The 112,950-nt window shown below is 69.0% G+C and carries 99 protein-coding genes (2 of these 99 only partly in view); 47 read left to right on the top strand and 52 right to left on the bottom strand.

The features are described from left to right. Positions 1-2,281 carry the 5' portion of a TonB-dependent receptor plug domain-containing protein gene (locus AC3A4E_RS02845; RefSeq protein ID WP_487630060.1) on the bottom strand. The gene continues 350 nt to the left of window position 1, outside the view, so only the first 2,281 of its 2,631 coding nucleotides appear in the window; it begins with the start codon at positions 2,279-2,281; the stop codon falls past the left edge of the window. A gap of 478 nt (positions 2,282-2,759) precedes the next feature. Between AC3A4E_RS02845 and AC3A4E_RS02850 the strand changes: the two genes are divergently transcribed. Continuing rightward, complete coding sequence (locus tag AC3A4E_RS02850) at positions 2,760-4,799, top strand: S9 family peptidase (protein ID WP_487630061.1); 2,040 nt, start codon at positions 2,760-2,762, stop codon at positions 4,797-4,799. 203 nt (positions 4,800-5,002) lie between these two features. Beyond that, the gene (locus tag AC3A4E_RS02855; protein ID WP_487630062.1) at positions 5,003-7,156 is read left to right on the top strand and encodes a TonB-dependent siderophore receptor; all 2,154 of its coding nucleotides are present in this window, start codon (positions 5,003-5,005) and stop codon (positions 7,154-7,156) included. 69 nt (positions 7,157-7,225) lie between these two features. On the opposite strand, the gene AC3A4E_RS02860 is transcribed toward AC3A4E_RS02855, so the two are convergent. Continuing rightward, a complete protein-coding gene (locus AC3A4E_RS02860; RefSeq protein WP_487630063.1) occupies positions 7,226-7,828 on the bottom strand; it encodes an FMN-binding negative transcriptional regulator in 603 nt (200 codons plus the stop codon). Beyond that, positions 7,825-8,796 (bottom strand): alpha/beta hydrolase fold domain-containing protein, encoded by a 972-nt coding sequence (locus tag AC3A4E_RS02865; RefSeq protein ID WP_487630064.1) that lies wholly within the window; start codon positions 8,794-8,796, stop codon positions 7,825-7,827. Before AC3A4E_RS02865 ends, AC3A4E_RS02860 begins: the two co-directional genes overlap by 4 nt. Before the next feature lie 150 nt (positions 8,797-8,946). Here AC3A4E_RS02865 and AC3A4E_RS02870 point away from each other — a divergent pair, with 150 nt between their 5' ends. Then, positions 8,947-9,705, top strand: coding sequence for an AraC family transcriptional regulator (locus AC3A4E_RS02870; protein ID WP_487630065.1), 759 nt, complete (start codon positions 8,947-8,949; stop codon positions 9,703-9,705). Between the two features lie 80 nt (positions 9,706-9,785). Further along, complete coding sequence (gene purU, locus AC3A4E_RS02875) at positions 9,786-10,637, top strand: formyltetrahydrofolate deformylase (protein WP_487630066.1); 852 nt, start codon at positions 9,786-9,788, stop codon at positions 10,635-10,637. A gap of 19 nt (positions 10,638-10,656) precedes the next feature. On the opposite strand, the gene zapE is transcribed toward purU, so the two are convergent. The 7 genes from zapE to AC3A4E_RS02910 form a co-directional block, all read right to left on the bottom strand. After that, the gene (zapE, locus tag AC3A4E_RS02880) at positions 10,657-11,850 is read right to left on the bottom strand and encodes a cell division protein ZapE (protein WP_487630067.1); all 1,194 of its coding nucleotides are present in this window, start codon (positions 11,848-11,850) and stop codon (positions 10,657-10,659) included. Positions 11,851-11,896: 46 nt separating this feature from the next. Then, positions 11,897-12,565 (bottom strand): alpha/beta hydrolase, encoded by a 669-nt coding sequence (locus AC3A4E_RS02885; RefSeq protein ID WP_487630068.1) that lies wholly within the window; start codon positions 12,563-12,565, stop codon positions 11,897-11,899. 58 nt (positions 12,566-12,623) lie between these two features. Further along, complete coding sequence (locus AC3A4E_RS02890; RefSeq protein ID WP_487630069.1) at positions 12,624-14,333, bottom strand: ExeM/NucH family extracellular endonuclease; 1,710 nt, start codon at positions 14,331-14,333, stop codon at positions 12,624-12,626. An 87-nt stretch (positions 14,334-14,420) separates the two neighbouring features. Continuing rightward, complete coding sequence (locus AC3A4E_RS02895) at positions 14,421-14,936, bottom strand: c-type cytochrome (RefSeq protein ID WP_487630070.1); 516 nt, start codon at positions 14,934-14,936, stop codon at positions 14,421-14,423. 194 nt (positions 14,937-15,130) lie between these two features. Then, positions 15,131-16,816, bottom strand: coding sequence for an electron transfer flavoprotein-ubiquinone oxidoreductase (locus AC3A4E_RS02900; protein ID WP_487630071.1), 1,686 nt, complete (start codon positions 16,814-16,816; stop codon positions 15,131-15,133). Between the two features lie 124 nt (positions 16,817-16,940). Then, positions 16,941-17,264 (bottom strand): DUF1820 family protein, encoded by a 324-nt coding sequence (locus AC3A4E_RS02905; RefSeq protein ID WP_487630072.1) that lies wholly within the window; start codon positions 17,262-17,264, stop codon positions 16,941-16,943. 21 nt (positions 17,265-17,285) lie between these two features. Further along, entirely contained in the window at positions 17,286-17,984 is a 699-nt protein-coding gene (locus tag AC3A4E_RS02910) for a rhomboid family intramembrane serine protease (protein WP_487630073.1), read from the bottom strand. A 220-nt stretch (positions 17,985-18,204) separates the two neighbouring features. Here AC3A4E_RS02910 and AC3A4E_RS02915 point away from each other — a divergent pair, with 220 nt between their 5' ends. Further along, entirely contained in the window at positions 18,205-19,536 is a 1,332-nt protein-coding gene (locus AC3A4E_RS02915) for an OmpP1/FadL family transporter (protein WP_487630074.1), read from the top strand. A 126-nt stretch (positions 19,537-19,662) separates the two neighbouring features. Here the strand turns inward: AC3A4E_RS02915 and AC3A4E_RS02920 are convergent, their stop codons facing one another. Continuing rightward, complete coding sequence (locus AC3A4E_RS02920; RefSeq protein ID WP_487630075.1) at positions 19,663-20,577, bottom strand: AEC family transporter; 915 nt, start codon at positions 20,575-20,577, stop codon at positions 19,663-19,665. Between the two features lie 107 nt (positions 20,578-20,684). On the opposite strand from AC3A4E_RS02920, the gene AC3A4E_RS02925 reads away from it, so the two are divergent. After that, entirely contained in the window at positions 20,685-21,503 is an 819-nt protein-coding gene (locus AC3A4E_RS02925) for a helix-turn-helix domain-containing protein (RefSeq protein WP_487630076.1), read from the top strand. Between the two features lie 75 nt (positions 21,504-21,578). Then, entirely contained in the window at positions 21,579-21,992 is a 414-nt protein-coding gene (locus tag AC3A4E_RS02930; protein WP_487630077.1) for a GNAT family N-acetyltransferase, read from the top strand. A gap of 22 nt (positions 21,993-22,014) precedes the next feature. On the opposite strand, the gene putA is transcribed toward AC3A4E_RS02930, so the two are convergent. Further along, on the bottom strand, positions 22,015-25,191 hold the full coding sequence (gene putA, locus AC3A4E_RS02935) for a bifunctional proline dehydrogenase/L-glutamate gamma-semialdehyde dehydrogenase PutA (RefSeq protein ID WP_487630078.1): 3,177 nt from the start codon (positions 25,189-25,191) through the stop codon (positions 22,015-22,017). A 314-nt stretch (positions 25,192-25,505) separates the two neighbouring features. On the opposite strand from putA, the gene coxB reads away from it, so the two are divergent. From coxB to AC3A4E_RS02960, 5 genes are read left to right on the top strand one after another with little or no spacing between them, the layout of a single operon-like run. After that, entirely contained in the window at positions 25,506-26,480 is a 975-nt protein-coding gene (gene coxB / locus AC3A4E_RS02940) for a cytochrome c oxidase subunit II (protein WP_487630079.1), read from the top strand. A 20-nt stretch (positions 26,481-26,500) separates the two neighbouring features. Further along, positions 26,501-28,126, top strand: a complete 1,626-nt coding sequence (gene ctaD / locus AC3A4E_RS02945; RefSeq protein ID WP_487630080.1) for a cytochrome c oxidase subunit I — start codon at positions 26,501-26,503, stop codon at positions 28,124-28,126. Next, positions 28,126-28,269, top strand: a complete 144-nt coding sequence (locus AC3A4E_RS02950) for a hypothetical protein (RefSeq protein ID WP_487630081.1) — start codon at positions 28,126-28,128, stop codon at positions 28,267-28,269. The genes ctaD and AC3A4E_RS02950 overlap by 1 nt, the downstream gene beginning before the upstream one ends. Positions 28,270-28,277: 8 nt before the next feature. Then, entirely contained in the window at positions 28,278-28,892 is a 615-nt protein-coding gene (locus AC3A4E_RS02955) for a cytochrome c oxidase assembly protein (RefSeq protein WP_487632000.1), read from the top strand. Positions 28,893-28,941: 49 nt separating this feature from the next. After that, positions 28,942-29,823 carry a cytochrome c oxidase subunit 3 gene (locus tag AC3A4E_RS02960; RefSeq protein WP_487630082.1) on the top strand — a complete coding sequence of 294 codons (882 nt, stop codon included), beginning with the start codon at positions 28,942-28,944 and terminating at the stop codon, positions 29,821-29,823. Between the two features lie 54 nt (positions 29,824-29,877). Here the strand turns inward: AC3A4E_RS02960 and AC3A4E_RS02965 are convergent, their stop codons facing one another. Then, positions 29,878-30,096: a twin transmembrane helix small protein gene (locus tag AC3A4E_RS02965; protein WP_159681651.1), complete on the bottom strand. Its 219-nt coding sequence runs from the start codon at positions 30,094-30,096 to the stop codon at positions 29,878-29,880. A gap of 65 nt (positions 30,097-30,161) precedes the next feature. Between AC3A4E_RS02965 and AC3A4E_RS02970 the strand changes: the two genes are divergently transcribed. The 4 genes from AC3A4E_RS02970 to cyoE are packed head-to-tail and all read left to right on the top strand — an operon-like array spanning position 30,162 to position 33,625. Further along, positions 30,162-30,896 (top strand): SURF1 family protein, encoded by a 735-nt coding sequence (locus AC3A4E_RS02970; protein WP_487630083.1) that lies wholly within the window; start codon positions 30,162-30,164, stop codon positions 30,894-30,896. Next, entirely contained in the window at positions 30,893-31,492 is a 600-nt protein-coding gene (locus AC3A4E_RS02975) for a hypothetical protein (RefSeq protein ID WP_487630084.1), read from the top strand. Before AC3A4E_RS02970 ends, AC3A4E_RS02975 begins: the two co-directional genes overlap by 4 nt. Beyond that, positions 31,492-32,691 carry a COX15/CtaA family protein gene (locus AC3A4E_RS02980; RefSeq protein WP_487630085.1) on the top strand — a complete coding sequence of 400 codons (1,200 nt, stop codon included), beginning with the start codon at positions 31,492-31,494 and terminating at the stop codon, positions 32,689-32,691. Before AC3A4E_RS02975 ends, AC3A4E_RS02980 begins: the two co-directional genes overlap by 1 nt. Before the next feature lies 1 nt (position 32,692). Further along, on the top strand, positions 32,693-33,625 hold the full coding sequence (gene cyoE / locus AC3A4E_RS02985) for a heme o synthase (protein WP_487630086.1): 933 nt from the start codon (positions 32,693-32,695) through the stop codon (positions 33,623-33,625). Between the two features lie 393 nt (positions 33,626-34,018). Here cyoE and AC3A4E_RS02990 read toward each other — a convergent pair whose 3' ends face one another. From AC3A4E_RS02990 to rpsU, 6 genes are all read right to left on the bottom strand, one after another. After that, positions 34,019-34,654, bottom strand: a complete 636-nt coding sequence (locus tag AC3A4E_RS02990; RefSeq protein ID WP_487630087.1) for a hypothetical protein — start codon at positions 34,652-34,654, stop codon at positions 34,019-34,021. 216 nt (positions 34,655-34,870) lie between these two features. Next, positions 34,871-36,598 (bottom strand): DNA primase, encoded by a 1,728-nt coding sequence (dnaG, locus tag AC3A4E_RS02995; protein ID WP_487630088.1) that lies wholly within the window; start codon positions 36,596-36,598, stop codon positions 34,871-34,873. A 137-nt stretch (positions 36,599-36,735) separates the two neighbouring features. Continuing rightward, the gene (locus tag AC3A4E_RS03000) at positions 36,736-37,596 is read right to left on the bottom strand and encodes a YihY/virulence factor BrkB family protein (protein ID WP_487632001.1); all 861 of its coding nucleotides are present in this window, start codon (positions 37,594-37,596) and stop codon (positions 36,736-36,738) included. Between the two features lie 230 nt (positions 37,597-37,826). After that, positions 37,827-38,324 (bottom strand): N-acetyltransferase family protein, encoded by a 498-nt coding sequence (locus AC3A4E_RS03005; protein ID WP_487630089.1) that lies wholly within the window; start codon positions 38,322-38,324, stop codon positions 37,827-37,829. Further along, positions 38,324-38,767 carry a GatB/YqeY domain-containing protein gene (locus AC3A4E_RS03010; protein ID WP_487630090.1) on the bottom strand — a complete coding sequence of 148 codons (444 nt, stop codon included), beginning with the start codon at positions 38,765-38,767 and terminating at the stop codon, positions 38,324-38,326. Before AC3A4E_RS03010 ends, AC3A4E_RS03005 begins: the two co-directional genes overlap by 1 nt. A 143-nt stretch (positions 38,768-38,910) precedes the next feature. Beyond that, entirely contained in the window at positions 38,911-39,126 is a 216-nt protein-coding gene (rpsU, locus tag AC3A4E_RS03015; RefSeq protein ID WP_055251159.1) for a 30S ribosomal protein S21, read from the bottom strand. Positions 39,127-39,340: 214 nt separating this feature from the next. Between rpsU and tsaD the strand changes: the two genes are divergently transcribed. The 10 genes from tsaD (at position 39,341) to AC3A4E_RS03065 (ending at position 47,577) form a co-directional block, all read left to right on the top strand. After that, positions 39,341-40,375, top strand: coding sequence for a tRNA (adenosine(37)-N6)-threonylcarbamoyltransferase complex transferase subunit TsaD (gene tsaD, locus AC3A4E_RS03020; protein WP_487630091.1), 1,035 nt, complete (start codon positions 39,341-39,343; stop codon positions 40,373-40,375). A 68-nt stretch (positions 40,376-40,443) separates the two neighbouring features. Continuing rightward, positions 40,444-40,800: a dihydroneopterin aldolase gene (gene folB / locus AC3A4E_RS03025; protein WP_487630092.1), complete on the top strand. Its 357-nt coding sequence runs from the start codon at positions 40,444-40,446 to the stop codon at positions 40,798-40,800. A gap of 55 nt (positions 40,801-40,855) precedes the next feature. Continuing rightward, complete coding sequence (locus AC3A4E_RS03030) at positions 40,856-42,178, top strand: mechanosensitive ion channel family protein (RefSeq protein ID WP_487630093.1); 1,323 nt, start codon at positions 40,856-40,858, stop codon at positions 42,176-42,178. A gap of 66 nt (positions 42,179-42,244) precedes the next feature. After that, on the top strand, positions 42,245-42,733 hold the full coding sequence (gene folK, locus AC3A4E_RS03035) for a 2-amino-4-hydroxy-6-hydroxymethyldihydropteridine diphosphokinase (protein ID WP_487630094.1): 489 nt from the start codon (positions 42,245-42,247) through the stop codon (positions 42,731-42,733). A 104-nt stretch (positions 42,734-42,837) separates the two neighbouring features. Beyond that, positions 42,838-43,671, top strand: a complete 834-nt coding sequence (locus AC3A4E_RS03040) for a DUF6159 family protein (RefSeq protein WP_487630095.1) — start codon at positions 42,838-42,840, stop codon at positions 43,669-43,671. Positions 43,672-43,862: 191 nt separating this feature from the next. After that, positions 43,863-44,138, top strand: a complete 276-nt coding sequence (frmR, locus tag AC3A4E_RS03045; protein WP_232136203.1) for a formaldehyde-responsive transcriptional repressor FrmR — start codon at positions 43,863-43,865, stop codon at positions 44,136-44,138. Positions 44,139-44,162: 24 nt separating this feature from the next. Beyond that, on the top strand, positions 44,163-45,272 hold the full coding sequence (locus AC3A4E_RS03050) for an S-(hydroxymethyl)glutathione dehydrogenase/class III alcohol dehydrogenase (RefSeq protein WP_487630096.1): 1,110 nt from the start codon (positions 44,163-44,165) through the stop codon (positions 45,270-45,272). After that, complete coding sequence (locus AC3A4E_RS03055; RefSeq protein ID WP_487630097.1) at positions 45,272-45,604, top strand: hypothetical protein; 333 nt, start codon at positions 45,272-45,274, stop codon at positions 45,602-45,604. The genes AC3A4E_RS03050 and AC3A4E_RS03055 overlap by 1 nt, the downstream gene beginning before the upstream one ends. Before the next feature lies 1 nt (position 45,605). Continuing rightward, on the top strand, positions 45,606-46,442 hold the full coding sequence (gene fghA / locus AC3A4E_RS03060; protein WP_487630098.1) for an S-formylglutathione hydrolase: 837 nt from the start codon (positions 45,606-45,608) through the stop codon (positions 46,440-46,442). A gap of 79 nt (positions 46,443-46,521) precedes the next feature. Next, positions 46,522-47,577, top strand: a complete 1,056-nt coding sequence (locus AC3A4E_RS03065; RefSeq protein WP_487630099.1) for a L,D-transpeptidase — start codon at positions 46,522-46,524, stop codon at positions 47,575-47,577. A gap of 224 nt (positions 47,578-47,801) precedes the next feature. Here the strand turns inward: AC3A4E_RS03065 and AC3A4E_RS03070 are convergent, their stop codons facing one another. The 6 genes from AC3A4E_RS03070 to grxD form a co-directional block, all read right to left on the bottom strand. Then, complete coding sequence (locus tag AC3A4E_RS03070; RefSeq protein WP_487630100.1) at positions 47,802-48,143, bottom strand: hypothetical protein; 342 nt, start codon at positions 48,141-48,143, stop codon at positions 47,802-47,804. A gap of 90 nt (positions 48,144-48,233) precedes the next feature. Then, positions 48,234-49,172, bottom strand: coding sequence for a DegV family protein (locus tag AC3A4E_RS03075; RefSeq protein WP_487630101.1), 939 nt, complete (start codon positions 49,170-49,172; stop codon positions 48,234-48,236). A 312-nt stretch (positions 49,173-49,484) separates the two neighbouring features. Beyond that, positions 49,485-49,625, bottom strand: coding sequence for a hypothetical protein (locus AC3A4E_RS03080; RefSeq protein ID WP_487630102.1), 141 nt, complete (start codon positions 49,623-49,625; stop codon positions 49,485-49,487). Between the two features lie 130 nt (positions 49,626-49,755). Further along, on the bottom strand, positions 49,756-53,208 hold the full coding sequence (locus AC3A4E_RS03085; RefSeq protein WP_487630103.1) for a hybrid sensor histidine kinase/response regulator: 3,453 nt from the start codon (positions 53,206-53,208) through the stop codon (positions 49,756-49,758). Positions 53,209-53,461: 253 nt separating this feature from the next. Then, positions 53,462-54,490: an isopenicillin N synthase family dioxygenase gene (locus AC3A4E_RS03090; RefSeq protein WP_487630104.1), complete on the bottom strand. Its 1,029-nt coding sequence runs from the start codon at positions 54,488-54,490 to the stop codon at positions 53,462-53,464. A 133-nt stretch (positions 54,491-54,623) separates the two neighbouring features. Then, positions 54,624-55,553, bottom strand: coding sequence for a Grx4 family monothiol glutaredoxin (grxD, locus tag AC3A4E_RS03095; protein WP_487630105.1), 930 nt, complete (start codon positions 55,551-55,553; stop codon positions 54,624-54,626). A gap of 117 nt (positions 55,554-55,670) precedes the next feature. Between grxD and AC3A4E_RS03100 the strand changes: the two genes are divergently transcribed. Beyond that, entirely contained in the window at positions 55,671-56,447 is a 777-nt protein-coding gene (locus AC3A4E_RS03100; protein ID WP_487630106.1) for a polysaccharide deacetylase family protein, read from the top strand. Positions 56,448-56,531: 84 nt separating this feature from the next. Here the strand turns inward: AC3A4E_RS03100 and AC3A4E_RS03105 are convergent, their stop codons facing one another. From AC3A4E_RS03105 to AC3A4E_RS03120, 4 genes are read right to left on the bottom strand one after another with little or no spacing between them, the layout of a single operon-like run. After that, positions 56,532-57,068 (bottom strand): hypothetical protein, encoded by a 537-nt coding sequence (locus AC3A4E_RS03105; RefSeq protein ID WP_487630107.1) that lies wholly within the window; start codon positions 57,066-57,068, stop codon positions 56,532-56,534. Beyond that, entirely contained in the window at positions 57,065-57,781 is a 717-nt protein-coding gene (locus tag AC3A4E_RS03110) for a class I SAM-dependent methyltransferase (protein ID WP_487630108.1), read from the bottom strand. The genes AC3A4E_RS03105 and AC3A4E_RS03110 overlap by 4 nt, the downstream gene beginning before the upstream one ends. After that, positions 57,778-58,398: an SGNH/GDSL hydrolase family protein gene (locus AC3A4E_RS03115; protein WP_487630109.1), complete on the bottom strand. Its 621-nt coding sequence runs from the start codon at positions 58,396-58,398 to the stop codon at positions 57,778-57,780. The genes AC3A4E_RS03110 and AC3A4E_RS03115 overlap by 4 nt, the downstream gene beginning before the upstream one ends. Beyond that, a complete protein-coding gene (locus tag AC3A4E_RS03120; RefSeq protein ID WP_487630110.1) occupies positions 58,395-59,675 on the bottom strand; it encodes an aminotransferase class I/II-fold pyridoxal phosphate-dependent enzyme in 1,281 nt (426 codons plus the stop codon). The genes AC3A4E_RS03115 and AC3A4E_RS03120 overlap by 4 nt, the downstream gene beginning before the upstream one ends. A 151-nt stretch (positions 59,676-59,826) precedes the next feature. Here AC3A4E_RS03120 and rsgA point away from each other — a divergent pair, with 151 nt between their 5' ends. Then, a complete protein-coding gene (gene rsgA, locus AC3A4E_RS03125; protein ID WP_487630111.1) occupies positions 59,827-60,984 on the top strand; it encodes a ribosome small subunit-dependent GTPase A in 1,158 nt (385 codons plus the stop codon). A 16-nt stretch (positions 60,985-61,000) separates the two neighbouring features. Here rsgA and AC3A4E_RS03130 read toward each other — a convergent pair whose 3' ends face one another. Continuing rightward, positions 61,001-62,206 carry a S41 family peptidase gene (locus AC3A4E_RS03130; protein WP_487630112.1) on the bottom strand — a complete coding sequence of 402 codons (1,206 nt, stop codon included), beginning with the start codon at positions 62,204-62,206 and terminating at the stop codon, positions 61,001-61,003. Between the two features lie 87 nt (positions 62,207-62,293). Here AC3A4E_RS03130 and AC3A4E_RS03135 point away from each other — a divergent pair, with 87 nt between their 5' ends. Together AC3A4E_RS03135 and AC3A4E_RS03140 are read left to right on the top strand one after the other, a co-directional pair. Then, a complete protein-coding gene (locus AC3A4E_RS03135; RefSeq protein WP_487632002.1) occupies positions 62,294-63,535 on the top strand; it encodes a peptidase MATCAP family protein in 1,242 nt (413 codons plus the stop codon). Between the two features lie 79 nt (positions 63,536-63,614). After that, entirely contained in the window at positions 63,615-64,256 is a 642-nt protein-coding gene (locus tag AC3A4E_RS03140) for a LuxR C-terminal-related transcriptional regulator (RefSeq protein ID WP_487630113.1), read from the top strand. A gap of 27 nt (positions 64,257-64,283) precedes the next feature. On the opposite strand, the gene AC3A4E_RS03145 is transcribed toward AC3A4E_RS03140, so the two are convergent. Together AC3A4E_RS03145 and AC3A4E_RS03150 are read right to left on the bottom strand one after the other, a co-directional pair. Then, positions 64,284-66,929 carry a hybrid sensor histidine kinase/response regulator gene (locus AC3A4E_RS03145; RefSeq protein ID WP_487630114.1) on the bottom strand — a complete coding sequence of 882 codons (2,646 nt, stop codon included), beginning with the start codon at positions 66,927-66,929 and terminating at the stop codon, positions 64,284-64,286. A 46-nt stretch (positions 66,930-66,975) separates the two neighbouring features. Beyond that, a complete protein-coding gene (locus AC3A4E_RS03150; RefSeq protein WP_487630115.1) occupies positions 66,976-68,145 on the bottom strand; it encodes an OprO/OprP family phosphate-selective porin in 1,170 nt (389 codons plus the stop codon). A gap of 244 nt (positions 68,146-68,389) precedes the next feature. Between AC3A4E_RS03150 and AC3A4E_RS03155 the strand changes: the two genes are divergently transcribed. The 6 genes from AC3A4E_RS03155 to AC3A4E_RS03180 all read left to right on the top strand — a co-directional run bounded on the left by AC3A4E_RS03155 (position 68,390) and on the right by AC3A4E_RS03180 (position 79,450). Then, the gene (locus tag AC3A4E_RS03155; protein ID WP_487630116.1) at positions 68,390-69,739 is read left to right on the top strand and encodes a dicarboxylate/amino acid:cation symporter; all 1,350 of its coding nucleotides are present in this window, start codon (positions 68,390-68,392) and stop codon (positions 69,737-69,739) included. A 34-nt stretch (positions 69,740-69,773) separates the two neighbouring features. Further along, complete coding sequence (locus AC3A4E_RS03160) at positions 69,774-72,890, top strand: TonB-dependent receptor plug domain-containing protein (RefSeq protein WP_487630117.1); 3,117 nt, start codon at positions 69,774-69,776, stop codon at positions 72,888-72,890. Positions 72,891-72,897: 7 nt separating this feature from the next. Then, a complete protein-coding gene (locus AC3A4E_RS03165; RefSeq protein WP_487630118.1) occupies positions 72,898-74,202 on the top strand; it encodes a hypothetical protein in 1,305 nt (434 codons plus the stop codon). 280 nt (positions 74,203-74,482) lie between these two features. Then, positions 74,483-75,508: an alpha/beta hydrolase gene (locus AC3A4E_RS03170; protein ID WP_487630119.1), complete on the top strand. Its 1,026-nt coding sequence runs from the start codon at positions 74,483-74,485 to the stop codon at positions 75,506-75,508. Positions 75,509-75,545: 37 nt separating this feature from the next. After that, positions 75,546-77,024: an OprO/OprP family phosphate-selective porin gene (locus AC3A4E_RS03175; protein ID WP_487630120.1), complete on the top strand. Its 1,479-nt coding sequence runs from the start codon at positions 75,546-75,548 to the stop codon at positions 77,022-77,024. Positions 77,025-77,164: 140 nt separating this feature from the next. Further along, positions 77,165-79,450 carry an NADP-dependent malic enzyme gene (locus AC3A4E_RS03180; protein ID WP_487630121.1) on the top strand — a complete coding sequence of 762 codons (2,286 nt, stop codon included), beginning with the start codon at positions 77,165-77,167 and terminating at the stop codon, positions 79,448-79,450. A gap of 49 nt (positions 79,451-79,499) precedes the next feature. Here AC3A4E_RS03180 and AC3A4E_RS03185 read toward each other — a convergent pair whose 3' ends face one another. Next, positions 79,500-81,524 (bottom strand): M3 family metallopeptidase, encoded by a 2,025-nt coding sequence (locus AC3A4E_RS03185; protein ID WP_487630122.1) that lies wholly within the window; start codon positions 81,522-81,524, stop codon positions 79,500-79,502. 128 nt (positions 81,525-81,652) lie between these two features. On the opposite strand from AC3A4E_RS03185, the gene AC3A4E_RS03190 reads away from it, so the two are divergent. Continuing rightward, positions 81,653-83,284, top strand: coding sequence for a Na+/H+ antiporter (locus AC3A4E_RS03190; RefSeq protein ID WP_487630123.1), 1,632 nt, complete (start codon positions 81,653-81,655; stop codon positions 83,282-83,284). A 60-nt stretch (positions 83,285-83,344) separates the two neighbouring features. Here AC3A4E_RS03190 and AC3A4E_RS03195 read toward each other — a convergent pair whose 3' ends face one another. Beyond that, positions 83,345-83,644, bottom strand: coding sequence for a DUF2218 domain-containing protein (locus AC3A4E_RS03195; protein WP_487630124.1), 300 nt, complete (start codon positions 83,642-83,644; stop codon positions 83,345-83,347). Positions 83,645-83,783: 139 nt separating this feature from the next. On the opposite strand from AC3A4E_RS03195, the gene gph reads away from it, so the two are divergent. Then, positions 83,784-84,458: a phosphoglycolate phosphatase gene (gene gph / locus AC3A4E_RS03200; RefSeq protein WP_487630125.1), complete on the top strand. Its 675-nt coding sequence runs from the start codon at positions 83,784-83,786 to the stop codon at positions 84,456-84,458. Positions 84,459-84,464: 6 nt separating this feature from the next. Here gph and AC3A4E_RS03205 read toward each other — a convergent pair whose 3' ends face one another. After that, complete coding sequence (locus AC3A4E_RS03205) at positions 84,465-85,454, bottom strand: mitochondrial fission ELM1 family protein (protein WP_487630126.1); 990 nt, start codon at positions 85,452-85,454, stop codon at positions 84,465-84,467. 85 nt (positions 85,455-85,539) lie between these two features. Between AC3A4E_RS03205 and AC3A4E_RS03210 the strand changes: the two genes are divergently transcribed. The 6 genes from AC3A4E_RS03210 (at position 85,540) to AC3A4E_RS03235 (ending at position 90,409) form a co-directional block, all read left to right on the top strand. Next, positions 85,540-86,127, top strand: coding sequence for a malonic semialdehyde reductase (locus AC3A4E_RS03210; RefSeq protein ID WP_487630127.1), 588 nt, complete (start codon positions 85,540-85,542; stop codon positions 86,125-86,127). An 83-nt stretch (positions 86,128-86,210) separates the two neighbouring features. Next, entirely contained in the window at positions 86,211-86,927 is a 717-nt protein-coding gene (locus AC3A4E_RS03215; RefSeq protein WP_487630128.1) for a YceI family protein, read from the top strand. Between the two features lie 76 nt (positions 86,928-87,003). After that, entirely contained in the window at positions 87,004-87,684 is a 681-nt protein-coding gene (locus AC3A4E_RS03220; RefSeq protein ID WP_487630129.1) for a pirin family protein, read from the top strand. 59 nt (positions 87,685-87,743) lie between these two features. Further along, positions 87,744-87,935 (top strand): zinc-finger domain-containing protein, encoded by a 192-nt coding sequence (locus AC3A4E_RS03225; protein ID WP_159682038.1) that lies wholly within the window; start codon positions 87,744-87,746, stop codon positions 87,933-87,935. Positions 87,936-87,957: 22 nt separating this feature from the next. Further along, positions 87,958-89,079, top strand: a complete 1,122-nt coding sequence (locus AC3A4E_RS03230; protein WP_487630130.1) for a glycosyltransferase — start codon at positions 87,958-87,960, stop codon at positions 89,077-89,079. Further along, on the top strand, positions 89,054-90,409 hold the full coding sequence (locus AC3A4E_RS03235) for an O-antigen ligase family protein (protein ID WP_487630131.1): 1,356 nt from the start codon (positions 89,054-89,056) through the stop codon (positions 90,407-90,409). The genes AC3A4E_RS03230 and AC3A4E_RS03235 overlap by 26 nt, the downstream gene beginning before the upstream one ends. A gap of 144 nt (positions 90,410-90,553) precedes the next feature. Here the strand turns inward: AC3A4E_RS03235 and lpxL are convergent, their stop codons facing one another. Further along, positions 90,554-91,462 carry an LpxL/LpxP family Kdo(2)-lipid IV(A) lauroyl/palmitoleoyl acyltransferase gene (lpxL, locus tag AC3A4E_RS03240; protein WP_487630132.1) on the bottom strand — a complete coding sequence of 303 codons (909 nt, stop codon included), beginning with the start codon at positions 91,460-91,462 and terminating at the stop codon, positions 90,554-90,556. Between the two features lie 50 nt (positions 91,463-91,512). Between lpxL and waaA the strand changes: the two genes are divergently transcribed. Continuing rightward, positions 91,513-92,853 (top strand): lipid IV(A) 3-deoxy-D-manno-octulosonic acid transferase, encoded by a 1,341-nt coding sequence (waaA, locus tag AC3A4E_RS03245; RefSeq protein ID WP_487630133.1) that lies wholly within the window; start codon positions 91,513-91,515, stop codon positions 92,851-92,853. Positions 92,854-92,862: 9 nt separating this feature from the next. On the opposite strand, the gene AC3A4E_RS03250 is transcribed toward waaA, so the two are convergent. From AC3A4E_RS03250 to AC3A4E_RS03260, 3 genes are all read right to left on the bottom strand, one after another. Further along, positions 92,863-94,224 carry a TolC family outer membrane protein gene (locus AC3A4E_RS03250; protein WP_487630134.1) on the bottom strand — a complete coding sequence of 454 codons (1,362 nt, stop codon included), beginning with the start codon at positions 94,222-94,224 and terminating at the stop codon, positions 92,863-92,865. A gap of 17 nt (positions 94,225-94,241) precedes the next feature. Further along, on the bottom strand, positions 94,242-94,904 hold the full coding sequence (locus tag AC3A4E_RS03255) for a protein-L-isoaspartate O-methyltransferase family protein (RefSeq protein ID WP_487630135.1): 663 nt from the start codon (positions 94,902-94,904) through the stop codon (positions 94,242-94,244). Positions 94,905-95,041: 137 nt separating this feature from the next. After that, positions 95,042-95,719, bottom strand: a complete 678-nt coding sequence (locus tag AC3A4E_RS03260; RefSeq protein ID WP_487630136.1) for a TetR/AcrR family transcriptional regulator — start codon at positions 95,717-95,719, stop codon at positions 95,042-95,044. 74 nt (positions 95,720-95,793) lie between these two features. On the opposite strand from AC3A4E_RS03260, the gene AC3A4E_RS03265 reads away from it, so the two are divergent. Together AC3A4E_RS03265 and AC3A4E_RS03270 are read left to right on the top strand one after the other, a co-directional pair. Then, a complete protein-coding gene (locus tag AC3A4E_RS03265; RefSeq protein ID WP_487630137.1) occupies positions 95,794-96,942 on the top strand; it encodes an efflux RND transporter periplasmic adaptor subunit in 1,149 nt (382 codons plus the stop codon). Positions 96,943-96,988: 46 nt separating this feature from the next. After that, a complete protein-coding gene (locus AC3A4E_RS03270; protein ID WP_487630138.1) occupies positions 96,989-100,156 on the top strand; it encodes an efflux RND transporter permease subunit in 3,168 nt (1,055 codons plus the stop codon). An 18-nt stretch (positions 100,157-100,174) separates the two neighbouring features. On the opposite strand, the gene AC3A4E_RS03275 is transcribed toward AC3A4E_RS03270, so the two are convergent. The 13 genes from AC3A4E_RS03275 to ilvG all read right to left on the bottom strand — a co-directional run. Beyond that, on the bottom strand, positions 100,175-100,567 hold the full coding sequence (locus tag AC3A4E_RS03275; protein ID WP_487630139.1) for a type II toxin-antitoxin system death-on-curing family toxin: 393 nt from the start codon (positions 100,565-100,567) through the stop codon (positions 100,175-100,177). Further along, positions 100,564-100,788, bottom strand: coding sequence for an AbrB/MazE/SpoVT family DNA-binding domain-containing protein (locus tag AC3A4E_RS03280; protein ID WP_232137571.1), 225 nt, complete (start codon positions 100,786-100,788; stop codon positions 100,564-100,566). The genes AC3A4E_RS03275 and AC3A4E_RS03280 overlap by 4 nt, the downstream gene beginning before the upstream one ends. A 115-nt stretch (positions 100,789-100,903) precedes the next feature. Beyond that, positions 100,904-101,293 carry a DUF6180 family protein gene (locus AC3A4E_RS03285; RefSeq protein WP_487630140.1) on the bottom strand — a complete coding sequence of 130 codons (390 nt, stop codon included), beginning with the start codon at positions 101,291-101,293 and terminating at the stop codon, positions 100,904-100,906. Between the two features lie 48 nt (positions 101,294-101,341). Further along, positions 101,342-102,373, bottom strand: a complete 1,032-nt coding sequence (locus AC3A4E_RS03290; RefSeq protein ID WP_487630141.1) for an OmpA family protein — start codon at positions 102,371-102,373, stop codon at positions 101,342-101,344. Positions 102,374-102,620: 247 nt separating this feature from the next. Further along, a complete protein-coding gene (gene ilvD / locus AC3A4E_RS03295) occupies positions 102,621-104,459 on the bottom strand; it encodes a dihydroxy-acid dehydratase (protein ID WP_487630142.1) in 1,839 nt (612 codons plus the stop codon). A 103-nt stretch (positions 104,460-104,562) separates the two neighbouring features. After that, the gene (gene leuB / locus AC3A4E_RS03300) at positions 104,563-105,642 is read right to left on the bottom strand and encodes a 3-isopropylmalate dehydrogenase (RefSeq protein WP_487630143.1); all 1,080 of its coding nucleotides are present in this window, start codon (positions 105,640-105,642) and stop codon (positions 104,563-104,565) included. Next, positions 105,632-106,225: a 3-isopropylmalate dehydratase small subunit gene (gene leuD, locus AC3A4E_RS03305; RefSeq protein ID WP_487630144.1), complete on the bottom strand. Its 594-nt coding sequence runs from the start codon at positions 106,223-106,225 to the stop codon at positions 105,632-105,634. Before leuD ends, leuB begins: the two co-directional genes overlap by 11 nt. Next, complete coding sequence (gene leuC / locus AC3A4E_RS03310; RefSeq protein ID WP_487630145.1) at positions 106,225-107,652, bottom strand: 3-isopropylmalate dehydratase large subunit; 1,428 nt, start codon at positions 107,650-107,652, stop codon at positions 106,225-106,227. The genes leuD and leuC overlap by 1 nt, the downstream gene beginning before the upstream one ends. Before the next feature lie 43 nt (positions 107,653-107,695). After that, the gene (locus AC3A4E_RS03315) at positions 107,696-109,237 is read right to left on the bottom strand and encodes a 2-isopropylmalate synthase (protein WP_487630146.1); all 1,542 of its coding nucleotides are present in this window, start codon (positions 109,235-109,237) and stop codon (positions 107,696-107,698) included. Beyond that, the gene (locus AC3A4E_RS03320; RefSeq protein WP_487630147.1) at positions 109,234-110,400 is read right to left on the bottom strand and encodes a threonine dehydratase; all 1,167 of its coding nucleotides are present in this window, start codon (positions 110,398-110,400) and stop codon (positions 109,234-109,236) included. Before AC3A4E_RS03320 ends, AC3A4E_RS03315 begins: the two co-directional genes overlap by 4 nt. 2 nt (positions 110,401-110,402) lie before the next feature. Further along, positions 110,403-111,332 carry an aminotransferase class IV gene (locus AC3A4E_RS03325; protein WP_487630148.1) on the bottom strand — a complete coding sequence of 310 codons (930 nt, stop codon included), beginning with the start codon at positions 111,330-111,332 and terminating at the stop codon, positions 110,403-110,405. Next, the gene (locus AC3A4E_RS03330) at positions 111,323-111,559 is read right to left on the bottom strand and encodes an ACT domain-containing protein (protein WP_232137558.1); all 237 of its coding nucleotides are present in this window, start codon (positions 111,557-111,559) and stop codon (positions 111,323-111,325) included. The genes AC3A4E_RS03325 and AC3A4E_RS03330 overlap by 10 nt, the downstream gene beginning before the upstream one ends. Beyond that, positions 111,543-112,950, bottom strand: the 3' portion of a protein-coding gene (gene ilvG / locus AC3A4E_RS03335) for an acetolactate synthase 2 catalytic subunit (protein ID WP_487630149.1). The gene runs 365 nt beyond the window's last position; 1,408 of the gene's 1,773 nt are visible here — the last part of the coding sequence; its start codon lies beyond the right edge, outside the window; the stop codon is at positions 111,543-111,545. The genes AC3A4E_RS03330 and ilvG overlap by 17 nt, the downstream gene beginning before the upstream one ends.

The following is a 112,950-nucleotide window of genomic DNA, read 5'->3' on the forward strand; positions in this document are numbered from 1 at the left end:
CGGCGTAGTCGACCAGCGGACCACCGACGACCTGCGGGCGGCTGTAGTCGAGGACGTGGGTGTAGACGCTCGCGATCTTGAAATCGCCAGCGCCGGTGCGGAAGGTCTGGTTGAACTCCGCGTCCAGGCCCGAGGTCTTGAGCGCGGTGAGGTTCTGGTAGCGGTTGTAGACGGCGACCAGCTTGCCGCGCGCGTCACGGATCACGTCGGCAGGATCGTTGTTCTGCACGATCGTCGTCGAATTGTTGGTGCCGATCAGGTTGTCGAGTTCGATGCGGTACCAGTCCAGCGACAGGCTGGTATCGGCCCACGGCGAGACGACGAAGCCGACGTTGTAGGACTTGGTGCGCTCGGGATCGAGTTCGGTGTTGCCGACGGTGAAGAAAGTCGGGCTCTGGCGCGAGCCGGCGATGTCGGGGTCATACGGATCGACGACGCTGCCGTAGGAGATGTTGGTCGAGGCCGAGTTCTCCGACAGCGACGGCGCGCGGAACCCACGCGACGCCGAGGCGCGCACCAGCAGGGTGTCGAGCGCCTGCCAGCGGATGCCGGCCTTGGGCGAGAACGCGCTGCCGAAATCGCTGTAGTCGTCCCCGCGGCCGGCGAGCTGCAGGTCCAGGCCCTTGACGATCGGCACGTTGAACTCGGCGTAGAGCGCAGCGACGTCACGCTCGCCGTCGACCGCGGCGATCGCAGGACGCACCTGCAGGCCGGCGTCGATCTGCCAGGGATTGCGCGACGTCAGCGATTCGGTGCGCGCCTCGATGCCGGCGGCAAAGCCGACCGGACCGGCCGGCAGTTCGAACAGATCGCCGTTGAACTTGAAATCGAAGCCGTGCAGCGACGACTGCGCCTCGCGCACCGTCGACAGGCGGATCGCATCGAGCACCGCCGGCGCGGTCGCGCCCGGCTCGTGCAGGTTCAATGATCCATCGGCGAGGGACTGCGCCAGCGGCCAGCGGTTGGCGAAGCCGCCGGCGACGGTTTCCTCCTCGGTGCTCTTGGCGAAGAAGCCGGTGAACTCCCAGTCGAAGCGTTCGCCGCGGCCGCGTGCGCCGCCGAGGATGCGGAACGAATCCGAGCGGTTGGTCTTCAGCGACTGGCCGAGATCGAAGAACGTGTATTCGATCTGCGTCGGCACGCCGTAGGGGTTGTAGGGATTGCCGGCCGGCAGCAGGTTCGACACCGGCTCGGCGAGACCGGTCTGCGCGTTGAGCGCGAAGCGGCCGCCTTCGAGGGTGAAGTACGGGCTGGAGCCGAAGATCGACGCGCCGCGGATCTGGCTGACCAGCGCTTCGCCGAACAGGTCGACGTCGTCGGTCAGGCGCACGGTGCCGTTGACGAAGGCCTGATAACGCTCGGTCGACGGAATCAGCGTGGTGTAGGGCGCGAGGTTGATCGCGCAGGTGTCGCCGGCAAGGCCGTCGATCGGCGCGCTCGGCGTCAGCGTCATGCCCTCGGGGCAGTTGCCTGCGGCATCGAGGAACGGCACCGAGCGGCCGCCGACGAGGAAGCGCGCGCCCTTTGCCGACCAGCCGTTCCAGCGCCCGCCGGGCAGGTCGCTGTAGATGCCTGACGCGGTGAGATCGCGCTGGTTCTGGTCGAGGCGTTCGCGGTCGTAGGCCTCGACGCTGACCAGCAGGTTGTAGCCGTCGGTGTCGAGATCGCCGATGCCGCCGACCAGTCGCGCGCGGCGCGTGTCGAGGCCGCCCTCGTCCGATGTGCCGTAGCTGCCGCCGACTTCCAGGCCCTGGAAATTCTGCCGGGTGATGATGTTGACCACGCCCGCGACGGCGTCGGAGCCGTAGACCGCCGACGCGCCATCCTTGAGCACCTCGATGCGCTCGACCGCGACCAGCGGCAGCGCGTTGAGATTGACGAAGGTGTCCGACAGACCGCCGGCCGGGAAGCCGTAGTTCGCCAGGCGCCGGCCGTTGAGCAGCACCAGCGTGTTCTTCTGCGACAGCCCGCGCAGGCCGATGCCCGCCGAGCCCGACGCCCAACCGCTGTTGCTGGTCTCGTTGGTTGCGTTGCCGGTGTTGGCCGAGATCGAGCGCAGCACGTCGGCGACGGTGACCTTGCCCGAAGTCGCGAGTTCCTCGGCGTCGATGACCTGCACCGGATTGCTGCCCTCGGCCTCGGCGCGGCGGATGTTGGAGCCGGTCACCGTGACTGTGTTGAGCGTGCGCGCCTCACCGGTCGCCGGCGTTTGCGCCGACACCGCAGCGGGGACAACGAGGGCCGCCAGAACGGCGGCGGCGAGACGCGAAGATCGAAGCATTTGTTGCACCGCAATAAGTCCGTGGGGCAGGCAGTGGGCCACGGGCGCGGCGTGTCAAAAAATGGTGATGTGGACTGGCGTCAGTCCGGAATGGACTGTCGACGGCTCCTCCGGACCGTCGCGCAGCATCACCGGGCCGCGCCATGACGGCATTCGTGGGGGCAGCGCGGCCGCGCTGCAGACGAATCGTCATGAAGAAATCGCTCGATCCGGATGGGCCGATATCTCCGGCGCGCGCGGTGGGAGCATGGATACAGGGGCCGGATCGACCCCGCTGCGCGCCGGTGTCTTCGACAGCCCGGTGCGGCATCGCGCTTGCATCCGTCCCGGCTGCGCGGCCTGGCCCGCCCGCAACGGTTTGCGACCCGGCATGCCACCCGACCCGGCGCCCGGCGCGGCATAGTCGGATGCGAAGCGCACGGCACGTGGCCGCGCGCCGGCATCGGGAGTGCGAATGCGCAGGGCTCGGGGGACGTGGATGGGACAGCTGCTGGTGGCGGCGGGACTGATGACGGCGACGCAGGCGGTCGCCGCCCAACCGGGCCGTGTCATCACGCCCGACGACATCGTCGATCTGCGCGAGGTCGACGATGTGCGGATCAGCGCGGATGGCACGCGCCTGGCGTGGGTGCTGGAGACGCCGGCCCAGGCGGGCGGATCTCCGGTTCGCCGCATCCAGCTGGCCGATGCGGATGGCGACGCCGCACCGCACACCCTGGACGCCCCTGATGGCGCCGCCGACGCCCAGCCGCGCTGGTCGCCCGACGGGTCGTCGCTGCTGTTCCTGTCCGACCGGGCTGCGACGACAGGCGCTTCCGGCGACGATGCCGGCGATGCGTCCTGCGCCGCAGCCGATGACACGCCACCGGTCGCCTCCACGCAGTTGTGGCGCGTCGATCGCGATGGCCGTGGCGCCGAACGCCTGACTGCGCTGGCCGGCGACATCGGCGCGGTGCACTGGTCGCCGGACGGCCGCCAGGTCGCGCTGCTGGTGACCGATCCGCTCTCGCCCGAGCAACGTACGCGCGCGGCGTGCAAGGACGATGCCCAGGTGCGCGATGTCCATACGCGCCACCAGCGCCTGTGGCTGCTCGATCCGCAGACGCGTGTCGCGCGTGCAGTGTCGCCGCCGGCGCTGCACGTGCTCGATGCGGCGTGGTCGCCGGACGGGCGCGAGTTCGCGTTGCGGGTCGCGGACACGCCGACGATCAACGACTACTGGTACCGCTCCCGGATCGTGCTGCTCGACGCGCAGACCGGCGCGCCGGGGCGGACCGTCTTCGCGCGCGCGGCGGCACGTGACCTCGCCTGGTCGCCCGATGGCCGCAAGCTGCTGTACGGCGAACTGCACGCGTATGCGATGAGCGCCGATGCGGTCGTCGAGACGCTGGCTGACGGACACCGCGTGCGGCTGGCGCGTGAGTGGCCTGGCACCCTGCGTGGCCTGCGCTGGCAGGACGACGACACGCTGGTCGCGCTGGGTATCCGGGGCGTGCGTGGGGAGTTTCTCCGCATCGATGCGCGCGACGGTGCGGCCACGCCGTTCGCATCGGTGCAGACGGCAAGCGGCGGATTCCAGCGCGCCGATGCCGGTCGCATCGCGTTCGTGGGCACGCAATCCGACCGGCCTGCCGAGGTGTGGCTGCTCGAGCCGGCCGGCGATGGCGCACCGGCACTGCGCGTGCGCAGCGACAGCAATCCGCAGACCGCCGCCTGGGCGCGTGGCACGCTGCGCGAGCTGTCGTGGCCGAGCAGCCGTGACGGCACGATCATCCATGGCGTGCTGGTGCTGCCGCCGGGTCATGTGCCCGGCACACCGTTGCCGACGCTGCTGCAGATCCATGGAGGTCCGGCGTGGGCATGGTCGTCGGGCTGGCTCGGTTCGTGGCACGACTGGGCGCAGCTGCTCGCCTCGCACGGATACGCGGTCCTGCTGCCGAATCCGCGCGGTTCCGAAGGGCAGGGCCAGGCGTTCACCGAAGCCGTGCGCGAGGACTGGGGCGGCGGTGACCTGCAGGACGTGCTGGACGGTCTCGACATGCTGGTCGACACGGGCATCGCCGATCCCGCGCGCGTCGCCATCGGCGGCTGGAGCTACGGCGGCTATCTCGCCGCGTGGGCGGCCGCGCGCACCGACCGGTTCCGCACCGCGATCGTCGGTGCGGGCGTTAGCGACATCGGCGCGATGGCACTGACCACCGATACGCCCGACTACCTGCCGGGCTACTTCGGCGATCCCGTGACGCGTCGCGATGTCTACGACCGGCATTCGCCGATCCGGCATGTGGACGGCATCGATGTGCCGGTGCTGATCCTGCATGGCGATGCGGATACGCGCGTGCCGGTCTCGCAGGGCGACCAGCTGTATGGCGCGCTGCGTTTCCAGGGCACGCCGGTGACGATGGTGCGCTATCCGCGTGGCCCGCACTGGTTCCACGAACGCGCGCACGAGCGCGACGTGCTGGTGCGCGTGCTCGACTGGCTGGACCGTCACCTGGCCGTGGCGTCGGGCGACTGACCCGACGGCCCGCGCGACGCCGCCATCGGCTGCGTCGTGCGCTGTGGCGCCGGGCAGATGGCCCGCTCACGACGGCATCGGACCCTCGCACGTCATCCGGTCGCCATCGCGGCACGCATATTCCAGTGACGGCTGTGTGTATGCCCGATCGGGCATGACAAGGACGCGACGCAGACGCCCCACTACTTTCCGGAGAGACGACGATGACGGTTCGACAGGCGTGTCCGCGTTCCCACCCGCACCGTGCCGCACTGGCGCTCGCGGTGTCCGCCGTCCTCGTCGCGGGTGCCGCGCAGGCCCAGTCGACGACCGCCGGCAGTGCGTCGACGACCGATCTGGACCGCATCATCGTGATCGCGCCGGACTACGTGCCCTCGGGGAGCATGACGGCGACCAAGTCGGACGTGCCGCTGATCGAAACGCCGCAGTCGATCTCCGTCGTCACCCGCGACCAGATCGATCTGCTGTCGGTCAACGATGTGCAGCAGGCGATCCGCTACACCGCCGGCATCGTCGGCGAGAACTACGGCCCTGACCTGCGCTTCGACTTCCTCACCCTGCGCGGCTTCACGCCCAAGCAGTACATCGACGGTCTGCAGGCACCGATCACCACGACCATCTTCAACGTCGGCCTCGATCTCTACGGCTTCCAGGAAGTCGACGTGCTCAAGGGCCCGGCATCGGTGCTCTACGGCAACGCGCCGCCCGGCGGCATCTACAACCTCACCAGCCGTCGCGCCGACACCACCTTCGGTGGCGAGGTCGGCGTGCGCGTGGGCAGCGACGACTACCGCCAGCTGCACGGCACCGTGACCGGCGCGCTCACCGACACGCTCAGCGGCCGCGTCACCGCGCTCGTGCGCGAACGCGGCTCGCAGATGGACTTCGTCGAGGCCAACCGCACCTACATCGCACCGACCTTCACCTGGCAGATCGGCAAGGCCACGCAGTTCACCGGCCTGGCCTACTACCAGAAGGACGCCAACACCGGCGACACCAACGGCTACCTGCCGGCGTCGGGCACGCTGCTCGGCAATCCCAACGGACAGCTGCCGCGCCACCGCAACCTCGGCGAGCCCGACTACAACCGCTACGACCGCACCCAGTACGGCATCGGCTACGACTTCAGCCATGCCTTCAGCGACACCATGCGTTTCCAGCAGAACGCGCGCTGGAACAGCTACGAAGAAGCGCAGAAGCTGGTGTACTCGACCGGCTTCCAGGCTGACCAGCGCACCGTCAACCGCTCGGCCTATCCGTATGCCGAGGATGTCGAGGGCTTTGCGGTCGACAGCCGCCTGTCGATGCACCTCGGCAACGAGCGCGTGCAGCACACACTGCTCGCCGGACTCGACGTGCGCGCGCTGGAGAACTTCGCGCGGCTGGGATTCGCGGCCGCGCCGCCGATCGATGCCTACGACCCGGTCTACGGCGCCGCGCCGATCGTCACCCCGGCGATGACCAACATCTTCAACAACCAGCGCGTGCAGCAGGCGGGCCTGTACCTGCAGGACCAGATCAGGATCGGCCGCACCGTGCTGACCGCGAGTGGCCGCTTCGACAAGGTGGAACTGGAGAACCGGCAGACCGGCGTCACGACAAAGCAGGACGAGTTCACCTGGCGCGCCGGTGCGAACTACATCTTCGACAACGGTGTCGCGCCCTATGTGAGCTACGCGACGTCGTTCGAACCGATCCTCGGCACCGATACCGCGACCGGTCGCGCGTTCGAGCCCAGCACCGCGACCCAGGTCGAGGCGGGCGTGAAGTTCGATGCGCGTGGCTTCTCCGACGACGTGCGCCTGTTCGCGACCGCGGCGCTGTTCCGCATCGACCAGGAGAATCTGGTCAACGTGCAGTCCGGGCAGACGCCGATGTTCGGCCGCCAGATCGGCGAGGTGCGTGCGCAGGGTGGCGAACTGGAGATTGTTGCGCGCGTGCGCGACCGACTCAGCTTCAACGGCGCCTACAGCTACACCGATTCGGAAGTCGTCACCGACCAGGGCGGCTTCTCGACCGGTGATCCGCTACCGACCACGCCGAAGCACAAGCTCACCGGGTTCGTGGATTACAGCTTCGTCGACGGACCGCTGGCCGGCTTCGGTGCCGGCTTCGGTGCGCGCTACCTCAGCGAGTCGGCCGGCAGCCTGCGCAGCGCATTCAATGCGAACGTGCTCTACGGCAAGTCGACCACGCTCTATGACGCGATCGTGCGCTACGACGTCGACAACTGGCGCTTCTCCCTCAACGCCAGCAACCTGTTCGACAAGGAATACGTCGGCCGCTGTTCGGCGATCGCCAACTGCATCTACGGCCAGGGCCGTCAGATCATGGCGACGGTGACGATGAAGCTCTGAGGCCCGACGGTCCCCGCGTCCGCAGTCGGGCGCGGGGACCGGACGCAGTGTGCGGCCGGTGACTGCAGGTCAGTCGCGCTGCGACTGCATCCAGGTGCGCAGCGGCGCATCGTCGAGCCCGCCGACGATCTCCTCGAAGGTCTGCGGCTGTTCGTCCTGGCCCAGCTTGAAGGTCGCCTGCACGCGCTCGACATGCGCGTGGAACGCGACGATGTGCTGGCGCAGCTGTGCATAGCGCGGTCCCATGCGCGCGGTCGTCCATGGGTCGGGATTGTCGGCTTCGAGGGTCGCGGCCAGTGCATCGAGTGCATGGTCGTTGTCGTCGGGCGCGAACTCGATCCGGACCTGGAAACGCGCGACCGCGTAGTTCCACGTCGGGCCCCAGGTCGGGTTGCTGACCAGGCGCGGCGCGATGTAACCGTCCGGCCCCTTGAACAGCAGCAGCGCACGCGGATCGGCACGCAGCGCGGCGACCTGCGGGTTCGCCAGCGCGAAGTGGCCGAGGAAGGACGCGATGCGACCGCTGGTGTCGAGCCCGGGCAGCAGCGGCAGTGGCGTCGCATCGAACGGCCCGGTGTCCGTGTTGCCGTGGCCGATCACCCAGGCGAGCGGATACGCGCGCACCAGCGCCAGCACGTCGGCATCGCCGCGCGGCACGAAGGCGCCGGTCATGCCGACACCGTGGCGCGCAGCCAGTGGGCGGCGTCGTCGAACGCACGGTCGGCGAGCGGCGAGATCGACACCGCTTCGAGGAAACTGTGGGTCGCGCCCGGATACTCCTGCACCTCGACCGCCACGCCGGCGGCCTCGAGGCCGGCCGCCAGACGGCGGTTGCCGTCGGCGAGGATGTCGCAGCCGGCGATCGCGAAGTACGCCGGCGGCAGGCCGCGCAGATCGCCGCGCAGCGGTTCGGCCAGCGGATCGAGGCGATCGGCATCGTCGCGCAGATAGTTGTCCCAGAACCGGTGCATCTCGCCGACCTCCAGCATGTAGCGGGGTCCATCGTAGCGATGCCAGGACGCGCTCGGTTCGCGATCGAACGCGCCGTAGTTCAGCAGCATGCCGAGCACCGGCGGCTGGTCGTGCTGGCGCAGCCACAGGCTGGTGGCCACCGACAGGTTGGCACCGGCCGAGTCGCCACCCAGCAGCAGGCGGGTGCCGTCGATCGCGTAGTCGCCGCCATGTGCGCGCAGCCACGCGAGGACACCGGCGGTTTCCTCGATCGGCCGGGGAAACTTCGCTTCCGGCGCGAGGCTGTAGTCGACACCGATCACGGCGATGCCCGCGCGCGCGGCGTACTCGCGCATCAGGCGGTCATGCGTGTCCACGCTGAACATCGTCCAGCCGCCGCCGTGCAGATAGACCAGCGCAGGCAGGGGCGTGCCGCGCGGGCCGGGATGGTGGATGCGCACGCCGACACCGGCGATCGCCGCCGGCAGCGAGGTCGTGCAGGCCATCGTCGGTCCGCCGCGCGTCCACGGCGCGCGGATGCGTTCGGCGGCCCGGCGCGCATCGTCGAGCGGCAACCGCGCGAAGTCGCCTTCGCTCGCATAGCCGTCGTTGATGCGCTGCTGGAATTCACGGATTTCGGGCGCGACGTCGTCGAGCGGCGTCCCGGCAGGCGGCGGGGTGGATGACATGACGGTCCCGGTCGGCAGAGTGTCTGCACGATACCCAGCGCACCGGCGGCCGGCTGGTCACGACAGGTCGGCGGGTCGCGCGGTCGGGCCATCGTCGGGCATGTCGCCCGGCAGTTGCGCGATCGCCGGGTTTGCAGTGTGATCGTGGCGATGAAACGCAGCGCCGACTATCTCGACACGCCGCATCCCGTGATCGGACTGGCCGACGAGTATCCCCCGGGCTTCGTCGATCCGATGCACTGCCACGAGCGTGCGCAACTGCTCTACGCCTCGTCGGGCGTGATGTCGGTGGCGACCCCGCAGACCAGCTACGTCGTGCCGCCGCAGCGCGCGGTGTGGCTGCCGGCGCGGATGATGCACGAGGTCTCGTGCCGGGGCGCGGTCTCGGTGCGCACGCTCTACATCGACACGGTGCATGACACGAGTCCCGACCGCTGCCGCCTGCTGCAGGTGTCGGACTTCCTGCGTGCGCTGATCCTCGAGGTCGTCGGTTTCCAGGCCGGTTATGCGCCCGCGAGCCGCGAGGGCCGGATCACGGCGCTGCTGCTCGAGGAATGCGCACGCATGCCCAACGCGCCCTACCAGGCCACGATGCCGCAGGATCCCCGGCTGCTGCGTGTCTGTCGCAGCCTGCTGGTCGACCCGGCCGATACGCGCGACATCGATGCATGGGCGGCGCAGGTGGGCATGAGCCGGCGCAGTTTCACGCGTGCATTCCGCGACGAACTCGGCATGGGCTTCGCGCAGTGGCGGCAGCAGATCCGCCTGCTGTCGGCAATCTCGCTGCTGGCCGAGGGACGATCGATCACCTCGGTCGCGCTCGATGTGGGCTACGAGAGTCCGAGTGCGTTCACCGCCACGTTCCACCGTGCGTTCGGCCAGCCGCCGAGCGCCTACATGGCGCGCTGAGCCGCGCCGGGCGGCTGGCTGCTGCGGCTGCCAGGGGCCTGCGATGTGACATAGTCGGCCGCCCCGCCAGCGCCCCGCCCATGGCACACGATCACGTCCTCACCCTGTCTTGCGCCGACCGCACCGGCATCGTCCATCGCGTGTCCGGCCTGCTGCTGCAGTGGGGCTGCAACATCCTCGATGCGCAGCAGTTCGGTGACGCCGAGTCGGGCCGGTTCTTCCTGCGGGTGCATTTCGATCTGCCGCGCAAGGCCGACATCGTGGCGCTGGAACAGGCGTTCCACCCGTTGGCCGATACGTTCGGCATGGACTGGCGGATCGACGATGCGCGCCGGCGCGCGCGTCTGCTGGTGCTGGTCAGCAAGCAGGGCCACTGCCTCAACGACCTGCTGTTCCGCACGCATGGCCGGCAGCTGCAGGCCGATATCGTGGCGGTGGCATCGAACCACGACACCTACGCCGCGCTGACCGGCTCCTATGGCGTGCCGTTCCATCACCTCCCGGTCGACGCCGGCAATCGTGCACGGCAGGAAGCGGAGATCCTTGCGCTGGTCGAACGCGAACGTGTCGATCTGGTGGTGCTGGCGCGGTACATGCAGATCCTCTCGCCCGCGCTGTGTGAAGCGCTGGCCGGACGCGCGATCAACATCCACCACAGCTTCCTGCCCAGCTTCAAGGGCGCGCAGCCGTACCACCAGGCGCACGCGCGCGGGGTCAAGGTGATCGGCGCGACCGCGCACTACGTCACCGCGGATCTCGACGAGGGGCCGATCATCGAGCAGGACGTGGCGCACGTGGACCACGCGATGACACCGTCGGACCTGGTCCGCATCGGCAGCGACATCGAATCGCGTGTACTCGCGCGTGCCGTGCGCCGGCACGTCGAGCACCGGATCCTGGTCAACGGGCACCGGACGGTGGTGTTCCGCTGACGCGTGCGCCCGGCCGGTCTCAGGCGCGGTGTTCGCGGGTGAGGAATTCCTCGCTGCGCATCTCGATCAGCCGGGAGGCGGTGCGCTCGAACGCGCCCACCAGACGTTCGCCCGAGTACAGCGACGGCGGCTCGGCGGCGGCGGTGCAGACGAGGTTGACGTTGCGGTCGTAGAGCTCGTCGATCAGTGTGACGAAGCGGCGTGCGGCGTCGTCGCGCGTGGCATCCATGTGCGGAATGCCGCCCAGCAGCACGGTGTGGAATTCGGTCGCGACCTGGATGTAGTCGCTGGCGCCGCGCGGACCTTCGCACAGCGCGTCGAAATCGAACCAGGCCATGCCCGGCGTGCGCGCCCGCACCGCAATACGACGGCCGTCGATCTCGACCCCGGCATCGCGGTGGTCGTCGTCGCCGCCGAGTTCATGCCAGCGCGTGTCGAGCCAGCTGTCGGCGTCCGCATCGAGCGGCGTGCGGTACACCGGCGAACGCGTCAGTGCGCGCATGCGGTAGTCGGTATCGCTGACGAGGTGGACCACGCGGCAATGCTGGCGGATCAGGTCGATCGCCGGCAGGAAGCGCGCGCGCTGCAGGCCGTCCCTGTAGAGATCCACGGGATCGACGTTGGAGCTGGTCACCAGCACGATGCCGTCGGCGAACATGCGCTCGAGCAGACGTGCGAGCAGCATCGCGTCGCCGATGTCGCTGACGAAGAATTCGTCGAGCACCAGTACGCGCAGGCCCGCATCGCGCCAGTCGCGCACGATCGCCGCCAGCGGGTCACGCTCGCCGGCATGCGCGCGCAACGCGGCATGGACCTCGCGCATGAAGCGATGGAAATGGGTGCGGCGCTTGCGACCGAGTTTCGGGTCGGGCGTCGCGTGGCGGGCGGGATCCTTGACCGGCGCCGCGGGCGCCGCATCGTCGGTGCCCATCGGACGCATCGGCTGCAGCGGCAGGCCGTCGTGGAACAGGTCGATCATGAAGGTCTTGCCACGACCCACACCGCCCCACAGGTACAGGCCGGCCGGTGCGTCCGGTGCATCGCCGCCGCCGAACAGGCGACCGAGCATGCCGCGCCGCGCCGGCGGCTGAAGCAGTGCGGCATGCAGGCGGTCGAGTTCGACCAGGGCCGGCTGCTGCGCAGGATCGGTTTGCCAGTCGCCGCGTGCAACGCCGGCGGTGTAGCGCTCCGATGGCGTCTGCAGGGTGCTCATGCGCAGGGCGTCCGGGGCGCGTGCGCCCGGGTCGACAGCAGGCGCATCAACCCGCAGCCCGCGGCAGGTGCGGCGTGGCCCAGTGCTTCACCACGCCGCGCAGATCGATCATGCGGCGATGGAAGAAGTGGCTGGTCTCGGGCATGCGCACGAGTTCGGCCTGCGCGCCACTGTCGTCGAGCCAGTCGTAGACGGCCTGCGGATCGACGATCTCGTCCGCCTCGCCCTGGATCACCAGCCACGGGCAGCTCGGCAGCACGATCGACTCGAAATCCCAGCGACCGGCCGGCGGTGCGACCGAGATCAGCACATCCGGCTGCAGCGCATCGGCCGCACGCAGCGAGACGTAGGCGCCGAAACTGAAACCGGCGAGCCACAGCGCGTGGCCGGGTCGTTCGCGGCGGACCCATTCGATCACCGCGGTCAGGTCGTCGATCTCGCCGATGCCGTCGTCGTAGGTGCCGTCGGACGCGCCGGTGCCGCGGAAATTGAAGCGCACCGTCTCCGCGCCGAGTTCGCGCAGCGTGCGCGCGACCATCGTGACGACCTTGTTGTGCATCGTGCCGCCCTCGGTGGGCAGCGGATGGCAGACCACGGCGACGAACGGCAGCGCGGCGACATCGGCGTCGGGCAGATCGATCGCGGCTTCGAGGTCGCCGGCGGGGCCGGGCAGTACGAGCGGCCCGGATTGTGTGTGGAACGTGGGGGACGTCATGCGCGAATGATACCGGGCCGCTCGCGACGAAGCCGTGCGCGCCCGGGCAGATGCGGTGTCAGCGTCCGCGCAGCCGCAGGCCGATGACCAGCGGGTCATGGTCCGAGCTGCGCCACGGCCCCGCCGCTTCGCGCTCGCGCGTGTCGGCAGGCTCGTCGGCATTGCTGTGCCACTTCGCCGCACCCGTGACGCGCGTGGCCAGCGCGGGCGCGAGCAGGGCGTGGTCGAGGCGGCCGGCCTGGCCGTCGAACACGAAGCTGTACTGCGTGCCGCCATCGCCACTGGCGAACGGGTCGCGCCAGCCGGCGTCGGTGAACACGCGCACAGGGTCTTCCATCGCGTAGGCGTTGAAATCGCCGACCACCGCGACACGCTCCCGGGTGCCGGTCGGCGCGGTCGCCAGCCAGTCACGCAGGCGCTGCGCGGCGTCGACGCGGGCCGCGTTCCAGCAGGCCTGGCCGTCGCGCTGGTCGAGGTCCAGGCCCGTGGCTTCGCCGCAGCCCTTGGACTTGAAGTGCACGGCGACGACGCTGAAGTCGAGTCCGTCCGGGCGCCCGTTGCGCAGCGGCACGAACGCCTGCGCCAGCGGCACACGGCTGAGTTCGGCGAACGGTCCGCCGTCGAGCGTGGCCGGCGGGCCCTTGGGCCGCACACGCGTGTCGCGGTAGATCAGGCCGACGCGAATCGCGTTGGTGCCCGGGCCCTGTCCGGCATCGACGAAGCGCCAGTCGTGCGCGGGGCCTTCGGCGTTCAATGCGTCGACGAGCGCGGCGATGCTCGACTGCGCGTCGTAGCCGTCGTTCTCCAGTTCCATCAGTGCGGCGACATCGACATCGAGCGCGGTGATCGTCGCGACCAGTCCTTCGATCTGGCGCGTCAGTTCCTCGGGCGTGAGCGCACCGCGCGGCGTCGGGAAGCCGCCGCCGCGGCCATCGCCGTTGAACAGATTCTGCAGATTGAACGCGGCGATGCGCACGTCGCCGTCGACCACGGGCGCCGGCGGACGCGAGGCCGGCTGCGGCTGCACGGGCGCGGTGAGCTGCAGACGCCAGGCGCCGTGGCGATGGTCGACCACCCCCTCGATGCCGGTCAGCACGCTGCCGCTGCGCAGGGCCTGCGCGGTCTGCGGCAGATACCAGAGCTGGCCGTCGGCCGGCGCGTCTTCGCGGCCGTCGTCGAGCAGCACGCGGCGACGCGCGTTGTCGGACGCGACACGCGCGGCGTCAGCGCCCGGACGGGCGACTTCGGTCGGCGTGAACAGCCGGCCGTCGAAGCTCGTGGCCAGCGTGCCGCGACGTCCGCGCTCATGCTGGCCGGTCAACGTCAGCGGCGCTTCGATCCGCACCCGGGTCCCGGCGAGCGCCGACCAGTCGGCCGGCGGCGCGTCGAGCACGACCGCGGCGATCACGGGCGCCGGCGTCGACAGCACTTCGATGCGCTGCGGATGCAGCGCGGTGGCGGCCTCGCCTGCGCGCGTGCCGGTCACGCGGACGTGCGCGCCGACCTCGGGCAGCGGCTGCCCGTCACGCGCCTGGACGAACACCGCATCGGGTGTGGCCGGGTCGCCGTCGCCCGCGTCCTGCAGGAACCAGCCGCCCAGATCGTCGAAGCGCGCGGTCACCCGGCCGGAGACGATCGCCGTCGCGTCCTGCGGCAGTGCGTGCAGGCTGCCGATCGCGACGGTGCCGGCATCGGCGCCCGGGGCGGTGGTGCGGCAGGCGGCGAGCAGGGCGCAGGCGAGCAGGGCGGTGGCAGGGCGGATCATCATCGGAACTCCAGTGGCCGCGGCGGCCGGATGCGACGACGCCGCCCGGAGAGGCGGCGTCGGGTGGGCGGGCATGTCACCCGGCCAACGTCATTTCAGGTTGTCGATCATCCAGTCGACGGCGGCATGCATCTGCTCGTCGTTGAGCGCCGGATTGCCGCCGCGCGCCGGCATCACGCCGGCTGCGCCGGTGAAGCCTTCGATCGAATGGCGGTACAGCGTTTCCTGGCCCTGGGCGATGCGGGCATCCCAGTGCTGGTGGTCCAGCGTCGGTGCACCGCCGGCGCCGGAGGTGTGGCAGCCCGCGCACAGGTTCTGGTAGATCACCGAGCCGTCGACCGTGCCGCCGTAGGCGACCTGCGCGGCAGCGGCAGCGGCTGCCGCCGCGGTGGCAGCGGCCTGCGACGCGGCGCCGGTGGCGCCTGCGTAGACCGCACCGGTCGGTGCGATGCGCGCCTCGGTGCGCTTGGCCACGCCCGGGGGCACTTCGCCGGGAATGGAGTTGTGCAGATACCAGGCACCGAGAATCAGGCCGAGCGTTACGACGGTCAGAAACAGCAGGACCATCGAAAAGCGCTTGAGGAATTCGAGATCGTAATTACGCACGAAACACCCTTGGCGACATGGCCGTCGGCCACAGCTGTGCCCGAGTATACGGGCAGGTTTTCAAGTTTGCTGCGGTCCGCCGCCGATCCCGGACTTCCGCTTCGCCCGGACCACGTCCGGCCGCATGACGGCGGTGCGATATGACACCGCGCATTGCCATGGACCGGTGCAACGCGCCGCCGACGTGTGCGATCTCACATCCCCGCGTAGTTCGGACCGCCACCGCCCTGCGGCGCGACCCAGACGATGTTCTGGGTCGGATCCTTGATGTCGCAGGTCTTGCAGTGCACGCAGTTCTGCGCGTTGATCCGCAGGAACGGGCCGTCCGGACCGTCGAGGAATTCGTAGACCGCCGCCGGGCAGTAGCGCGCCTCGGGGCCGGCGTAGGTCGCCAGGTTCACGTCGACCGGCACCGAAGCGTCCTTCAGCGTCAGATGCGCCGGCTGGTCCTCGGCGTGGTTGGTGCTCGACAGGTACACCGAGCTCAGACGGTCGAAGGTCAGCGCGCCATCGGGCTTCGGGTACTCGATCTTCGCGTGCTGCGCGGCCGGCTCCAGACATGCGTGGTCTGGCTTGTCGCGATGGATCGTCCACGGTGGCACGCGCATGCCGAGCTTGGGCAGCAGCCACTGTTCGATGCCGGTCATCAGCGTCGCGATGGTGCGGCCCTTCTTGAACCACTGCTTGAAGTTCTTCGACTGCGACAGCTCGGCGTGCAGCCAGCTGGCCTCGAACGCGACCGGATACGCGGCCAGTTCGTCACCACTGCGGCTCTCGCCGAGCGCGGCGAATGCGGCGTCGGCGGCGAGCATGCCGGTCTTGATCGCGGCGTGGCTGCCCTTGATGCGGCTGCCGTTGAGCGTGCCGGCCTCGCAGCCGACGAAGGCACCGCCCGGGAACACGAGCTTCGGGATCGACAGCAGGCCGCCGGCGGTGATCGAACGCGCGCCGTAGCCGATGCGCTTGCCGCCTTCGAGATACTTGCGGATCGCCGGGTGCGTCTTGAAGCGCTGGAATTCCTCGAACGGGCTCAGCCAGGGGTTCCTGTAGTCGAGGCCGACCACCAGACCGATCGCGAGCTTGCCGTCCTCGGCGTGATAGACGAACGAGCCGCCGTAGGTGTCGCCGTCGAGCGGCCAGCCGGCGGTGTGCACCACCAGGCCCGGCTCGTGCTTCGCCGGATCGATCTGCCACAGTTCCTTGATGCCGAGACCGTAGCTCTGCGGATCGCGGCCCTCGTCCAGCGCGAACTTCGCGATCAGTTCGCGGCCCAGCTGGCCGCGCGAACCTTCGGCGAAGATCGTGTACTTGGCATGCAGCTCCATGCCGAGCTGGAATTCGCCGGTCGGCTGTCCGTCCTTGCCGATGCCGAGGTTGCCGGTCGCGACGCCGCGCACGTGGCCGTCTTCGGCATACAGCACTTCGGCGGCTGCGAAACCGGGGAAGATTTCCACGCCCAGGGCTTCGGCCTGCGTGGCCAGCCAGCGCACCAGCGCGCCGAGGCTGATGATGTAGTTGCCGTGGTTCTTGAAGCAGTCGGGCAGGAAGAAATCCGGCGTGGACTTCTGGCCGGTCTCGTCGAGGAACAGGAATTCGTCGCGGGTGACAGCCTGCTTCAGCGGCGCGCCTTTTTCCTTCCAGTCCGGAATCAGTTCGGTCAGCGCACGCGGGTCGATGATCGCGCCCGACAGGATGTGCGCGCCCGGCTCGGAGCCCTTTTCCAGCACGCAGACCGACACCTCGCGGCCCGCTTCGGCGGCCAGCTGCTTGAGCCGGATCGCAGTCGCCAGTCCGCCGGGACCTGCGCCCACGACGACGACGTCGTACTCCATCGATTCGCGTGGGCCGTGGGTGTCGAGCAGTGCCTGGGAAGTGGTCATCGTTGCCTTGGGCGGTGTGCCTGGGTGACGGCGCGTGGGGCCAGCTTCGCAGCCGGCACGCGATGGCCGCGTGGGCCGGCGAGTGTAACGCGACGCTTCAGCGGGACATGCGCAGCGGACGGTTTCAGCGCGGTCGTGCGGGCAGCGGGAACGGCGTGACCACGGTCTCGCCGGTGGACGCGTCGCGGATCGCCGACGGGCCCTTCTTCTCGACTTCTTCGATGCGCAGCACGCTCTGCATCGGCAGGTGCAGCGTGCGCGTGCCGGCGAACTCGCCCTGCAGGCGTTCCTCGGTCGGGTCGACGACGAGGCCGTCGTGGACATCGAACACCAGCTCGGACACTTCGACGAATCCCCACAGCCGGCCGCTCTCGACCTGCCGCGCATACAGCGCGTAGACCTTGCCGTGGCTGAGGAACGTGACCCTGTAGAGCGTCTTGCCTGTCATGCGCCGATTATAGAGCGCCGCTCAGTAGCCCTTGAGCCGCCGCAGGCGCTGGCCGATGGCATGCCGCGAGACCAGTGCGAACACCACGCCGAACAGGAAGCCGGCCAGATGCGCGGTCCAGGCCACGGCGCCGAAGGCGGGGCCGATGTAGGCGAAGATCACCTGCAGCACCGCCCACACGCCGATCAGCAGCGACGCCGGCGCGCGCACGAATTCCAGGAACAGGCCCAGCGGCACGACGACGCCCAGCCGCGCGCGCGGGAACAGCGCGAGGTACGCGCCGATCAGGGCCGATACCGCGCCGCTCGCGCCGATGATCAGCCGGTCCGGCGCGCCGATCGCCAGCACCGCCGACAGGTTCGCCAGCGCGCCGCCGACGATGAAGAGCACCAGTAGTCGCCACGCCCCCATCAGCCGCTCGGCCGGCAGACCGAAGATCAACAGGAACACCAGGTTGCCGAGCAGGTGCGCCCAGTCCGCATGCAGGAACAGCGCCGTCACCAGCCGCAGCCAGGGTCCGATGGCGGCCCAGTTGACCAGGGTGCCGTCGGTGCCCACCGGCCCGCCGTACAACGCGCCCCAGTCCAGCAGCAACGCGTACTGGTCGTTGGCCGACCGGGTACTGGCCCACAGGAACACCAGCCACAGAGACCCGCACAGCATCGGCACCGCCCAGCGGAACGGCGTACGGGCGTGGCGGCTGGGGATCGAGACGAACATCGCCTGCATTGTCGAGTGCCGCTGGCAACCCGGTAAAGCGCGGCGTTGCGGCATCACGCAATGCCGCACTGCAGCAGCGTTTCCACACGGAGTCGTACGGTATAGTGCGGCCGCGACGCGGTTCGGGAGGGGAATTCCGACAGGTGGCGCGGACGGAGGGGGCCCCGTCCACGCCGGGCGTAGCACACGACACCACACCTGTTTGGAGAGAACACGACACATGGCTACCACCCCCCGCTTTACCCGTACCACCACGCTGGCACTCGGCGTCGCCGCCGCGCTCGCATTCACAGGCCAGGCCCAGGCCGCCGGTTTCCAGCTCAAGGAAAACAGCGTCAAGTCGCAGGGCACGTCCTTCGCCGGCACTGCCGCGAAGACCGGCGACAGCTCGGTCGTGACCAACAACCCGGCTGTGATGACCCAGTTCGAAGGCACCACGGTGCAGGCCGACCTGACCGTCATCGATCTCAACTATGAATTCCAGGGCTCGGCGTCCGATGCGTTCGGTCGCCCGATGACCGGCGGCAATGGCGGCAACGCCGGTGGCGTGACCCCGGTCCCGGCGTTCTCGGTCGTGCACAAGCTCGACAACGGCGTCGCGCTCGGCGCGATGGTCAGCGCGCCGTTCGGTCTGAGCACCGACTACGACGCCGGCTGGATCGGCCGTTACACGGCGCTGGAATCGGACGTGCGGATCATCGATCTGGCTCTGTCGGGCGCCATCGATCTGGGCGACCGTTTCTCGGTCGGCATCGGCGTCATCGCCTCGCGCGCGGACGTCACGCTGTCGAAGGCCGTCGATTTCGGCACGCTGCTCGCGCAGGCCGGCGTTCCGGGTGCCCAGCCGCAGGGTGCCGATGGCATCGCCGACGTGCAGGGCGACGACAACGGCTTCGGTTACCTGCTGGGCGCGCACTTCCGTCCGACCGATCGTGTGTCGATCGGCGTCAGCTACCGCTCCGAGATCGATTACGAGCTGACCGGCACCGCCGACTGGACCGTGCCCTCGGGCGCGGCCGCCGTGTTCAACCAGGCGCGTCCGGGCTGGTTCCAGGACGGTGACGTGTTCGCTAACCTGACCACCCCGTCGATCCTCAACGTCGGCGCCGCCTGGCAGGTCACCGACGCGCTGCAGCTGTCGGCCACCTACGCCGAGACCAACTGGTCGTCGCTGCGCGAAGTGCGCATCCAGTTCGACAACCCGGATCCGGATTCGGTCGAGCCCTTCGAGTGGCAGGACAGCTACTTCGCTGCTGTCGGCGCCGAGTACAAGCTCAACGACAGCTGGAAGCTGCGTGGCGGCGTCGCGTACGACGAGAGCCCGACCAGCATCGAGCACCGCACCCCGCGCCTGCCCGACGCGAACCGCCTGTTCTATTCGGTCGGTGCGACCTGGGCGATGAGCGACGCGTTCGATCTCAACTTCGCCTACACCCGCATCGAGCCGCGCGACCCGAAGGTCAACACGCCCACCGGTGGCCTGGGCCGCGTTGTGGGCGACTACGATGGCAACGCCAACCTGTTCGGCGTGTCGGCGCAGTACCGCTTCTGATCCACTCGACATCGTGACAAGAGAAAGCCCCGCGCAAGCGGGGCTTTTTTTGTGGCCGGTGTTCCTCCAGAGCCTGCAGGATGCACGGCGCGCAGCATCAACGCCCCGCGCATCTTCGCGACGCCGTCAGGCGAAACGCCCCAGTACCCAGGCCCATGCCGGCAGGGTCACCAGCGACAGCAGGATGCCGTAGCCGACCAGGGCGGCGGCGAGTCGCGGCGCGAGGCCCTGCGCGATCGCCAGCGCGGCGGCGGTGATCATGCCGGGCATCGCCGACTCCAGCACGTTCGCCCGCAGCATCTGCCCGGACATGCCGAACAGCAGCGACAGCGGCAGCGCGAGTGCCGGCATCACCAGCAGTTTCAGCACCAGCCCCGTCGCCAGCGGACGGATCTCGTCGCGCGGCATGCGCAGCTGGATCGACAGGCCGACCGCCAGCATCACCAGCGGCAGCAGCGCAGCGGCGAGATTCTCCAGTGCCGAGGCGATCCACGCCGGCGGCGCGGCCGGCATCAGCGTCAGGCCGAACAGCAGCGCCCACACGGGTGGAAACCGCAGGATGCGCCGCACGATGTCGCGCCAGCCCGGCGGCGTGTCGCCGCTGTAGCGCGCGAGGATCGTCAGGCCGAACGTCGACAGCAGCACGAAGGTGCCGAACTGGTCGTACACCACGGCGTAGGCGACCGCGTCGTCGCCGAGCAGGGCCGCGACCATCGGATAGCCGATGAAACTGCTGTTGCACAACGCCACGCACAGCAGCAGCACTGCGGTCTCGTCGCGCCGGAACTGCAACCAGCGCGCCAGCGGCAACACCAGCGCGACCGTCGCGACCGCGAGCAGCCACGGCGTCGCCGCGACGCCGAGCAGGGTCGCGTCGAAGCTGAGCTTCGGCACATGCACCAGCACCGCGGCCGGCAGGCACACGTAGAGCACGACGAGGTTGAGCACCTCGGCGGCATTGGCCGGCATCACCCGCAGCCGGGCGAACAGCATGCCCAGCGCGAGCATCGCCAGGATCAGGGCAAAGGCGTCGAAGGCCATCGAAGCCCGTCTCGCAGAGTGGACTGGCTATTCTATCCGTGGTGCCGCGCCCGCCCCGCACAGGTGTGCGTTGGATTGAAAGGCCGGCGTGCACGCGGAGGGAGGCCATGGTGACGTCATCCGGAATCGCGGGCTGGCAGGCGCCGGCGCGTGAGCCTGCGCTGCGCGAGGTCGTGCTTGCTTGCTGGGGCGTCGCCATCGCCACGCCGGTCGCCCTGCGCTCGACACTGCCGCCGATGCCGGTGGCGCATCTGCTGCTCTCGCCGCCCGGCCAGCGCCATGTCTACGGCGATCTGCAGGTGTTCGGCAGCCATCTGATCCGGCCTGGCGCAGGACCGCTGGTCATCGATGACACCGGGCCTGTACGAAAACAGGGATTGGTGCTGTCGGCCCAGGTCACCGCCCGGCTGCTCGGCTACGCCGACCCTGTCCGTCGTCGGGACCCGGTGGTCGCGCTCGGCATGCCCGTAGCAACTGCTGCACTCTCGCGGGATCCCGACACGGCCCGCGTCCATCTCGAGCAGGTGGCGCGACACCTGTTGCTGGAGCCGTTACCGACGCCCCGCGAACAGTTGGTCGGGCAAGTGATGGCCTGGCTTGCAGGGTACGACGCGTCCGAGCCGCCGCGTGTCGGCGCACTTGCCACGCGACACGGCATCGGCGTGCGCACGCTGGAACGGGCGTTCGCCGCCACTGCTGGCATCGGACTCAAGCGCTGCATCGACCTGCTGCGCTTCAATCGCATGCTCGCTGATCGACCGGCTGGTGACGGGGGATCGTGGACCCGTCTGGCGCATGCGCACGGCTTCGTCGACCAGGCGCACCTGCACCGGCACTGGCGTCGCCACCTCGGCGCGGCGGCGCCCACGCGCGCGGTGGTGCACCTGCCAGAGCAGGTGTACGGCGGCTTCCAGCAGTTGTCGTGAACGTACAAGACCGCGCTGCGGCGGCCTGCTGCAATACGCGTCTCGACCGAACGGGCACACACGATGATTCGCAGCATGAACACCGACGACCACGCGCAGGTGCTCGACATCTGGCTGCGGGCCTCAATAGCCGCCCACGACTTCGTGCCGGCCGCGATCTGGCATGCGCAGCTCGATGCGATGCGGGAGATCTACCTGCCCGGCGCGACATCGCTGGTGCAGGTCCGCGACGGGCGGGTGGTCGGCTTCGTCTCGATGATGGGCGACCATCTGGCCGCACTGTTCGTCGATCCGGCGCAGCAGGGCGGCGGCATCGGCCGCGCCCTGCTGGAGGCCGCGTGTCGTGACCGCCCGGTCGTCGAGCTTGATGTCTACGCGAAGAACACGCGGGCCACCGCGTTCTACCGGCGGCAGGGGTTCGAGGAGACCGGTCACGGCATCGACCCGGTGACCGGAGAACGACAGCTGCAGCTGCGGCGCGTCCGCTGAGGCGGACGCATCGCTGTCCGGCTTACTCGCCGAGCGTCAGCAGCGACGCATTGCCACCCGCCGCCGTGGTGTTGATGGTCACGGTCTTCTCGGTGGTGAAGCGCGGCAGGTAGTGCGAGCCGCCGGCCTTGGGGCCGGTGCCCGACAGGCGCTGGCCGCCGAAGGGCTGCACGCCGACGACGGCGCCGATCTGGTTGCGGTTGACGTAGACGTTGCCGACGCGGGCGCGCGCGCTGATCTTCTCGACGGTCTCGTCGATGCGCGAGTGGATGCCCAGCGTGAGGCCGTAACCGGTGCTGTTGATCGCATCGATCACCGCGTCCAGCTGATCGGCCTTCCAGCGGATCACGTGCAGCGCAGGTCCGAAATTCTCGCGCTGAAGCTGCGAGAGCGACTGCAGTTCCCAGGCGCGCGGCGCGAAGAAGGTGCCGTGGGCAACCTCGGGGCCGACCGGCGTGGTCGCGATCAGGCGCGCTTCGCTGGCCATGCGCTCCGCGTGCGCGTCGAGCATGCGCAGCGCGTCGGCGTCGATCACCGGGCCGACGTCGGTCGACAGCAGCGCCGGATCGCCGACGGTGAGTTCCTGCATCGCACCGGCCAGCATGCCGATCACCTTGTCGGCGACATCGTCCTGCACGAACAGCACGCGCGCGGCCGAGCAGCGCTGGCCGGCCGAGGTGAACGCCGAACCCAGCGCGTCCTTGACCAGCTGTTCGGGCAGCGCCGAGGAGTCGGCGATCAGCGCGTTCTGCCCGCCGGTCTCGGCGATCAGGGTGCCGATCGCACCGTCGCGCGCGGCGAGGGCGCGGTTGATCGCCAGCGCGGTCGCGTTGGAGCCGGTGAACACCACGCCGGCGACGCGCGGATCGGCAGTGAGTGCGGCGCCAACGCTCGCGCCATCACCCGGCACGTACTGCAGCACATGCGCCGGCACACCGGCTTCGTGCAACAGCTTGACCGCGGCATGGCCGACCAGCGTGGTCTGCTCAGCGGCCTTGGCGATCACGGTGTTGCCCGCGGCGAGCGCGGCGGCGATCTGGCCGGCGAAGATCGCCAGCGGGAAGTTCCATGGGCTGATGCACACGAACACGCCGCGGCCGGAGAGCTGCAGGCTGTTGGATTCGCCGGTCGGGCCGGGCAGGGCTTCGACGACGAACAGGCGACGCGCTTCAGCGGCGTAGTAGCGCAGGAAATCCACGGCTTCGCGCACTTCGGCCACGCCGTCGGGAATCGTCTTGCCGGCTTCACGCGTGCACATCGCGATGTAGTCGGGCGTGCGCGATTCCAGCAGGTCGGCGGCGTGCTCGAGGATCGCCGCGCGCGAGGCAGCTGGCACCGCATTCCAGTCCGCGTGCGCGTCGGTCGCGTTGCGCAGCGCCTGTTCGACGGTTGCGGTGTCGGCGGCCTGCCATTGGCCCACGTGCACGCGACGATCGGCGGGGCTGGTGACCTCGACGGTCGCGCCGGCGCTGGTCGCGCCCGGCACCAGCGGGCCCGCGGTCCACGGTCCCGTCGCGGCCTGGATCTGCGTGGCCAGCGTGGCGAGCTGTGCGTCGTTGGCGAGATTGACGCCCATGGAATTGCTCCTGTCGTGGGACTGGCTGCGGAAGAGATCGACCGGCAGCGGAATGCGGGGATGGGGAATGGATTCGAAACCGGCGACGACCTCGACCGGGTCGCGGATCAGATCGTCGATCGCGACGTCCTCGTCGCTGATGCGGTTGACGAAGCTGGAGTTGGCGCCGTTCTCGAGCAGGCGACGTACCAGATACGGCAGCAGGTCCTCGTGCGAACCGACCGGCGCGTACACGCGGCACGGCACGTCGAGACGGGCGGCCGGGATCACCTCGGCATAGAGGTCGTCGCCCATGCCGTGCAGCTTCTGGAATTCGTAGGGCTTCGCGCCGGCGTCGTTGCGCACCGACATCCCCAGCCGGTGCACCGCCGCGATCGTGTGCGCGTTGTGCGTGGCGAACATCGGGTAGATCGCATCGGTCACCGACAGCAGGCGGCGCGCGTTGGCGAGATAGCTGACGTCGGTGTTGGGCTTGCGCGTGAACACCGGATAGCCCGGGTGGCCTTCGACCTGGGCGCGCTTGACCTCGCTGTCCCAGTACGCACCCTTGACCAGGCGCACCGGAATGCGACGGCCCTGCGCGCGGGCCAGGGCTGCGATCCAGTCGATCACGAACGGCGCGCGCTTCTGGTAGGCCTGCACGACGATACCGAAGCCGTGCCAGCCGGCCAGCGAGGCATCGGTGAGCGCGGCTTCGATGACGTCGAGCGACAGCTCCAGGCGATCGGCTTCCTCGGCGTCGACGGTCAGGCCGATGCGGTAGCCCTTCGCGCGCTGGGCGAGGTCGAGCACGCGCGGTGCGAGTTCGGCCAGCACGCGTGCGTGCTTCGCGTGTTCGTAGCGCGGATGCAGCGCCGACAGCTTGACCGAGATCGACGGCGCAGTGATTTCGTCTTCGAACGGGCCGGTGCGGCCGATCGCATCGATCGCATCGCGGTAGGCCTTCAGATACCGGTCGGCGTCGTGCTGGGTCAGCGCGGCCTCGCCGAGCATGTCGAACGAATAGCGGTAGGCGGCGTTGTCGCCCTTGCGCGAGCGCGTCAGCGCCTCGCCGATCGTGCGGCCCATGACGAACTGGTGGCCCATGATCCGCATCGCCTGGCGCACCGCGAGGCGGATCACCGGCTCGCCGACGCGGCCGATCAGGCGCTGGAAGGCGTTGTGCACGTTGCGCTTGGTGTCGTCGGCCAGATCGACCAGACGGCCTGTCAGCATCAGGCCCCAGGTCGAGGCGTTGACCAGCACCGAATCCGACTGGCCCATGTGCTTGCGCCAGTTGGCTTCGCCCAGCTTGTCGCGGATCAGCGCATCGGCGGTGTCCTCGTCCGGAATGCGCAGCAGCGCTTCGGCCACGCACATCAGCAGCACGCCTTCCTCGCTGCCGAGGTCGTACTGCTGCATGAAGGCTTCGATCGCGCCACGGTCCTGCGCGCGCAGGCGCACGCGGCGGACCAGATCGGCGGCGGTCGCCTGGATCGCGGCGCGATCGGCGTCAGGCTGGCGCGCTTCGGCCAGCAGCGCGTGGACGCGCGCGGTTTCATCGCCGGTCCAGGCGGCGGTGATCGCGTCGCGCTGCGGCTTCAGGGAGGTCGCGGGCGCGACGGGCGACAGGCTGGCATTCAAGGCGGGGCGACCGGCAGGGACAGAGGCGGGATTCTACCCGTGGACCGGCCTCTCCACTGTGCCGAAAGCGCGCGTAGCAGGCGCGGCGGATCCGTCGGATTGGCCGTTTCCGGTGTACGGTGTCCGCCACGGCGGAGAACGGGGCCGGCGCGCTTCGCCGCACCGCGGCTTGCCCCTGCGGAACGCCGACAGCTACCATTCAGATGTTATTCGCAGTACGCCGCCGCTCCTGCGTATATCTCCCGGCTGACAGGCCGGGCGAGGACGGACGCGTTCCCGCCAGCACCAAGGCCAGCTCAGGTATGGGGTCCGATGTGAAGCAAGGCGCCAGTTCCAGAAGGTACGCGTCCACACTGTGGGTCGGCGGCGCAACCGCGCTGCTGGCATCCACCAATGTTCTGGCGCAGTCCGCCGATCCCAAGCCGTGGCAGCTCAACATGGGCCGCGGCGTGACCACCTCCGCCCAGCATGCCTACGACGCGCACATGCTCGCGCTGTGGGTCTGCGTGGTGATCGGCGTGCTGGTGTTCGGTGCGATGGCGGTGGCGATGTTCCGCTTCCGCAAGTCGCGCGGGGTCACCGCGGCGCAGTTCACCCACAACACCACGGCCGAGATCATCTGGACGGTGGTGCCGATCATCCTGCTGGTGCTGATGGCCGTGCCCGCCACGCAGAAGCTGATCGCGATGTACGACACCCGCGACTCCGCGATGACCGTCAAGGTCACCGGCGTGCAGTGGATGTGGACCTACGAGTACATGGGCGAAGACGTCACCCTCACCAGCCGTCTCGACCGCGAGAGCGACCGCCTGCGCCAGAACCCCGGCAGTACGCGTGCCGAGCTCGATGCCCACGGCCATTACCTGCTCGACGTCGACACGCCGCTGGTGCTGCCCACCGACACCAAGATCCGCTTCGTCGTCACCGCCGACGACGTCATCCACTCCTGGTGGGTGCCGGCCTTCGGCTGGAAGCAGGATGCGATCCCGGGCATCGTCAACGAGGCCTGGACCGAGATCCTCGAGCCCGGCGTCTACCGCGGGCAGTGCGCCGAGCTCTGCGGCAAGGACCATGGCTTCATGCCGATCGTCGTGCACGCCGTGCCGCCTGCGGAGTTCGACGCCTGGCTCGCCGCCGAGAAGGCGAAGAACGCGCCGGCCATCCCCGCGCCGGGCGAACCCGGACCCGCCGACGCCGCACCCGCACCGTCGCCTGACGCCGCGCCTGCCGAGGCTGCCGCCTCCGCCACGCAGTCCCCGTCCGCCCCTGCCGCGCCCGCGGCCGGATGATCGATCGAGGCTCACCGCACATGTCGACGACGCACCCCGCCACCGCTGACGCGCACCACGACGATCACCACGCCCATCCCCAGGGGTTCGTCCAGCGCTGGTTCTTCTCCACGAACCACAAGGACATCGGCACGCTGTACCTGCTGTTCTCCTTCGTGATGTTCATCATCGGCGCGGCGATGAGCGTGATCATCCGCACCGAGCTCGCCGCTCCGGGCCTGCAGCACGTCAGCCCGACGTTCTTCAACCAGATGACCACCATGCACGCGCTGGTGATGATCTTCGGCGGCGTGATGCCGGCCTTCGTGGGCCTGGCGAACTGGATGATCCCGCTGCAGATCGGCGCGCCGGACATGGCGCTGCCGCGCATGAACAACTGGTCGTTCTGGATCCTGCCGTTCGCGTTCGCGATGCTGCTGATGACGCTGTTCCTGCCCGGCGGCGGACCGGCGGGCGGCTGGACGCTGTACCCGCCGCTGTCGCTGCAGGGCGGCAACAGCGTGGCGTTCACCATCTTCGCCATCCACATGATGGGCATCAGCTCGATCATGGGCGCGATCAACGTCATCGCCACCATCCTCAACATGCGTGCGCCTGGCGTGGACCTGCTGAAGATGCCGATCTTCTGCTGGGCCTGGCTGATCACCGCGTTCCTGCTGATCGCGGTGATGCCGGTGCTGGCGGGCGCGGTGACGATGCTGCTGACCGACAAGTTCTTCGCGACCAGCTTCTTCAATGCGGCCGGCGGCGGCGACCCGGTGATGTACCAGCACATCTTCTGGTTCTTCGGGCATCCCGAGGTCTACATCATGATCCTGCCGGCGTTCGGCATCGTCAGCGAGATCCTGCCGACGTTCAGCCGCAAGCCGCTGTTCGGCTACCAGGCAATGGTCTACGCGACGGCGGCGATCGCGTTCCTGAGCTTCATCGTCTGGGCCCACCACATGTTCACCGTGGGCATGCCGCTGGGCGGCGAGATCTACTTCATGTTCGCCACGATGCTGATCTCGATCCCGACCGGGGTGAAGGTCTTCAACTGGGTGTCCACGATGTGGCGCGGCGCGATGACGTTCGAGGCGCCGATGCTGTGGTCGATCGCGTTCGTGATCCTGTTCACCATCGGCGGCTTCTCCGGCCTGATGCTCGCGATCGTGCCAGCCGACTTCCAGTACCACGACACCTACTTCGTGGTCGCGCACTTCCACTACGTGCTGGTGACCGGCGCGCTGTTCTCGATCATCGCGGCCACCTACTACTGGTGGCCGAAGTGGACGGGGCGGATGTACAGCGAGTTCTGGGCGAAGGTGCACTTCTGGTGGACGATCGTCTTCGTCAACCTGCTGTTCTTCCCGCAGCACTTCCTGGGCCTGGCCGGCATGCCGCGCCGCATCCCGGACTACAACGTCGTGTTCGCCGACTGGAACCTGATCTCCTCGATCGGCGCATTCGGCATGTTCGTCACGCCCTTCATGATGTTTGCGATCCTGCTGCACTCCAAGCTGCGCGGCGCGCCTGCTGCGGCCCGCTCGTGGGAAGGTGCGAAGGGTCTGGAGTGGACGGTGCCGTCGCCGGCCCCGCACCACACGTTCGCCAAGCCGCCGGTGATCAAGCCGGGCGATCTGGCCCACGACGACATCAGCCACTGATGCAGCTTGCGATGACCACGCCCGATCCCGGTTCCGATCTCGTCGCCCGTCGCCGCCGTGCGCGGCGCACCGCGGTGGTCGTCGCGGTGGTCGCGGCGCTGGTCTACATCGGCTTCATCGCCCGCGGCGTGCTGCTGTCATGAGCGACGACATGCAGCCGACGGACACGCGCACGGACACGCGGCCGAAGTCGAAGACCTTCGGCATCGGCAAGCTGGTCGGCATCTCGGTCGTGGCATTCGCGTTCACCTTTTCATTGGTGCCGCTGTACCGCATCGCCTGCGAGAAGGTGTTCGGCATCCGCCTCGAGAACAGCGCCGTCGCCGCGCCCGCGGCCAGCGCGACGCCGGTCGAGCGCTGGGTCACGGTGGAGTTCGACGCGACTGTGAACTCGCGTCTGCCATGGTCCTTCCGTCCCAACGAGACCCGGATGCGTGTGCGCGTGGGCGAGCAGTACGAGACCACCTACTACGCGCACAACGACAGCACCGCGCCGGTCGTCGGCAGCGCCACGCCGTCGGTGGCGCCGGCACGCGCCTCGGGCTTCTTCCAGAAGACCGAGTGCTTCTGCTTCACCGCGCAGACGCTGGAAGCCGGCGAGACCCGCGACATGCCGGTACGTTTCATCATTGACCCGTCGTTGCCGCCCGACGTCAACACGGTCACGTTGAGCTACACCTTCTTCAAGAACGATGTCCTCACCTCGCGTCTGACCGCCCATGCGGCGCCGGTACGCGGCAATCCGGGCGTGGCCGCGGCGCCCTGAGCGCGCACCACGCCTTCCGCCACCACGCATTCGACGATCCGGAACCGCCATGGCCCACGCCAAGCCCGAGCAGGACCCCGACCTCTACTTCGTGCCCCATGACAGCAAGTGGCCGGTATTCGCGTCGGTCGCGCTGTTCATCACGATGCTGGGGCTTGCCAGCTGGTTCAACGAAGCGAGCTGGGGACGCGCGACGTTCTTCGGCGGTGCGGCGCTGCTGTCGCTGATCCTGTTCAAGTGGTTCGCCGACGTGATCCTCGAGTCGGTGTCGGGCTACTACAACAAGCAGGTCGACCTGTCGTTCCGCATGGGGATGGTGTGGTTCATCTTCTCGGAGATCATGTTCTTCGCCGCGTTCTTCGGCGCGCTGTTCTATGCGCGCACCCTGTCGCTGCCGTGGCTGGGCGGCGAGGGCAGCGGCGCGATGACCAACGCGGTGCTGTGGGACGGCTACAGCGCGGCATGGCCGTCGGCGGGCCCGGGCGATGTCGGTGGTGCGTTCCAGACCATTCCGGCATGGGGCCTGCCGCTGCTCAATACGCTGATCCTGCTGGCGTCGGGCATCACCATCACCATCGCCCACCACGCGCTGCGCGCGGCGCACAGGACCCAACTGCTGGTGTTCCTCGGCGCGACGATCCTGCTGGCCTGCCTGTTCCTGTTCTTCCAGATCGAGGAATACGTCCACGCCTACCGCGATCTCAACCTGACGCTGGGTTCGGGCATCTACGGCTCGACGTTCTTCATGCTCACCGGGTTCCACGGCGCGCACGTGACGTTGGGCACGATCATGCTGATCGTGATCTGGCTGCGCTGCTACCGCGGGCACTTCAACAAGGAAAACCACTTCGCGTTCGAAGCCGTCGCCTGGTACTGGCACTTCGTCGACGTGGTGTGGCTGATCCTGTTCCTGTTCGTCTACGTCGTCTGACGACGCGTCGACGCCGGGCGGCGCATTGTCACCGCCCGCTTCCCACTTCCGGCCTCAGCCGTAGACGCCATGCGGCTTGATCCAGCCCATCCAGATCGCCAGCAGCACCAGCAGGATCAGTCCGACCGACAGGCCGATGCGGCGCGTCAGCGCCTTGACCGTGCGGTCGGTCGTGCCCTTGTCGGTCATCATGTAGTACAGCGCGCTGCCCAGATTCCACAGGATCAGCAGCACGAAGGCGATGATCAGCAGCAACTTCAGCGAATCGTTCATCACCATCGCGGACTCCGGGACACTGGGTGTGTCGCCGGATTATTGCAGTCCGCGGAGCGCTGCGCGTGAGTCCGCGCCGGACCCGCATCATCGGCTGGACGCTGGCCGTGCTGACCATCGCGGCCTTCGTCTCGCTGGGCCAGTGGCAGCTGTCGCGGATGAGCCAGAAACAGGCGACGCTCGACGCCGTCGCGGTGACGCTCGAAGCGCGCACACCCGTCTCCCTGACCGCTGCAGGCGACGCCGCGCGCGCCCGTGACTACGACTGGAGCAGCGGACGCGGCCACTTCGTCGACCGCCCTGCATTCGTGCTCGACAACCAGATCCAGGCCGGCGTGCCGGGTCTGCGTGTCTACCGTCTGTTCGCACCTGACGATGCCCCGCCGCTGCTGGTCGATCTGGGCTGGACCGCGCTCGTCGACCGCACGACGCGGCTGCCCGATGCGGCCATCGTCCGCGGCGACGGTCTGCTCGGCCGTGACCTCGAGCTGCGCGGCCTGCTCGCACCGCCGCCGTCGCCCGGCCTCGCGCTCGGGCCTGCGCTCACCCCCGGTGATGCAGCGTTGATGACCCGCCTCGACATCCCCGCGATCGCGGCCGAAACCGGGCTGCCGGCTTTGCCGCCACGCGTGCTGCGGCTCGATCCGGCGCTCGATGTCGGCTACCTCCGCGATCTCGACGTGCTGCCCAACACGCTCACGCCCGACAAGCACCTCGGTTATGCGGTGCAGTGGTTCGGGCTGGCCCTCGCGGTGCTCGTCATCGCACTCGTGCTCACATACCGGAACCGTCGTCGATGAACCAGACATCTCCCGAGCCGGTTCTGCCGCCCGTCGAGCGCAACCGCAACCGCGCGCTGCTGGTGCTGATCGTCGTACTGTTCCTCGGCAGCGCCGTGGTCGCCGGTGCGCTGCGGTTCTCGGGCTGGCGTCCGTCCGGCATGCAGAACAAGGGCGAACTGCTCGATCCACCGGCGGACCTGCGCACGCATCCGTTCCGGCTGACCGATGGCGGCACCTACGAATGGCGTCCGGCCGAGCGGCGCTGGCGCATTCTCGTCGCGCCGCCGCGCGACTGCGCGCAGGCTTGCGTCGAGTTGTCGCAGCAGCTCGATCTGGTCTGGCAGCTGTTCGGCCGCAATGCCGATCACGTCGACATCCTGTGGGCGGGCGCGGTACCGGAAGGCGCGGTTCGCAATGCGGCCTGGCGGCTCGTCGAAGCTGACCCGGCGCTGCGTGCGACATTACCGCGCGTCGACGGCGGGCCCTGCGAAGCGGACAATGGCGTCCCGGCCTATGTCGTGGACCCGAACGGGTTCGTGATCCTGCGCTACGCCCCCGGCTTTGATCCGGGCGACCTGCGTGCGGACATGGCCAAGCTGCTGAAACTCAAGTGATGACCCACACGCCCCCCGCGCGCGCGACATCGTTCCGTCCGTCGACCCACAAGCATTTCCACCGCATCGCCTGGCTCGCCACGGCGCTGACGCTGTGCGTGATCGTGTTCGGCGCGTTCGTGCGTCTGTCCGATGCCGGTCTGAGCTGTCCCGACTGGCCGACCTGTTACGGTCGCGCGGCGTGGCCGCAGGCCGCCAGCGAGGTCGTCGACCACGCGGCGAGCGCGATCCGCGAGTTCGAATCGCACAAGGCCTGGCGCGAACAGGTGCACCGCCATCTCGCGGCGACGCTGGGCGTGCTGGTGCTGGGCCTGGCATTGCTGGCCGCGCGCCGACGCCGCTTCGGCATGCTGCAGGTCATCGGTGCCTCCGCGCTGGTCGCGCTCGCGATACCGCTGTACATGCAGGGTCACGTCATGGCCGCGCTCGGTATCGCCGCACTCGGCGAGGCGCTGCTGCTGATTGCAGCCCTGCGCTGGTCGAACGTCGATCTCGCGCGCGCCGCGGCCCTGACGCTGGCGGTGGTGATCTTCCAGGCGCTGCTCGGCAAATGGACGGTCACCATGCTGCTCAAGCCGGTGATCGTCATGGGCCACCTGCTCGGCGGGATGCTGACGTTCTCGCTGCTGCTGTGGATGGCATGGCGTGCGACGGTGCAGCCGATCGTGCTGGTCCACGCACCGGCGCTGCGGCGCTGGACGCTCGGCGCGATCGGTCTGGTCGGTGTGCAGATCGCACTCGGTGGCTGGGTCAGCGCGAACTACGCCGCGCTCGCCTGCGGCGCGGGCGGCTGGGTCACCGAGGCGCACCATTACGTCGATTTCCCGAAGTGCGTCGGTGAGTGGTGGCCGCAGGCCGATTTCCGCGAAGGCTTCGTACTGTGGCGCGGCGTCGGCGTGGATTACGAAGGCGGCGTGCTCGACGGCGCGGCGCGCGTGGCGATCCAGCTCGCGCACCGGGTCATGGCGATCGCGGTGTTCGCGTATCTGATCGCATTCGCCGCGCGCCTGCTGCGCACACCGGGCCTGCGCGGCTGGGCGGTCGCACTCGCGCTGCTGACCTGCGCGCAGGTCGCGCTGGGCATCCTCAACGTCAAGCTCGCGCTGCCGTTGCCGGTCGCGGTGCTGCACAACGGTGGCGCCGCGCTGCTGCTGTTCGTGCTGGTGTCGTTGCTCGCGCGCCTGAAGCGGCCCGACTGACATGGCAATCCAGGCACGCGACTACTGGGCGCTGACCAAACCCCGCGTGGTGGCACTGATCGTGTTCACCGCGCTGGTCGGCATGTTCCTCGCCGTACCCGGCCTGCCGCCGTGGAAAGAAACGGTGTTCGGCCTCCTCGGCATCTGGCTGGCGGCAGCTTCGGCGGCGGCGATCAACCATCTGATCGACCAGCGCATCGACAAGGTCATGGCGCGCACCGCGCATCGGCCACTCGCGACCGGCGCGCTGCGCCCGGTGCAGGTGCTGGTGTTCGCGCTGGCGCTCGGCGCGCTGTCGATGGCGATCCTGGTGCTGCTGGTCAACGTGCTGACCGCCGCGCTGACCTTCGCCTCGCTGATCGGCTATGCGGTGATCTACACCGGCTGGCTCAAACGCGCGACGCCCCAGAACATCGTCATCGGCGGCATCGCTGGCGCTGCGCCGCCGCTGCTGGGCTGGGCCGCGGTGACCAACATGCAGGGCCAGTGGGACTGGGCGCACGCGCTGCTGCTGGTGCTGATCATCTTCGTGTGGACGCCGCCGCATTTCTGGGCGCTGGCGATCTTCCGCCGCGATGACTACGCACGCGCGCTGGTGCCGATGCTGCCGGTCACGCACGGCGTGGCGTACACGCGGTGGCAGATCCTGATCTACACCGTGCTGCTGGTCGTGATCACGCTGCTGCCGGTCGCGATCGGCATGAGCGGGGTGTTCTATCTGGGCGGCGCCGTCGTGTTGGGCCTGGTGTTTCTCTGGTACGCGTGGCGGTTGCTGGATCCGCCGGACGAGTTCTTCGCGATGCGGATGTTCAACTATTCCGTCGTGTATCTGATGGCGCTGTTCGCGTTCCTGCTGGTCGACCACTGGCTGCTGCCGTGGTTGCCGGGCGCCGGCGCTGCGGCCGGCGGGCTGGATTTCCAGCGCATCGGCTGATGCATGCCCCGCCACGCTCCGGCGGGCGCGGGGCCCGCCGGTGCAGTGGGGTCAGGACTTCTTCGCGGCCTTCTCGGCCCGCTTTTCTTTCAGGGTCTTGACCGGCTTCTTCTTGGTCTCTTTCTTCTTGTCGAGGCTCTTGGCCATCGGCGCGCTCCGCTGGGGTCGTACGGGCGGCGGCGGAACGCAGAGGTTCCGTGCCGGGTCTGATCCGGCATGCAGTGTCCGGATCACGACGCATCCTACGCCGAGTCGTTCGGGGCGCCCATGGTTGCAGTCGTCGACACGCCGGTTCGATGCAGATGACAGCCGTGGACGCGCATTGCGCGCGTGTCCATCGGTACGTCGCTGCAGCCGGCGCGCTGCATGTGGCGACGTACAGGGATCCTGTCGTCAGCCGCCCGCGACGACGGTCGAGGTCGGCGTCGCCTGCAGGCAGGCATCCGGGTCGCCATCGAGACCGGCCGGCATCTCGCAGGCACGCGGTTCGAAGTCGAGCGTGGCCTGCCAGCCGGCCTTGGTGTTCGGCGTCAGCGCGACCTGCACGTCAACGTCGCGAATCGTGACGCGCGCGGTCTGCTGCGCTGCGTCGCCGGCTGCCCAGCCGTCGAGCGTGTGCGCAAGTACCGGATCGAGCAGGCTGTTGGCTTCGAGCAGCTGACGGGTCTGCGCCAGCGCATCGGGATGCTCGAGCGCACCGCCGCCGGGCTGGATGTTGACACCGACCAGCAGGCCGCCCTGCTGCTTGAACGCAATGCGGTCCGACGGCACCACGATCTGCTGGCCGTTGGGCAGGCGCAGGGTGACGTCGCGCGACTGGGTGATCGTGTGTTCGGCCGCCAGCGCGCCGTCGGTCTGCGGCCAGGCGAGGTCCACCTGTTCGGCAACCGGCGCGGCGAGATCGATATGCAGGGGCTTGGCGAGCGGCGGCGGGGTGTCGATCTTGGCGCAGGCGCCCAGCAGCAGTGCCGCGGAGAGGGCAAGGCCGGCGCCGAGGCGGCCGGACGGAAGGCGGGTGGATCGGAGCATGGTCAGACCTGTCGGGGAAGGAAAAGGAAGGGGACACCGCGCCGGACCCGTCTACGCGGACTCGGCGGACGCATGGTGATGGACGGGCAGGTGGGCGTGACGCGTTGCGCCATTCGTACCGGTCGATCCCCCCGCAGGGATCAGACCAGCGCGAAGGTTAAGGAACCGTCAGCGGGTTGTAAGCGCTATGTATCTGAACGCGCTCGATTTCCGGTCTCAGCGGGCGCGTTGCAGCAGCAGTTCGCGCAGCGCCTGCTTGCCGGCGGCGTCGAGCGTGCCCTCGCGCTGCTGGCCCAGCAGATCGTCGATGCGCTGCTGCAGCACCTGGCGGTCGAGCTGCTCGATCGCGTCGCGCAGTTCCTGTTCCCATGAGGCCTCGTCGCCGGCCAGATCCTGGGTTGCGAGCTTGCGCAACGCCGGCGCTTCCTCGCGTTCCTCGAACTGTGACAGCAGCACGCCTGTGGTGATGTCCGGGCGGACGCTGCCGATGGCGATTAGCTCGGTCAGCAGTTCGATGCCGGGCTGGCGCAGGGCGACGAAGGGATAGGGCGGCGGCAGCTGCGCAGCCAGACCGGGCTTCTGCAGCAGCAGGGCGATCGCATGCCGCACCACGCTGCGTTTGGGCGGCGGCGCACCGCGTCCGCCGCGCAGTATGCGGCTGGGCGCAGCCTGTTGCGCCGGTGCCGCGCCGCCGAGACCGGTGAGCTCGCTCAGGCGCTGCCGCATCAGGTCGGCGAAGGCGCCGTCGGGAATCTGCGCCAGCATCGGCTTGGCGCGTTCGGCCAGCCGCGCCTTGCCATCCAGCGTCGACAGGTTGATGCCGTCGCCCAGGGTGTCGAAGAAGAACGTCGACAGCGGCGTCGCCTGCGTCAGGCGCGCTTCGAACCCGGGCGCGCCTTCGGTGCGCACGATGGTGTCGGGATCCTCGCCGTCGGGTAGGAACAGGAAGAACGCCTGGCGGCCATCGCGCATGCGGGGCAGCACCGATTCCATCGCGCGCGTCGCGGCGCGACGGCCGGCGGCATCGCCGTCGAAGCAGAAGAACACGTCGGGCGCGTTGCGGAACAGCAGCTCGGCGTGGTCCGGCGTCGTCGCCGTGCCCAGCGTGGCCACCGCCTGCGGCACGCCGAACTGGAACAGCGACACCACGTCCATGTAGCCCTCGACCACGACCAGCCGCTCGATCTTCTGGTTGGCCTGGCGCACCTGCCACAGGCCGTAGAGTTCGCGGCCCTTGTGGAACAGCGGCGTCTCGGGCGAGTTGAGGTATTTGGGCGAATCCTCGGGCTTGAGCACGCGGCCGCCGAACGCGATCACGCGGCCGCGGCGGTCGTGGATCGGGAAGATCACCCGGTCGCGGAACTTGTCGTAGCTGTGGCCGCGGTCGTTCTTCGACAGCAGGCCGACCTTTTCGAGCACCGCGATGCGGCGCGCGTCGTCCTTGCCCAGTGCGTCCTTCAATGCCGAGAAGCCATCGGGCGCGTAGCCGATCGCGAACTGCTCGCGGATCGTGGCGTCGACATCGCGGCCATCGAGATAGCTGCGTGCAGTGTCGTTGCCGGCGAGTTCGCGGACGAAGAAGCGCGACGCCGCATCGAGTGCGTCGTACATCGGCGCACTGTCGGGCCGTGCTTCGCGCTGCTGGGTGTCGCGCGGGATTTCCATGCCGGCGCGCTTGGCCAGCTCGTCGACCGCATCGAGAAATTCGAGGCGGTCGTAATTCATCAGGAAGCTGATCGCGGTGCCGTGCGCCCCGCAGCCGAAGCAGTGATAGAACTGCTTGGTCGGCGACACGGTGAAGCTCGCCGAGCGCTCGTCATGGAACGGACAGCGCGACGAATATTCCTTGCCCTGCCGCTTGAGCGGCACGCGCGCGTTGATGACCTCGACGATGTCGGTGCGTGCCAGCAGGTCGTCGATGAACGCGTCGGGGATGCGCGCCATCAGCGGATTCCACGCAGGCAGACGCACGCGACCGCAGGGCGGACGCGGGACAGGCAGGACAGGGTGGGGGCGACGCGGATCATGCGGACGCTAGGATGCCACGCGCCGCGCGGATCGCAGCATCCGGGACGCGTCTTTCAGCCTGCGGGCGGCGGCCCCTTCGCGAGCGCGGCAGCCTGGCGCTCGGCGCGCTTCTGCAGCGCGCGGTCCACCGAACTGCGCCGCACGCGCTCGTCGATGACCGCGGTGATCAGCGCGCCGACGAAGAAGATCGTCGCCGCGTAATACATCCAGACCAGCAGGATCACCAGGGTGCCGAACGAGCCGTAAGCGCTGCCGGGCGCGGCGTGGGTCATGTAGATGCCAATGCCCCAGCGCCCGACGACGAACAGCACGGACGTCACCACGCCGCCGAACAGGGCCTGGCGCCAGCGCACACGGCGGTCGGGCAGATAGTGGTACAGCACGGCGAACGCGAACGAATAGAGCACCAGCATCAGCGTGTTGCCGACCAGCGGCAGGATCGACGGTACGTTGGCGAAGATGAACTCCACCGCGGTGGTCATCAGCGTCGACACGAGCACCAGAAAGCCCAGCGCGAACACCACGCCGGCGGAGAACACGCGCTTGCGCAGGAACACCATCAGGCCACCCGGCAGGCGATCGCCATCGGTGCGGAAGATCAGGTTCAGCGTGCCCTGCAGCTGCGCGAACACGACGGTCGCACCGACGAACAGCAGCAGCGTGCTCCACAGGCCGGCGAGCGAGCCGATGTCGGGTTGTTCGGTGGCGTTCTGGATCACAGTGCCGGCAACATCGCGTGCGCCGTCGCCCGCCAGCGCGCCGATCTGCTCGAGCAGCGCTTCCTGCGCGGACGGATACAGCGACGCGGTGATCCACAGCACCAGCACCAGCATCGGCGCCAGCGAGATCAGTGTGTAGAACGACAACGACGCGGCCTGGGTCAGCAGGTCGGCATCGACGAAGCGCTTGACCATCGCCGCCGGCAGGCTTTCTTCGAAGCGGGCGACACCTTTGTCGACGCGTGTGCGCAGACGGCCCCAGCGCGTGTGGCGCAGGGGTGTATCGGTGTCCTGGGTGTCCTGCGGCGACGTGCTCATGCGTGGCGATTCTTGAAGGCCGACGTGTGGAGCGCGTGCGTGTCCACTGCGGCGTTGCCGTCACCTTATGCACGCGTTTGTAGCAGAGCGTGAAGCGCCGGGCGATTTCAGCGCGTCATCGTCGCGAGTGCGCGCAGGGCGTCGCCTTCGACGCGCTGCACGGTCCAGCCTTCCTGCGGCTGTGCACCGAGCGCGCGATAGAAACCGATCGCCGGCGCGTTCCAGTCGAGCACGGTCCATTCGAAACGCCCGCAGTCGCGCGCGACCGCGAGCGCGGCGAGATGGCGCATCAGCCGTGTACCGATACCGTGGCCTCGATACGCGGGGCGCACGAACAGATCTTCCAGATACAGGCCACGACGGCCGAGGAAGGTCGAGAACGTGTGGAAGAACAGTGCGAAGCCGGCGGGCGTGCCGTCGGCTTCGGCGATCACGACTTCGGCCGCAGGCGCGTCGCCGAACAGGGCGTCGGCGAGCTGGGCTTCATCGGCGACGACAGCATCGGACAGGCGCTCGTAAACCGCCAGTTCGCGGATCAGCGCGAGCACCAGCGGCACGTCGTCCGGACGTGCCGGGCGCAGGACGATGCCGTCGCCGGCGGTCATCAGCCCAGCGACTGCTTCACCAGGCGCGAGACCAGGCCCATGTCGGCCTTGCCGGCCAGCATCGGCTTCAGCACGCCCATCAGCTTGCCGATATCGGCCGGGCTGGTGGCGCCGGTTTCGGCCTTGGCGCTGGCGATCGCGGCCAGGATCTCGTCTTCGCCGAGCTTCTCCGGCAGGTAGCGCTCGATGATGACGATCTCCTCGCGCTCGACCTGGGCCAGATCCTCGCGGCTCGCCGCTTCGAACTGGCTGACCGAGTCGCGGCGCTGCTTGACCATCTTCTCCAGCGCCGCCAGCACGGCGGCGTCGTCGAGCTCGATGCGCTCGTCGACTTCGCGCTGCTTGACCGCGGCCAGCATCAGGCGGATCACGCCGAGTGCGTGCTTGTCGCCGCCCTTCATCGCGGCCTTCATGTCTTCGGTGAGTTGCTGCTTCAGGGTCATGGCTGGCTCCGGGTTGGGCGCGTGCGGGAGGTGCCGGAACCTGGTGGGTCCGCGGCGGAGACGACAAAAAGCCGGCGGCGCAGGGCGCTGCCGGCTTTTTGCGTCATCAAACGATCAGGCCGGACGGAATCCGGCCGCGCCGATCAATACAGGCGCTTGCGCTTGGTGACGTCGCGCGACACGCGGCGGGACTGACGCTTCACAGCGGCAGCAGCCTTGCGCTTGCGCTCCTGGGTCGGCTTCTCGTAGAACTCGCGCTTGCGGGTTTCGGCGAGCACGCCTGCCTTCTCGCAGGTGCGCTTGAAACGACGCAGCGCAAACTCGAAGGGCTCGTTTTCGCGGACTTTGACGCTTGGCATGGAATCTCCGGGGATCTGGATACCCGGCCGTCTTTGGCCGGATCGGAATCTTGCGAATTCGGAATCCGCCAGGCATGGGTCCCCGGCGAGCCGCGTATCATAGCCGTGTCCCGGTGGCAGGTGCAAGCCACCGGGTCGGCCGCGACCGGGCCGGGCGCAAGGCGCCATATCCGGTCCGGCACTCCTCCTTCCGCTTCCCCGGCAGTCAGCGCGCATGAAAGTCCTCGGCATCGAAACCTCCTGCGACGAGACCGGCGTGGCCGTCTACGACACGGCTGCGGGCGGTGCGGCCGGACTGCGCGCACATGCGGTCTACAGCCAGATCGCGCTGCACGCCGAATACGGCGGCGTGGTGCCCGAACTCGCCAGCCGCGACCACGTGCGCAAACTGTTGCCGCTGATCCGGCAGACGCTGGACGAGGCCGGCCTGTCGACCGGCGACATCGACGGCGTGGCCTACACCGCAGGCCCCGGCCTGGTGGGCGCGCTGCTGGTCGGCGCCGGTGTCGCACGCGCGCTGGCCTGGGGTCTCGACGTGCCGGCGATCGGCGTGCATCACATGGAAGGCCATCTGCTGGCGCCGTTGATGGAGGACGATCCGCCGGCTGCGCCGTTCGTCGCGCTGCTGGTCTCGGGTGGACACACGCAGCTGGTCGCGGTCGACGCCATCGGCAGCTATCGCCTGCTCGGCGAAACACTCGACGACGCTGCCGGCGAGGCCTTCGACAAGACCGCGAAGATGATGGGTCTGCCGTATCCCGGCGGCCCACAGCTCGCAGCGCTGGCCGAACACGGCACGCCGGGCGCGTTCAAGTTTCCGCGGCCGATGACCACGCGGCCCGGTCTGGATTTCAGCTTCAGCGGCCTGAAGACCCAGGTCCTGCTGGCCTGGCAGGGCTGCGACCAGACCGACGCGACGAAGGCCGATATCGCGCGTGGCTTCGAGGATGCGGTGGTCGACACGCTGGCGATCAAGTGCGCGCGCGCGCTGGATGCCACGGGCTTCGACACGCTGATCGTCGCAGGCGGCGTGGGCGCGAACACGCGGCTGCGCGAGAAGCTGCGCGCCGACGCGCAGCGTCGCGGCGGTCGCGTGTGTTTCCCGCGTCCGGCCTTGTGCACCGACAACGGCGCGATGATCGCGTTCGCCGGCGCCCTGCGCCTGTCGGCGGGCCAGCATGGCGGTGCCGCGGTGCACGTGGTGCCGCGCTGGGACATGGCGTCGCTGCCGCCGCTCGCTGCGGCGTAAGCCTGCGCGCGACACCATTGCGCCGCTGCCGCTAAGCTGCGGACTTTCCGCCGCACGCAATCGCCGCCATGGACACCGTCTTCATCGAAGGCCTCGAGATCGAGGCGCTGATCGGCATCTACGACTGGGAGCGGCGCATCCGCCAGCCGCTGGTGTTCGATGTCGAAATGACGTTCGACAACCGCGTGCCCGCGGCCAGCGACGACATCCACGACACGCTGAACTACAAGGCGGTCAGCAAGCGGCTGATCGACTACGTGTCGGCATCGGAATTCGGTCTCGTCGAGACGCTCGCCGAGCGCTGCGCTGCGATTGTGATCGAGGAGTTCAAGGTCGAGCGGGTACGATTGAAGCTCAGCAAGCCGGGTGCCGTGCGTGGTGCACGCGCGGTCGGCGTCCAAATCGAACGTACGCGCCAGACCTGATTGTGCGGAGCTGGCGTCGCGCCTGTCGGGCGCATGACCAGGAGATCCCCGCACGATGCAGACACAACTCGAACGCCTCCGCGACGTCCTTGCGCCGTATCCCTGGGCCTATACCGTCACGGTGTTGTGCGCGTTGCTGCTGCTGGCGTGGATCGCGAATTTCGTCACCAAGCACGTGCTGCTGCGGGGACTCCGGCAGCTGCTGATGAAGTCACCGCTCGGCGGCGCGCAGCATGACCAGGAGGTGCGGCTGCGGGTGATTCCGCGTCTGGCCAACGTCGTGCCGGCGCTGGTGATCTCGGCCGGCATCTCGATCGTGCCCGACCTGCCGCCGCAGCTGGTGACCGTGGTCAAGGCGCTGTGCCAGGTGTTCGTGGTGGTGACGATCGCCATGGCGATCTCGAAGGGCCTCGATGCGATCAACCGCAATTACGAGCGCCGCCCCGACGCGCAGAACAAGCCGATCAAGGGTTATTTCCAGGTCGCGAAGATCATCATGTTCGTGCTGGTCGGCATCTCGGTCGTCGCGACGCTGATCGGTGCGGAATTCCTGCACATCGTCACCGGCCTCGGCGCGATGACCGCGGTGCTGATGCTGATCTTCCAGGACACCATCCTGTCGCTGGTCGCCAGCGTGCAGATCAGCAACGACGGCCGCGTGCGTCTGGGCGACTGGATCGAGATGCCGGGCCAGAACGCCGACGGCGACGTCATCGACATCGCGCTGCACACGATCACCGTGCGCAACTGGGACCGCACCGTCACCACGGTGCCGACCAAGAAGCTGGTCAGCGATTCGTTCAAGAACTGGCGGCACATGTCGGAAGGCGGCGGCCGCCGGATCAAGCGCGCGCTCAATCTCGACCAGCGCAGCGTGCGGTTCCTGGAGCCGGCGGAGATCGAACACTTCCGTCGTTTCAGCCTGCTCGACGGCTATCTGGACCGCAAGGAACAGGAACTGCAGGAATGGAACGCGCGTCTGGCGGCCGATGGTGCCGAGCCTGTGAACCACAGGCGCGTCACCAACCTGGGCACGTTCCGCGCGTACATCGAGCACTACCTGCGCAACCACCCCGGCATCAACCAGGATCTGACGATGCTCGTGCGCCAGCACCAGCCCACCGAGATGGGTCTGCCGCTGGAGATCTGGGCGTTCACCTCGAGCACCGCGTGGGGCGTCTACGAGGGCATCCAGTCGGACATCTTCGACCACATGCTGGCGATCCTGCCGGAGTTCGACCTGCGCGTGTTCCAGGCGCACAGCGACGCGCCGATCGACGTCAACCTGCGCCGGCTCGACGACGCGGACGGCAGTTCGGGAGACCGCAGCCCGCAGCCGCGTGCCCAGCCGCCGGTGCCGGCCCCCGACGCCGGTTGAGTCGTCGGATTGCCTCGCGCATGCGCGGGGCAATCGGCGATCATGGCGCCCCCACCGGAGCGCGCCATGTCCATCGCATTGCTCAGTCTCGGCAGCAACGTCGAACCCGAGTCCCATCTGCGCGCAGCCATCGCCGCGTTGCATGCGCGGTTCGATGATGTCGTGGTGTCGACGGTCTACCGCTTCCCGGCGGTCGGCTACACGGGGCCCGACTTCCTCAATGCCGCGGCGACCGTGCGCACCTCACTCACCCCGGCGACGTTGAACGACTGGCTGCATGCACTCGAGGACGCGCACGGGCGCGATCGCAGCGGCCCGCGTTTCAGCGACCGCACGCTCGACATCGACATCGTGCTGTTCGACGACGGCATCCTCGATGGCGCCGGCAACCTGCGCATCCCGCGCGACGAACTGCGCCATGCCTTCGTGCTGCGGCCCGCGGCCGAGATCGCACCCGACTGGCGGCATCCGCTGGACGGGCGGGCGCTGTCGCAGCTGTGGGACGCGCATGCGGACCGCCATACGCCGTTCGAGGCGGTCACACTCATCGGCTGAGCGGTCACATCGGGTCATCTCCCCACGTCGAAGATATGACTTCCGTCAATTGTGGCCCTGCGGGGCTGGCGGGAGAATTGCCGTCAACCACGGGAGTCACCACGGTGTTCGAGAAGCTGTCGCGGAGTTGGGGGCTGGTCAAGGCGAGTGCAGCGGTGCTGCGCTCGGACAAGGAACTGATGCTGTTTCCGGTCCTCTCCGGTCTGGCCACGCTGGCGGTCCTGGCGACCTTCGCGCTGCCGCTGTTCGCACTGCGCATCTTCGAGCAGGGCATCGGCCTGGCGGGTGTGGCGCTCGCCTTCGTGTTCTATTTCTGCCAGTACAGCGTGATCGTGTTCTTCAACGCTGCGCTGGTCGCAGCGGCGACGATCCGGCTCGACGGTGGCGACCCCAGCCTGTCCGACGGACTGCGCGCCGCATCGCGACGCCTGTCGGCGATCCTGGGCTATGCGGCGATCGCCGCGACGGTCGGCGTACTGCTGCAGGCGCTGCGGCACCGCCAGAGCGGTGCGCTGGTACGGCTGCTGGGCAGCGGCGTCGGCATGGCCTGGACACTGGCCACCTTCCTGGTGGTGCCGGTCCTGGTGAGCCGGGACATCGGGCCGATCGACGCGCTCAAGCAGAGCGTGGCGCTGCTCAAGCGCACCTGGGGCGAGAACGCGATCGGCAACGTCGGCATCGGCGCCGCATTCGGCCTGCTGACGGGGCTGGTGGCGGTGATCGGTGTGGGGCTGACCTACATCGCGTTCATGTCCTCGGCCGCGCTGGGCATCGTGGTGGGCGTGCTGTGCGCGCTCGGCCTGATGCTGCTGGCGGTGTACCAGGCGGCGCTGACGGGTATCTACTCGGCCGCGTTGTACCGCTACGCGGTGTCACACGAAGTGCCCGACGGCTTTGCCGGCACGCAGCTCGCGCAGGCCTTCCAGTCGGTGCGCTGAGCACCGGTTATTGCGGTTCGACTAACGGCCGTGCCATGGGTTGGCCGCAGCGCTCGACGACGCCGGTATCGGCACCGCGCGGCCGGCAGCGTGTGGCCGGGCGGCGTAGATCCGCGCCGATGTCAGGCCGAATCACTGCGCCCGAACCCGCGCTCGCGTATACTCCCCCAGAGTATCGAGACGTCAACGCCATGCCGCATTCGCCCGAGGAAAAAAAGCGTGTCCTGCTGCGCGTGCGTCGCATGCGCGGGCAGCTCGATGCGCTCGAGCGTGCGCTCGAAGCCGGCGCCGACTGCGGCCCCGTGCTGCAGCAGCTCGCCGCCCTGCGCGGTGCGGTCAACGGGCTGATGTCCGGCGTGCTCGAAAGCCATCTGCGCGAGGAACTCGGCCAGCCGGCCGACTCGCCCGAACACCGCCGCGCCAGCGTCGACGATGCCGTCGCCCTGGTGCGGACCTATCTCAAGTAACCATCGTTCTGTCGGGAGTCCATCATGAAATCACGTGCCGCCGTTGCATTCGCCGCGGGCGAACCGCTGAAGATCGTCGAGATCGACGTCGCACCGCCGCAGAAGGGCGAAGTGCTGGTCAAGATCACCCACACCGGCGTCTGCCACACCGATGCGTTCACGCTGTCGGGCGACGATCCGGAAGGCCTGTTCCCGGCCGTGCTGGGCCATGAAGGTGCGGGCATCGTGGTCGAAGTGGGCGAAGGCGTGACCTCGGTGAAGCCGGGCGATCACGTGATTCCGCTCTACACCGCCGAGTGCGGCGAGTGCCTGTTCTGCAAAAGCGGCAAGACCAATCTGTGCGTTGCCGTGCGCGCCACCCAGGGCAAGGGCGTGATGCCCGACGGCACCACGCGCTTCTCCTACAACGGCGAGCCGGTCTACCACTACATGGGCTGCTCGACCTTCAGCGAGTACACCGTCGTCGCCGAAGTCTCGCTGGCGAAGATCAACCCGGATGCGAATCCCGAACACGTCTGCCTGCTCGGTTGCGGCGTGACGACCGGCATCGGCGCGGTGCACAACACCGCCAAGGTGCAGGAAGGCGACAGCGTCGCCGTGTTCGGTCTGGGCGGTATCGGTCTCGCTGTGATCCAGGGCGCGCGCCAGGCCAAGGCCGGCCGCATCATCGCCGTCGATACCAATCCGTCGAAGTTCGAACTGGCGAAGGAATTCGGCGCCACCGACTGCATCAACCCGAGGGACTTCGACAAGCCGATCCAGCAGGTCATCGTCGAGATGACGGACTGGGGTGTCGACCATTCGTTCGAGTGCATCGGCAACGTCAACGTGATGCGCGCCGCGCTCGAATGCGCGCATCGCGGCTGGGGCCAGTCGGTGATCATCGGCGTTGCCGGTTCGGGCCAGGAAATCTCGACGCGTCCGTTCCAGCTGGTCACCGGCCGCAAGTGGCTCGGGACCGCGTTCGGTGGCGTCAAGGGCCGCACGCAGCTGCCGGGCATGGTCGAGGACGCGATGAAGGGCGACATCGAACTCGCGCCGTTCGTCACCCACACGATGGGTCTCGACGCGATCAACGACGCCTTCGACCTGATGCACGAAGGCAAATCCATCCGCTCCGTGGTGCACTACTGATGACCGGTTTCATGGACACGATCGCGCTCGAAGCCGCGATCGAACATCTCGACCTCGAACAGGAACAGCGCGATGCGATCGCGCAACTGGACGACGGTGATCTCGAACAGATCGACCAGGCGATCCTCGCGGCACTCGACCGCAAGTGGAAGAGCGCGGGCTTCATCGTCTCGGGCGTGATGATCGCCGCGCCCGACGAGCATGAGGAATTGCCGGAAGCGCTCTACGTGATCCGCATCCGTGCGCTGGTGCAGGCGTCGCGCATCGAAGGCAAGGGCGATCCGCAGGTGCTCAAGACCTTCGAGATCCGTCTGCCGCAGGGCGGCCGCTGACGTGGCGCTCGAGCGCGTCGAACACCGCGCCTGCTTCGGTGGCTGGCAGGACGTCTACGAGCACGCCTCGGAGACGCTCGGCTGCACGATGCGCTTCGCGGTCTACCTGCCGCCGCAGGCTGAGAAAGCGAAGCTGCCGGTGCTGTACTGGCTCTCGGGCCTGACCTGCAACGAGCAGAACTTCATCACCAAGGCCGGCGCGCAGCGCTACGCGGCCGAGCACGGCGTGATCCTCGTCGCGCCCGACACCGGCCCGCGTGGTGACGACGTGGCCGATGCGGACGGCTACGACCTCGGCAAGGGCGCGGGCTTCTACGTCGATGCGACGCAGGCGCCCTGGGCCACGCATTACCGGATGTACGACTACGTGGTGCACGAGCTGCCGGCGCTGGTCGAGGCCGAACTGCCGGCGAACGGCGCGCGTGCGATCAGTGGTCACTCGATGGGCGGTCACGGCGCATTGGTGATCGCGCTGAAGAATCCCGGCCGCTATCGCAGCGTGTCGGCGTTCTCGCCGATCGTCGCGCCGAGCCAGGTGCCGTGGGGCGAGAAGGCCTTCGGCGCGTACCTCGGCGATGACCGCGCTGCATGGCGCGCGTACGACGCGACTGCGCTCGTCGAGCACGCGACCGAACGCCTGCCGCTGCTGATCGACCAGGGCGATGCCGACGAGTTCCTCGACGGCCAGCTCAAGCCACAGCTGCTGCAGGCCGCGTGCGAGGCCGCCGGTCATCCGATCGAACTGCGCCTGCAGCCGGGCTACGACCACAGCTACTACTTCATCCAGAGCTTCATCGGCGCGCACATCGCGCATCACGCGAAGGCCTTGCACGGCTGACGCGGACGGGTCCGGCAATCGAGGTGTTGCCGGGCGCTGCATGCTAGCGTCGCGCTTCATGCGTTCCGGGGCGAAGACGATGTCGATACGACGGGTGTGGCTGCTGTGCTGGCTCTGTCTGCTGTGCGCGCCATTCGCGGCGTTCGCCGCACCCGCGGTGCCGACCTGGGGCGCGTCGCAGTCGAGCGCGGTCGACACGCCAGCCGAAGCGCTGAAGCCCGGCGCCTGGATCTGGGCGGGCGACGATCCCGCGCTCGGTCCGATGGTGATGGTCGTCAGCCTCGACGAGCAGCGCGGCTACGTCTATCGCAACGGCCTGCGGATCGCGGTGACCACGGTCAGCACCGGCAAGCCGGGGCATGCGACACCGACCGGTGTGTTCACCATCCTGCAGAAGGATCGGGACCACCACTCGAGCCTCTACAACAACGCCGCGATGCCCTACCAGGAGCGGCTGACCTGGGACGGCGTCGCGCTGCATGCCGGCGGTCTGCCCGGCTATCCGGAATCGCACGGCTGCGTGCATCTGCCGACCGAGTTCGCACGTCGTCTGTTCGCGGCGACGACGCTGGGCATGACCGTGGTCATTGCCGAAGACGGACACGCGTCGGCCGACGCCGTGCATCCCGGCCTGCTCGCGCCGGTCGACCCCACGAGTGGCGCCTCGATCGCGGCCTTGCCGCTCGACGATGGCCAGCCCTGGCGCTGGACCGCCGATGACGCGACCACCGGCCCGTTGTCGCTGGTGCTCAGCCGCAGCGACCAGCGTCTGATCGCCCTCGCCGACGGTCGCGAGGTCGGACGCGCACGGGTCGTCGTGCCGCAGGCGGTCGCGCCGCGTGGCACGCATGTCTACGTGATGGGCACCGGTACGCTGCCGGTGCATGTGGACGGCGTCCCGGATGGTGAACTGCCGCAGTGGCAGTCGATCGCGGTGCCGGGGCGCGAGGCCGATGCCGGCCAGACGCTCGATCCCGCGCTGCTGGCCGGGGTGCAGGTGCCGCCGGGATTCGTCGAACGCGTGCTGCCGCGGCTGCGTCCCGGCACCGTGCTGGTCGCGACCGACGCCCATGTGCTGCCGGACACCACCGGCCGGGGACAACGCGTGCTCGACGCGCTGCCGCCGGAGCACTGATCGCGCCGCGGCGCAGGACGGCAGGCGGAACGCGGTCCAGGCCAATCGTTGTGCCTGCGCATGCGCAACCCGACGCTCGATGCCCGCATCGAAACGCGCGCAAGGTCTGGGGGGGGCGTCGCGACGCGCGCAACGGCCTCGAAAAAACGTGCTGTCGCGGGCGTGCAGCGTTCTAGCCGCCGCTCCAGCAGGACAGGCGCAGCGGCGAGTGCGCCGCGGCCTGCTCAGCCGGCGCGGACGTCGCGCAGTTCCCAGGCACTGCCGGCGAGCAGACGCAGGCGGTGCTTGAGCACGGTGCTGGAGATCGAGGTGTTCACGACCAGATCCACACCGAGATCGCGGTCTTCACCGCTGACCTGCGCGCCGGGGTCGGTGATTCCGAGCGCCGGATCGACTTCGTCCGGGTCAGGCTGCTGGTCGCGCCAGCGTGCGAAGAGCGTGTCGCCGCGCAACGCCTCTTCGAGCTCGGAGGCGATGCCGGCCGCGCCCTGTGCGCGCACGGCATGCTCGCCCGACGCGCGGGCCTTCTCGGGGTCGGGCAGGCGGATCAGGTAACGGGTGCTCATGCAGGGTCCATCGGCGGAAGCGATGTCACCAGACTAGCAACCGGGCGCGTTAGAAATCCGTCATGCCGGACCAGGCGCCGGGCGGGGCGGTCAGAAGAAGCCGTGCGGCGGCGCTGCGAAGCCCAGCGTCAGCGAGCCTGCGCCCACATTGATCATGCCGGTGAGGCTCATCACCGTTTCGAAGCGTTCCACATGGTGCGCCTCGCAGGCCGCGACCAGCGCGTCGTATCCGGGCAGGGCCCGCATCTGCGCCAGCTCCCCGCCGTAGCTCAGGCACAGGGTCGGCGTCAGCAGGCCCGCGCGCACGCGTTCGACGGCGAATGCGAAGAGTTTCCGGGCCGACGGCTCAAAGCCGCGGACCTTGCCGACCGGGCCGGTGTCGCCGCGATGGCAGTGCAGGATCGGTTTGATGTCGAGCGCGCCACCGATCAGCGCGGCGAGCAGGCTGACACTGCGATCGCCGCGATGTTTGATGCGCGCACGCAGATACGCCAGATCGCGCGGCACCATGTAGGCATAGCTGCGTTCGGCGAGGAACTCCAGGCGACTGCGGATCTCGGGCGCGCTGGCACCCGCATCGCGCAGCCGCACCGCCTCCACGGGCAGGATGCCCTGACCGGCGAAGACCTGCTGCGAATCGATGATGCGCAGCGCGAACGGCGTCGTGTGCCCGGCCCGGGCGCGGATCGGCCTGTACTCGTTGAGGATCGCGAAGCTGGCCTGGGTCGCGTGGTCGTGGATCTGGCTGCGGTGACGGGTGACGGTCAGGCAGAACACGTAGTCGTAGTCGATGACCAGCTGTTCGAGGAACAGCGCCTTGACCCTGTCGGCAGGGAATGCCGCGGTCTCGGCGGTGTGGCGTCCGGTGACGTTCTGCTCGATGAAGTCGAGTGTCGCGCGCTCGTCGCGCAGGTCCACGAACTCTGACTGGCCGATCCGCACCGTCACCGGCAGCAGCTTGATGTCGTGGGCTTCGAGCCAGTCCGGCGGCAGGTCGCAGGCCGAGTCGACGACGATTCCGATACGCATGGAGCCTCCCAGATCTACGTTGCCGGCGTCGCCCGTGCCGGAGGCGCCGGTCGGGCGTGCGATGCGCCCCGTCGCACTTTACGCGATCGGTCCCGCAGCCCGCATCCTCGGCTGCGCTGCACGCCGGCCGGGAGGTTCGTCAGGCGCGCTGCATGTCCGGGACCTCGGGCTGGCCGGGATCGGCGCGTGTGGCCTGTGCGAAGTGGCGTGCGTCTGCGCCCTGGAACCGCGCGTCATCGATGCGCAGCGTCGGCTCGTCGGCGGCGATCGCGCATCGACGTACAGGCGCCCGTGCTGTCGCCTGTAAGGCGCCTACTCCACGCCGCCACCGATACCGATCGCCACGATGTAGATGATCAGCGGCAGCACCACGATCGCAACCACGGCGCCGAACAGGAACACGCGGCGCCGTCTGGTCATGGGCGGCTTGGGCGTCTTTTCGTTGGAACTCATCGCGGGCATCCGGGCGGGGGCAAGGTTGCTGATCCTAGGCATCCCCGTGTGACGCCGTTGAAGACACGCGCAGGCGCCGGTGCATTCGCGTGACGTGGCGACACACGCGGTGCAATCGCGACCGCCCCCGTCAGCTGCCTGCGCGTCGGCTCGCAGCCATCCGTTGGGCGCCGAGGAATGCACGCATCGAGGCCGGTTTCACCGGCTTGGTCAGCACGCGGTAGCCGCGGATGCGCGCGGTCTGCTTGAGCGTGTCGCTGCCGTCGGCGGTGAGCAGCGCGCCAGGCACGTCGGGCGCGATGCCACGCAGGGCGTCCAGGGTGTCGAGGCCGTCGAGACGGTCGTGCAGGTGGTAGTCGACCAGCATCACGTCGGGCGATTCGTCCATGCACGCGATCGCCTCGTCGATGGTCTTCGCGCACAGCGGCTCCACGCCCCAGCGACGCAGCAGCGCGCGCATGCCGGCGAGGATGTCGTCGTCGTTGTCGACGCACAGCACACGCAGGCCCTGCAGTGACTCGTCGTGCAACGGCGCCGGCGTGGCGGTCGGGGGCAGGACCGCCATCGTGCTGCGCGGCACGGTGATCGAGAACATGCTGCCGCGGCCCACACTGGAACGCGCATCGAGCGTGTGGCCGAGCAGGCGCGAGATGCGCTGGCAGATCGACAGGCCCAGGCCCAGGCCACGGCCGTCCCAGTCGAAGTTCTGCTCGTAGCGATGGAACTCGTCGTAGATCTGGCTCATGTGGTGCTCGGGAATGCCCGGACCCGTATCCCAGACCTGCAGCGCGACCTGGTCGCCGCGCCGCCGCGCCGACAGCACGATGCGCCCGGTGCGCGTGTAGCGCAGCGCGTTGGCGAGGAAGTTCTGCAGCACGCGGCGCAGCAGGCGACGATCGCTGCGCACCGCGATCGGCAGCGCATGCAGGCGGATGTCGAGCTTGCGCGCCTTGGCCATCGGCGCGTACTGGCCGGCGAGCTGGCGCATCAGTTCGGAGATGTCGAGATCGATGATCTCCGGCTTCAGCGCACCGGCATCGAGGCGCGAGACGTCGAGCAGGCCGTCGAGCAGTTCTTCGGCCGCGCGCAGCGAGGTGTCGACGCGTTCGGCGAGATGCTTCTGCTCGGCGCCATCCTGCGTCTCGCGCAGCGCCGAGGTGAACAACCGCGCGGCATTGAGCGGCTGCAGCACGTCGTGGCTGACCGCGGTGAGGAAGCGCGAGCGTGATTCCTGCGCCGCTTCCGCTTCGCGCGTGCGGTCGGCGACGCGCTGCTCGAGCGTCTCGTTGATGTCGCGCAGTTCGCGTTCCACGCGCTTGTAGTCGGTGACGTCGCTGTAGCTGGTCGCGTAACCGCCGCCGGGCAGCGGCTGGCCGCGCAGTTCGATGACCTGGCCGTTGCCGAGCACGCGCTCGGACACGTGCGGCGAACCCGCGCGCATGTAGGCGATGCGCTTGTCGATCTCGGTGTCGATGTCGATGACATCGCGCGGACCGAGTTCGCCGCGCTCGGCGTTGTAGCGGATGAGATCAGCGACCGGACGACCGACGTAGAGCATGTTGTCGGGATAGCCGAACAGGCGCTGGTAGCTGCGGTTCCATGCCACCAGCCGCATCGTGCGATCGACGACGCTGACGCCGTGGTCGATGTTCTCCAGCGTCGACGACAGCACTTCGCGGTTGAAGCGCAGTTCCTGGCCGGCTTCGTCGAGCATCGCGACGACTTCGTCGACCTCCATGCCCGAGCCTTTCAGCGCGCTGGTCATCAGCAGGCGCGCCGACGAGGCGCCGACCGCGGCGGCGAGCTGGCGTTCGGTGAACTGCAGCCAGGTGCGGTCGGCCGGCGCATTGAGCGCGAGCGGCTTGCCCTGCACCTGTGCGTGTTCGTCGAAGGCTGCGCGCGCGGTGCGCTCGCCGACGATGCGGCCGGTCAGCGTCAGCAGATCGGGGATGCCGACGTTGCCGCTCCAGTCCTCCGAGGCGAACGTGCGACGTTCGGCATAGGGATCGAGGAACGGCGCCGCGCGCAGGCGCTCGTCGAGCGTCGGCCGCCAGCGTGCGGAGACCAGCAGCAACGCGCCGACGTTGAGCAGCAGCGACCAGAAGGTGCCGTGGGTCAGCGGATCCCAGCCGCCCAGGCCGAACAGCTCGTGCGGCTTGAGCCAGTGGATGCCGAACGGTCCGGTCTCCAGCCATTGCGGATCAATCCAGCCCGATGCGGTGAGCGTGGGCAGCAGCAGCGTGTAGGTCCACACGCCGAAGCCGATGAGCAGCCCGACCTCGACGCCGCGGCGGCTCGCGCCCCGCCAGTACAGGCCGCCGATCAGCGCCGGTGCGAACTGGGCGACCGCGGCAAACGCCATCAGACCGAACGACGCCAGCGGTGTCTCGGTGCCGCTGACCCGGTAGTAGCCGTAGGCAAGCGCGGCGAGCGCGATGATCGCGACGCGCCGGATCCACAACACCGTACGCGCGACATTGCCGCCATGGCGTTCGGCATAGCCACGGCGCAGCAGCAGCGGCATCACCAGGTCGTTGCTGACCATCGTCGCCAGTGCGACCGACGAGACGATCACCATGCCGGTCGCGGCCGAGAACCCGCCGATGTATGCGAACAGCGCCAGCGAATCGGCGTTCATCGCCATCGGCAGCGCGAGCACGAAGCTGTCGGGCGCCACCGGTCCGTCGCGCCCGAACAGGGCGACACCGGCGCTGGCGATCGGCAGCACCATCAGGCAGATGATCACCAGATACCCGCCGAACAGCCAGCGCGCCCGGCGGATGTCACGCACGTCGCCGCATTCGACGATCGCGACATGGAACTGGCGCGGCAGGCAGATCAGTGCCGCGAATGCGAGCAGGCACTGTGCGACGAAGCTGCTGGGCGGTGCGTTCTCGACCAGCGCGCGCGTCGCCGGCACCAGTTGGAGATCGCTGCTGTCGAACCAGGCGATCGCGAATATGCCGACGGCGACCAGCGCCACCAGCTTGACCAGCGATTCGAGGGCGACCGCCAGCATCATGCCGGGGCGGTGTTCCGTCGCATCGACCTGGCGGGTGCCGAAGAGGATCGCGAACAGCGCCATCAGCGCGGCGACGTAGAACGCGGGATCACCGAACGGCGTGACCGGATCGTCCGGCCCGCCGAGGACGCCGAGGCTGATCGCCACCGCCTTGTACTGCAGCGCCAGATACGGAACCGCGGCGACCAGTGCGATCAGCGCGACCATCGCCGCCAGCCGCTGCGAGCGGCCATAGCGCGAGGCGATGAAGTCGGCGATTGACACGGTGTTCTGCGACTGCGCGATCAGCGCGAGGCGTTCGAGGATGCGCCAGCCGAACAGCAGCAACAGCAAGGGCCCCAGATAGATCGGCAGATAGCCGATGCCCTGCCGCGTCGCACTGCCCACTGCGCCATAGAAGGTCCACGACGAGCAGTACACCGCCAGCCCCAGGCTGTAGACGATGGTGCGCAGCCAGGGACGGTCCGGGGACAGCGGACGCCGGTCGCCATACCAGGCCACCGCGAACAGCAGCGCGGCGTAGCCCAGCGAGACCAGCAGCAGTACCCAGCCCGGCACCATGCCGTTCCCCTTGTTCCGAAGCGGCCGAGTGTACGGGGCGGGAGCAGGGGGCCCAAGCCTGCGGCGGCAAGGACCCGGCCGTTGCCGGTGCCGTGCCTGCCGGCACACGGCAGGGCATCGCATGCGCCCGGTGGGGTACCGGGCCTGCCCATGCCCCCGGGACGCATCGCCGGCTCAGCGGGTCCGGCTGATCGGCGGCACGCCTGCGAAGCCGGATCCAGCACGTGCGTGCGTCACACGCCGTAGCCGGTCGTCAGGGCTTCGACGGGGGAAGCAGGTCCGCGTGATGCAGCGCAGCCACGTCCGGATGCGAGCGTACGCGTCCCTTCAGCGTGTTCTGGCCGACCTGGTGGAACAGCGGATTGTGCGGGTCGCGGGTGTAGCCGCTGGCCTCGCGGGCGAGGTCGGGCGGCAGCGTCAGCGCCGGCACCGTCGCATCCAGGCGCGCGCCGAGGAAGAACGCTGCGGAGAGGCGCTCGACGCCGGGCGGGGGACTGCTGACGCGATGTACGGCGGCCTTGAGATAGCCATCCGACGCCAGCTCCAGCAGCTCGCCGATGTTGACGATGTAAGTGCCGGGCCGCGGGGTGGCCTCGATGACCTGGCCATCGTCGAGCTCGATCTGCAGGCCGCCGACGCCGTCCTGCAGGATCAGCGTCAGCAGTTCGCTGTCCTTGTGCGCGCCCACGCCCTGATCGCTGTCTCCGCGCTCGCGGCCGGGATACCGGATCAGCTTCATCAGCTGGTAGGGCTGGTCGCGATAGATCGGCGCGAACACGTCGCGCGGCTGGCCGAGGGCTTCGGCGCAGGCCTGCAGCAGGCGGAGCAGCACACCGGTAACGGCGTCCTGCCAGGCCAGCACGACCGGGCGGAATTCCGGCAGCGCCGCGGGCCACTGGTTGGGGCCCTGCAGGCGCGTCCACGCCGGCACGCCGGGCGCTTGCGGCACCGCCTCGCGTTCTGCACCGATATCGATCTGTTCGCGCCAGTCGGCCTTGCCGCGGGTCAGTTCGGCGCCGACCTGGTTGTAGCCGCGGAAATGCGGCGAATGGAGCATCGCGATGGCCTGCTTGTCCGCATCGGGCAGCGCGAACAGCGCCCGCGCCTGCTGCAACAGCGCGGCGTCGAGCCCGGGCGGTACACCGTGGTGTCCCACATAGAAGAAGCCGACTTCGCGTGCGCCCTGGCGCAGCGCCTGCAGCGCGGCCGCGCGATCGCCGGGGCTGCCGGCTTCGAGCTGCGACAGGTCGATCAGCGGCAGGTGCCGTTGGGTGGTGGACATGGTCCTATCCTCGGGGACAGACACATTGGATATCAGTGTGGCGCAACCGCAGCCCGATGGCGCCGGCGTGAGTGTCGACGATGAAAAAAGGAGACCGGGTGGTCTCCTTTCTTCGGACGTCCGGCGCGCGCCGTCAGTACTTCGGGACGCCGCCATCCACGCTGTCGCTCCAGGCATCGATGCCGCCGGCGACGTTGTAGACGTGGGTGAAGCCCTGGTTGCGGAAATGCTCGGCCGCCTGCTGGCTGCGGCCGCCGTGGTGGCACAGGAATGCCAGCGGGGTGTCCTTGGGCAGCTGCTGCAGGCCGGTGATCGCGTCACCGTCGAGCACCTCGAACGGGCGCGCGACGCTGGCGGTGGCGCGTTCGTCAGGCGGGCGCACGTCGACGAGGGTCAGCGTGCCGGCGGCGAGACGATCGTTGGCGTCGGCGGGGCTGATGTCCTGCACCGGCTTGGGCGCGTTCGGGTTGTCGATGACCAGACCACGGCCGCGGATGTCATCGGCGAAGTCGATCGTCATGCCCTCGGCGCGGCGTGCGCCGGCGAGGTCGAACTGCACGTCGATGCCGTCGGCCTGGGCGATGATCGCCGACGCGCTGCGCGGTGCGAGCTGCAGGCGGGTGCGGAAGTTGCCGTCGATGTCGACCTGCAGCACGTAATCGCCACCGGCATCACCGACCGCCTTGGCGATCATCTCGCGCGCGGCCGGGGTGATCGAGATCGACGGCGGCGTGCGGTCCGGCGGAGCGACGCCGAACAGGCCGTGAAGCTCACCGCTGCCGACCATCTGCTCGATGATGTCGCTGCCGCCAACGAGCTCGCCGTCGACATACAGCTGCGGAATCGTCGGCCAGTCGCCATAGGCCTTGATGCCTTCGCGGATCTCGCCGTCCTCAAGCACGTTGACGGTCGCGTACTCGATGCCCACCGCTTCGAGCGCGGAGATGGCCTTGGCGGAGAAGCCGCACTGCGGGGTCGTCGGCGAGCCCTTCATGAACAGCACGGCCCGGTTGCCCTGCAGCAGGGTTTCGATGCGGGTGCGGAGAGCGGGGTCGAGGGACATGGCATGGATCCGGTGTGCGGGAACGATCCACATGGTACCGCGCGGCCTGCGATGCAAGCCCGCAAGCGCCGCCCGCGCGCCCGGAACACCGCGTTGCGCGGCGGTGCCGATGGCATCATGCGCGCCATGTCCGTTCACCGCCCGCCCCGTCGCCCGCAGTTGTGGCTGCTGCTGCTGATCGCCTCGCAGCTGCTGATCGCACTGGTCTGGTGGCAGCTGGGCTGGGCGATCGGCCTGCCGCTGCTGCTGGCCAGCCACGCGCTGTGCCTGTGGGGCGTGCTGGCGCCGGCCTCGAGGCTGTATGGGCCGGTGCTGACCCGGCTGCCGGGCGAGGGCGTGTGGCTGACGATCGACGACGGCCCGTCCGACGACACCCGCGCGCTGCTCGATCTGCTCGATGCGCACGACGCGAAGGCGACGTTCTTCCTGGTCGGTGCGCGCGCCGCAGCGCGACCGGACCTCGTGCGCGAGATCGCCGCGCGTGGGCATGGCATCGGCAACCACAGCCAGAGCCATCCGCAGGCGATGTTCTGGGCGCTGGGACCGGCGCGGATGCGGCGCGAGATTCTCGACTGCCAGCGCACGCTGACCGGCATCACCGGTCACGCACCGGCGTGGTTCCGCTCGGTCGTCGGTCATACCAATCCGTTCGTGCATGCACCGCTGCGTGATGCTGGACTGGCGCGCGTCGGCTGGAATGCGCGTGGATTCGACGCGGTGAAGGCGGATGTCGATGACGTGGTCGCGCGGATCGATGCCGACCTCGCTCCGGGCGCGATCGTGCTGCTGCATGAAGGCGCAAAGCACGGCGGCAACTTCGCGATGGTCGAAGGCGTGCTGACGCGGATGCGGGCGAAGGGATTGCGGGCGGTGTTGCCGGGACCGGCGGTCTGAAGCAACAGCGTGCGGCGTTCCGGATCCAGACGATCCGCCAGCCCGCTGGAAACGCACGCGCAGCTGCTCAATCCCGAGCGCGACCTACGCCGTGCGCAACCACGCCAGTACCGCGCCGATGTCATCGGCTTCGAGCAGCAGTGCCGCAACCGCATGCTGTCCGGTCGCCGCCGCCGTCGCGGCCAGTGCCGCGCTGCACATCAGTTCGCTCCAGTCCGGCGCGGCGACGAGACCGGCGAGCAGCGGCAGGCGCGACAACGCGGTGACGTAGCCTTCGATCAGATGCTCCGGAATCTCCGAGTCGTGCGCGGCGCGGGCGAGTTCGATGCTGGCGGGCAATACGAAGTGACTCGGCGTCGCGCGTTCCGGCGCCTCGGCGAGGATCGCGACGATGTGCGGGACAGCGGCGAACGAGGCGGAGAACACCTGACCCCCGTTGCACAGCGATTCCCACAAGGATTGCCAGGGCTCGCCGAGGCAGTCGTCTCCGCTCGCACCGTCGAGCTGCGCGAGCAGGGCGGGAATGCCGCGCGCATCGCCCTGCGCGCAACGCAGCGTGGTCCACGACGGATCGTCGAGCGCCAGCATCGGCGCATTCGGCAGGCCGTCGCGTGCGGTCACGTGCGGGTGCCGACGATCAGCCAGTTGTTGAACGGCGTGTCGCCGTACAGCGGGCGCAGCGTCGTCTGCAGACCAGCGCCTTCAAGCTGGCCACGCAGGCCGTCGGCGGTCGGATAGCTCTTCGCGCGCTCCTGCATCCAGCCGGCGAAATTGGCGAGGCGGTCGGTGATGCGCGACGTGCGGCTACGCGAGGTGTCATCACTGAGGCCACTGCGGATCACCAGACGTGCGCCCGGCACCAGCATCGCGATCACGTTGTCGAGCAGTTCGCGCTGGCGCTCGGGCGACAGGTACTGCAGCACGTCGAGGATCGTGACGCTGCCCTGGTGCGACGGCAGGCCGACGCCAAGATCGAGCACATCGAGCTGCACGTCAGTGAGTCCGGTGCGCGCGGCGACTTCGCGGCCGCGACGGATCTTCGCTGCGTCGATGTCGACGCCGGTGAACGGAAGCGACTGGCCATCGGCACGCAGCGCATGCGCAAGCAGGCCGAGTCCGCAGCCCAGATCGAGCACCGGCGCGGTCGTCGGACGCAGCGCCTGCAGCACGCCCGGATACAGCGGGTCGGTGCGCAGCTTGGTCAGCGTGTAGTAGTAGTCGTAGCGGTTGCCCAGCGCGTGCTTCGGCAGGAACGCGCGCGCGATGTTGCGGGCGTCCTCGCGCGGATACGGTGCGGTGGAGAGCGGCGTGGTGTCGGAAGTGGTCGCAGTCATGCCCGCGACAATAAGCCGCGCGCGACCGGCAACGCCAGCTGCATCCACTCGCTGTGCAGTGCAGCTGACGGATGCAGGCCATCGTCGGCGAGCATCTCCGCTTCGCCGCCCCGCGCGCGGCTGACCGGTGCGATGTCGACGAAGGCAACGCCGCGCGCCGCGCAGATCGCTGCAGCAGCGGCGTTGTAGGCATCGAGTTCGCGCGCGATCGCGGCGACGTCGCGCCCCGAATGCGCCCCGAACGGGGTCACGCCCCAATCGGGAATCGCGAGCGCGAAGACGCGCGCCGCATCGCCACCGGCGAAGCCGGTCGCGCGATCCAGCAGCGCCGAGAACGCCGGGCCGTACAGCGCAACGTCGCGCCCGCGGTACTGGTCGTTGACGCCGATCAGCAGGCTCACCAGATCGAAAGGACCGACCGGCGCTGCGGCATCGATCGCCGCATCGAGTTCGTCGGTCGTCCAGCCGGTGGTCGCGATGATCTCGGGCGCATCGAGTGCGATGCCCTCGCTGCGCAATGCATCGGCCAGCTGCACCGGCCAGCGGTCTTCGGCTGCGATGCCCTCGCCGATCGTGTAGCTGTCGCCGAGCGCGAGATAGCGGCGCGGCGCAGTCATCCGGCGGCGCGGGCCTGGCGCTTCGCGATCGGCACGACCTTGCGGACATCGGTGATCTGCCGTTCCAGCACGCGATGGATGCGCGCGAAGACCTCGCGCAGCTGCGCGGGTTCGGGCAGCAGGGTCACGCGGAAATGGTTGCGGTAGGGCACGTTGAAGCTGTTGCCCGGCACCACCAGCACGCCTTCGGCTTCCATCAGTTCCAGTGCGAACGCGTGGTCGTCGAAGCCCTGGCTGAATTCCTCGGCGATGCCGGGGAACGCGTACAGCGCACCGGCCGGCGCGACGAGTCGCAGATACGGGCTCGCATCGCAGGCCTCGACGACCGCGCGGCGTGCCTCGTGCAGACGACCGCCGGGCGCGCACAGCGCGCTGATCGTATCGATGCCGGTCAGCGCGGCTTCGATCGCGAACTGGCCGGGCACGTTTGCGCACAGGCGCAGTGCACCGAGCAGGTCCATCGCATTGCGGAAATCGCGGCTGCGCGCCTCGTCGCCCGACAGCACCGCCCAGCCCACGCGCCAGCCGCAGGCGCGGTGCACCTTCGACAGGCCGCCGAACGACACGCAGGGCACGTCGCCGGCGATCGGCGCGATCGGTTCGAACGGCGCGTCGTCGTAGGTGATGCCGTCGTAGATCTCGTCGCACAGCAGCAGCAGGTCGTGCTTGGCGGCGATCGCGACGATGCGCTCGAGCAGCGCACGCGGATACACCGCGCCGGTCGGATTGTTGGGATTGATCAGCACGATCGCGCGCGTGCGCGGCGAGACCAGCGCTTCGAGTTCGTCGGGATCGGGCAGGAAGCCGTTGCCTTCCTTGCACTGGTAGAACACCGGGCGACCGTCGTTGAGGATCGTCGCCGCCGACCACAGCGGGTAGTCGGGCGAGGGCACCAGCACTTCGTCGCCGGGATTGAGCAGCGCACGCAGGGCGATGTCGATCAGTTCGCTCACCCCGTTGCCGACGAACACGCGCTCGGCCGACACGTCCTGCGTGCCGCGCGCGGCATGGAACGCGGCGATGGTCTCGCGCGCGGCTGGCAGGCCCTGCTGGTGGGTGTACGGATCGGTGTCGTGGATGCGTTCGGCGATCGCGCGCTGCAGGTGATCCGGCGCGCGGAACCCGAACGCACCGGGGTTGCCGATGTTGAGCTTGATCAGTGTGCGCCCCTGCGCCTCCAGCTCACGCGCTCGCCGCGCCAGCTCGCCGCGGATCTCGTAGCGGACTTCGGACAGGCGTTCACGCGTCTTCAAGGGAGCATGCAGGGGGGCGGACATCTGGGGGCGCTCGGCGCAGGAATGTCGCGCGATGCTAGCGGAAAAGCCGGGTGAATGCGGCCTGCGCCGACGAGTGGCGCCGCACCCCGGTTCGCGCGTGCACACCCGGCGCCCGTAGAATCCGCGGCATGACGACCGCCCGACGTACCGCTTGAACCCCGCCGACCCGATCGCCGCCGACGCCGCGCTGCGCGCGATCGGCTGGCCGTTCGACGGTGCTCCGTCGGGCCCCTGGGCCGAGGTGATGGCCACGCACGCACAGGCCCGGCCGATGCGCGTGGTCGAGCAGCACCGCTCCGGCTATCTGGTCGCCGCAGCGCCGGGCGAGGCGATCGCGGTCGAATCGCTGCCCGACTGGCTGCGGCGCAGCGGCTACCGCAAGGGCACGATCGCGCCTGAGGACCGCGCTGCGGTCGGCGACTGGGTGCTGGTCGAGGACGGCAAGCGCATCGTCGCGATGCTGCCCCGGCGCAGCGCGATCAAGCGCGCCGCCGCCGGCGAGCACTACAAGCAGCAGCTGATCGCCGCGAACATCGACACCGTGCTGGTGGTCTGCGGACTCGACGCCGACTTCAATCCGCGCCGCATCGAGCGCTATCTGCTGCTGGTGCAGGGCGGCGGCACGCCAGTGATCGTGCTGACCAAGGCCGACAAGCCCGAGGCCGACATCGCCGCCGCAGTGGCCGCGCTGACCGAGATCGCCGGGCTCGGCGTCGCCGTGGTGCCGGTCAACGCGCGCGACCACGACAGCGCCGCAGTGCTGCACCGCTGGCTCGGCCCGGGCGTGACCGCGGTGCTGGTCGGCAGTTCGGGCGCGGGCAAATCCACGCTGACCAACAGTCTGCTCGGCGTCGAGCGCATGAAGACCGCCGCGGTGCGCGAAACCGACGACCGCGGCCGCCACACCACGACCCACCGCGCGCTGATCCCGTTGCCGTCGGGGGCCTGCCTGATCGACACGCCCGGCATGCGCGAACTCAAGCCGACCGGCGAAGAGGACCTGTCCGAAGGCGGATTCGCCGATGTCGAAGCGGTCGCGGCGCAATGCCGGTTCCGCGACTGCACGCACGGCAACGAGCCGGGCTGCGCGGTGTGGGACGCGGTCGATGCGGGCACGCTCGACCCGGGCCGTCTGGGCAGCTACCTGAAGTTGCGCGACGAACTCGCCGGCGCCGCGGGTCAACTCGCGACGCGCATGGCGCAGAAGGCGGAGAGCCGGCCTACCGGCAAGAAGCCGCCGGCGAAGACGGGTGGACGGCCCGGCGTGAAGCCGGCGAAGCGTGGCTCGGACTGGACGCGGGAGCGCTGACCGCCTGAGTGAGGCGTCAGCGCAGTGCCTGCGCAGCTTCGACGACCCGGTCGCGGCCGTCGCGGACCGCCTGCCAGTCGGTGTCGATCACGATGTCGGGCATGACGCCCACCCCTTCCAACGCGCGCCCATCGGCGGTCGACATGACGAACTGACCTACGTACAGGAGTCCGCCATCGGGCAGGTCGATACCGCGGGTGCCGACGACCGCCCCCCGTGTGCGCTGGCCGATTATCGTCGCGCGAGCAGTTTCCTGCAGCCTTGCGGCCAGCAGTTCGGACGCACTTGCCGATGCGGGGCCGACCAGCACGCGTAGCGGACCGGCATAGTGGACCGGCTGGCGCGCGACCATGCGGCGGTTGATAAAGCGGCCCTTGAGCACGGCGAATGCCTGCACCTCCGGGAAGAAGAGGGCGTTGACGAGTGCCGCGGCATCGATGCTGCCACCCCCGTTGCGCCGCAGGTCGAGCACCACGGCCGGCGGCGCAGTCGCCAGCGCACCGATCTGCTCGAACATCCATGTCAACCGCGTGACGTCGAAGTCGTCAAAACGCAGATAAACGCTGCCATCGTCGAGCACCCGATGTTCGACGCGTGGCCATTGTGGCAATACCACTGCGATGAGCGACACCATGCGCACGTCGCCGTGCTCGTCGCGGAACCGCAACGAGGCGGTACGCCCTGCGAGCGGCGCGGCCGAGATGCGTACCGGGTGTCCGTCGATCTCCAGCAGTTCCCAGCCCGGCATAATGCCGGCGTCGGCCGCGGGCGTGCCAGGCCTGACCAGCGCGACGACGTAGGACTCGCCGACACGGTTCAGAAGCAGGCCGTAGCCCGCATCGTCTCGACCGTTCCGACGTGCCTCGACCCGCGCGCGATCGTTGGGGCCGATCGCGTAGGTATGGTCGTCATCGAGGCGCGACAGTAGCGCATCGAGGACGGCATACAGCGCGGTTTCATCGGGTGCGTCGCGCGCGGCGCTGCGGCTCTTCTGCACTGCGGTTGCAAACGCAGTGTCGATCGCATCGGACCGATAGAACAGGCGGGTCACGTGGCGCGCGACCGCGTCGTGGACTCGCAGATTGAGCGCCGCGCGCTCGGACGACGCATCCGAAGGCGTGACAGGTGTCGGCAAGCGGCCATCGCGTGCATACGGCACGCTCGAACAAGCGACAAGGGCAAACAGCAGAACGAGGCACAGCGGTCGAAAAATGAGCGGCATGCGCAGATCCCGATGCGATCACATGGCGTCCAATGTAACGCGCGAACTGGAGGCGACATCGACAATCGGCTAGCGTGACCGCAACGCCTGCCGGAGTCGCGGATGCCCGACGCCATCGCCCATCACGCCGCGCTCGATGCGCGCATGGTCGCCGCCGCACGCGGGATCCGGGTGCTAAGCCTGGCGAGCTGGCCGCCCGGGGCGCAGCAGCGGTTTCTGTCCGCGTTCGCGGCCGGACGGCGGGAGATGCCGGAAATCACATATCCGGTTCTGGATTTCACCGACACCCGTCGTGCACTCGCCTCGATCGGCGCCGAAGCCGATCCCGATCATCCGCTCGGCGTCTACACCGTCGAGTCGACGCGGGCGTGGGACGAGGCGGCGCAGCTGCTGGAATCGCTCGGTACCGACGCGGCCGGGGGCCACGCGATCGCGCTCTACGGGCGTCCCGATGCCGCATTGCCCGGTGGCGCGCTGACGACCTGCGATGCCGCGCGGCACTTCATCCACATCGCCGACGAACTCGACCCCGGCCTGCTCGCCGACGTCGAGCATCCGACGATCGACGCCGCCACGCTGCAGGCGCAGCTGCAGGAAGATCTGGATACGTATTTCGGCGCGCGCGTGGTCGCGGTCGAACTCGATCCGGGCATGATCGCCAAGGCTGCGGCCGGTGCATATCGGCTGCGTCTGCGCAGCGACGCGCGTTATTCGATCCACGACCGCGAACAGCTGCTGCAGCACGAGGCCTTCGTGCATTCGCTGACCGCGCTCAACGGTCGCGAGCAGCCGGTGCTGCCGAGCCTGGCGATGTCGTCCCCGCGCACCACCTGCACGCAGGAAGGACTGGCGGTATTCGCCGAACAGATCACCGGCAGCATCGACATCGGTCGCATGAAGCGCGTGAGCCTGCGCATCGAGGCGATCGCGCGCGCGCTCGACGGGGCGGATTTCCTGCAGGTGTTCGACTACTTCCATGGCGCCGGGCAACCGGCTGAAGAGAGCTTCGCGTCCGCGCAGCGTGTGTTCCGGGGCGTGCCTTTGCGCGGCGGCCATGCGTTCACGAAGGACGCGGTGTATCTGCGCGGCCTGATCGACGTGCATACGTTTTTCCGGCAGGCCTTGGCCGCGCAGCGTCTGCCGCTGTGCCGGCACCTGTTCGCCGGCAAGATGACGCTCGACGACGTGCGACGTCTGTCGCCGCTGTTCGACGACGGCACACTCGAGCCGCCGCGCTGGTTGCCGCCGTGGCTCGAACGCACCGGCGGACTGGCCGGCATGCTGGCGTTCTCGCTGTTCGCGAACCGGATCCGGATCGACCAGCTGTAGCGATCCGGCACGGCGTTGCGGATGCGCGATCCACGCCACCGCCGCATGCGATGTGGCCGTCCATGCCAGACTTGCCGGCATGGAGACCCATCCCGTGATCCTCGTCGCCGACGACCACCCGCTGCTGCGGGCTGCCGTATTGCACGCCCTGCGCGATGGTCTGGGCGACATCCGCGTCGTCGAGGCTGCCACCGCGTCTGCGCTGGCGCCGGCGCTGGAAGCGCATCCGGACATCGAACTGGTCCTGCTGGATCTCGCGATGCCCGGTACACGCGGGCTGTCGTCGCTGGTCTGGCTGCGCGGCGAGCGGCCGGAACTGCCGGTCGTGGTGATCTCCTCGAACGACCACCCGCGCACCGTGCGCCGCGTGCAGCAGTTCGGTGCTGCGGGTTTCATCTCCAAGTCGGCGCCTGCCGAATCGATCGGCCAGGCGGTGTCCACTGTGCTCGACGGCGGCAGCTGGTTCCCGCCGCTGACCGCCGAGCGTTCCGAAGAAGACGCGCAGCTCGCCGCACGTCTGGCGCAGCTCACGCCGCAGCAGTTCCGCGTGCTGCTGGGCATTGCCGACGGCCTGTTGAACAAGCAGATCGCCTACCAGCTGGGTCTGGCGGAAAACACGGTCAAGGTGCACGTGACCGCGATCCTCAAGAAGCTCGAGTGCCACAGCCGCACCCAGGCGGCCGTGCTGGTGAAGGCGCTGGAGCGCGAGGACGAGGCGTAGGCAACGCCTGGTCCGCGACTGCCGGGCTCAGCGTCCCCGCAGCCGCATCTGCATCATCAACGCGCGCAATGCGGGCGGCCGGACCGGTTTGGACAGGAAGCCATGGCCGGCGTCGCGGGCCTGCGTGCGCAACGCGGGATCTGCTTCGGCGGTCGTGAGGATCACCAGCGGCACCGCGCCCCAGCGGTCGCACAGCGTGTCCAGCAGGGTGGGGCCGTGGTGTTCGTCCATGCGCACGTCGAGCAGGACGATGTCGGGGACTTCGCCGTTCACCGCGGCGGCCAGCGCCGCATGCGGGCCGTCGGCCAGCAGCACGTCGCAGTCCCAGCGCTCCAGAAGCAAACGCATGGCGGCGCAGACCTGGGCATCCTCGTCGACGACCCACAGGCGACAGCCGCGTAGCGGGGCATCGTCCTCGGCCATCGTGACCGGTGCCGGCGGCGGGAGTGCGGATCCGGTCTGCGGCTCGGCCTGCGGCACCGACACCCGGAAGACGCTGCCGGTGCCCGGGCGTGAGCGCAGGTCGACGCGATGGCCGAGCAGACGGGCGATGCGGTCGACGATCGCCAGTCCCAGTCCGGCACCGCGGTCGCCGGCATTGCCGTCGTCGAGGCGGCGGAATTCCTCGAAGATCTCGCGTTGCCGGTTCGGTGGAATCCCCGGGCCGGTGTCGTGCACCTCGATCCACAGGCGGTCCCCGTCGCGACGCACGCCGAGCACGATGCGGCCGCGCGCGGTGTAGCGCACCGCGTTCGACAGGAAGTTCTGCACCAGCCGGCGCAGCAGGTTGGCATCGCTGCGCACCCACGACTGCGTCGGCACGTGGTCGAAGCGCAGACCGCGTGCCTGCGCCAGCACACCGGTTTCGCGCGCGAGGCCGGCGAGCAGCGGGCCCAGCGGCACATCCCGCACGTCGGTGCGCAGCGTGCCGGTCTCCAGCCGTGAGATGTCGAGCAGGCTGGCGAGGATGCCGTCCTGCGCGGCCAGCGCGCCGTCGATGCTGTCGGCGATGCGACGGGTCTCGTCGTCGCGCAGGCGGGACCGCAGGCCGGCGGCGAACATGCGCGCGGCGTTCAGCGGCTGCAGCAGGTCGTGCACCGCAGCAGCCGCGAAACGTCCCTTGTAGCGGTTGGCGGCCTCGGCCTCGGCGCGGGCCTGTTCGAGATCGGCGGTGCGCTCGGCGATGCGGCGTTCCAGCGAGTCGGCGAGCGTGCGCAGTTCGCGTGCGGTGGTCTTGTAGGTGGTGATGTCGGCGTAGCTGGTGACGAAGCCGCCGTCGGGCAGCGGGTTGCCGCGGATCTCCAGCACCGTGCCGTCGTACTTCTCGCTCTCGCGCATGTGCGGCTTGCCACTGCGCAGATGTCCCAGGCGGCGTTCGATCGCGTCTTCCACCGGGCCCGGGCCGAGCAGGCCGCGGCGCGCGTTGTAGCGGAACACTTCTTCGATCGGCGTGCCCACACGCACCAGCTCGGGCGGGAAGCGGAACAGTTCGATGTAGCGTGCGTTCCACGCGACGATGCACAGTGCCGCGTCGATGATCACCACGCCCTGCGGCAGGTGGGCCAGACGCCTGCTCAGGCCGGTGTCGGCTTCCTGCGCGGCCGCCACCAGGCCGTCGTGCGCGCTGCGCAGTTCCTCGGCGTGATGGCGCACCAGGGTTTCGAGTTCGTCGCGGCTGCGACGGCGCAGCGCGCCCAGACGGACGCGCTGCTGCAGGAACAGCGCCAGGAACACCAGCGCCGTCCACGACACGCCCGCGATCGTCGCCCATCCACGCGCGGCGGCCACGACCGGCGTCGCGTCGTGCAGCAGATGCAGGGTCCAGTCGGTGTCGGCCACGCGCGTGCGCTGCCACAGCCATTGGCCGGGCAGCGGCGGCGCGTCGACACGCACCAGCGCACCGCCGGTACCGCTCGCACGCAGGCGTTCGCCGGAATAGCCGCGCAGGCGCTGGCCCTCGTACTGGCGGGTCGCGGACAGTTCCTGGCGCGCCTCCGCGTCCAGCGGCGTCAGCATGCGGTAGCGCCAGGCAGGTCGGCTGGCGAGGAACACCACGTCGTGCGCATCGCTGGCCAGCACCAGGTCGCCGTCATGCGGCCAGGTGCGTTCGATGGCCGCCAGTTCGATCTTGATCACGATCACGCCGAGCGGCCGCCCGGCATCGTCGCGCAGTGCTTCGGAGAGGAAGTAGCCCGGCACGCCGGTGGTCACGCCGATACCGTAGAAGCGTCCGCGTCCGTCGCGGAACGCCTGCTGCACATAAGGCCGGAACGCGTAGTCCTCGCCGACGTTGCTGCCGGCCACCCGCCAGTTGCTCGCAGCGACCGCCACCCCCTGCGCATCGATCAGTGTCAGCGTCGAGGCGCGCGCAGTACGGTTGGCCTCTTCGAGCCGGCGGTTGAGGCGCGCCCGCGTGTCGGGATCGACCGGCCCGGCCAGGCTCGCGCGCAGTTCGGGATCGAGCGCGAGCAACTGCGGCAACGCGCGGTAGCGCTCGATCCGCTGGTCGAGCGTCTGTGCGAGCAGGTCGAGCTGCTGGGCCGCCTGTGCCGACTGCGTCGCCAGTGCGCGCCGTCCGCCCTCGTAATGCCCGACCCATGCGACCAGCACCAGTCCGCCGCCGGCAAGCAGCAGGGTCAGCAGCAGGCGGCGGAAACGCGGAGCGGGACGCATTGAGGTCAGTGTAGGGGGCGACCGGGCGCGCCGCTCCGCGCCGGACTCAGAAGTGCACCTGGGCGCGTACTTCCACGGCTTCCGGTCGCGAGGTCTCGCCATTTCGGGTCGCGTTGGCGCGGACGTAGTTGGCCTGCAGCTTCACGTACGGGGTGATGTACCAGTTCGCGCCGAAGGTCCAGTCGTGCTGGCGACCGCCATCGATCGGACCGTCGTCAAGGTCGAGCGTGCTGTAGCGCGCGGCCAGTTCGACCGCACCGTAGCCGTTTGCCGGCTTCGGGTTGGAGACGTTGCCGGCCGAGTAGGGACGGCTCTCGCCGGTCAGCATCCAGCTTGCGGAGACGTAGCCGCCGTCGGCGCGGTAGTCCGGCAGGCCGTCGTCGCGGGCGATGTCGGCGCGCAGCAGTTCGGACTGCAGCGAGACCGGGCCCTGGATCCAGATACCTTCCAGACCCGTGCGCCGGATGTGGCCCACCGGGGCGAGGCTGCCCGAGTCGACCAGACGGACCGCGCTCAGGCCCGTGGCCGGACGCGCCTGCAGACGCGCGGTCGGGTCGAAGTCCACGCCGCGGCCGTCGGTCCAGCCCTGCGGGTTCTCCCGCGACGCGGCGATGCCCAGGTGCAGGACATCGCCCGCGGCCTTGCGCGGCGTCCACGCGGCACGCGCGGCATAGGTCTGGCCGGGGTTGTCGCCCTGCAGGTCGGTGCCGCCGTAGCCGCCGAGCTGGAACAGCGCCTGCTCGCGTTCGAGGGTCCATTCCACGCCGGTGCGGCGGCCCTGGTAGATCGCCTGGATCGGCGCCGCCAGTTCCATGAACGTGCCGGCGCGCGAGCTGGTCACGCCTTCCAGGCCGACCGGCACCTTCATGTGGCCGAAGCGGAACTGGCCGAAGTCGCGGCCGAAGAACGCCTTGCTTTCGAAGCGCACGAACACGTCGTACCAGGTCTGCGTCTCGAACTCGTAGTACACCATCGCGTCCCAGACGCCGTCCTTCTTCATCGTCGCGCCGAACTCGCGACGGCGCATGCCGCTCTCGTTGTCGAGCTGCGGCGTGCCGCTGAAATGGGCGTTGTCCCAGGCGAAATTGCCGGTCGCACTGAGGGTGACGTCATTGCCGAACGTGATCTTCGGCGGCCAGGCCTGGGCTTCGGCGGCGACGGCGGGCACGGCGGTGCAGGCGCACAGCGCCACGAGCGGGAACAGGAAAAGACGCATGGAATCCTTGGGGGAGAGCGGCGGCGTGTCGCGGGGGCGACCCGTCGCGGTGGGGGGAGGGTCGCACGCGCGCGCGACCGCCGGGATTCTAGTCCAGGCCCGTCATGCAGGCGTGTGGACTAGTCCGAAAGCACTAGTCGCGGACGGGTAACACCAATGCGCTATCGGCAGCGCTCCGCCGCACGCGTACAACGCATCACCTGGCATTCATTTCCCTGCAATGCCGCTTCCGGGACTGTTTCCCATGCACGCGATTCCGCCTGCCGTTGCACCTGCGCCGCGCCTGCCCCTGTACCGCCAGCTCTACGTCCAGGTCCTGATCGCGATCGTGCTCGGCGCGATGCTCGGGCATTTCGAGCCGGCGTTCGCCGAACAACTCAAGCCACTCGGCGATGCCTTCATCAAGCTGGTGAAGATGATCATCGCCCCGGTGATCTTTCTGACCATCGTCACCGGCATCGCCGGCATGACCCACCTGCGCACGGTGGGCCGGGTGTTCGCCAAGGCGATGACCTATTTCCTGTTCTTCTCCACGCTTGCGCTGGTGATCGGCATGGTGGTCGCGCACATCGTGCAGCCGGGTGTCGGCATGAACATCGATCCGGCCTCGCTCGATACCGCAGCCGTCGAAGGCTATGTGCAGAAGTCGCACGAGATGTCGATGACCGGCTTCCTGCTCGACATCATTCCCGGCACGCTGGTCGGTGCGTTCGTCGACGGCAACATCCTGCAGGTGCTCTTCATCGCGGTGCTGTTCGGCATCTCGCTGGCGCTGGTCGGCGAGAAGGGCAAGCCGGTCCTGACGTTCCTCGAAACGCTGACCGTGCCGGTGTTCAAGCTGGTGCACATCCTGATGAAGGCCGCGCCGATCGGTGCGTTCGGCGCGATCGCGTTCACCATCGGCAAGTACGGCCTGTCGTCGCTGGCGAACCTGGCGTGGCTGGTCGGCACGTTCTACGTCAGCGCAGCGCTTTTCGTACTCGTGATCCTGGGTGCGGTGTCGCGCGCCTGCGGCTTCTCGATCTTCAAGCTGATCCGCTATCTGAAGGCCGAACTGCTGCTGGTGCTGGGCACCTCGTCGTCGGAATCCGCGCTGCCGTCGCTGATGGAGAAGATGGAGAAGGCCGGCTGCCAGAAGTCGGTCGTCGGCCTGGTCGTGCCGACCGGCTACTCGTTCAACCTCGACGGCACCAATCTCTACATGACGCTGGCCGCGCTGTTCATCGCCCAGGCCACCAACACCGAACTCACGCTGTGGCAGCAGGTCACGTTGCTGCTGGTCGCGATGCTCAGCTCCAAGGGCGCGGCCGGCGTGACCGGCGCCGGCTTCATCACGCTGGCCGCGACGCTGTCGGTGGTGCCGACGGTGCCGGTCGCGGGCATGGCGCTGATCCTCGGCATCGACCGCTTCATGAGCGAATGCCGCTCGATCACCAACTTCATCGGCAATGCCGTGGCGACCGTCGTCGTCTCGCGCTGGGAAAACGCGCTGGATCGCGACGCACTCGCGGCCGCGCTGGACGGCACGCCATTGCCGGTCGTCGTGGCGCCGGTGGCCGAACCGGTGCCGCCGCCGAAGCTCGCACTGGACTGAAATTCCGATCAATTTCCTGGGGAGGGAAGAGAGAATGACCAACACCACACGTGTCGTGCGCAGGGGCGCGACCTTGACCGTGGCCGTTCTGGCCGCAGCGATCCAGACCTGTCTCGCGCAGGCGACGCCGGCGCCGGTGGGCGCGGCCACCGACAGGTCCGGAGCGGTCGCCACGACGCCCGCGACGACACCGGCGCAGGCGCAGGACGATGCCACCACGCTCGACAGGGTGGTGGTGGTCGGCTCCAACATCCGTGGCGCGCCGACCACCGACGCACTGCCGGTCGTGGTGTTCGACGCCGATCAGATCGATGCCTCCGGTGCCACGTCCGGTGACGAGCTGATGCGCAGCATTCCGCAGATGGGCGACGTGCTGTTCGATGCCTCCAACAGTGCGCAGACCAGCAACGCGGCGCGCGGCGACGTCAATTCGGTCAACCTGCGCTCGCTCGGCGTCGGCAACACGCTGGTGCTGCTCAACGGTCGCCGCCTGGTGCAGCACCCGACCAGCCAGGGCACGTCGGACACCGGCACCGTGCCGGTGCAGAGCTTCAACTCCAATGCGATTCCGGTCTCCGGGCTGGACCGCCTGGAAGTGCTGCTCGACGGCGCCGCCGCGATCTACGGCGCCGACGCGGTCGCCGGTGTCGTCAACACGGTGCTGCAGCGCGACTTCGAAGGCCTGACCGTCAGCACGCGCTACGGCGGCGCCGAAGGCACGGGCATGCGCGAGTTCGAGACCAGCCTGTTCGCGGGCAAGAACTACGACCGCGGCAACGTGTCGCTGTTCCTGAACTACGTGGACCGGTCTGAACTGCGCGCGCAGGACCAGGATTACACCGCAACGGACGATCTGCGTCCGCTGTTCGCCGACTATCCGGATTTCGCCGGCCTGCCCGCACTCGACGGCCGCTCGTCGCACACGCCGTGGGCGCGGCTCAACGTCGGTCCGCGCGCGGTGATCCGCTCCAACGGCGTTGCCGTCACCAACGCCGCCGGCGCCTTCCGCATCCAGCCATCGAGCTTCGGTTGCGGCGTGTCGGTCGGCGAGGACCTGTGCCTGGCCAGCGGCAACCACAACTTCAACACCACCAATCGCGAGATGCGCTACGACACGCGTCAGGGCACCACCGTGCGGCCCTCGGTCGAGCGTCTGAACGCCTATCTGACAGGCCACTACGAGATCACGCCGGGCATCGAGGCCTTCGGCGAGTTCGGTCTGTACCGCGCGGTCAGCGAAGCCACGCAGCCGCCGGTGGTCAACCTCAATTCCATCTGGATTCCGGCAAGCAACTACTGGAACCCGTTCGGTCCGGTCACGTTCGCCGACGGCACCGCCAACCCCAACCGGCTGCCCGGCCTGACCGGCGTGTCCGCGAACGGCCTGCCGGTGCAGATGACCAACTACCGCTACGTCGACACCGGCTTCCAGCGCGTGCGCGTGGAGAACTACCAGACCCGGTTCCTGGCCGGCCTGCGGGGCGACTGGAACGGTTTCGACTGGGAGACCGCGCTGCTCTATTCCGAAGCGCAGGCCGAGGACCGCTCGCCGAACGTCAACATGACCGCCCTGCAGCAGCAGCTGGCCCTGTCGACGCCGGACGCCTACAACCCCTTCAGCGGCGGCTGTGTGGACACGCCGACCTTCGGCGACTGCTCGCCCAGTTCGCAGGCGGCGGTCGGCGGCATCGTGTTCGATCTGGTCCGCAAGTCGCGTACGACATTGACGATGGCCGACTTCAAGCTGAGCCGCGCCGACCTGTTCGCGCTGCCCGCGGGCGACGTCGGCGTCGCGTTCGGGCTCGAGGCGCGCCGCGAGACCCAGCACGACGATCGCGATGCGAACCTCGACGGGACCTTTACGTTCACCGACCTCGTCACCGGCGAAACCAGCATCAGCAACGCCGCCGCGGTGAGTCCGAATCCCGACACGCGCGGGTCGCGCAACGTCGGCTCGGCGTTCGTCGAGTTCGCGGTGCCGCTGGTGTCGCCGGAGATGGGCGTGCCGCTGATGCGCAGTCTCAACATGCAGCTGGCCGGACGCTACGAGCGGTATTCGGACTTCGGTTCGGTCGCCAAGCCCAAGGTCGCGCTGGCCTGGGATGTCGTCGACGGCGTGCGTCTGCGTGGTTCCTACTCGGAGGGCTTCCGCGCCCCCAACCTCGAGCAGACCAACGCGACCGAATACGCGCGTCTGGCCAGCGGCATGGACCACATCCGCTGCGAGGCCGATCTGCGCGCGGGTCGCATCGCGTCCTTCAGTGCCTGTGGCCAGAACACGGCCGGCGTGTCGCTGCTGGTGGCCGGCAACCCGGATCTCGAACCGGAGGAAAGCACCAACACCTCGTTCGGCCTGGTCCTGCAGCCGACGTTCGTGCCCGCGCACCTGGGCCAGTTCACCTTCACCATCGACCGCTGGCGGATCCAGCAGGAGCAGATCGTCGGCCTGCTCGGCGCGCAGACCGCGTTGACGGTCGACTATCTCGACCGCCTGCAGGGCGGCACCAATCCGCTGGTGAACCGCGCCGCCCCGACCGAAGAGGACATCGAGTTCTTCGAGGGCACCGGCCTCGCGCCGGTGGGTCGCGTGACCTCGATCAACGACCGCTTCATCAACCTGCAGCCGCAGACCGCCGGTGGTCTCGACGTGGCGATGAACTGGTCGCTGCGCCGTACGCGCTTCGGCAGCTTCAACGTCAACATCAATGCGACCAAGCTGATGGAGTTCACCCGTGACCCGGGCGACATCGTCAACGCGCTGTATGCCGCACGCGACGCCGGCACGATCGACGCGCTGACGCCGCTGCCCGATCCGAGCCAGCTGATCGGCCAGAACGGCCGTCCGGAATGGCGCGCGAGCGCATCGCTGACCTGGAACAAGGGGCCGTGGCGCGCCGGTTATTCGGCGCAGTACATGAGTTCGTTCGAACAGCCGCAGCTGCTGGGCCTGTCCGGCGCGCCGTGGGTGGTCGACGACCGCCTGGTGTCCAATGCCTATGGCCAGTACCGGTTCGCCGACAGCACCGCGGTCCGCATCGGGGTGCGCGACCTGACCGACGAAGGTCCCTCGCTGGCCGATGGCGGCTACCGCGGGTCGCTGCACAACCCGTGGGGGCGCTACTGGTACGTCAACATCAGCCGGTCGTTCTGAGGTGGCGATGACTCTTCACGATACGAGCCGCGCCCTGCGCCGCCATCTCCTCGCAGGCGTGACCACGCTGATCGCCGCCCCGGCACTGTGGGCGGCAAACGATGCGGTGACGTTCGAGGCCACGGACTGTCCGGCATCGGTGGCGGAAATCGCGCACTGCCATGCCGCGCGTGACGCCAACGGCGCCTGGCTGCTGGCCGCGATTCCGCACGCGGTGAACGACCGGCTGATCGTCCACGCCCATGGCGGACCGCGGCTGTCCGCGCCGCAGGACGGCGACTCGGCCGAGGACCTGGACCGCTATGCGGCGATGGTCGAGGCCGGCTACGCATGGATCGGCTCGACCTACCGCCGCGGCGGCTATGGCGTGCGCAGCGCGGCCGAGGATGTCGACGCCAGCCGGCGCGCGTTCTGGGCCCGCTGGGGCCGGCCCCAGCGCACGGTGCTGCACGGGCAGTCCTGGGGCGGCAACGTGGCGGCCAAGCTGGCCGAACTCGGCGCGCTCGATGTCGAGGGCCGTCCGTACTACGACGCGGTGCTGACCACCAACGGCCTGCTGTTCGGCGGCACCCGGGCCTACGGTTTCCGGGCCGACCTGCGCGCGGTCTACCAGGCCGTCTGCGGCAACCACCCGGCTGCCGGCGAGCCGCAGTATCCGCTGTGGCAGGGGCTGCCGGCCGGGGCCGGGATGTCCCGCGAGGACCTGCAGGGGCGGGTGGACGCCTGCACCGGCATCGCGGCAGATCCTGCCGACCGGACGCCCGACCAGGCGGCGCGCCTGGCCGACATCCTGGCGGTGACGGGCATCGCGGAGGCCCGGCTGGTCAGCCACCTGTCCTGGGCCACCTTTCTTTTCCAGGATCTCGTGCATCTGCGCCTGCAGGGCGGCAATCCGTTCGGCAACATGGACACCGTCTACCGCGGTTCGCGCGACGACGAGGCGCTCAACGCCCGGGTACAGCGTTTCGCGGCCGACCCGGCGGCGGTGGCGCAGCTGGCCTACGACGCCGACCTGTCGGGCCTGATCGTGCTGCCGACGCTGGCCGTGCATGCGGCCTACGACCAGGTGGTGTCGGTCGATGCGCTCGATGCCTACCGCGACATCGTCGACGGTGCCGGCCGTGGCCACCTGCTGGTGCCGGTGGCGACCGACGAGCACGACCACAGCCGGCTGCGTGCGGCCACGTACCGGTCGGCGCTGCGCGCGTTGGAGACCTGGCTCGACACCGGCACCGCGCCCGACGCGGCCGGCCTGCAGTCGACCTGCCTCACGCTGGCAGCGCCCGGGGACTGCGGCTTCCGGGCGCCCTGAGGCCCCGGAACGTCACGGGCGTGTCCTGCACCCAGCGCGACGCGCACGCTGCCCGCGTGCCGTCGCGCGATGCGGGTTTACGGCGCGCGTAGTACCAATGCGCTATCGGTGATCGGGCGCGCGCACGGTAAAACGTGACACGGTTCGCGGGCACCTCTGCTGCGTGGGCCCGTTCTCCGCCGGTTCGCTCGAACCCCGGGGACATCGCGCCGGTCCGCTGTACATGCAATCCCTTCAGCGGCCCGGCACAGAACGAAAGCGCCGTGCGGGAGGGCACGAAATGAAATCGACAACACGATACGCCGGCATTCTGCTGGCCCTGCTGGCTGCCTGTCTGGCACTGCCCGCATCCGCCCAGACCGGCAGCGTGCAGATGCTGGACCTGTGGCCCGAAGGTCATCTGCCCCGCGTGGTGCAGGGCCCCGAACAGGTCGGCAACGAAGGCAGTGCGATGGGCGCGGTCACCCGCGTCTCGCAGCCGCGCATGGAAATCCACCGTCCGGCGAATCCGAACGGCACCGCGGTCCTGATTCTCGGCGGCGGCGGTTACTTCCGTATCCAGATCGGCACCGCCGCGCGTCCGATGGCGCAGTGGCTGGCGTCGATCGGTGTGACCAGCGTGGTGCTGTACTACCGCATGCCCGTCGACGGCTGGCCGGCATCCGCACCGTTCGCCGACGGCCAGCGCGCGATGCGCCTGCTGCGTGCGAATGCCAGCGAGCTGGGCATCGACCCGACCAAGATCGGCGTCATGGGCTCGTCGGCCGGCGCCAATCTGGGCGGCATCCTCGCCACGCGCTTCGACCACGACTTCTATCCGGCACTCGATGCCAGCGACCGCCTGCCGTCGCGTCCGGATTTCCTGGCGATGCTGTACCCGGTGGTCACGCTGAAGCCGCCGTACGACACCACGCGCAGCCGTCGCGAGCTCGCCACGCAGCCCGACGCGGTCGAGGCCTATTCGGTCGAAAGCCACGTGCGCAGCGACATGCCGCCGGTGTTCCTGGCGCACGCCGCCGATGACCGCATCGCCGACGTCAACCACAGCCTGCTGATGTTCCAGGCCGCGCGCGCGCAGAACGTGCCGGTGGAGATGCACATCTTCGACCGTGGCGGCCACAGCTGGGGCCTCGGCCGGCCCGGCACGCAGGTCGCGCAGTGGCCGCGCCTGTTCACCACGTGGGCCCGTGCGAACGGCTTCATGGCCGCACCGCCGGTCAGCCTGCAGCCCCTGACGGGCCAGACCGCGACGCTGCCGCCGCCGGTCGAAGACGACGACGCCGATTTCGAAGAAGACGGCGACTGAGCCGTCCACGCACTGCATTTCCGGGAGAGAACACAGAATGAATCGCAAGCACACCCGCGCGCTGGCCGCCGGCGCCCTGCTGGGCCTGGCCGCGCTGCCCGCCCTCGCTGCCGACACCGCCACCGAAACCGAACTGCGTGAACTGATCCGCCTGCAGGCCGAACAGATCCGCCAGCAATCCGCACAGCTGCAGGCGCTCAACCAGCGCCTCGATGCGATGGGCGCGCCGGCCGTCGCTGCAGGCCCCGACGCCGCCCCGGTCGATGGCGTGCAGGCGCAGATCGACGCCGCCGTCGCCGACACCCGCCAGGACGACATGGCCATCCTCCAGGCCCAGGTCGCGCAGCTCGCTGCCGGCGGCGGTGGGGGCGGTGGTGGCAACGTCAGCTGGCGCCGCGGTGGTCCCGAGTTCCGCAGCAGCGACCGCAGCTTCACCTTCAATCCGCGCGGCCGCGTGCTGGTGGACTTCTCGTCCACGCACGGCTCCAACTTCGATGCCCGCAACATCACCGGCACCAACCTGCGCCAGGCGCGTCTGGGCGCGCAGGGCAACATCGGTGCGCTGGGCTACAAGATCGACGCCGAGCTTTCGGGCAATGCGGTCAGCCTGTCGGACGCCTACCTGCGCTGGAACACCCAGCTGGGCAGCATTCCGACCGAGTTCTACGTCGGCAACAAGCTCAAGGACCGTGCGATCGACTCGAGCACCACGCTGACCCGCACGCCGTTCATGGAACGCAACGCGGTCGCCAGCGTCGGCATGCCCGCCAGCGGCTACTTCGGCCTCGGCGTGCAGATGAAGATGATCGGCCAGAACTGGCACACCACGTTCGGCGTCTCCGGCGACGACGCGGGCAACACCGGTACCGAGACCGACTCGCTGACCTATTCGTTCCGCGGCCACGTGAATCCGATCAAGCGTCCGGCAGGCTTCCTGCATGTGGGCGGCTGGTACGTACACGAGGACTACGGCATCGACACCAACCGCATCAACCGTACGCCGCGTGTGGCCTCGCGCTTCAACGACAACGTCCGTGTGTCGGCCAGCGCGATCAACGACGTCACCGGCGAGAAGGCCTGGGGCGCGGAACTGGGCGGTACCTGGCGCAACTTCTGGGCCTTCGCCGAGACCAGCGAGACCACGCTGCGCTCGACCTCGGTCGGCGATGTCGACCAGAAGGCCCACTCGGCCTACGCCGGCTGGCTGATCACCGGCGAGCGTCCCGGTTTCAGCGCCCGCTCGGGCGTCTGGGGCACCACCCGCGTCGCGCGCCCGGTCACCGATGGCGGCATCGGCGCTTGGGAGCTGGCGACCCGCTACGACAAGTACGACTTCACCGACGCCGCGCGCGGTGGCCAGTCCGATTCATGGACGCTGGGCGTGAACTGGTACCTCAACAACTGGTCGCGCGTGATGTTCAACTACGTGCGCTGGAACACCGACAACCAGGTCGGCGCCTACGCGGGTCAGGATGCGGGCAACACCTTCAACATCCGGACCCAGGTGGTGTTCTGACCGGACGGCCCGGCCGGGCGCTCCGGCCGGGCCGTCACCCCGGCGCCTGAAGCGGACCACACGCCCCCGTCCAGGGGTTTGCGCGGGGCGGGGTTAGAATCCTGTCCCGCGTCATTTTTTCCAGAGCAGATCCCCCGACGATGTCCAACGACGAATTCCGCCAGGCCGCCCTCGACTATCACCGCGCGTCGCCGCCCGGCAAGATCACGGTCAGCGCGACCAAGCCGATGCTGACGCAGCGCGATCTCGCCCTGGCGTATTCGCCGGGTGTCGCCTACGCCTGCGAGGAGATCGTCAAGGATCCCAACGCCGCAAGCGAGCTCACCGCGCGCGGCAATCTGGTCGCAGTGATCTCCAACGGCACCGCGGTGCTGGGCCTGGGCAACATCGGCGCGCTGGCCGGCAAGCCGGTCATGGAAGGCAAGGGCGTGCTGTTCAAGAAGTTCGCCGGCATCGACGTGTTCGACATCGAGGTCGACGAGACCGATCCCGACAAGCTGGTCGAAATCATCGCCAGCCTCGAACCGACCTTCGGCGGCATCAACCTCGAAGACATCAAGGCGCCGGAGTGCTTCATCGTCGAGCGCAAGCTGCGCGAGCGGATGAAGATCCCGGTGTTCCACGACGACCAGCACGGCACCGCGATCATCGTCGGCGCGGCGATCGTCAACGCGCTCGAGATCGCCGGCAAGCGCATCGAGGACGTCAAGTTCGCCACCACCGGCGCGGGCGCCGCGGGTATCGCGTGCCTGGACATGCTGGTCGCACTGGGCCTCAAGCCCGAGAACATCCTCGCTTTCGACCGCGACGGCGTGATCCACACCGGCCGCGACAATCTCGACCCGGACAAGGCGCGCTACGCGCGCGACACCGACAAGCGCACGCTGGCCGAGATCCTCGAAGGCGCGGACGTGTTTCTCGGCCTGTCGGCCGGCGGCATCCTGAAGCCGGAAATGGTCGAGGCGATGGCCCCGAATCCGGTGATCCTCGCGCTGGCCAATCCGTATCCGGAAATCATGCCGGAAGATGCCAAGCGCGTGCGCCCGGACGCGATCATCGCGACCGGCCGCAGCGACTATCCCAACCAGGTCAACAACGCGGTCTGTTTCCCGTACATCTTCCGCGGCGCGCTCGACGTCGGCGCGACCGGCATCAACGAAGCGATGAAGCTCGCCTGCGTCCACGCGATCGCGCAGCTGGCGAAGGAAGAAGCCAGCGATCTGGGCAGCGCCTACGGCGAGGAGATCCCGAGCTTCGGCCGCGAATACATCATCCCGCGCCCGTTCGACCCGCGCCTGCTGACCATCGTCGCCCCGGCCGTCGCCGAAGCCGCGATGGCGTCGGGCATCGCGTTGCGTCCGATGGAGGACATGCGCGCCTATCGCGAGAAGCTCGGCCAGTTCATCCACCGCACCGGCCTCGTGATGAAGCCCGTCTATGACCGTGCGCGCGGTGACCGCCAGCGCATCGTCTACGCCGAAGGCGAAGAGGAAGTGGTGCTGCGCGCGGTGCAGACCGTGGTCGACGAAGGTCTGGCGACGCCGATCCTGATCGGCCGCCCCGACGTCATCGACATGCGCATCAAGCGTCTGGGCCTGCGTCTGGTCGCCGGTCGCGATTTCGAACTGACCAACATCAACGACGATCCCCGCTTCAACGAGTACTGGCAGCACTACCACGCGCTGACCTCGCGTCGTGGCGTGACGCCGGATTCGGCGAAGAACCTGCTGCGTTCGCGCCCGACGCTGATCGCCGCGATCATGGTCGACCGCGGCGAAGCCGACGCGATGATCACCGGCATCGTCGGCCGCTTCCACAAGAAGCTCGGCTACGTGCGCAGCGTGCTGGGCCTCGACCCGGGCCTGCAGAGCACCTCGGCGATGACCGGTGTGGTCAACGACCAGGGCCTGTGGTTCTTCGTCGACACCCACGTGCAGCCCGACCCGACCGCCGAGCAGATCGCCGAGAGCACCATCCAGGCCGCGTACCGCCTGAAGCTGTTCGGCATCGAGCCGAAGATCGCGCTGCTGTCGCACTCCAACTTCGGCAGCCACGACGACCCGAGCGCCCGCAAGATGCGCGAAGTCCGCGAGATCCTCGTGCGCCGCGCGCCGAAGCTGGAGTTCGACGGCGAGATGATGGGCGACACCGCATGGGACGAAACCCTGCGCCGCCGCATGCTCCCCGACACCACGCTGAGCGGCCGTGCGAACCTGTTCGTGTTCCCGAACATCGACGCCGCCAACATCACCTACAACATGATCCGCGTGATGACCGGTGGTGCCGCGCTCGGCCCGATCCTGATGGGCGTCAACAAGCCCGCGCACATCCTCACCCCGTCCGCCACCCCGCGCCGCGTCATCAACATGACCGCGATCGCCTCGGTGGATGCGCAGATCCGCAAGGCGCAGCTGGCCGACAGCTGATCCGTGCGACCGCCCGCCGCGTCTGCGGCGGGCGGGTCACGCCGCCAGGTCAGGCGGCGATGCCGGTGTGCCGCAACAGCGCGGCGATGTCCGGGTCGCGTCCGCGGAATGCACGGAAGTTCTCGATCGCGTCGCGGCTGCCGCCACGCGACAGGATTTCGTTACGGAAACGCGCACCGGTTTCGGCCAGCCGGTCGGGCGCGTCCTCGAACGCGGCGTAGGCGTCGGCACTGAGAACCTCGGCCCACTTGTAGCTGTAGTACCCGGCCGCGTAACCGCCGGCGAAGATATGGCTGAACTGGTGCGGGAACCGGTGCCAGGCCGGCGTGCGGTTGACCGCCACTTCGTCGCGCACGCGCTCCAGCAGCGTCAGCACGGCGTCCTGCGCGGGATCGAAACCGGCATGCAGCTGCATGTCGAACATCGCGAACTCGATCTGCCGCAGCGTCTGCAGACCGCTCTGGAAATTACGCGCGGCGCGCATGCGGTCGAACAGCTCACGGGGCAGCGGCTCGCCGGTGTCGACATGTGCGGTCATGCCCTGCACGCGGTCCCATTCCCAGCAGAAGTTCTCCATGAACTGGCTGGGCAGTTCCACCGCGTCCCACTCCACGCCGTTGATGCCGGCGATCGGCAGCGTGTCGACCCGGGTCAGCAACTGGTGCAGGCCGTGGCCCATCTCGTGGAACAGCGTGGTGACCTCGTCATGGGTGAACGTGGCCGGGCGGCCGCCGGTGCCGCGGCCGAAGTTGCAGACCAGGTAGACCAGCGGCGTCTGCATGCCGGCGGCGGTCGCGCGTCGGTTGCGGCAGTCGTCCATCCACGCACCGCCACGCTTGCCCTCGCGGGCATAGAGGTCGAGATAGAACTGGCCGACCAGCGCGCCGTCGGCGTCGACCAGCCGGTAGAAGCGCGCGTCCTCGTGCCACACCGGCGCCTCGTCGCGCTCGACGCGCAGGCCGTAGAGCGCATGGATCACGTCGAACAGCCCGGCCAGCACGCGGTCCTCGGTGAAGTAGCGTTTCACCGCCTGCGCCGAGTAGTCGTAACGCGCCTGGCGCAGGCGGTCGCTGGTGAACGCGATGTCCCAGGGCTCGAGCGTGTCGATGCCGAGCTGCGTGCGCGCGAATTCGGACAGCGCCTCGCGGTCCCGTTCGGCATGGGGACGTGCACGTGCGGCGAGGTCGCGGAGGAAGTCGAGCACCGCATCGGGCGTGGTCGCCATCTTCGTCGCGAGCGCCAGATCGGCGTAGCTCGCATGGCCGAGCAGGCGTGCCTGTTCGTCGCGCAGCGCGAGGATGCGGGTGATCAGGGGGCCGTTGTCGAGCGCTTCGGGCCCGGTTTCCGACGCCCGCAGGCCGTAGGCCCGGTAGAAGCGCTCGCGCAGGGCGCGATCGCCCGCGTAGGTCTGGATCGGCAGGTAGGACGGCATCTGCAGGGTCAGCTTCCAGCCCTGTCGCCCGTCGCGCTCGGCTGCCGCGCGTGCGGCCGCGAGGGTCTCTTCCGGCAAACCGTCGAGTTCGGACAGATCCTCCACATACACCGCGAACGCGTCAGTGGCGTCGAGCACGTGTTCGGAGAACTCCGACGACAGCTTCGCGAGTGCCTGCTGGACCTCCGCGAACCGTGCACGGTCGCCGTCGTCCAGCGCGGCGCCGCCGAGCCGGAAGTCGCGCAGCGCATGTGCGAGCACGCGCCGCTGCAGTGCATCCAGACCCAGCACATTGGCCTGGTCGGACAGTGACTGGTAGGCCGCGAACAGCGCCTGGTCCTGCCCCAGTGCACTGAAGAAGCGCGTCACCTTGGGCAGGGCGGTGTTGTAGGCCTCGCGCATGACGGGCGTGTTGACCACCGCATTGAGATGGCCGACCTGGTTCCACGCGCGCCCCAGCCGTTCGGTGGCGTCCTCGAGCGGCACGACCACGCTGTCCCAGGTCACCGGCTGCGCGCGTCCGGCCAGCGCCAGCGCGGTGTCGGCCTCGGCGACCAGCGTGTCGATCGCGGGCTGCACGTGCGCCGGCTCGATCTCGTCGAAACGCGGCAGGCCGGAGAAATCGAGCAGCGGGTTGTCCATCGTGCGCACCATCGGGTGAAGAAGGCTCCGATTCTAGGTGCCGGCCCATGCAGGCGCCGTGTCGGTGCGCCGGGTGGCGACATCGGCGCTATCGTGGCGGCCTCGCGCCCGCGCCTCGTCCGCCCGCAATGCACTCGATCGAAGTCGTCCTGGTGATGCTGCTGGCCGTGGTCGCCAGTGGTTACCTGACCCGTGTATTGCCGCGCTGGCTGCCCCTGCCGTTGCCGCTGGTGCAGATCGCGCTGGGCGCGACGATTGCCGGCGTGTTCGGCCAGGGCGTGACCCTTGATCCGCACCTGTTCTTCGTGCTGTTCCTGCCGCCGCTGCTGTTCCTCGACGGCTGGCGCATTCCCAAGAGCGGCCTGTTCCGCGACCGCGGGCTGATCCTGCAACTGGCGCTCGGCCTCGTGGTATTCACGGTCATCGGCGCGGGTCTGCTGATCCACTGGATGATCCCGGTGATGCCGTTGGCGGTCGCGTTCGCGCTGGCGGCGATCCTGTCGCCGACCGATCCGGTGGCGGTGTCGTCGATCGCCGCGCGCGCACCGATTCCCAAGCGTGTAATGCACATCCTCGAAGGCGAATCGCTGCTCAACGATGCGTCCGGTCTGGTGTGCTTCCGCTTCGCGGTCGCCGCGGCGCTGACCGGCACGTTTTCGCTGATGTCGGCGTCGCTGACCTTCCTGTGGCTGGCACTGGCGGGAGTCGCGGTGGGCGTGGCGCTGACGATCGGCATCAACCGCGGTCATGCACTGGTCTCGCGCGTGTTCGGCGAGGAGGCCGGCACGCCGATCCTGATCAGCCTGCTGACGCCGTTCGGTGCCTATCTGCTGGCCGAACAGATCGGCGCCTCGGGCATCCTCGCCGCGGTCGCCGCGGGCGTGACGATGAGCTACGTCGAACTCAGCGGCCGCGCACTGGCGACCACCCGCGTGCAGCGCGCGGCGGTCTGGGACACGGTGCAGTTCTCGCTCAACGGCATCATCTTCGTGCTGCTGGGCGAGCAGTTGCCGTGGATCCTCGAACGTGCGGTGCGTTCGGTCCGCGAGGCCGGGCACGTCGATCCCTGGTGGCTGGCGGTCTATGTCTTCGCGATCTACGCCAGCCTGTTCGCACTGCGTTTCGCCTGGGTCTGGGTGTCGCTGCGGATCGGGCTGTACCGCAGCGGTCGCCATGACACCCGGCCGCGCGTGCGCCTGGTCGCGGCGATGTCGCTGGCCGGCGTGCGCGGCGCGATCACCCTGGCGGGTGTGCTGACGCTGCCGCTGCTGCTCGACGACGGCTCGCCGTTTCCGACCCGGGATCTGGCCATTTTCCTCGCCGCCGCGGTGATCATCCTGTCGCTGCTGCTCGGCAGTTTCGTGCTGCCGCGCCTGCTGCGGGGCCTCGAAGTGCCGGAGGAGGACGAGGACGACCGTGAACTCGACCGGGCCCGCCATGAAGCGGCGGTTGCCGCCGTGGCCGCAGTTGAGCGTGCGCAGCATGCACTGCCGGCGGCGCAGGCCAATCCCGACCTCTACGCCAGCGCCGCGGTGCGGGTGATGGCCCTGTACGAGGAGCGTCTGCGGCGCGACGGCGCGCTGGGCGTGGACGCCGCCGAACTGCGCCGCGCCGACGAGGCCGAGCGCGCGCTGCGCCTGGCCGGCGTGCATGCCGAGCGCGAACGCATCTATGCGCTCGCGCGGCACCGGGAGATCTCCGACGAGGTCGCCCGCAAGCTGGTGCGCGATCTCGACCTGATGGAAGCCCGCTACCGCTGAGCGCCGTTGCAGGTACGCCGGCGGGCGGGACGCGATGGCCCCCGGGTCAGACCTGACCGGTCAGGCCGGCTGCCAGTCGAACGCCAGCGTCTCGTCGCGTGCGAAGCGCTGCAGATGGTTCTCGATGACCTGCTGGTAGCGCTCGACCTCCTCGGCCGTGGGCTGGGTCAGCACAATGCGCAGCGTGTCGTCCTCGACGAAGAAGTCGGCGCCGTATTCCTCGCCCTGGAACGGGATGAAGGCGTGACCGCCCTCGTCATCGCGGGTGATCTCAAACTTGTGCCGCCAGTGGTTGCACAGCGTGCGCAGCAGGCGCGGCGCGTCGTTGGACGCGGTGGTCGCGGTTGTGGTGATCGACATCGTGGACTCCAGCGGGCGGCGCGTCGCCGCGGCCGCGAGCATAGGCGGCCGCGCCGGCGTCGTGAACCCCGGCGTGCCAACGCAGTGTTGCAGCGCCGATGCCGCACACTGTGCGGCCCCCGTTCGAAGCAGGTGTTCCATGGCTGATGCTGCCGCGCCGCGCACGTTTCCCTGGCCGGTCGTGCTGTTCGATCTCGACGGCACCCTCGTCGACAGTGCCTCCGACATCGCCGCAGCGGTCAACCGCCTGCTGGCCGAGCTGGGCCATGCGCAGGTCGACGAAGCCACGGTGCGCAGCTGGATCGGCGACGGTGCGCGCCAGCTGATCACCTCGGCGCTGCAGCACGCCGGCGAAACGCAGACGGTCGATGCGGTGATGCCGCGGTTCCTCCGCCACTACGAGGATTGCCTGCTGCTCGATCCGCAGCTGTATCCGGGTGTGGAGGCGACCCTCCAGACGCTGCAGGCCGCCGGCGTACGCATGGCGGTGTGCACCAACAAGCCGTCGCAGTTCGTGCCGCCGCTGCTCGAGGCACTGGGGATCGACGGCTGTTTCGACGCGGTGCTCGGCGCCGGCGATCTGCCCGAGCGCAAGCCGCATCCGCTGCCGCTGCTGCATCTGGCCGAAGGCTTTGGCGTCGACATCACGCAGTGTCTGATGGTCGGCGATTCGGCGGCCGATGCCGGCGCGGCGATCGCGGCGGGTGCGCCGCTGGTGCTGGTCGGCTACGGCTACCGGCGCGACTTCGATCTGCATGGTTGCGGCGCGCTTGCGGTGATCGAGCGGTTCGACGCGTTGCTCGAACTGCGCTGACGTCGCTCAACGCGACGCCGACAGACGCCGGCGTACCTGCGCTGCGATCCGCGCGGTCTCGCGCAAGGGCGTGACCTCGAACGCCGGCAGCGCATCCTCGAACGGGCGCGCGCGTCCATCCGCGTGCAGGCCATCGACGAAGCGTTGCGGTGCACCGGCGAGCGGGCCCGGCGCGAAGACGAATACCGGTGCGCGTGTCGCGCAGGCTTCCGACAGCATGTTGACCGAGTCCGACGAGCACACGATGCGATCGGCCCAGCCGAGCATGCCCGCATACGGATTCACACCGTCGCGGTCGCCCGTCCAGACGCAGCCGGCGCGTCCGGCATAGCGCGCACGCAGCGCATCGCGCACGTCCGGCGACGTGCGCCGCGAACCGGTCAGCAACAGGCTGCCGCCATCGCGTGCGACGATCGCATCGAGCCGGTCGGCGAGTGCACCGAACGCGGCGACATCGAAACGGCCATGGCGCGAATCGCCGCCGAGCAGCACCGCGATGCGCGGGCCGGGCAGGGCGCCCAGTGCGGGGTGCATGTCGCGCGCGGCGGCCAGCCACACGTCGTCGACCGGATGCAGGCTGCCGCGTGCGACCAGGACGTTGTCGCCGCGCAGCGCATCGTGCTCCGGCACGACGACGAGATCCCAGAGCCTCGGATCGATGCGTGGATCGAGGATCTGCACCGTGCGTGCGCCGGACTGGCCGGCCAGACGCGTCGCAAGCGCGGCCTGACGGCCGCAGCCGATCGCGATCTCGGGCGCGGCGCGGAGGCGCGTCACGTAATCGCTGCCGAAGGCGTGCCTCGAGTAGGGCAGGCGCCGCGGTGCGGCCCAGCGCCAGGGCGCGCGCGGATCGAGATGCAGGGCGTCCGTCTGCGGCGACAAGGCGGCAGCCAGTGCTTCGGCCTGGCGTGCGTTGCCGGCGCGCCCATCGCTGAGTGCCCAGATCCGTCCGTAATCCCTTTCTTCGCCCGGCCCACGTTCCACGTATGTGATCATCCGTTCTGCGTCGACGCACGCGTCGCGCCGCCGCAGGACTCTACACTGCGGCCCTGCCTGGCCCCATCCGATCCGAGGTTGTCCGATGACCCATGTTCTGCCCGATGCCGCGCTCGACCAGCTGTTCCGCACCGCCCGCACCTATAACGGGTTCAGCGGTGACATCAGCGACGACACGCTGCGCCAGCTCTACGATCTGCTGAAGTTCGCGCCGACGTCGGCCAATTCGTCGCCCGCGCGCTTCGTGTTCGTGAAGTCGGCGCAGGGCAAGGCGAAGCTGGGTCCGGCGCTGAGCGAAGGCAATTACGAGAAGACGATGGCCGCGCCGGTCGTCGTGATCGTCGCCCACGACGAAGATTTCCACGAGAAGCTGCCGTTCCTGTTTCCGCACACCGACGCCAAAAGCTGGTTCGACGGTCCGCGTGAGAACCGCGAAGTGCCGGCGTTCCGCAACGGCAGCCTGCAGGGCGCGTATCTGATCCTGGCCGCGCGCGCGCTGGGTCTGGACACCGGCCCGATGTCGGGCTTCGACAATGCCAAGGTCGACGAGGCGTTCTTCCCCGGCACCGCGATCAAGTCGAATTTCATCATCAATCTCGGCACCGGCGATCCGTCGACGATCTTCCCGCGCTCGCCGCGCCTGCCGTTCGACGAAGCCGCGCGCATCGTCTGAGTGTGTATCCCGCGCGGTCGCGACCCGACCCCGCGGGCTTCAATCCCGTCCGTACCACCCACCACCCGTTCGAGGATCCGTCCATGCGTACCGCCCACCTGCTGCTCCCGCTTGCCGCCGCCCTTGCCCTCGCCGCCTGCGCCCAGCAGGACCCGGCGCCGGCCGACGCGACCCCGCCCGCCGCTTCCGCGCCCGCGCAGCCGTCGACCGAGGCGCTGGCCGAAACCGCGCCGACCGCCGAAGCCATCACCGGCGTCTCGGGCACCTACGTGCTCGATCCCAAGCACACCGACGTGATCGCGCAGTGGAGCCACTTCGGCTTCTCCAACCCGATCGCGCATTTCGGCGAAGTCTCCGGCCAGATCGTCTACAACGCCGAGAACGTCGGCGCGTCGTCGGTCGAAGTCACGCTGCCGCTGTCGGGTCTGAACTCGCATGTCGGCGATTTCGACGACCACCTGCGCAGCGCTGATTTCTTCGACGCGGCCAAGTTCCCGAACGCCACGTTCAAGAGCACCGCGGTCGAGAGCGCCGGCACCAACCAGCTCAAGGTCACCGGTGACCTGACGATCAAGGACATCACCAAGCCGGTGGTGCTGGACGTCACGATCAACAAGTTCGGCGAGCAGCCGATGGCCAAGCGCGCCGCCGCCGGTTTCGATGCCGTGGCGACGATCAAGCGCAGCGATTTCGGCGTCGGTGCGTACGCGCCGAACGTCAGCGATGAAGTCGAACTGCGCATCACCACCGAAGCCGTCGTCGCCGAGGGTGCTGCCCCGGCCGCGCCTGCCGCACAGTAAGATTCCGCGTCACGACGCCGGCGCACGGGTCTCCTGAGCGCCGGCGTTTTCGTTTCCGCGTTCCGGAACTGCCGTCATGAAACTCCATCGTCCTGCCGACCAGCGCGGCCGCACCACGCACGGGGCCCGCACGCGCCTGTGCACGTTCTCCAGCGGCGATTTCCACGATCCCGACTGGCTTGGTTTCGGCGCGCTGCGCCAGTTCAACGAGGAACACCTGCCGCCCGGCACGACCGTGCCTTCGCAGCGCGTGGCGAACATGGAGCTGCTGGTGTTTGTGCTGGACGGCACGCTGGTCCGCGATGGCGTCACGCTCGACGCCGGCGCACTGGCGTGGGCCGGCGCCGGCCATGCCAGCGACACGCCGGTCGAAACCGCCGGGGCGGATGGCGCGCGCGTGTTGCGTATCGCGATCCAGCCGGACCGCGTCAATCTGCCGCCCGCCGCTGGCATCACGCGTGTTGCCAGCGAAGCCGGATGGACGTTGATGGCCGCGCCCGAGGGCGCTGAAGACAGCCTGCCGATCCGTCAGCGGGCCTGGCTCCGCCATGCGCGACTGGAGCCCGGCGCACGTCTGACCATGACGCTCGAGGCCACGCAGCGGCACTGGCTGCAGATCCTGCGCGGCGGCGTAGCCGTCGACGGCCAAGCGCTGAGCGCCGGCGATGCGCTTGGCGTGCACGACGAAGCCATCACCACCGGTCTCGTCGCCACGACCGATGGCGCCGAACTCCTGCTGATCACGCTGCCGGGCTGAGCCCGTCTGCACGGCCGCGCGGTAGAATGGCGGCCTCCACGCCGATGAAACCCGCCGTCATGACCGCAGCCCCGACGCAAGCCAACGCCGCCCAGCGCTACGAAGTGCGCCGCGCCGATCTGCCGCTGAGCTGTCCGCTGCCGTCGATGGCGCTGTGGAATTCGCATCCGCGCGTCTACCTGCCGATTGAAGCCGAGAACGGCGAGTCCGACTGCCCGTACTGCGGCGCGCACTTCGTTCTCGTCGACTGACCGCGGCGCGTTCCGCGCCCGTATGCGTCGACCGCTGACCGTCATCCAGTTGCTGCCCGCGTTGTCGTCGGGCGGCGTCGAGCGCTCCACGATCGAAATCGCGCAGGCGCTGGTCGATGCCGGCCATCGCGCGATCGTCGTCTCCGCAGGCGGACGTCTCGTGCCCGCGCTGGAGGCGACTGGCGCCACCCACATCACGCTCGACATCGGTGCGAAGTCGCTTCGCGTGCTGCGCCATGTGCGAAGTCTTCGACGCCTGTTCGCCGACACCGGTGCCGACATCGTGCACGCCCGCTCGCGCCTGCCGGCGTGGATCGGTTGGTGGGCCCTGCGCGGCATGCCCGAAGCGCAGCGTCCGCATTTCGTCACCACCATGCACGGGCTCAATTCGCCGTCGCGCTACAGCGCGATCATGGCGCGCGGCGAACGCGTGATCTGTGTGTCCGACACCGTGCGCGACTATCTGCTGCAGCACTATCCGGCAACGCCGCGTGCCCGCCTGCGGGTGATCCCGCGCGGAATCGACCCCACCACGTTTCCGGCCACGCCGCATCCAAACGCAGACGCGCGTGCCGATGTTGCAGCGCGCTGGCCGGCGCTCGGTGGCGATGGTCCGCTGTTGTTGCTGCCGGGGCGCGGCACGCGGCTGAAGGGCCATCACGATGCGATCGCGCTGCTGGCCGACCTGCGTGCCGGCGGTCTCGATGCGCGCCTGTGGATGCCGGGCGCCCGCGAAGCGGGACGCGAGGCCTACCTCGATGAGCTCACGCGTGCGGCACAGGCCGCGGGCTGTGGCGACGCGCTGGCGATGACCGCGCCGACCGATGCGATCGCGCGCGCCTACGCCGCAAGCGATCTCGTGCTGCAGCTGTCGCGCAAACCCGAGGCCTTCGGCCGCACCGTGCTCGAAGCGCTGTCGTGCGCGCGGCCGGTCGTGGGCTGGGCGCATGGCGGCGTCGGCGAACTGCTCGCGCAACTGCAGCCTGAAGGCGCGGTGCAACCTTTCGATCGCGCCGCCTTGGCGCATGCCGCACGCGCGCTGGTCACGCGAGCGCCGGCGCGAGCCGGTACGATGACCGACACGCTGCGTGCGATGCAGGAGGCGACCCTCGCGGTCTATGACGAGTTCGACGACGACAACTGAGCCGGCAACCGGCGCGCGCGCACCGCGGCCTGTCGGCTGGCGCTGGGCGCCGCACTGGGTGCTGGCCTTCGTGATCCTGTGGCCTGCGCCCGGTTACGCCGAGGGCGTGATGGTGCTGGGTGCGCTCGCCGCGATCATCCATCTGGTCGGCGCGCGTTTCCGCGGCGGCGCCGCATTGCTGAGCGCACCCGCGTGGGCACTGACCAGCGTGCTGTTCTTCGCGTACTGGCTGCCGCAATTGCTGTCGGCGGTGGATTCGGTCGATGTCGGACGCGCGTTGCGCGAAGCGCTGGTCGATCTGCGCTATCTGCCGTTCCTGTGGCTGGTGGCCTCCGCGGTCGCGACGCGGCGCGGCCGGCGCATCACGCTCGGTGGGCTCGCGGTGATCGTCGCGGTGTGGACGCTCGATGGCCTGTGCGAAGTCGTGTTCGGCACCAGTCCGCTGTTCTTCGGTATCGACCAGCTCAAGCAGCTGATCAGCAGCCGGCCGATGTGCACGCTCGAACAGGTCGCTGCTGCGGATCGTCTCGGCGGCGTGCTCGGACCCTGCAATCTCAAGCTCGGCGTGGTGCTGGCGAGCCTGTCACCGTTCGGTCTGTACTGGGCCGGTCGCCGTTTCGGCGCCAGCGGCTGGGTGATCGCGAGCGCAGCGATCGGCATCGTGCTGCTTTTCGCCGGCTCACGCGCATCGTGGCTGACTTACGCGCTGGTGCTGCTGCTGTCGGGCTGGCGCCTGCTCGGCTGGCGCCGCCTGCTTGCCGTGTTCGTCGCGGCCATCGTCATCGCGGTCGCCGCGGCTGCAGTCTCGCCCCAGGTCCGCGAGCGCATCGAGCGCACCGCGACGGGTCTGTCGACGGATGCATCCGCCGTCGACGACGCACTGGCAGGCCGCGCCCGCATCTGGGACGCATCGCTGTGCATGATTCGAGAGAACCCGATCAACGGTGTCGGCGCACGCGGCTTCCGCGAAGCCTTCCCGGGTTGCGATCCGCGCCCAGATGAGATGGCCGCCTGGGGCGATGGCCCCGCGTTCCACGCCCACCAGATCGTCCTCGAGATCGGCAGCGAGACCGGACTCATCGGTCTGCTGATGTGGCTCGCAGGCGTCGCGATGGCCTGGCGCGCCTGGCGCTTCGCCTCACCCGAGGCGCGCGAACAGGCACGTCCGGCGATGCTCGCGCTGGTGGTCACGGTGTTCCCGCTCAATACCCATCTCGCGTTCTACTCGACGTTCTGGGGCGGCTTCACGCTGCTGCTGTCTGCCCTCTATGCCGGCAGCCTGCTGGCGCGTGTGGAACCGGTGCGGCCGGAAGACGGCGTGCTGCGCTGAGCGGGTCCCATCGTCCCGCGTGATGGACGCGTGCGCCTGTCGGGACGGAGAGCGCCGCCGCGATGACTGCCAGCGCGAGTATGTCTATGGCGATGACGGGTCTCGCTGCTCTCTACCCGTCCTGCGGGTCGTGACGCGCTCACGTCAGTACAACGATCCGCCATCCGGCTGTCGCTTGAACCGCCGGTGGATCCACAGGTACTGGTCGGGCGCGGCCCGGGCCATGTCCTCGATGCCGGCCATGACCGTTGCCGTATCCGCGGTCGCGTCCGTGGTCGGATACGGTGCGGGCGCCGGGGTCAGCGTCAGCGTGTAGCCGCCATCGTCGCGGCGCACGTGGCGGTAGAACACCACCGCCGCGCCGGACAGGCGCGCGAGCGAATGGGTCGAGGTCAGGCTGTGCGCGGGGCGGCCGAAGAACGGCACGTAGACCGCGTCGCCGCCGCTGGGATCCTGGTCGGGCGCGTACCAGAGCAGCCCGCCGCGCTTGAGATGCCGCACCACGCCGCGCACGTCGCGCTTGGGGAACATCGCCGCGGCGTAGCGCGCGCGGCCGCGACGCACGGCCCATTCCATGGCCGGCTGCGTGTGGGGCCGATACATGCCGGCCAGCGGCACGTAGTCGCACATCAGGCGGCCGCAGACTTCCAGCGTGGTGAAGTGTCCGGACACGACGATCACGCCGCGGCCCGCCGCGCGCGCGGCTTCGACGTGCTCGACACCTTCGACGATCAGTCCGCGCTGCAACGGTGCGATCGAGCCCCACCAGGCGCGTGCGAATTCGAACAGGCCGATGCCCAGCGCATGGAAGTGCCGACGCAGCAGCGCCTCGCGCGCGGACGCGTCGAGGTCCGGGAAACACAGTTCGAGATTGCGCGCAGCGACCTTGCGACGACCCGCCAGCGCGATGCGCAAGGTATTGCCGAGCCCCCGACCGAGCGCGCGCTGCATCGGCCACGGAATCCGCGCGGCGAGCGCCATCAGGCCGATGCCGATCCACGCCGGCCAATGGCGGGGTGCGAGCGGCGGGCGGGGCAGGGGTGTCGTCGACATCGGTCCATTGTAGGAGGTGGCGCCGCGCAGGCATCCGCTATCCTGTGCGGATGCGCGCCGACACCACAGAACGACTGCTGCGCGGCCTCTATTCGGCCCTGCTCGTCGTGCTCGCGCCGATCACGGTCTATCACCTGATCTGGCGTGGCTTCCGGCAGGCGGCGTACCTGCTGCGCTGGGACGAGCGCTACGGCATCTACCGCACGCCACCGCGGACGACGCCGGTGTGGGTGCACGCGGTGTCGGTCGGCGAGGTCAATGCGGCTGCGCCATTGATCAATGCATTGCTCGCGCGCGATCCGTCATGTCGCCTGCTGGTGACCACGATCACGCCGACCGGCTCGGAGCGCGTGCGGGCGCTGTGGGGCGAGCGCGTCGAGCATGTCTATCTGCCCTATGACCTCTCGGGCGCGGTGCGGCGTTTCCTGCGCCATTTCCGCCCGCAGATCGGCCTGATCGTCGAGACCGAGCTGTGGCCGAATCTGCTGTTCTGCTGTCGCGATGCCCGCGTGCCAACGGTGATCGTCAATGCGCGGCTGTCGGCACGTTCGCTGCGTGGCTACCGCGTGCTGCGTCCGCTGGTCGGCCGCGCACTGCGCACGGTGCGCCGTGTTGCGACGCAATCCGCCGATGACGGCAAGCGCTTCGTGAAGCTCGGCGCGTTGCGCGATGCGGTGATCGATACCGGCAACCTCAAGTTCGACATCACGCTGGACGACGCGAAGATCGCGAAGCTGGTCGCGGATTTCCGCGGCCGCGCCGGCGCGCGGCCTGTGTGGATCGCAGCCAGCACGCATCCCGATGAAGAAGCCGCGGTGATCGACATCCACCGCCGCCTGCGTACGCGCTGGCCCGACCTGCTGTTGATCTGGGCACCGCGCCATCCCGAACGTTTCCGCAGCGCGATGCAGCTCGGCGTCGACGCCGGCTGGCGCGTAGCCACGCGCGCGCTGACCACCTGGCCCGATGCCGGCGACGATGTCTTCGTACTCGATACGCTCGGCGAGCTCGGCCTGTTCTTCGCCTGCGCCGATGTCGCCTTCGTCGGCGGCAGCCTGCAGGACATCGGCGGCCACAATCTGCTGGAACCTGCGGCGGTGGGCACGCCGGTTGTCACCGGTCCGCACCTGCAGAACTTCGCCGACATCGCCAAGCAGCTGGGGCGTGTGGATGCGCTGCGCATCGGCGAGGACGCGGACGCGGTACACGACCACATCGCCGCCTTGCTGGCGGATGCCGATGCGCGCGACGCGATGGCCGAGGCAGGCCGTGCGCTCGTCGCCAATGGCCGCGGCGCACTGGCGCGCACGCTGGCGCTGATCGAGCCCGATCTGCCGGTGCCGGAACCAAAAGCGGCGCGGATCCTGCGATCCGCGCCGTCGTCGATCTGACCGGACTGCTTACTGCGGCGGCGGTGTCGCCGCGCCGGTACCAGTGGACGCGCCGACGCTGTTGACGTCGACGGTCAGCTGGCGGTTCACGTCCTGCAGGTTGCCGATGTCCAGCGTGCCCGCGGCCTGCTCGAGCAGCAGGCGGCTCTGCAGGAAGTTGTACTTGGCGAAGGCATAGGCCTGACGCGCCGAGAACAGGTTCTGCTGGTTGATCAGCACGTCGATGACCGTACGCGTACCGACTTCCAGACCGACCTGCGAGGCCTCGTAGGCGCTGTTGGCCGAGACCAGGGCAAGACGGCGTGCCTCGACCTCGGTGATGCCGGCGACGAGGTTCTGGTAGGCGCTGCGGGTGTTGCGCTCGATCGCGCGACGCTGTGCTTCGTACTGGTCGCCGGCGATATCGCGCTGGGCGATCGACTGGCGCACGCGCGACTGGGTGATGCCGCCACTGAAGATCGGCACGGTCAGCGTCAGGCCGATGCTGTTGGTCTCGCCGCGGCGGGCCAGTGCGTCCGGATTGTCCCGGCCCCAGGTATCGCTGTTGCCATAGCTGGCGCCCAGATCGAGCGTCGGCAGGTGGGCCGACTTGGCCGCGGTGACGCCGTACTCGGAGGCCGTCACCTGATAGCGCAGCGCCTGCAGCTGCGGGTTCTGGTCGATCGCTGTGGCGACCCAGGCGTCCGCGTCGCGGCCTTCCGGCAGCTGCGGGGTGAAATCGTCAGGCAGGCCGCGCAGGTCGCGGATTTCCGAACCGGTGATCTCGGCCAGCGCCTGGTAGGAATCCTGCAGCGCATTGCGCTGGACGATCGTGTTCGCGCGGGCGCCGTCGTACTGGGCGCGGGCTTCGTGCACGTCGGTGATCGGCGCCAGACCCACTTCGAGGCGCTTGTCGGCGAAGTCGAACTGGCGCTTGAACGCGGCCTCCGCGGCCTCGGCGGCAGCCAGCGTTTCAGTCGCGACCAGCACGTCGAAGTACGCCGCAGCGGTGCGCGTGATCAGCGAGTCGTTGTCGGCGTCGAGCTGGAAGTCGGCCGCCGTGCTCAGCGCGCGCTGCGAACGCAGCGTGGAGATCTGGCCCCAGTCGAACAATACCTGGCCGGCGTTGACGCCGTAGCTGCGCGTGCGTGCCTTGCCGGACAGGCCGGCGGCACGGCTGTCGGTCAGCGAGGCGCTGCCGTTGATCTGCGGCAGCAGCGCGCCCCGGGCCTGGACCGCGCCTTCCTTGGTCGACAGGCGCTGCGATTCGGCGATCGACAGCGTCGGGTCATTGGTACGGGCCAGCTCGTAGGTCTGGACGAGATCGGCGGCCAGCAGCGGGCTGGACGTCAGCGCGAGTGCGAGCGACAGGAACAGGGGGCGGCGGAACATGGAGGATCCTTGGACGATCAGAGAGTGAACTGCGGCACCGGTGCGGCGCCTGCGAGATAGGTGAGTCCGGTTTCGAACAACGATTCGATGCGCGGCGCGTTGACAGCCTCGCCTTCACGGTGGACCAGCACGGCCTCCATCGCGGGCGCGCGGCCACGCACGATGAACATGCGGCCGCCGGGACGCAGCCACTGCACGAAACGCTCCGGAATCACGTCGACAGCGCCACAGACGCAGATCGCGTCGAAGCGGCGGTCGGTATTCCAGGCGAACGCATCGGCGGCGATCACGTCGACGTTGGCAATGCCCTGCGCCTGCAGACGGCCACGGGCGGCGTCGGCGAGATCGTCGTGGCGCTCGAGGCTGACGACATCGCGGGCCAGATAACCCATGCACGCGGCCAGATAGCCGCTGCCGGTGCCGATCTGCAGCACTTCGTCGCCCTGTTCGAGCTTCAGTGCCTGCAGCGCACGGCCTTCGACCACGGGCTTGAGCATCAGCTCGCCGTGGCCGAGCGGGAGTTCGAGGTCGGCGTAGGCCAGCGCGCGGCGCGCATCGGCCACGAATGCCTCGCGCGGCAGGCGCGAGATCGTTTCGAGCACGCGTGCATCGAGCACGTCCCAGGGCCGGACCTGTTGTTCCACCATCGCCGCACGGGCCTTGGCGTAGTCGATCGTCATTGTTGCGGGTTCCTTCGTTCGCCAGCCCGCAATTCTAGCGGTGCGGGCGCAGGTTCATCATCGCGGGGGTGTTGCGGTCGACGCAGTGCCGGAAGTCACCGGCCCAGACGGCACGCGGGGGACACATGTGACCGTGTTCAGCGACGCCCGTAGGCGCGCAGGAACATGTCCACCGATGCTTCCAGGTGCGTGCGCCGTAGCCGGGCGCAGTCCCCGGCGTCGTCGCAGTCGAACACCATGCGCTGGTGGAGATCGCCCTTGAGCAGCACGAAGAACTGCGCCGCCGCGGTGGCCACGAGGGCGTCCTCGATGACGAGGTCGCCGGTCTCGATCCGGCGCCGCAGCATGGCGGCGAACGCGGACTGCACACGCTCGGGACCACTCTTCCAGAACCGCTGCGGCAGGCGCTTTTCGACCATCTGCGGGGTACACAGCAGGCGGTGGCCGGCGACGGCCTCGGGCGAGGACACCATCGCGAAGAACGCCTCGGCGACCTCCAGAAGGCGCGCGCGCACCGGCGTGGTCGGCGACGGCTCGAACACCGAATCGGGCATCTGCTGCTCGCAGTAGCGCGCGGCAGCCTCGGTGAACAGAGTGTCCTTGTCACCAAAATGGCTGTAGACGGTCAGCTTGGACACGCCGGCCTCGGCCGCGATCTGGTCCATGCTCACGCCTTCGTAGCCCTGCTGCAGGAACATGCGCTCCGCGGCTTCGAGGATCGCCGCGCGCTTGGCCAGATCCTTGGGCCGGCCGGGACCTGCCGGCGCCTTGTCGGGCGTCGGAACGGAGGTCAGCGTGGACGGACGCGTCGACATGGCCGGCAATACTATACCAATGAGTTCTGAAAATATACGATACGGCTCCGTATCCCCATGACTGGACGGTCGCCATGCGCCGCCTGACCCTGATTCGCCCCGTGCGTCCTGCCCTGCCGATGCTCGCCGCGTGTGTGCTCGCACTGGCTGCCTGCAGCGATCGCAGCGCGCCCGAGCCGCCGGCGCGTCCGGTCCTCGTGGTCACGCCGGCATCAGCGGGCGACAGCGGCGCGGCGGCATTTGCCGGCGAAGTCCGCGCCCGCGAGGAAAGCGCGCTGGCCTTCCAGGTCGGCGGGCAGCTGCTGCGACGCGATGTTGACGCCGGCGCGCACGTGCGCCGCGGCCAGGTGCTGGCGGAGATCGATCCCGGCGATCTGCGCCTGCAGCAGCAGTCGGCGCAGGCACAGGTCGCCTCGGCCGAAGCGGAATACGCGCGTACCCGCACCGATCGCGCGCGCTACGCCGCGCTCGTCGACCAGCAACTGGTCAGCCGCTCGCAGATGGACGCGCAGGACGCGGCCTACACCGCGGCGCAGGCGCAGCTGCGCGCCGCACGCGCGCAGGCGGATGTCGCCGGCAACCAGGCGGGCTACACGCAATTGCGCGCGCCGCGCGATGGCGTCATCGCCAGCCGTGAGGCCGAAGCCGGGCAGGTGGTCGCCGCGGGCCAGGCGATCTTCATGCTGGCCGGCGACGACGGCCGCGAAGTCGCGATCGCGTTGCCGGAATCGCGCATCGCCGGATTCGCGATCGGTCAGCCGGCGCAGATCGAACTGTGGAACCGGCCCGGTGCACGCGTGCCGGGCACGATCCGCGAGATCGCCGCGGCCGCCGATCCGCAGGCGCGTACCTACGCCGCGCGCGTGGCGATCGCCGACGACGCGGTCGAAGGCCTGGAGCTTGGACAGAGCGCACGCGTGTATCTCGCAGCCGCGACATCGGACACCGCTCTGCGGGTGCCGCTGAGCGCGATCCAGCCGGGTGTGGATGGCGGCAAGGCGGTCTGGGTCGTCGATCGCGCCGAGGGCCTATTGCGTTCGGTGCCAGTGGAGACCGGTCCGTATGGCGCACGCAGCGTGCCGGTGCTGTCAGGTCTCGCACCTGATGCACTGGTGGTCGCGGCCGGCGGCCATCTGCTGCGCGAGGGTCAGCGGGTGACGCCGGTGGATCGCGAGAACCGGCCCGTGCAGCTGCAGGCGGCGCAGCCGGCGGCATCCGAATGAACCCGACGCTGGCAGGGCACGTGACACACGCACAGGCGGTGCAGCGATGAGCCGGTTCAATCTCTCCGAATGGGCGCTCGGCAACCGCACGCTGGTGCTCTACATGATGCTGGTCGTCGCGGTGGCCGGCATTTTCTCGTACGGCCGCCTCGGCCAGTCCGAGGATCCGCCCTTCACCTTCAAGGCGATGGTGATCCAGACCCAGTGGCCGGGCGCGACCGCCGATCAGGTCTCGCAGCAGGTCACCGAGCGGATCGAGCGCAAGCTGATGGAGACCGGCGACTACGAATTCGTGCGTTCGTATTCGCGGCCCGGCGAATCGCAGGTGATCTTCTTCGCCCGCGATTCGATGCGCTCGAGCGAGATTCCCGATCTCTGGTACCAGGTGCGCAAGAAGGTGGCCGATCTGCGGCCGTCGCTACCGCAGGACATCGTCGGCCCGTTCTTCAACGACGAATTCGGTGACACCTTCGGCAACATCTACGCGCTGACGGGCGAGGGCTTCGACTACGCGATCAAGAAGGACTATGCCGACCGCATCCAGCGCGAGCTGCAGCTGGTCGACGATGTCGGCAAGGTCGAACTGGTCGGTCTGCAGGACGAGAAGGTCTGGATCGAAGTCAGCAATACGCGACTGGCGACACTCGGCATTCCGATGGCGGCCGTGCAACAGGCGCTGGCGGAACAGAACGCGCTGGTGCCGGCGGGCTTCTTCGAGACCGACAGCGCGCGCGTGCAGTTGCGCGTCGATGGCGCATTCGAATCGGTGGATGCGATCCGCGATTTCCCGATCCGCGCGGGCGACCGCACCGTGCGCCTGGGCGATATCGCGACTGTCGAACGCGGCTTCGCCGATCCCGCCGCGCCGCGCATGCGCTTCATGGGCGAGGACGCGATCGGCATTGCCGTGGCGATGCATGACGGCGGCGACATCCTCAAGCTCGGGACGCGACTCGAAAACGAGTTCGCGCGGTTGCAGGAGACGCTGCCGGCCGGCATGGCGCTGCGCAAGGTCTCCGACCAGCCACGCGCGGTGCGCGATTCGGTGGGCGAGTTCGTCAAGGTGCTGGCCGAGGCGGTGATCATCGTGCTGCTGGTGAGCTTCGTCTCGCTGGGATTCCGCACCGGACTCGTGGTCGCGGTGTCGATTCCGCTGGTGCTGGCGATGACCTTCATCGCGATGGACCAGTTCAACATCGGCCTGCACAAGATTTCGCTCGGCGCGCTGGTGCTGGCTCTGGGACTGATGGTGGACGACGCGATCATCGCGGTGGAGATGATGGCCATCCGCATGGAGCAGGGCGACAGCCGGCTCGCGGCGGCAAGTTACGCCTGGACGCATACCGCATTCCCGATGCTGACCGGCACGCTGGTCACGGCTGCTGGCTTCCTGCCGATCGCGACCGCCGCGTCGAGTACCGGCGAATACACCCGCTCGCTGTTCGAAGTGGTGACGATCGCGCTGGTGGTGTCGTGGATCGCCGCGGTGCTGTTCATTCCGCTGCTCGGCGAGAAGATGCTGCCGGATCTGGCGAACCCGCAGCCGCCGCGCCCCGGTTCGCTGCCTGCGCGCTGGCGCGACACGCGCAGCCGCATGGCCGTGCGCTGGCCGCGGTTCGCGTTCGCACTGGCGCCGAAGGACCCGCAGGTGCACGACCACGATCCCTACCAGCGCCCGTTCTACCGGCGCTTCCGGGGGCTGCTGGACTGGTCGCTGACCCATCGCTGGATCGTCATCGCTGCGACGGCCGCGCTGTTCGTCGCGTCGCTGCTGCTGTTCCGGTTCGTGCCGCAGCAGTTCTTCCCCGATTCGACACGACTGGAACTGATGGTCGATGTCGAACTCGCCGAAGGCAGTTCGTTGCGTGCGACCGAAGACGCGGCGGCGCGCCTGGATGCGCTGCTCGCGACCCGCGAGGGCGTCGACAACCGCGTGGTCTATGTCGGCACCGGTTCGCCGCGCTTCTATCTGCCGCTCGACCAGCAACTGCCGCAGGCCAACTTCGCCCAGTTCGTCGTGGCCACCACCGACGTCGAGGCGCGCGAGCAGATCCGCGTCTGGCTGACCGACGAGGTCGCGCCGCAATTCCCCGAACTGCAGTTGCGCGTGACGCGGCTCGAGACCGGGCCGCCGGTCGGCTACCCGGTGCAGCTGCGTGTCTCCGGCGAGCACGTCGAACGCGTGCGCGGCATTGCCGATGCGATCGCCACGGAGGTGCGCGCGAATCCGAACGTGACGAACGTCAATCTGGACTGGGACGAACCCAGCCGCATCGTGCGACTGGTGGTCGACCAGGAGCGCGCACGCGTGCTCGGCGTGAGCTCGCAGAACCTCGCGCAGTTCCTCTCCGGTTCGCTGTCGGGCCTGCAGGTCAGCACGTATCGCGAAGGCAACGAGCTGATCGGCATCGTGATGCGCGGGCCGGAGGACGAACGCGGCCAGCTCGACATGCTCGAAAGTCTCGCGATTCCGACGTCCAACGGGCAATCGGTGCCGCTGGGCCAGATCGCGCGGCTGGAGCCGACGTTCGAGGACGGCATCATCTGGCACCGCGACCGGCTGCCGACGATCACCGTGCGCGCCGACCTCCGCGGCGACGTGACGGCGCCGACGGTCGTCGCGCAGATCCTGCCGACGCTCGACGGCATCCGCGAGTCGATGCCGGACGGTTACCGGCTGGAAACCGGCGGCACGGTCGAGGATTCCAGCAAGGGCCAGGATTCGATCAGGGCCGGCCTGCCGCTGTTCCTGTTCGTCGTGGTGTCGCTGCTGATGCTGCAGCTGCGCAGTTTCTCGCGCACCGCGCTGGTGCTGCTGACCGCCCCGCTGGGCATGATCGGCGTGACCCTGTTCCTGCTGGTGTTCCGCGTGCCGTTCGGGTTCGTCGCGATGCTCGGCACGATCGCGCTGGCCGGCATGATCATGCGCAACTCGATCATCCTCGTGGACCAGATCGAACAGGACATCGCCGCCGGCCACGCGCGCTGGGATGCGGTGATCGACGCGACGGTGCGTCGTTTCCGGCCGATCGTGCTGACTGCGCTCGCCGCGATCCTGGCGATGATCCCGCTGTCGCGCAGTGTGTTCTTCGGCCCGATGGCGGTCGCGATCATGGGCGGCCTCACCGTGGCCACGTTGCTGACGCTGACGTTCCTGCCGGCGCTGTACGCGGCGTGGTTCAAGGTGAAGCGGGACGACGACGCGCGCGCCTGACCGGCGCGCGCAGGCGACTCACATCGGTCGTGCGTGATCGCGCAGCCAGGCGGCGAGCGCACTTTCGTCGAGTTCGCCTGCCGCCAAGGCCATCCAGGTCAGATAGCGATCCTCCTGCGACGCGTCGAGATCGATGCCATTAAGCCGCAGGAACAGCAAAGCGGCGACGAGCGACGTGCGCTTGTTGCCGTCGACGAACGGATGCAGATGCGCGATGCCGTGCGCGTACGCCGCCGCGAGTGCATGGATGTCCGGCGGCGGATCACCATCGCTCGCGAGTTGCTGCGGCTTCGCCAGTGCCGTCTCGAACAGACCACGATCGCGGATGCCGCTGGCGCCACCGTGTTCGGACAGTTGCGCGAGATGGATGGCCTCGACGACGAGCGGCTGCAGCCAGACGACTGCGCTCACTTGGCGAGCTGGCGCAGCACGTCCCGGTTCTCGCGCATCACCTTGCGCGCGACCTCCATCTGCCGCTCGAACTCCGCGTCGTATGCCGAGATGAGATAGCCACCAGGCGCCTCGCTCAGATGCAGCGAATCGCCCGCTTCGAGACGCAGGTTCGACAGGATTTCCTTCGGCAGCACGACGCCGACCGAATTGCCGATGCGGGTGAGCTTGAGCGCGGTCATGCGGAGACCCCAGCGTTAGAACAGATGTAATTACGCGCTGGCGCTGCTCGCGTGTCAAGACAGAGCCGATCCATCGTTCAGCAGATGTGCTTTGCCGGCGTGTGGTGCCCCTCGCTCAGCGACCACTCGCCGCCTTTCGCACTTCAGACGCAACGCGCGCCTTCACCTGATCAGTGGCACGGCTGTCAGGCCCGCTGTAGTCGAAGGCCTGGATCACGAACGCGGTGTGGTCGCCGGCGCTCAGGCAGTACGACACCAGCGCGCGGCCGCCACCCGCGGGGCCGGAGACATGGGTCGCCAGGGTGCCTTGGTCGGTCTGGTTGCGGGTGACGTAGCCGACCGCGGCCGCGCCGCGTGCGAGGGCGGCATGGCAGGCCTTGACGCTCAGTTGCGTCGCCGGAAACCGGTCGACGTCATAGCCCAGGCTGAAATCATCGGCGGACGCGGATGCTGACGGCGCGAGCGCGGCAGCGAAGAGCAGGGCGATCAGGCACACGTGCTTCATGGACAGCCTCCTCGTGACGGAACGGACAGCGGTGGCGCGACGCGCGGGTCAGGCGCGGATGAACACCTCGACGCGCCGGTTGAGCTGACGGCCGCCGGGATTGTCCTGGCCGTCGAGCGTGTTGGGCGCCACCGGTTGCGATTCGCCGAAGCCACGCGCACCGATGTCGCCCGCGACGCCGCGTGTCTGCAGCGCATTGCGTACCGCGTTGGCGCGGCGTTCGGACAGCGACTGGTTGTAGGCGTCGTCGCCCTTGGCATCGGTGTGGCCACGGACCTCCATGCCGCGATGTTCGACCGCCTGCAGCGCAGTGGCGAACACGTCGAGCGTCTGCGCGGCATCGGGGCGGATGTCGGACTTGTCGAAGTCGAACAGCACGCGCTCGTCGAGCGTGACCACGTAGCCGCAGGGCGCACCGGGCGGCGCGAACGTCTGCAGCGGCGGGAAACGGCCGGCCGGCGCGACGCGTGGCATTGGCGGCATCTTCACCGGCCGCGCCGGCGGGCCGATGGTGCCGGTGCCATCGCCGTTGTTGGTGATCAGGCCATGCGGGCCGTTCCACGTGCCGGAGCCGTCGGCCTCGATACGTACCAGGCCATCGGGACCGTTCCAGCTGCCGCTGCCGTCGCCGTTGGAGGTGATCAGGCCGCTGTCACCGTTCCATGTGCCGCCGCCCTTGCCATCGAGACGGATCAGCCCGGATTTCCCGTTGTAGGTGCCCGAGCCGTCGGCTTCGACGCGCACGATCGCCTCACTGCCGTCCGGCTCCGCGGTGCCGTTGATCGTGCCGCTGCCGTCCGCATGGACGGTGATCAGCCCGCCTTCGAAGTTCGCGGTGCCGCTGCCATCGGGCGAGAGCCTGAAGATGCCGGCATCGCTGTTGCGCACGAGGGCGCCCGTCTCGTCGATGCGCGTGATGCCAGTACTGTCGATCAGCGCGCCGTCCACGTCGCAGCGCGCGGGCCGGACGCTGATGCCGGCGACCGGATCGAGGATCGCGGCCATCGAACCTTCCAGTGCGCGCTGGGCCGGCGTGACGCCGACGATCTCGGGCACGACGATCGGCGGAATCACCGGCATGTCGGGCACTGCAGGATCGGACGCGGTGGAGGCGTCCTGCACATCCCCAGGGACGCCCGCTACTGCATCCGCGACCGGTGCATCGTCCTGCGCCGGAACGGGCGTCGGAGCTCGCGCGCAGCCTGCGAGTGCCACGCCCACCACACACCACATCATTCCGGTCCGAAATGCCTGCATCTGTGTCGATCCTGCATCCGCGCCTGCGGGTTGCAGGATGGTAGGCAGGGACCCGTTAGGGATGCGTTTTTCAGTCGCCGAGCATCGCCAGATTGCGCACCGCGCCCTTGTCGGCGCTGGTCGCGAGCAACGCATAGGCCTTCAACGCAGCGGTGACCTTGCGTGGGCGCGCCTGCACTGGTTTCCAGCCGAGCGTGTCCTGCGCGTTGCGGCGATTGGCCAGTTCGACGTCGTCGATCAGCAGTTCGATGCGCCGCTGCGGAATGTCGATCCGGATGCGGTCGCCATCGCGTACCAGGCCGATCGTGCCCCCGGCTGCGGCTTCCGGAGATGCATGGCCGATCGACAGGCCCGAAGTGCCGCCGGAGAAACGCCCGTCGGTCAGCAGCGCACATTGTTTGCCGAGGCCTTTCGACTTCAGGTAACTCGTCGGATACAGCATCTCCTGCATGCCAGGTCCACCCTTCGGACCTTCGTAGCGGATCACCACCACGTCGCCCGCCTGCACCTCGTCGGCGAGGATGCCCTTCACCGCGGCGTCCTGGCTTTCGAACACTTTGGCCGTGCCTTCGAACACGTGGATCGACGCATCCACGCCCGCGGTCTTGACCACGCAGCCATCGGGCGCGAGGTTGCCGCGCAGCACGGCGAGACCACCTTCCTGCGAGTACGCATGCGCGACATCGCGGATGCAGCCGCCCGCGCGATCGTCGTCGAGCGTCTCCCAGCGCGTGGCCTGGCTGAAGGCGGTCTGGGTCGGAATGCCGGCAGGCCCGGCCTTGAAGAATGTGCGCACCGCATCATCGTCGGTGACGGTGATGTCCCAGCGTGCGATGGCATCGCGCAGTGTGCGGCTGTGCACCGTCGGCTGGTCGACGTGCAACAGCCCGCCACGCGCGAGTTCGCCGAGGATCGAGACGATGCCGCCGGCGCGGTGCACGTCTTCCATGTGATAGGTCTGGATGTTCGGCGCGACCTTGCACAGCTGCGGCACGCGACGCGACAGGCGGTCGATGTCGTGCAGGTCGAAGTCGACTTCGGCCTCCTGCGCGGCGGCGAGCAGATGCAGGATGGTATTGGTCGAGCCGCCCATCGCGATGTCGAGCGTCATCGCATTCTCGAATGCCTCGAAGGTCGCAATGCCACGTGGCAATGCGGTCGTATCCTCCGCGCCGTACCAGCGATGGCAGAGTTCGACGACCGTGCGCGCGGCCTGCAGGAACAGCTGCTCGCGATCGGCATGCGTCGCCAGCATCGAGCCATTGCCGGGCAGCGCGAGACCCAGCGCTTCGGTCAGGCAGTTCATCGAGTTGGCGGTGAACATGCCGCTGCAGGAACCGCAGGTCGGACACGCGCTGCGCTCGTAGGCCGCGACCTTCTCATCCGAGGCTTCCGGGTCGGCGGCGACGACCATCGCATCGACGAGATCGAGGCCGTGTTCGGACAGCTTCGTCTTGCCGGCTTCCATCGGTCCGCCAGACACGAACACCACCGGAATGTTCAAGCGCAGCGCGGCCATCAGCATGCCGGGCGTGATCTTGTCGCAGTTGGAGATGCACACCAGCGCATCGGCGCAGTGCGCGTTGACCATGTACTCGACGGAGTCGGCGATGATCTCGCGGCTCGGCAGCGAGTACAGCATGCCGTCGTGGCCCATCGCGATCCCGTCGTCGACGGCGATGGTGTTGAACTCCTTCGCCACACCGCCGACGCGCTCGATCTCGCGCGCGACGAGCTGGCCGATGTCCTTGAGATGCACGTGACCCGGCACGAACTGGGTGAACGAATTCGCGACCGCGACGATCGGCTTGTGGAAGTCGTCGTCCTGCATGCCGGTCGCGCGCCACAGCGCGCGGGCGCCGGCCATGTTGCGGCCGTGGGTGGAGGTTCTGGAGCGGTACTCGGGCATCGATGACTCGCAGGTGCGGCGGACGCGGGGCTGGCGGCGTGTGTGTGATGGTTGTACGCGATCGAACGCGGCGGGGTGGCGCCCGCCGCGTCGATTCAGCGCGCTATCCGGCGATCTGTGCAGGCGTCGCGATGCGCGCAAGCACCGCGGCGGCGGCCTCGCGCGTCGACACCGCGGTGCCATCGGATGCCAGGTCGGCGGTGAACACGCCGGCGTCCAGCGCGTCGTCGACCGCCTGCTCGATGCACGCCGCTTCCTGCGAAAGGCCCAGCGAATAGCGCAGCAGCAGCGCGGCGCTGAGGATCGTGCCGTAGGGATTGGCGATGCCCTTGCCGGCGATGTCCGGCGCCGAACCGTGGATCGGCTCGTACATGCCGACGCAGCCTTCGCCCAGCGATGCGGACGGCAGCAGGCCGAGCGAGCCCGCCAGCATCGAGGCCTCGTCGGTGAGGATGTCGCCGAACATGTTCTCGGTCACGATCACGTCGTAGGCGCGCGGCTTCGACAGCAGGTGCATCGCCATTGAATCGACCAGCTGGTGTTCGATGGTGATGTCGGGAAATTCATCGCGCGCGATGCGGCTGGCGACATCGCGCCACAGCCGCGAGGTCTCGAGCACGTTGGCCTTGTCGACGGACGTCACGTGACTGCGGCGGCCACGTGCGAGCAGGCAGGCGCGGCGCACGACGCGTTCGATCTCGGGCACCGTATACGTGCACAGATCGCTGGCGGATTCGGCAGTGCGTGTGCGCTCACCGAAATAGATGCCGCCGGTCAGTTCGCGCACCACCAGCAGATCCACACCGGCCAGCAGATGCGGCTTGATCGGCGAGGCGCCCATCGCGGCAGGGTGCGGTTTGGTGGGACGCAGGTTCGCGTACAGGCCCAGCGCCTTGCGGATCGCCAGCAGACCCTGTTCCGGACGCACGCTCGCGTTGGGATCGGACCACTTCGGACCGCCGACCGCGCCCAGCAGCACCGCGTCGGCATCGCGCGCGGCGGCCAGTGTGGCGTCGGGCAGCGGCTTGCCGGTGGCGTCGATCGCGGCGCCACCGATCAGGTGTTCGTGCAGAGAGAAGCGATGGCCGAAACACTGCGCGACCGCCTGCAGTACGTCCACTGCGGCCGTGGTCACTTCGGGGCCGATGCCGTCTCCGGGCAGAACGACGATGTCAGCGTGCATGGTGCGTGTCCTCGTAGTTGCGGATGTCGGCGCCGCGCGCCAGCAGAAAGCCCATTTCGTCGACGCCTTCGAGCAGGCAGGTGCGTGCGAATGCCTCGAGCGGGAAGGCATGGACGGTGCCGTCCGGCGTGCGCAGTTCGCGAGCGACGATGTCGAACGTCAGCACGTCGTCGGGACGCGTCATCAGATCCTGCACCACGGCCTCGGGCAGCACGACCGGCAGCACGCCGTTCTTCAGGGCGTTGCCCCGGAAGATGTCGGCGATCTCGCTGCTGACCACGACCTGCAGGCCGAGATCGCGCAGTGCCCACGGCGCGTGTTCGCGCGAGGACCCGCAGCCGAAATTGCGCCCGGCCAGCAGCACCGCCCGTCCGGCGTTGTGCGGCTGGTTGAAGGCGAAATCCGGATTCGCACTGCCGTCGTCGCGCCAGCGCCAGTCGTTGAACGCGAATCGGCCGAGGCCCTTGCGCTCGGTCGTCGACAGGAAGCGCGCGGGAATGATCTGGTCGGTGTCGATATTGCTCTGGGCCAGCACCACGCTCGCCGATCGCACCGGAAACTCCGGGATATGAGCGGCGGACATCAGGCCACCTCCCGGCGGTCGTCGAACAGTTCGCGTGGATCGGCCACGACGCCGCGTACCGCAGCCCAGGCCGCGGTCGTCGGCGAGGCCAGCAGCGTGCGCGCACCCGGGCCCTGACGACCTTCGAAATTGCGGTTGCTGGTGCTCACGGCCAGCTGGCCGGGCGCGACCAGATCGCCGTTCATCGCGATGCACATCGAACACCCCGGCTCGCGCCATTCGGCGCCGGCGCCGCGGACGATCGCGTCGATGCCTTCGGCCTCGGCCTCGCGTTTGACGATCTCCGAACCCGGCACGACCAGCATGCGCACACCTGCCGAGACATGGCGGCCACGCAGCACCTCGGCGACCTCGCGCATGTCGCGCAGACGGCCGTTGGTGCACGAGCCGACGAACACCACGTCGACCGGCATGCCGGCCAGCGATTGGCCGGCGACGACGCGCATGTAGTCCTGACCTTTCTTCTCGGCGGCATCGGTCGCGGCCGGCACCGGCACGTCGACGCCGATCGCGGTGCCCGGGTGCGTGCCCCAGGTCAGCGTCGGGCGGATGTCGGCGGCATCGATGCGCACCTCGGCATCGAAACGCGCGCCGTCGTCCGTGCGCAGGTCGCGCCAGCGCGCGACCGCGGCGTCGAAGTCGGCGCCCTTGGGACCACGCGGCGTGCGCGCGATCCAGGCGAACGTGGTGTCGTCCGGCGCGACCATGCCGGCGCGCGCGCCGGCTTCGATCGACATGTTGCACAGGGTCATGCGCTGCTCCATGTCCATCGCCTCGATGGTGGAGCCGCGGTATTCGATGACGTGGCCGGTGCCGCCGTTGACGCCGATGACGCCGATCGCGTGCAGGGTCACGTCCTTGGCGCCGACGCCGGGCGCCAGCGGACCGTCGACGGTGATCGACATCGTCTTCGGCCGTCTCTGCAGCAGGCACTGCGTCGCCAGCACGTTGCCGACCTCGCTGGTGCCGATGCCGAACGCCAGCGCGCCGAACGCGCCGTGCGTGGAGGTATGGCTGTCGCCGCAGACGATGGTCATGCCGGGCAGGGTGAAGCCCTGTTCGGGCGCGATGACGTGGACGATGCCGCGCTGGTCGGAACTCATGTCGAAGAGTTCGATACCGAACTGCGCGCAGTTGCGCGCCAGGGTGTCGACCTGCTTTTCCGACGCGTCGCTGGCGTAGGGCAGGCGGCCGTCGGGGCCAGCCGGCAGCGTCGGCGTGGAGTGGTCCATCGTCGCCTTGGTGCGGTCCGGGCGGCGCGGGACGAGGCCACGCGCGCGCAGTTCGGTGAAGGCCTGCGGCGAGGTGACTTCGTGGATCAGGTGCAGATCGATGTACAGCACGGCGGGCGCGGCGTCGGACTCGGGCGTCACGATGTGCGCGTCCCACAGCTTGTCGAACAGGGTGCGTGGCGGTCTGGCAGTCATTGCTGGCGGTGTGTCCGGAATGCGAAAGGGAATGCGTGACGCGTCAGGCGTGCGCGGCCTGCGGCGCCGGCGCGGCGCGTGCGCTGCGCAGGATACGGTTGGCGACGTCCAGCCAGGCGAGCGCGCTGGCCTCGATGATGTCGCGGCTGGTGCCGGTGCCTTCGTGGATCTCGTCGCCGTGGCGCACGCTGACGCTGGCTTCGCCGCGCGCATCGCGGCCCATGCCGACGCTGTGGACCTGGTAGCTCTCCAGCGCCAGCTCGACGCCGGTCGCCGTGGCCAGCGCAGCGAACAGCGCGTCGACCGGGCCATCGCCCAGCGCGCTCTCACTGACCTTGCCGCCATCGGGATCGGACAGTTCGACCTGCGCGCTCGCGCGCTGGCCGCGATCGCTGACGGTCATCGAGGCCAGACGCCAGCCCTGGCCGTCGACGTCGCCGTGCATCAGCGCTTCCAGATCGTCGTCCTCGACCACGCGCTGGCGCTCGCACAGATCCTTGAACGCGGCGAAGACCTGTTCCAGCTGCGCTTCTTCCAGCGTGTACCCCAGCGCGCGCAGGCGATGGCCCACCGCGGCGCGACCACTGTGGCGGCCCAGCACCAGCTTGGAATCGGGCCAGCCGACGTCGGACGGATTCATGATCTCGTAGGTGCCACGGTGGCGCAGCATGCCGTGCTGATGGATGCCGGATTCGTGCGCGAACGCGTTCTCGCCGACGATGGCCTTGTTGCGCTGCACGGCCATGCCGGTCAGACGACGCAGCAGCTGCGAGGTCGGGACCAGGCGGCGCGTGTCGATCTGCGTGTCCAGGTTGTAGAACGCGTTGCGGACCTTCAGCGCCATCGTCAGCTCTTCGACCGCGCAGTTGCCGGCGCGCTCGCCGATGCCGTTGATGGTGCACTCGACCTGGCGTGCGCCGCCTTCGATCGCGGCCAGCGAATTGGCGACCGCCAGGCCCAGGTCGTTGTGGCAGTGCGCGCTGAAGATCACGTCGCGCGCGCCGGGAATCGTCTCGATCAGACGCTGGAACAGCGCGCGGGTTTCCTCCGGCGTCGCGTAGCCCAGCGTGTCGGGCACGTTGATCGTGGTCGCGCCGTTGGCGATCGCGACGGCGATCACCTCGGCCAGGAAATCGTCTTCGGTGCGGGTCGCGTCTTCGGCCGAGAACTCGACATCGCCGATCAGCCGGCGCGCATGCGCCACGCTGGTCGCGGTCATGTCCAGCACCTGCTGCCGGCTCATGCGCAGCTTGTGCTCGCGGTGCAGCGGACTGGTCGAGATGAAGACGTGCAGGCGCGGATTCGCGGTGCCGTCCAGGGCGCGCGCCGAGGCCTCGATGTCGGCGGGCAGGCAGCGCGACAGCACCGCCAACGTCGGCCGGCGGACCTCGCGCGCGATCAGCCGTGCCGCCTCGCGGTCGGATTCGGAGCTGGCCGGAAAGCCGGTCTCGATGATGTCGACGCCCAGTGCGTCGAGCGCGCGCGCCATCACCACCTTCTGCTGCGGGGTCATGCTGCAGCCGGGCGACTGTTCGCCGTCGCGCAGGGTGGTGTCGAAAATTCGGATGGTGTCGGAAGCGGTCATGCGGGGAGTTCCTCGGGAATTTCGTGTGGCGTGCGTTCGATGCGGGCAGCGGTCGCGCGTCGAAGTCGCGGTTCGCCGCCTCCGGACGGCGCGGATGCGGCGAGGTCATTGCGGCGACGTGGCGTCGCCACGTGCGCAGCGGGTGCGAAGGCCGCAATGGCCGGCACCTCGGTCGCGGTTTCGCGAACGCGACGGCGCGGCTTGCGCGGCGGGCGCGGACGCACGTCCGACAGCAGCTGCGCCAGCACGCCGGCATCGACGTTGCCGCCCGACACCACGGCCACCTTGCGCTTGCCGGCGACGCGGCGGCCGGCAGCGAGTGCCAGCGCACCGGCGCCTTCGGCGATCACATGTTCCTCCAGCGCCAGGCGCACCAGCGTCTCGCGCAGTTCGGCCTCGCGCACGATGACCACGTCGTCGAGCAGATCGGCCAACACCGCGCGCGTCAGCAGGCCGGGATCCTTGACCCGCACGCCGTCGGCCAGCGTCGCGACGGGCGAAAACGGCGAATGATCGCCGCGCAGCACGCGCGCCATCGCATCCACGCCTTCGACCTGCGCGCCGACGATGCGCACGCCCTGCGATTTCAGCGCCAGCGCGACGCCCGACGCCAGACCACCGCCACCGATCGGCACGATGACCACGTCCGGCATCAGCACCGACGCGATCTCCAGCCCGACCGTGCCCTGGCCGGCGATCACGTCGACATCGTCGAACGCCGACAGCAGGCGGAAACCGTTCTGCGCGGCCAGTTCGGCGGCGAAGGCCTTGGCTTCGTCGTAGGTCTCGCCATGCAGGCGCACGGTCGCGCCCCAGTGCGCGACGCCGGCGACCTTGGTCGCGGGTGCGTTTTTCGGCATCACCGTGATCGCCGGCACGCCCAGACGATACGCCGCCCACGCCATGCCCTGCGCGTGATTGCCGGCCGAGGCGGTGATCACCGTGCGATCGTCGCCACGCTCGCGCGCGGCCATCAATGCGTTCAAGGCGCCGCGCACCTTGTAGGACCCGGTGCGCTGCAGATTCTCGAGCTTCAGCCAGCAGCCGAAGCGCTCGGCGTAATGCATCGGCGTCACGTCGAGATGCCGACGCAGCCGCGCCTGCGCCGCCAGCACATCGCTGGCGGTCGCTCGCGGGGCGCGGCCTACGTCGGGTTCGGACATGCTCAGACTGCCGTCAGCCAGCCGCGCTGGCGCTCGGCATCGCCGCGCACGACGCGCGCATACAGCGCGGCCAGTTCGCGGGTGACCGGGTTGTCGCCATAGCTGCGGTCCTCGACGCCGTGCACCGGCGCCACTTCGGCCGCGGTGCCGCAGGCGAAGACTTCGTCGGCGTCGTACAGCTCGTCGATGGTGACGGCGCGCGACTCGGCGCCGCTCAGACGGATGAGCGTGTCGCGGGTGATGCCCGGCAGCGCGTCGCGATGCTGGACCGCGGTGACGCGACCGGCCTTGACGATGAAAACGTTGGCGCCGGTGCACTCGACGACGTAGCCGTCGGCATCGGTGAACAGCGCTTCGTCGAAGCCGCGCGACTTGCTCTCGCGCTTGGCCAGGATGGAATTGACGTAGGCACCGCACAGCTTCAGCGGCGGAAGCGAATCCGCGGGATTGCGGCGCCACTTGCTGATGCCCAGCCGTGCGCGGGTGCCGTTGAGGTGCACCTGGGTCGCGGTGGTCGCGACCATCAGATGTTCGGTGTGGCCTTCGACGTCCAGGCCGAAACCGCCTTCGCCGAACCACGCCAACGGGCGGATGTAGGTATCGCGATGGCCATTCGCGCGCAGCGTCGCCAGCACGGCTTCGGTGGCCTGCGCGGGATCGAAGTGCATGCCCAGCAGCGCCGCACCCTCGCGCATGCGCGCCATGTGCTCGGGCAGGCGGAACACCGCGGCGCCATCGGCGGTCGCGTAGCTGCGGATGCCTTCGAACACGCCGCTGCCGTAATGCATCGCATGCGTGGTCAGTCCGGCCTGCAGCGCGTCGATATCGCACAGCGCGCCGTCGAACCAGGCCTGCGGACGATTGGGTGCTGCGGTCTCCGCGATCGAAGGCGGCTGCGCCGGTGCGGCCTCGGCGGTGACGTTCAACGACACGGCGACACCTCCACCGACAGGCAGTCGTAGAGCTTGGCCAGCTGGCCCTGCAGCGCGATCGCGGCGCGGTCGCCTTCGACGGTCATGCGCAGATTCCAGTGGTCGCTGTCGGCGTGCGCGTCGCCTTCGAACGACACCGGGCGGAAGCCGCGGCGTTCGGTCGTGCCCAGCACGCGCACCAGCGCGCCTTCGGCGCGGCGCAGGGTCATCTCAAACTGGTAACGCATGGCTCGATTCCTTGGCGGACGTGGCGGCAGCGGGTTCGGTGGCAGGCACGACGGAGTCGCCGATATCGAGCGAGGTGGCCTCGTCGGCATCGAGCATCTGCGCGTTGTTGTGGTTGGGCGGGACCAGCGGCCAGACGTTGGCGGCGGTGTCGATGGCCACGTGCAGCAGCGCCGGGCCGTCCGCGGCCAGCAGCGCAGCCAGCGCCGCTTCGACATCGGCGGCCTTGTCGACCGACAGCGCCTGGATGCCAAACGCGCGCGCGACCTGCGCGAAGTCCGGGTTGTCGGACAGATCAATCTCGGAATAGCGGCGCTCGAAGAACAGCTCCTGCCACTGGCGCACCATGCCCAGCGCCTGGTTGTCGAGCAGGATGATCTTCACCGGCACGCGGTAGCGCTTCAGCGTCGCCAGCTCCTGCACGTTCATCAGGAACGAGCCGTCGCCGCTGACGCAGACCACACGGCGAGACGGGTCTTCCATCTGCGCGCCGATCGCGGCCGGCAGGCCGAAGCCCATCGCACCCAGCGCGCCGCTGGTCAGATGCTTGCGCGGATGGTCGAAGCGCCAGTGCTGCGCGACCCACATCTGGTGCTGGCCGACATCACATGCGACGGTCGCATCGGGCGCCAGTTCGCTCATGCGCTTCAGCAGCGCCGGAGCAAAGACCTTGTCGCCGGGCGCGTCGTAGCGCGCGGCGAATCGCTCGCGGCGCTGCGCACACAGGTCACGCCACGCAGTGCGCGCGGCCGCGTGCCGGCCCTGCATCTGCGCCGCGCAAGGCGCACCCAGACGCGACAGACTGGTGGCGACATCACCACACACCGACACGTCCGCCGCGCGCAGTTTGCCGATCTCGCAACTGTCGCCATCCAGATGGACGATGCGCGCCAGCGGCGCGAACTCGGCCAGCTTGCCGGTGGCGCGATCGTCGAAGCGCGCACCGACGACGATCAGCAGATCCGATTCCTGCACCGCCAGGTTCGCCGCGCGAGAGCCGTGCATGCCGATCATGCCGAGGTTGGCCGGATGCGTCGGCGGCAGGGCGCCCAGTGCACGCAGCGTCAGCACCGTCGGGATCTGGGTCAGATCGGCGAACTCCCGGAACGCGTCCAGCGCATCGCCCAGGATGATGCCGCCGCCGCCGTAGACGACCGGGCGCTCGGCCTGCGAGATCAGCGCCGCCGCTTCGTGCAGCGCGTGGTCGGCGCAGGCCGGCATGACGTCGGCCGTCGAGGGAATGTGTGCGCCCAGATGCGCGGCATCGCCGATCTGCACATCCTTCGGCAGGTCGATCAGCACCGGGCCGGGACGGCCGGAACGCGCGATGCGGAATGCTTCTGCGACGACGTTGGGCAGTTCGTCCACGCTGCGCAGCAGAAAGCTGTGCTTG

The organism is Luteimonas sp. Soil_N_1 (assembly GCF_057656255.1).

Excerpts from the sequence above, each read along its gene's own strand:
- AC3A4E_RS02850 (WP_487630061.1), top strand. The coding sequence starts at position 2,760 with ATGGGACAGCTGCTGGTGGCGGCGGGACTGATGACGGCGACGCAGGCG.
- AC3A4E_RS02855 (WP_487630062.1), top strand. The coding sequence starts at position 5,003 with ATGACGGTTCGACAGGCGTGTCCGCGTTCCCACCCGCACCGTGCCGCA.
- AC3A4E_RS02860 (WP_487630063.1), bottom strand. The coding sequence starts at position 7,828 with ATGACCGGCGCCTTCGTGCCGCGCGGCGATGCCGACGTGCTGGCGCTG.
- AC3A4E_RS02865 (WP_487630064.1), bottom strand. The coding sequence starts at position 8,796 with ATGTCATCCACCCCGCCGCCTGCCGGGACGCCGCTCGACGACGTCGCG.
- AC3A4E_RS02870 (WP_487630065.1), top strand. The coding sequence starts at position 8,947 with ATGAAACGCAGCGCCGACTATCTCGACACGCCGCATCCCGTGATCGGA.
- purU (WP_487630066.1), top strand. The coding sequence starts at position 9,786 with ATGGCACACGATCACGTCCTCACCCTGTCTTGCGCCGACCGCACCGGC.
- zapE (WP_487630067.1), bottom strand. The coding sequence starts at position 11,850 with ATGAGCACCCTGCAGACGCCATCGGAGCGCTACACCGCCGGCGTTGCA.
- AC3A4E_RS02885 (WP_487630068.1), bottom strand. The coding sequence starts at position 12,565 with ATGACGTCCCCCACGTTCCACACACAATCCGGGCCGCTCGTACTGCCC.
- AC3A4E_RS02890 (WP_487630069.1), bottom strand. The coding sequence starts at position 14,333 with ATGATGATCCGCCCTGCCACCGCCCTGCTCGCCTGCGCCCTGCTCGCC.
- AC3A4E_RS02900 (WP_487630071.1), bottom strand. The coding sequence starts at position 16,816 with ATGACCACTTCCCAGGCACTGCTCGACACCCACGGCCCACGCGAATCG.
- AC3A4E_RS02905 (WP_487630072.1), bottom strand. The coding sequence starts at position 17,264 with ATGACAGGCAAGACGCTCTACAGGGTCACGTTCCTCAGCCACGGCAAG.
- AC3A4E_RS02910 (WP_487630073.1), bottom strand. The coding sequence starts at position 17,984 with ATGTTCGTCTCGATCCCCAGCCGCCACGCCCGTACGCCGTTCCGCTGG.
- AC3A4E_RS02915 (WP_487630074.1), top strand. The coding sequence starts at position 18,205 with ATGGCTACCACCCCCCGCTTTACCCGTACCACCACGCTGGCACTCGGC.
- AC3A4E_RS02920 (WP_487630075.1), bottom strand. The coding sequence starts at position 20,577 with ATGGCCTTCGACGCCTTTGCCCTGATCCTGGCGATGCTCGCGCTGGGC.
- AC3A4E_RS02925 (WP_487630076.1), top strand. The coding sequence starts at position 20,685 with ATGGTGACGTCATCCGGAATCGCGGGCTGGCAGGCGCCGGCGCGTGAG.
- AC3A4E_RS02930 (WP_487630077.1), top strand. The coding sequence starts at position 21,579 with ATGAACACCGACGACCACGCGCAGGTGCTCGACATCTGGCTGCGGGCC.
- ctaD (WP_487630080.1), top strand. The coding sequence starts at position 26,501 with ATGTCGACGACGCACCCCGCCACCGCTGACGCGCACCACGACGATCAC.
- AC3A4E_RS02950 (WP_487630081.1), top strand. The coding sequence starts at position 28,126 with ATGCAGCTTGCGATGACCACGCCCGATCCCGGTTCCGATCTCGTCGCC.
- AC3A4E_RS02955 (WP_487632000.1), top strand. The coding sequence starts at position 28,278 with ATGCAGCCGACGGACACGCGCACGGACACGCGGCCGAAGTCGAAGACC.
- AC3A4E_RS02960 (WP_487630082.1), top strand. The coding sequence starts at position 28,942 with ATGGCCCACGCCAAGCCCGAGCAGGACCCCGACCTCTACTTCGTGCCC.
- AC3A4E_RS02965 (WP_159681651.1), bottom strand. The coding sequence starts at position 30,096 with ATGAACGATTCGCTGAAGTTGCTGCTGATCATCGCCTTCGTGCTGCTG.
- AC3A4E_RS02975 (WP_487630084.1), top strand. The coding sequence starts at position 30,893 with ATGAACCAGACATCTCCCGAGCCGGTTCTGCCGCCCGTCGAGCGCAAC.
- AC3A4E_RS02980 (WP_487630085.1), top strand. The coding sequence starts at position 31,492 with ATGACCCACACGCCCCCCGCGCGCGCGACATCGTTCCGTCCGTCGACC.
- cyoE (WP_487630086.1), top strand. The coding sequence starts at position 32,693 with ATGGCAATCCAGGCACGCGACTACTGGGCGCTGACCAAACCCCGCGTG.
- AC3A4E_RS02990 (WP_487630087.1), bottom strand. The coding sequence starts at position 34,654 with ATGCTCCGATCCACCCGCCTTCCGTCCGGCCGCCTCGGCGCCGGCCTT.
- dnaG (WP_487630088.1), bottom strand. The coding sequence starts at position 36,598 with ATGGCGCGCATCCCCGACGCGTTCATCGACGACCTGCTGGCACGCACC.
- AC3A4E_RS03000 (WP_487632001.1), bottom strand. The coding sequence starts at position 37,596 with ATGGTCAAGCGCTTCGTCGATGCCGACCTGCTGACCCAGGCCGCGTCG.
- AC3A4E_RS03005 (WP_487630089.1), bottom strand. The coding sequence starts at position 38,324 with ATGACCGCCGGCGACGGCATCGTCCTGCGCCCGGCACGTCCGGACGAC.
- AC3A4E_RS03010 (WP_487630090.1), bottom strand. The coding sequence starts at position 38,767 with ATGACCCTGAAGCAGCAACTCACCGAAGACATGAAGGCCGCGATGAAG.
- rpsU (WP_055251159.1), bottom strand. The coding sequence starts at position 39,126 with ATGCCAAGCGTCAAAGTCCGCGAAAACGAGCCCTTCGAGTTTGCGCTG.
- tsaD (WP_487630091.1), top strand. The coding sequence starts at position 39,341 with ATGAAAGTCCTCGGCATCGAAACCTCCTGCGACGAGACCGGCGTGGCC.
- folB (WP_487630092.1), top strand. The coding sequence starts at position 40,444 with ATGGACACCGTCTTCATCGAAGGCCTCGAGATCGAGGCGCTGATCGGC.
- AC3A4E_RS03030 (WP_487630093.1), top strand. The coding sequence starts at position 40,856 with ATGCAGACACAACTCGAACGCCTCCGCGACGTCCTTGCGCCGTATCCC.
- folK (WP_487630094.1), top strand. The coding sequence starts at position 42,245 with ATGTCCATCGCATTGCTCAGTCTCGGCAGCAACGTCGAACCCGAGTCC.
- frmR (WP_232136203.1), top strand. The coding sequence starts at position 43,863 with ATGCCGCATTCGCCCGAGGAAAAAAAGCGTGTCCTGCTGCGCGTGCGT.
- AC3A4E_RS03050 (WP_487630096.1), top strand. The coding sequence starts at position 44,163 with ATGAAATCACGTGCCGCCGTTGCATTCGCCGCGGGCGAACCGCTGAAG.
- AC3A4E_RS03055 (WP_487630097.1), top strand. The coding sequence starts at position 45,272 with ATGACCGGTTTCATGGACACGATCGCGCTCGAAGCCGCGATCGAACAT.
- AC3A4E_RS03065 (WP_487630099.1), top strand. The coding sequence starts at position 46,522 with ATGTCGATACGACGGGTGTGGCTGCTGTGCTGGCTCTGTCTGCTGTGC.
- AC3A4E_RS03070 (WP_487630100.1), bottom strand. The coding sequence starts at position 48,143 with ATGAGCACCCGTTACCTGATCCGCCTGCCCGACCCCGAGAAGGCCCGC.
- AC3A4E_RS03075 (WP_487630101.1), bottom strand. The coding sequence starts at position 49,172 with ATGCGTATCGGAATCGTCGTCGACTCGGCCTGCGACCTGCCGCCGGAC.
- AC3A4E_RS03080 (WP_487630102.1), bottom strand. The coding sequence starts at position 49,625 with ATGAGTTCCAACGAAAAGACGCCCAAGCCGCCCATGACCAGACGGCGC.
- AC3A4E_RS03085 (WP_487630103.1), bottom strand. The coding sequence starts at position 53,208 with ATGGTGCCGGGCTGGGTACTGCTGCTGGTCTCGCTGGGCTACGCCGCG.
- AC3A4E_RS03090 (WP_487630104.1), bottom strand. The coding sequence starts at position 54,490 with ATGTCCACCACCCAACGGCACCTGCCGCTGATCGACCTGTCGCAGCTC.
- grxD (WP_487630105.1), bottom strand. The coding sequence starts at position 55,553 with ATGTCCCTCGACCCCGCTCTCCGCACCCGCATCGAAACCCTGCTGCAG.
- AC3A4E_RS03100 (WP_487630106.1), top strand. The coding sequence starts at position 55,671 with ATGCGCGCCATGTCCGTTCACCGCCCGCCCCGTCGCCCGCAGTTGTGG.
- AC3A4E_RS03110 (WP_487630108.1), bottom strand. The coding sequence starts at position 57,781 with ATGACTGCGACCACTTCCGACACCACGCCGCTCTCCACCGCACCGTAT.
- AC3A4E_RS03115 (WP_487630109.1), bottom strand. The coding sequence starts at position 58,398 with ATGACTGCGCCGCGCCGCTATCTCGCGCTCGGCGACAGCTACACGATC.
- AC3A4E_RS03120 (WP_487630110.1), bottom strand. The coding sequence starts at position 59,675 with ATGTCCGCCCCCCTGCATGCTCCCTTGAAGACGCGTGAACGCCTGTCC.
- AC3A4E_RS03130 (WP_487630112.1), bottom strand. The coding sequence starts at position 62,206 with ATGCCGCTCATTTTTCGACCGCTGTGCCTCGTTCTGCTGTTTGCCCTT.
- AC3A4E_RS03140 (WP_487630113.1), top strand. The coding sequence starts at position 63,615 with ATGGAGACCCATCCCGTGATCCTCGTCGCCGACGACCACCCGCTGCTG.
- AC3A4E_RS03145 (WP_487630114.1), bottom strand. The coding sequence starts at position 66,929 with ATGCGTCCCGCTCCGCGTTTCCGCCGCCTGCTGCTGACCCTGCTGCTT.
- AC3A4E_RS03150 (WP_487630115.1), bottom strand. The coding sequence starts at position 68,145 with ATGCGTCTTTTCCTGTTCCCGCTCGTGGCGCTGTGCGCCTGCACCGCC.
- AC3A4E_RS03155 (WP_487630116.1), top strand. The coding sequence starts at position 68,390 with ATGCACGCGATTCCGCCTGCCGTTGCACCTGCGCCGCGCCTGCCCCTG.
- AC3A4E_RS03160 (WP_487630117.1), top strand. The coding sequence starts at position 69,774 with ATGACCAACACCACACGTGTCGTGCGCAGGGGCGCGACCTTGACCGTG.
- AC3A4E_RS03165 (WP_487630118.1), top strand. The coding sequence starts at position 72,898 with ATGACTCTTCACGATACGAGCCGCGCCCTGCGCCGCCATCTCCTCGCA.
- AC3A4E_RS03170 (WP_487630119.1), top strand. The coding sequence starts at position 74,483 with ATGAAATCGACAACACGATACGCCGGCATTCTGCTGGCCCTGCTGGCT.
- AC3A4E_RS03175 (WP_487630120.1), top strand. The coding sequence starts at position 75,546 with ATGAATCGCAAGCACACCCGCGCGCTGGCCGCCGGCGCCCTGCTGGGC.
- AC3A4E_RS03180 (WP_487630121.1), top strand. The coding sequence starts at position 77,165 with ATGTCCAACGACGAATTCCGCCAGGCCGCCCTCGACTATCACCGCGCG.
- AC3A4E_RS03185 (WP_487630122.1), bottom strand. The coding sequence starts at position 81,524 with ATGGACAACCCGCTGCTCGATTTCTCCGGCCTGCCGCGTTTCGACGAG.
- AC3A4E_RS03190 (WP_487630123.1), top strand. The coding sequence starts at position 81,653 with ATGCACTCGATCGAAGTCGTCCTGGTGATGCTGCTGGCCGTGGTCGCC.
- AC3A4E_RS03195 (WP_487630124.1), bottom strand. The coding sequence starts at position 83,644 with ATGTCGATCACCACAACCGCGACCACCGCGTCCAACGACGCGCCGCGC.
- gph (WP_487630125.1), top strand. The coding sequence starts at position 83,784 with ATGGCTGATGCTGCCGCGCCGCGCACGTTTCCCTGGCCGGTCGTGCTG.
- AC3A4E_RS03205 (WP_487630126.1), bottom strand. The coding sequence starts at position 85,454 with ATGATCACATACGTGGAACGTGGGCCGGGCGAAGAAAGGGATTACGGA.
- AC3A4E_RS03210 (WP_487630127.1), top strand. The coding sequence starts at position 85,540 with ATGACCCATGTTCTGCCCGATGCCGCGCTCGACCAGCTGTTCCGCACC.
- AC3A4E_RS03215 (WP_487630128.1), top strand. The coding sequence starts at position 86,211 with ATGCGTACCGCCCACCTGCTGCTCCCGCTTGCCGCCGCCCTTGCCCTC.
- AC3A4E_RS03220 (WP_487630129.1), top strand. The coding sequence starts at position 87,004 with ATGAAACTCCATCGTCCTGCCGACCAGCGCGGCCGCACCACGCACGGG.
- AC3A4E_RS03225 (WP_159682038.1), top strand. The coding sequence starts at position 87,744 with ATGACCGCAGCCCCGACGCAAGCCAACGCCGCCCAGCGCTACGAAGTG.
- AC3A4E_RS03230 (WP_487630130.1), top strand. The coding sequence starts at position 87,958 with ATGCGTCGACCGCTGACCGTCATCCAGTTGCTGCCCGCGTTGTCGTCG.
- AC3A4E_RS03235 (WP_487630131.1), top strand. The coding sequence starts at position 89,054 with ATGACGAGTTCGACGACGACAACTGAGCCGGCAACCGGCGCGCGCGCA.
- lpxL (WP_487630132.1), bottom strand. The coding sequence starts at position 91,462 with ATGTCGACGACACCCCTGCCCCGCCCGCCGCTCGCACCCCGCCATTGG.
- waaA (WP_487630133.1), top strand. The coding sequence starts at position 91,513 with ATGCGCGCCGACACCACAGAACGACTGCTGCGCGGCCTCTATTCGGCC.
- AC3A4E_RS03250 (WP_487630134.1), bottom strand. The coding sequence starts at position 94,224 with ATGTTCCGCCGCCCCCTGTTCCTGTCGCTCGCACTCGCGCTGACGTCC.
- AC3A4E_RS03255 (WP_487630135.1), bottom strand. The coding sequence starts at position 94,904 with ATGACGATCGACTACGCCAAGGCCCGTGCGGCGATGGTGGAACAACAG.
- AC3A4E_RS03260 (WP_487630136.1), bottom strand. The coding sequence starts at position 95,719 with ATGTCGACGCGTCCGTCCACGCTGACCTCCGTTCCGACGCCCGACAAG.
- AC3A4E_RS03265 (WP_487630137.1), top strand. The coding sequence starts at position 95,794 with ATGCGCCGCCTGACCCTGATTCGCCCCGTGCGTCCTGCCCTGCCGATG.
- AC3A4E_RS03270 (WP_487630138.1), top strand. The coding sequence starts at position 96,989 with ATGAGCCGGTTCAATCTCTCCGAATGGGCGCTCGGCAACCGCACGCTG.
- AC3A4E_RS03280 (WP_232137571.1), bottom strand. The coding sequence starts at position 100,788 with ATGACCGCGCTCAAGCTCACCCGCATCGGCAATTCGGTCGGCGTCGTG.
- AC3A4E_RS03285 (WP_487630140.1), bottom strand. The coding sequence starts at position 101,293 with ATGAAGCACGTGTGCCTGATCGCCCTGCTCTTCGCTGCCGCGCTCGCG.
- AC3A4E_RS03290 (WP_487630141.1), bottom strand. The coding sequence starts at position 102,373 with ATGCCGGTGATTCCGCCGATCGTCGTGCCCGAGATCGTCGGCGTCACG.
- ilvD (WP_487630142.1), bottom strand. The coding sequence starts at position 104,459 with ATGCCCGAGTACCGCTCCAGAACCTCCACCCACGGCCGCAACATGGCC.
- leuB (WP_487630143.1), bottom strand. The coding sequence starts at position 105,642 with ATGCACGCTGACATCGTCGTTCTGCCCGGAGACGGCATCGGCCCCGAA.
- leuD (WP_487630144.1), bottom strand. The coding sequence starts at position 106,225 with ATGTCCGCCGCTCATATCCCGGAGTTTCCGGTGCGATCGGCGAGCGTG.
- leuC (WP_487630145.1), bottom strand. The coding sequence starts at position 107,652 with ATGACTGCCAGACCGCCACGCACCCTGTTCGACAAGCTGTGGGACGCG.
- AC3A4E_RS03315 (WP_487630146.1), bottom strand. The coding sequence starts at position 109,237 with ATGACCGCTTCCGACACCATCCGAATTTTCGACACCACCCTGCGCGAC.
- AC3A4E_RS03320 (WP_487630147.1), bottom strand. The coding sequence starts at position 110,400 with ATGTCCGAACCCGACGTAGGCCGCGCCCCGCGAGCGACCGCCAGCGAT.
- AC3A4E_RS03330 (WP_232137558.1), bottom strand. The coding sequence starts at position 111,559 with ATGCGTTACCAGTTTGAGATGACCCTGCGCCGCGCCGAAGGCGCGCTG.